This window comes from Halorubrum sp. T3 (genome assembly GCF_000296615.1).
In the GTDB taxonomy this organism is placed as follows: Archaea; Halobacteriota; Halobacteria; order Halobacteriales; family Haloferacaceae; genus Halorubrum; species Halorubrum ruber.
The window spans coordinates 225,574-309,968 of record NZ_ALWQ01000008.1; the positions used below are offsets into that span (position 1 = coordinate 225,574).

Sequence of the window (84,395 nt, forward strand, 5' to 3'; positions counted from 1 at the left end):
CGTCGAAGCGGTCGCCGACGGCGACGAACGCGGCCGCGTCCGCCTCGCGGACCGCCTCGACGACTGGGCGGAGATCGGTCCGGAGGGGGCGGAGGTTCTCCTCGGCGGCTTCCGGTCCCGCGCCGTCCCCGCTCACGGCTCCGGTTCGGGCACCGCCAGCTCCGCTTGGACCTCCTCGACGAGCTCCTGGGCCGGCTCGTCGCGGAGCTCGTTGAACAGGAGGACGCTGATCGGGAGCGTCGGCGCGCCGCTGATGAGGCTCTCCATGATCACGAGCCGCTCGCGGGCGCGGGACATCCCGACGTAGAAGACGCGGCGCTCGTTGTCGGTGAGGACGGGGACCGGGCTCGTCGCCTTCGTGAACTCCTCGACGCCGTCGACGTCGGTCGGGTCGTCGATGGAGGCCGCCATCTGCTCGACCACCTTCTCCGTGAGGTCGGTGGCGACGAACACGTGGTCGGCCTCGCGGCCCTTCGCGGAGTGGATGGTGCCGACGCGGACGCGGGTGGGGTCGGCGCCCTGATGCTCGCCCTCGAAGTACGCGCCCATCGACTTGCGCTGGAAGCTCGTCACCTTCCGGACCATGTCGTCCGCGCTCGCGGTGTCCGGCATGAACGGGATGTACTCGTTCAGCGTGTCGGCCGCGATGTCGATGTCGGCGACGTCGTCGGCGTCGGCCGCCTCCTCGCGGTCGTCGAGGAAGTCGTAGAACTCCTCGCGGTCGTGGGTGCCGAACGCCGACTCTTGGAGCATGTCGGCGAGGCGCCGCGCCTCCAGGCCGGTGACGGGCTCGTCCGCCTCGGCCTTCTCGATCGCGCTCACGTAGTCCTGAACGCGATCGGTCCACATCCGCCCGTCGGTGAGCATCGTGAACGGGATGCCGTGGTCGATGAACTCGTCGATGAAGTCGAACATCTGGTAGCGCGCCCGGAACAGGCACATGATGTCGCCCTCGTCGTCCTCGACGGTGTACCGGACGTTCCGGACCAGCTCGATCATCGACGGCGACTCGATCGCCTCGACGGTGCCGCCCTCCTTGCGCGGGTGGAGGTCCTTCTCCTGCCGCTTGTCGATGTGGCGGATCTCGGCGTTGACGACGTTGAGGATCTCGGAGGGGAGCCGGTAGGAGTTCGGGAGGACCACGTCCTCGTCGACGTCGGTGTCTAAGAGGAGGTCGGGGTCGGCGCCCTGCCACGCGTAGACGACCTGGTCGTCGTCGCCGGCGATCAGCACCCGATCCATGTGCGGGCGCCACTCCTCGAAGACGTTGTACTGGAGCGTCGTGATGTCCTGGAACTCGTCGATGATCAGGTAGTCGACGCTCGGGACGAGCGAGCGCTGCGCGACCCGTTCGAGCATGTCCGCGAAGCCGACGAGGTCGTTGTCGCCCTTGTACGCCCGCCACGCCCGGATCGTCTCGGGGATGTCGATCCGGTCGTCGTCGGAGGGCCACGTCGGCGTGTACTTGTTCCCCTGCTGGGCGTTCGGGTCCTCCTCGGGCGGGAGCCGGACCTCCTCGACGTTCCACTGGAAGGGAACGTCGTACCAGTCGGCCACGTCGCGCTCGGTGCGCTGGAGCCACTGCGAGGTGGCGATGATCTTGTTGCCGATGGTCGTCGACCGGGCGGTCCGGCGCCCCGCGCCGCCGTGCTGGTCCTCGAACTCGATGCCGTACTCCTCGCAGAACGCCTCCTTGTCGTCGTCGCCGACCACGTCGCCCCGAGAGAGGTCGAGCAGCTCGTACGCCTTCGCGTGCATCGTGCTCACGTTCCCCTGAAGGCTGCGCGGCGAGATGTCGAGCCGCTCGGCGAGCCGCTCCCGGATCTCCGCCGCGGCCGCGCGCGTGTACGAAACGACGAGTACGTCGCGAACCTCGGCGTCCTCGTTTTCGAGGATCTCCTCGACGCGGTCCAGGAGCGCGGTCGTCTTCCCGCTCCCGGGCCCGCCGAACAGCCGCGTCACCGTGGTATCAGTCATTATTACCCCCAGATTCCCATTCTCCTTAAACGCCGTGGCTCGGTGATCGTCGACTCCGGGCACCGGTCCGCGGCGCTTGGACCACCCCGAGTCCCGGTTCGGCCCCGTCGGCGCGGCGTTTCATCGCTCGGTCGGCTCGTCAGCTGCTCCGCGTCGCGCGCGCTTCGCGGACGTCGGCGCCGTCGCGGACCATGTCCTCGCAGGCCGGACAGACGCGGGGCCGATCGACCTCGTTCGGCGTGAACACCCGAACGTAATCTGTCGTGACGAACGAACCGCAGTTCTGACAGGTCGGCATGGTTCACACTATCGAGTAATTCCACATAATACTACCGGGGAGTATGACGGAAAGAAAATTCGCGGAACCGGGCGTCGACCCGGGCGTCAGTTCGGCCGCCAGTCGCAGACGGAACACCGCGCGGACCCTTCCTCGTGGAGCGCACCGCACTCGGGACACTGGAGCTTGTTATAGGATCGCTCCCAGCGTACGATCTCTGTCTCGTGGCCGTGATCGGAGAGGAACTCGTCGAACACGTCGTCGTCCGAGCTGGGTGCACTACTGGACATGCGTGACATGGTATGTCACACCAGCATATATATCTTTCTGCCGTTCTCGTCGCTGCGAATTACGCGGACGAGTGATCAGTTTCTGCGAGAAATCAGTTCGATACACAACTTCACAGCGCGGCCGGCGCCGGAGAGCGAACTCCCGCCGCCGCTTACCAGGGCTCGTTTTTGACGCCGAGCGCGTACGCGCCGACGTTCGTGACGACGTGGAGGACGGGCGTCATCACGAGGACGACCGCGAGGACGCTCGGCGTGAACACCGCGAGCGCCCAGTCGGCGTCGACGAGGAAGACGAGGCCCAGCGCGCCGACGACGAAGTCGAGCTGGTCGAGCCCGGGGAACGCGGCGCCGCGCTCGCGCCCGGACCGGCGCTTGAGGAAGGAGGCGCCGATGTCGCCGCACATCGCGCCGAAGGCGAGCGCGAACGCGGCCGGGAGCGCGAACGTCGGCAGCTCGGCGCCGAACGCGGCGCTCGCGGGGTCGTTGAGGCGGTTGAGCCCGAGCGCGAGCAGGACGCCGACCAGGGTCCCGACCGCGGTGCCGCGCCACGTCTTCCCGTCGCCGAGCAGCCGCGCGCCGCGCCACTCCCGGCCGCCGTCGATGGGGCGGCCCCCGCCGGCCAACACCGCGGCGTTGTTCGGGACGTACGCCGGAAGCATGGCCCAGAACGCGGTCGCAACGAGCGTACCGATCATGTCCTCACGGGCGACGCGCGGCGTGTTATAAACCTCGGTTCGGGGCTCCCGGTCACGGCCGCCGGGTCGGCAAAGGTAAAGTTCGCTCCGTCCGGAAGTCATCATATGATCCCCCCGATCGCCCGGCGATTCGTCGCCGGCGAGAGCGTTCCGGCCGCCCTCGACCACGCCCGCGCCGCGAACGAGGACGGCGTCGCGGTCATCCTGAACCTGCTGGGCGAACACTACGACGACGCCGCGGACGCCCGCGCGGACACGGACGCGTACCTCTCCCTGCTCGACGACATCGCCGACAGCGGCCTCGACGCCTGCGTTTCGGTGAAGCCCTCGCAAATCGGGATGGACGTCTCGCCCGACCTGTTCGAGGAGCACTATCGCGAGATAGTCGCGCGCGCCCACGAACTCGGTGCGTTCGTCTGGTGCGACATGGAAGACGCAGACACGACCGACGCCACTCTCGACGCCTTCGAGTCGATCGCCGCCGACTACCCGTGGAGCGTCGGCCAGTGCGTCCAGTCAAACCTGAAACGCACCGCCGACGACCTCGAACGCCTCGTCGACGTTCCCGGCAAGATCCGGCTCGTGAAGGGAGCGTACGACGAGCCGTCGTCGATCGCGTACACCGACAAGGCGCGCGTCGACGAGGCGTACCGCGACGACCTCCGCTTCCTCTTCGAGCGGCGCGACCGAGGGATCGCGGTCGGCAGCCACGACCCCGAGATGATCTCGCTTTCGGACCGGATCGCGCGCGAGCACGGCGCCGACTACGAGGTCCAGATGCTGATGGGGGTCCGCGAGGACGCGCAGCGCGACCTCGCCGCGCAGGGGGTCGACGTGCACCAGTACGCGCCGTACGGCGACAAGTGGCTCTCGTACTTCTACCGTCGCGTTCGCGAGCGCAAGGAGAACCTGACGTTTGCGGCCCGGGCGGTGTTGGGGCAGTAGGCGGGGTAGCTCTCGACCCCGGTGACCGCCCGCCGCCGACCGGAGGCTGTCGCCGCGTAGAAGCCCCTTTAAGGATTGCCGACACATACCAACGCGATAGATGTCCACGTGGAAACGCGACTTCGCCAGCGGCCTCATCGTGCTGGCGCCGCTCCTCGTTTTACTGCTCGTCCTCCGCTGGATCTACCAGTACATCGCGTCGATCCCGCTGATCGAGGGGCTCCAGCCCGAGGTCATCCCGGCGCCGTTAGAGCCCGTCTCCCGGGTGGTGATCGCGTTCGCGGTGTTCGCGACCGTCGTCCTCGCGGTCGGGTACTTCATGCGGACCACGGTCGGCCGCTTGGCGGAGTCGGCCGTGGACGACGCGATAAACCGGATCCCGGCGCTGCGGGTGGTGTACAACGCCTCGAAGCTCGCAATCGAGACGGCGATCTCCGGCACGGACGAGCTGCAGAGCCCGGTGTACATCGAGACGTGGCCCGGGATCCGGATGACCGCGTTCCGCACCGGGAAGAAGACCCGCGACGGGAAGATCGTCCTGTTCATGCCGACCGCGCCGAACATCACCACCGGCTTCGTCATCGAGGTCGAGCCCGAGAAGATCGAGGAGACCGGCGAGACCGTCGAGGAGGGGATGACCCGCGTCCTCTCGGCCGGGTTCGCCGAGTCGGCCCATCAGGTCCCCGTCCACGAGGAGGACCCCGCCGGAGGCGACGGTGCGGACACCGCCGACGGGTTCGGACACGTCCGGACCGACGGGACTCCCGGCGACGGGGACGGGTCGGCGGCCGAGGGTAGCAGTTCGGCCGAGTGAGGCGGTTCGAGGCGTCCGCCCGCGGTCAGACGTCCCGGCTTAGAGGTACGTGAACCACTCGTCGTGGTCGTCCGTCCGCCGCTCGACGAGGTCGAAGAAGGCCTGCTGGAGCTCCTCGGTGACGGGGCCGCGGGTGCCCGAGCCGATCTCGGTGTCGTCGACCGAGCGAATCGGGGTGACCTCGGCGGCGGAGCCGGTGAAGAACAGCTCGTCGGCGGTGTACAGCTGGCCCCGAGAGATGACGGCCTCGTCGTGGACCTCGTAGCCGCGCTCCTCGGCGAGGGTGATCACGGTGTCGCGGGTGATCCCTTCGAGGATGGACTGCGCCGGCCCGGTGGTGTATATCTCGCCGTCGTTCACCATGAAGATGTTCTCGCCGGGCCCCTCCGCGACGTTCCCCTCCTTGTTGAGGACGATGGCCTCGACGTAGCCGTTCCGGCGCGCCTCCTCGCCCGCGAGCATGGAGTTGACGTAGAGCCCGGTCGTCTTCACGTTCGTCGGCACCTGCGAGGAGGCGTGTTTCCGCCACGAGGAGACCATCACGTCGACGCCCTCCTCGAGGGCCTCATCGCCGAGGTACGCGCCCCACGGCCACGCAGCGAGGACGAGGTCGGTCGGGCAGTCCTTCGGGGAGACGCCCAGCGAGTCGTAGCCGTAGTAGGCGATCGGTCGGATGTACGCGGAGTCGAGGTCCTGCCGGTCGAGCAGTTCGAGGGTCGCCTCGGTGATCTCCTCGCGGGAGTGTTCGATCTCCATGTCGTACATCTTCGCGGAGTCGAACAGCCGGTCGAGGTGTTCGTCCCAGCGGAAGACGGCGGGCCCCTGCTCCGTGTCGTAACAGCGGACGCCCTCGAACACGCCGCTCCCGTAGTGGAGCGCGTGGGTCAGAACGTGGGTGGTCGCGTCCTCCCAGTCGAGGAACTCCCCGTTCTTCCAGATCGTGTCGACGTCCATCTCGTCGAATCCCATAGTCGTGCGTTGCGGCCGGCGGGCTTAAAACTGTAACAACCGGTCGGGGACTGCCGCGAGGAAGCGAGGTCGGATCGCTACGTGGGGTCGGGTTTCGGACTCAGTGCTGCTGCCGCGGTAGCTGGTTTCGGCGCTCTGGTCGATAGCTTATAAATAGATGTTCGGAGACCGCCGGCAAACACTGCTGAAGTTCCAGCTGATTGCTTATAAATAGCTGCCTACAGTTCGGCGGAGAGCACTTCCAAAGCCCCAGTCGCTTGTTTATAAATATTCAACCACAGATCGACGGAAAACACCTTCAAAGCCCCAGCCGTGCGGTGGCCGCACGCTCGCTGCGCGCCTCGTCGCTCGTTTCACTCGCTCCTGCGGTGCTTACGTCGCCTGCGGCCACCGCACGGCTGCCCCTTTGAGTCCCGCCCCGCACCGCACAGCACCTCACGCCTCCCCAGCCTCGTCAGTCGCCCTCCGCTTCGCTCCGGGCGACTGACTCCCTCGCACGCGCTCCTCGCGGCCGTTTAAAAACGGCCGCTCGCAGGCGCGCGCCGACAGCAGCGTGGGAGGTTCTACTTCAGCGCCTCGACGAGGGCCGCGCCCTCGACGTAGGGGATGTCGCGCCGGGCCGCGTAGGCCGCGGCGTCGGCGGGCGAGAGCGCGTCGCCGGTCTCGTCGTCGAGCATCTCGCAGACGACGGCGGCGGGCGCGGCGCCGACGGCCTCGGCCATCGCGAGGCCGAGTTCGGTGTGACCGGTGCGGCCGGAGAGGCCGTCGCGGTCGCCGCGCAGGACGTGGACGTGGCCCGGCGCGCGGAACTCCGCCGCGAAGTCCTCGGGGCCGTAGCCGGTCGGGTCCTCGCGCACGCGGGCGGCGGCGTTCGCCACCTCGACGATTGTCTTCGCGCGGTCCGCGTCCGTGATCCCGGTGAACGTGTCGCGGTGGTTCACGGGGAGCGAGAAGGAGGAGCGGTCGTCGTAGTCGGGGTCGTCGTCGACCGCGGGGTGGTCGAGCGCGTCCGCGAGGAACGGCAGGTCGAACGCGTCGCCGACCTGGTCGCTCACGGCCACGCAGATCAGGCCGCCCGCGTCGTTGCGCATGTGCGCGACCGCGGCCTCGTCGACCGCGCCGGCGGGGTAGACGATGTCCGTCTCCCCCTCGCGGTCCGCGAAGTCGTGGACGCAGACGGGGTCGCCGGCGCGGAAGGCGTCGAGCGCGCGCTCGACGGGGTCGGCCGCGTCCGCGGCGTCGGCGGTCCCCGCGGTGTCGGTCTCGGCGGCATCGGGTTCACCGGTAGCGTCGCTCTCGGCGGCGGCGTCGGCCGCGGCCGCGCTCGTCTCCGGGTCGGCGTCGACGTCGGCGCGCATCAGGCGGCCTCCGTCTCGACGGCGGTCGCTCCCGGCTCGTCGGCGCGGCTCGTCGGCTCGACGCGGACCTCCACGGTGTCGCCGTCTTCGAGGTCGAGCGCGTCGCGCAGGCGGTCCGGTGCGATCAGCTCGAGCTGGTCGTCGTCGTGGTGGGTCCGGTCGGGGACGATGGCGTGGACCGCCTCGTAGCGCTCGTCGCCCGCGACGAGGGTGACCCCGTAGCAGGTGGCGGCGCCGTAGGTGCGGTCCTCGCCCTCCCACGCGTCGATGGGGACGGCGTCGATGCCGGCCATCTCGCCGCGCCGGCGGACGCTCTCCTCGGTGAGGTCGACGTTCAGCGTGCCCGGGAACGGGTCGTACCCCAGCCGCTCGCGGAACTGCTCGGCGTAGCCCGGCAGCGTGATGTAGTGGCGCCCCTCGCCCATCCCGCCGGTGACCGACCCCCGGAGCGAGAGCTCGACGTCCGACTCGAACAGGCGGCGGTAGTCGGCGTACTCCGCGCGGAGCGCGGCCTCGCCCGCGTCCGTCACCCGGACCCACTGCCCGTCGCTGACCACGTCGCGCTCGACGTAGCCCGCGGATTCGAGCGTCTGGAGGCGTCGGGAGGCGGTCTGCGTGGAGGCGTCGAGCCGGTCACCGAGCGCCGCGCACGACACCTTCGTCTCGGAGAGGCCGCCGACCAGCCCGACGTGTTTCAGGGCCGCGAGCGCGGCCGGGTCCACGTCGGCCGCCGCGTCGGTCGCCGTCGCGTCTGACATACGATACGCTCGGTCGTCCGCGGGCAAAAGGGTAACGAATATGGAACACGTCTCAGAAACGTTAAGCGGTCGGCGGAACCGACCGGAAAACCGCTGGAACCGATAGTTCCCGCGCTGGATATGTAATCCCGTCGGTGCCGGTCGGCTTCGCGGCGTCTCCGGTGATTCCCCGAACCGGTTCGGTTCCCGGATGTGAGCGTCTCCCGCACCGGTCAGCGAAAGGTAAGGTACAAATACGAACGGGGATTGATTCGTGATGAGGGCTCGTAGATCAGTGGCAGATCGCTTCCTTCGCAAGGAAGAGGCCCGGGGTTCAAATCCCCGCGAGTCCACTCCTGCGCTCACTTCGTTCGCTTAGTCGTTCCCTCGCGTGGTCCCACTCGCTCACTCCGTTCGCTCGCGGGACCCCCGCGAGCCCATAATTTTGCGCCGCGAGCAATGTCGCGAGTGGCGCAAATCTGTAACGAGCGCGACCCCCGCGAGTCCACTCCTGCGCTCGCTTTGAACCTTCCTCCGAGACCGGGAAGGCGAACGCTGAACCCGGGGAAGCGGTTCTTACGCCGGCATTGCGACCGATCCCTCCCAGACCCAGTCCGCTTATATATCCCGAGTAAGTTGAGCGTCGTATGGGTATCTCCGAGTTACTTGAGGGAACGAACCTCACGCACCGGCAGATGGGGGCGATAATGGTCGGGTGGATCCTGCTCGTCACCATCATCTCCGTCGGCCTGCTGCTGTACACTTCGTCGTTGTAGGCACCGGCCGCCGGCCCGCGCCGCCCCCGACTCTCGGCAACCGCGGCGGCTACCCCCGACGTTATCACCTGACCCGACGAACCCCGGACCCACATGGACGCCGCCGAGCGCCGGATCGTCAAATTCACCGCGGGATCGCACGGGCTCGTTCACACCTACGAGCTGTCGATCCCGATCCTGTTGACGGTGTGGGTCGGAGAGTTCTCGACGACCGCCGCCGCGCTCGGCGTCGTCGTCACGCTCGGCTACGGGCTGTTCGGCGTCGGCGCGCTGCCGGGCGGAATCCTCGTCGACAGCTTCGGGTCGAAGCCGCTCATCCTCGCCTGCCTCGCCGGGATGGCGGGGTCGTTCCTCCTCGTGAGCGTCTCGCCGACGCTCCCCGTCCTCGCCGCGGCGATCGCGGTATGGGGGCTCACCGCGAGCGTCTACCACCCGGCGGGGCTGTCGCTGCTCTCGACGTCGATCGACCAGCGCGGGACCGCGCTCGGCTACCACGGGATCGGCGGGAACCTCGGGATCGCGCTCGGCCCGCTGGCGACGGCGCTGCTGCTCTTGGCGTTCGACTGGCGGCTGGTGACGGCCGCGCTCGCGCTCCCCGCGGTCGCCGTCGCCGCGTACGGCCTCACCGTCGATGTCGACGACGCGGGCGACGCCGCCGAGCCGGACGGCGCGTCGGACGACGGGACGAAGGGGGAGGTCTCGCTACAGTCGATTCTCTCGGACACGCGGCTCCTGATAGCCGGCGGGTTCCTGATCGTGTTCGCGTTCGTCACGTTCAGCGGGCTCTACTACCGGACGTTCCTCACGTTCCTCCCGGATCTCCTCGGCGACGTGCTCGGCGGGCTCGTCGACGTCCAGCTCGTCGACCCGTCGAGCCCGTACGCCGACCAGTTCAACGTGGGCCGGTACCTGTACGTGGCGGTCCTCACGGTCGGCGTGTTCGGGCAGTACCTCGGCGGCCGGATCGCCGACCGCGTCCCCCCGGAGTGGGGGCTGATGGCGCTGATGGGCGTTCTCTCGGCGCTCGCGCTGCTCTTCATCCCCGCGACGGGCACGGTCGCCACCTTCGTCGCGGTGTCGCTCGCGCTCGGCGTGGCGCTGTTCACGGTCCAGCCGCTCTCGCAGGCGACGGTCGCCGCGTACTCGCCGAGCGAGGCGCGCGGCCTCTCGTTCGGCTACACGTACGTCGGGATCTTCGGGATCGGCGCGCTCGGCTCCACGCTGGCCGGGACGGTTCTCACCCGCGCCGGGCCCCGAGAGCTGTTCGTCGTCTTGGCGGTCATCGCGGCGCTCGGCGCGCTGTCGGCCACCGCGGTCACGCGGTTCGCGACGCGGCGCGACTGAGCGTCGGCCGACGGCCGCTCAGACGGTGTGTTTCGCTTCCTCGGGGTCCTCGACGACCTCGACCCCGCGGTTGTTGACCGCGTACGGGTCGAGCCCCTGCTCTTGGAGGAACTGCTTATAAAGCCGCTCGGCGGTCTCGCCGTCCTTCTGCTTGTCGCTGGCGTGGTCGCAGAGCTCGACGAGGGTCTCGGGCACGTCGTTCTCGTGGACGATCCAGTGGTTGATCGTGTCCGACAGGCGGCGGATGGGCGAGGTGAAGTGGCCGTAGATGTCGAAGTTGAGCGCGTGGTGGCCGCCGAACGGGTCGTTCATGTACTTCGCACGGGGCATCACCTTCAGCACGGCGCGCTGGATCTTGTTGAGCTGGCGCTCGGGCGACTCCTCGAGGGCGGCGTTGACCGCCTTCCGCGGGTCGTCGCCCCACGCGTCGCCGGGGATGGAGACGCCGTCGAGCTCCTGGATCTCTTTTAAGGCCTCGTTCCACTGGTCGGGGGTCGGCTGCGGGTGGACGCGGTACATCGCCTCGACGCCGCGGTCCCACATCAGCGTGTGCGTGACCGCCTTGTTCGCCTTCAGCATCGACTCCTCGATGATGGTGTGCGCGCGGTCGCGTCGCGGGTTCAAGACGAGGGAGCCGTCCGCCTTGCGCTGCTCGTGCATCCGGTCCGCGAGCTCGAAGGCCAGCTGGTTCTCCTCGCTTAGTGGCAGGTCGGGGTCCTCCAGCCGGTTCTCGCACTCCTTGTAGGTGAGCCGCTCGTCGGAGTTGATGACGGACTTGTAGATGTCGATGTCCTCGAAGGAGAGGGTCTCATCGTCGATCTCCATCTCGACGGTGTGCGCGAGCCGGTCCTCGTTCGGGACGAGCGAGCAGACGGTCTCGGCCAGCACCGGCGGGAGCATGTGGATCGTGTAGTCCGGCAGGTAGACGGTGTTGGCGCGCTCGACTGCCTCCTCCCACATCGCGGTGTCGGGCGTGACGTAGTGGGTGACGTCGGCGATGTGGACCCACAGCCGGTAGGCGTCCTCCTCGCGCTCGATGGAGATGGCGTCGTCGAAGTCCTGCGCGTCGACCGGGTCGGTGGTCCACGTGGTGAGGTCGCGGAGGTCCTCGCGCTCGTCGATCTCGGCTTCGATCTCCTCGTAGACGCCCTCGGTCCGGGCCTCGGCCTCGCGGAGGACCTCGCTCGGGAACTCGTCGCGGATCTCGAACTCCTCGAACAGTTCCTCGCGCTTCTCGGCGAGGCGGTCCGCGAGCGCCGGCGTGATCGTCACGGGGCCCTGGTCCTCGGCGGACCCTTGCTTCGGCTCGTCGTCTGACATACCTCCACCAACGCGGGTCCGTTAGAAAGGCCTGTCGGGCGGGGGAGCGCGGCGCTGGCGGCGCGAGCGGCGAGCGCTCTGCGCGCGGCCGGGAGCGGACGTCGAGGTCGCGGACGCGAGGGCTCCCTCAGGCGAGCGTCGTGAGGATCGGCGACAGCAGCAGGGCCGCGATGCCGAGCGCGAGGACGCCGAGGGCGATCGGAACTACCGACGCGCCGACAAGCCGGAGCGCGGTCCGCCGCGCGCCCGCGTCCGAGACGACGAACGGCGAGCCGTCCGCGATCCGCGATTTCACCTCGCCGACGGGCGCGTCCGGGAACGCCTCGCTGTCGCCGACGACCGTCACCTCGTCGCCCGGGCGGAGCGTCCGCTGGACGTACCGGCGCCGCGGGTCGTCGCCGATCGTGAGCGGGCCGACCTCGTAGCCCGTCTCCGTGTCGTCGACGTCGTCGACCGCGTCGATGAACCCCCGGACGCGCTCGGGCGGCTCCTCGCCGGCGTCGAGCTTGACCTTCTCGTCGACGTCGAGCGAGAAGGTCGCCGCCTCGGGGTCGACCCGGACGCCGGTCCCGCCGTCGTCGACCCGGAAGGGGACGCCGGCCTCGCCCCCGTCGATCGTGACCCACGACTGCCCTTTGCCCTGGCTGCGGAGCTCGGACACGTCGTACTCAACGCAGCAGCACGGTTCGCCGCCGAACGGCGCGGGGAGGGTCTCGTCGTCGACCGCAGCGACGCGGCCCGTGACTCGTATCTCTCGCTCCGCGCCGTCGAGCCCGGCCGGACTCGTCGCCGTCGTTCGGAGGACCCGGACCGCGTCGACGGTGCCGCTCGCGCCGCGCGCAAGGAACGCGAGTCCGAGGACACACGCGCCGGCGCCGATGACGGTCGTGACAGGATCGACGGCGCTGACGGCGGTCGGAACGGAGTCGACGGCGCTGACGGCGGTCGGAACGGAGTCGACGGCGGCGATAGCGGTCGGGACGGGGTCGACGGTGCTGGCGACGGCCGAGACGAGGTCAGCGGTCGCGGCCGCTACGTGGAGGGCGCACATGCGTACGGTCGCGGTACCGAGCCGCGACGGGTAGAATTATCGGTCGCGATCGGATCGGTCGCGATCGGAGCGCGTGCGGTCCGAGCGATCGCGGTCCGACCGGCCACGGTCCGAGCGGCTCCCGGCGCCACCCTCGTCAGTCCGGTCGCCGGCGTCGTCCGCGACCGCGTCGGCGTAGCGGTCGAGGAACTCCTCGGTGGAGAGGCCGTCCGACTCGATCGAGAGGATCAGCGATTCGAGCCCGTCGCGCGGCTGGTGGGAGATCTCGTCGTCGCAGTCGGCACAGAGGTACTCGAACTCCTTGTCGCGTCGGCTCCAGCGGTCGCCCTCCTTATCGTACTCGCGGGCGTCCTCCCGCAGCACCGAGTCCCCGCACGCGATACACACCACCGTCCGCCGGTCCCGGCTCCCTCGGGAGCGCCACATACGGAGTCCCTCGGTCCCGCCCCACTTAGCGTTTGGTGCGGCGGCTGACGTCCGTCGGACGGGGCTTCTGAACGGTCGCCTATCGTTGCGCGCAGAAGCCGACGTACAGACATATTACCGTGGGCGCGCTGGAGCCCGTATGACGATCAGCGAGTCCGACCTCCCCGGGGTCGGGAAGAAGTTCGAGATCGAGTTAGGCGACGGCGAGGAGATGATCGTCGTCATCCACAACACGGGGAAACGCGAGGTGTTCCGGCGGCGCGACCCGGACGCAGACTCCGAGAAGGCGTTCGAGTTCTCCGACGACCTCGCTCGGACGATCGGCTCGATAATCGAGGGGGCGTACTTCCAGCCGGTTGAGCCCGACACGCAGGAGACGACGCTGCCGGGCGGGATCCTCTTGGAGTGGTACGAGCTCCCGCCCGGCTCGCCGCTCGTCGGCGAGACGCTAGAGAGCGCCGACATCGGCAACCGGACCGGGCTCGCCGTCGTCGCCATCCAGCGCGGCGACGAGGTGCTCGAAAGCCCGGACGCCGGCACCATCCTCCGCGAGGGCGACACCCTGATCGGGGTCGGCACGCCCGAGAACTGCGAGGCGTTCGAGGAGATCCTCACCGAATGAGCGGCCGGCACGGCGCCGCCGGTTTCGGCGCGTCGGGGCGCGGCGGTACGGGCCGCTCCCCCGGAGGTGACCGGTAGTGGCGCTGCTCGACGTCGGCGTCATGTTCGTCGCGGTCGCGCTCGCCGGCGCGGTCGCGAACCGTCTCGGGCAGTCCGTGATCCCCGCGTACATCCTCGTCGGGATGCTGCTCGGGGAGTTCGTCCTCGGCCGACTCGCGCTCCCGGTGATCGGGACCGCCTACGTCCCCGAGACGGAGTTCATCTCGCTGGGCGCGGAGTTGGGGATCGTCTTCCTCCTCTTTTTCCTCGGGTTGGAGTTCAACCTCGACCGGCTGCTCGCCCGGCGGGGGCCGATCGGGACGGCGGGGACGATCGACCTCGCGAACTTCGGGGTCGGGCTCGTCCTCGGCTGGCTCGTCTTCGGGGCGTTCCTCCCGGCGTTCCTGATCGCGGGGATCGTCTACATCTCCTCGTCGGCGGTGATCACGAAGTCGCTCATCGACCTCGGCTGGATCGCCAACGACGAGGCGGAGCCGATGCTCGGCACCTTAGTGTACGAGGACCTGTTCATCGCGGTGTACCTCTCCGTCGCGTCCGCCTTGGTGCTCGGCGGCGGCGACGTCGCGGCGGCCGCGGTCGACGTGGGGATCGCGCTCGCGTTCATCGCCGCGCTGTTCGCGGTCGTCCGGTTCGGCACCCCGCTCTTCGACCGGCTCGTCGCGACGGACAACCGGGAGTTCGTGGCGCTGCGTTCGGCGGCCGCGGTCGTGTTCGTCGCCGGCGCGGCGCTCGCGCTCGGCGTCAGCGAGGCGGTCGCCGCGTTCTTCGTCGGGATGGCGTTCGCCCCGACCGACCAGGCGCACACGATCGAGACGGTCTTAGAGCCGGTCCGGGACCTCTTCGCCGCGGTGTTCTTCTTCTGGATCGGGCTCGTCACCGACCCCGCGCTGTTCGCGGACGTCGCGGCCCTCGTCGCGCTCGCCGTCGTCGTCACCACCCCGACGAAGGTCGTCACCGGCTACCTCGCGGGGCGCGCGTTCGACCTCGACGTCCGCCGGTCGACCCGGGTCGGCCTCGGGATGACAACCCGCGGCGAGTTCTCGCTGATCATCGCGACCGTCGCGGTCACGGGCGCGAACGCCGGCTCGTTCGACCCGGCCTTGGCGGGGACGATCAACGCGTTCGCGGTCGGCTACGTGCTCGTGATGGCGGTGCTGGGGACGACGCTGATGGGCTACTCCGCGCCGTTCGAGTCGGTCGCGACCTCGTGGCTGGATCGTGGTGGCGCGGACGGCAGCGGGGCGAGTGGATAGGCAGTCGGTGTGGCGGGCGTTTATTTATAAATAGTCGGCAGCGGGTCGACGGTGAACACCGGCAGAGGTCTGGTCGCTCGGTGATAAATGGCTGACGGTGGATCGGCCGATAACGGATCGGCGGCAAACACCGTCAAAGCCCCAGTCGCTCGCTTATAAATAGCAGTTAACAGATCGATGGCGGACACGACCAAAGACCCAGTCGCTTGCTTATAAATAGCCGACTACGGATCGACGGCGACCACCTCCAAAGCCCCAGCCGGGAGGTGGGCGCACGCTCGCTGCGCTCCTCAGTCGCTCGTTTCACTCGCTCCTTCCGGTGCTTACGTCGCCTGCGCCCACCTCCCGGCTGCCCCTTTGAGTCCCGCCCCGCACAACAACCGCAGCCTCACACCTCCCCAGCCTCGTCGGCCGGTCTCCGCTTCGCTCCGACCGGCCGACTCCCTCGCGCGTGCGACTCGCGGCCGCCGAGGGCGGCCGCTTGTCGGCACGCGCCGACCGCCGGTTTATAAGTGTCTCTCGTCGTCTCGGCTGCTGTTTATAAATAAAATCGTCGCGCTCGGCGCCTATTCGGTCGCGACCGGACCGCGGCCGACGACTTCTTCGACTTCCTGAACGAAGTCGCTCCGGCTCTCGAAGAGGGGGACCTCGCTCTCCGCGAGCACGTCGTCGAGCGTTTGGGCGCCGTCGGGCGTTCGGATTTCGGCGTCGCCCTCCTGTTCGCGGACGTCGCTGTTCTTCGCGGGCCAGGTGAGCCGCGACGCGACGCGGGCGACCGGCTCGCCGGCCACGTCCGGCCCGTCGCCGAGCTCGACGGCCGGCTCCGCTTCCGCCTCCTCGTCTTCCCCGTCCGCATCGGTGTCGCTCATGCCCCGCGGTTCCGCTCGGGCGACACTAATGGTTTCGATGCCGCTCTGGGGCTCGCGGGGGCGCGCCCACCGCACCCACCGCGCCCGGCGAGGCCGCCGTCGACTCGGTCCGACTCAGAGAGCATACCCGAAATAATTCGGTAATACTGTTATATTATCCGGCGGTAATTTCCGGTTGGGGGCATGGCACACGACTCCCGTATTCGCGTGTCGAGCGTCGACACGCCGGTCTGCGAGTTTTCCCGTCGCAGCTGACTCCGACGACGAGCGGCGCGTCTCGGTCGGCGACGAGCGGCACTACCGCTCTTTACGTCCAGCCGCGGTCGGTCTCGTTCAGCCGCTCGCAGCCGTCCTCGGTGACGACCACGAGATCCTCGATCCGACAGCCGAACCGCCCGTCGAGGTAGATCCCGGGCTCGACGGAACAGACCATCCCCGGCTCCAGCGCGCGGTCGTTGCCGGCGACGAGGTACGGCTCCTCGTGAACGTCTAAGCCGACGCCGTGGCCGGTCCGGTGGACGAACGCGTCGCCGTACCCCGCCGCCTCGATCACCTCGCGCGCGGCGCGGTCGACGGCCGACGCGGGGACGCCCGGTTCGACCGCCTCGACGCCGGCCGCCTGCGCCTTCCGCACGACCTCGTGGACCTCCCGATACTCCTCGCTCGGTTCGCCACCGAAGGCGAGCGTCCGGGTCTGGTCGGAGGGGTAGCCGTCGACGCGCGTCCCGAAGTCGAGGACGACCGGCTCGCCCGCCCGGATCTCGCGGTCGCCGTGGCCGTGGTGGGGCTTCGCGCCGTTCTCGCCCGCGGCGACGACCGTCTCGAAGCTGACGCCGCGCCCGCCGCGCTCGGCCAATCGCTCCGCGATCCAGTCGGCGAGTTCGGCCTCGGTCATCCCGACCGCGTCGGCGCCCAACTCGCGGAGGTCGCCGACGACCGCGTCCGCGACCCCGGCCGCCTCGCGCAGGGCGGTCAGTTCGGCCTCGTCCTTCCGGACCCGCAGGTCGGCGAGCGCCTCGCTCGCGAGCCCCCACGTCGCCTCCGGCGCCGCCGCGCGGAGGTCCTGCGTGAACCGCGCCCACATGGTATCGTCGACGAGCAGCCGCCCGCCGTCCAGCCCGTGGTCGGCGAGCAGTTCGCGCGTCGCCGCCACCGGGTTGTCGCCGTCGCTCCACGTCCGGATCTCCGCGACGCTCGTCGCCTCCCGGACCTGCGTCTCGTACAGCGCCGGCACGAGCAGCGCCGGCTCCGAGTCGGCCGCGCTCGCGGCCGGGAGCACGAGGAAGAAGTGCCGCTCGCCGGGCTCCTCGGCGAACCCGGTGAGGTACTGGAGGTTGCGGCTCGGGAACGCGACTAACCCCGCCGCGTCGACCTCGTCCAGCCGCCGCGCGGCCCGTTCGCGTCGTCGCTCGTGCGCGTCGGTCGGTCGCTCTCCCCCCGACCGGTCCGCGTGTGCGTCGTCGGTCACGCGCCGGAGTTCGGACTCGGTATATAAGTAGGGTGGCGTTGCGGGGGCCGCAAGCGGCGCATAACTACGGCGGATCGGTCGCTACGCGATAGCATGTCAACCGAGAACGCCGCGACGTTCGACTGCCCCGAGTGCGACGTGAGCGCCCCCTCGACCTCGGTGCCGTACGACTCGCTCGGCTACGTCGTCTGCCCGGTGTGCGGGTACGCCGCCACGCCGGCCCCGGAGCGGTCGTCGAGCGCCGAGCGGTCGCCGAGCGCGGGCGACTGACCCGGCCGGCGCGAGCACCGGCGTGTGGCGCGTCCGCCCGGCCGTCCCGGAACCGCACCGCTTTAGCCGCGGGGCGCGTCCGCCCGGGTATGAGCTGGTCGCTGGAGCGCGACGACGGCACGGTCACCGAGTGGGAGCGGTCGGACGGGTACGCGACCGTCAGGCTCCGCGAGCGCGCGGCGGGCGGCTTCGTCGTCCGCCTCGACGTGATGGAACAGGCGGCCGACGAGTCGGCCTACGAGCGCGTGCGGTTCGACGACCGCGAGGCCGCCGAAGCGCGGGCGACCGAGTGGCGCGAGGCCCGCGACCTCGACGAGTAGTACGCGCGGTTACTCGATGTCGACCGCGTCGTCGAGGAAGACCTGACACTCCACGGTCCGCCCCTCGGGGTCCTCGGCGAAACACTGGTAAATATCGTACGTTTCGTTCTCTCGCGGCTCCGTCACGACGGCGTCGCCGAGCGCCTCGGCGGCGGCGTCGACCCCCTCACGGTCCGGGTAGACGAAGGTGAGTATCCCGCAGTCGTCGGCCGCGTCGCGCTCGCAGAACCCGAACAGGAACTCGTCGAACTCCAGGATGGTGCAGTCCGGCTGTTCGAGGCGCACGGTCGCGTTCAGCCGCTCGCGGTAGAACTCGACGACCGCGTCGTGCCGCTCCGTCGCGTGGAAGACGATTCCGGTCATAGCGGTCGCTTGCGGCGGAGACACTTCATCGCTCCGGGCCGCACGGCGGCGGGAGCGCCGGGCGCGACGTCACCGCTCCGGGTGCGTCGGCGCGTCGAACCCGCCGCGGACGAGCGGCTTCGCGACGTGGCGGCGCGCGCTCGGCGGCACCTCGTACCACCCGGCTTCGATGTCGCGCTCGACCGGTTCCGCGACCTTCCCCGGCGCGCTCGTCCCGCAGTCGCGACACCGGTACCCCTGCCCCCTCCCCGCCGACGACATTGATCGGCCGCAGTCCGGGCAGGTCGGCACCGCGGGCGCGGTCCGGACGAGGTCGCGAACGGCGAACTTCTCCAGCTTTAGGGTGCTCTCGGGGCCGTCCGCGTTCGCCCGGACCTCGTGTTCGCCGCAGAGCGTGACGCGGTCGCCCGGCCGGAGCGCGCGCACTCGGTCGCGGAACCGGCCCGTGGGCGCGAACGCAACGGCGCGGAGCCGGTCGTCGTCGGGGTCCTCGGCCGGATTCGACTCCTTGCCCGGATCCGACTCCTCGCCCGAACCTGCTCCGCCCGCGTCGCGGTCGCCCGCGACGTCGACGTGGACGTGGCCCCCCTGTTTCGTCTCCGGTGCGCTCGCCACCACGCCCGCGACGCGGTAGCCGGCGCCGTCGCGGAGCTCCCCGATCCGCCCCGGCGCGAGGTGGGCGTCGGTGCCCTGATTCGTCAGGAACGTCGCCGCCCGGTCGACCGTCTCGCCGTCAATCTCGGCCGCGACGTCGCGGCACGCGGTCGGGCCGTCGCCCCGGATCCCGTGGAGGATCGGGCCCGGAGCGTTCGGGACGCAGACGGCGGCGCCCGTCTCGCGGTCGACGGTGTCCCAGACGGTCGGGTACCCCGCCTCGGCGGCGGCGAAGACGCTCTCGACGTCGACCTCGCGGGGCGTTCCGCAGCGGTCGAGCTCGCGGTAGGAGATGCGCTCGAAGGTCCAGTCGTCGAACGCGGCCGGCGCGCCGACCGCCGCGAGCGCGCCGATCCGCCCGCGTCCCGCGACCGCGTCGGTGTCGTCTGCTCCGTCTGTTCCGTCCGCTCCGTCCGCTCCGTCCGCTCCGCCCGCCCCGCCGGCCGAGCCGACCGCGGCGTGTCGGAACCCGTGTTCCTCGGCGAGTTCGACCGCCTCCGCCACGGAGAGCCGCTCGCGGAGCGCGCGGCGGGCAAACCCGGCAATCTCGTCGGGAATCGGTGCTCCGGTCGGATCGAAGGGGTCGCCGTCGACGTCGCGGTCGGCGACGACGACGCCGGGTGAGGTCCGGGGGTCGGCGGCCGCGGCGAACTCCTCGACCGTCTCGACGGCGACCGTCGCGGCCCGATCCGGGTCGACGCCGGAGACGTGGAGCGCGACCGCGGCGTTTCCGCGCGTCTTGTGTTTCACGGCCGGGTTTAGGCGGATGAGCAGTCGTCGCCGGATCCGGCCCCCGTCGTCCGCGAGCCGCTCCGCGATCCGCGTCGCCACGTACGTCGTGCACATCCCGCGCTCGCGGGAGTCGGTGTCGTCGACGGCGACGATCGGCATGCGACGCGGTTCGTGACGGCGCGACAAGCCCCTTTCGAGGGCGGCCGGATGGCTTCGGAGGCAGCCGACCCGCTCTCGGTGCCGGTCGAGTATTTAACCGTTTCCCGTGCTGAACGCGGAAAATCGCAGGCGGGCGGCAGTTTCGTCGGGAGCGGGACGACACAACGCATATATACGGCGAGCCGCTTGTTTCGGCTATGTCCCGGACTGCGCTCATCGGGAACGTCACCGCGATGCTGGAGGACGCAGGGTTCCTCGTCAGCGACCGGTGTGCGGTCCGGCCCAAGAGCTTCGACGTGGCGGCCCGCCGCGACGAGGACCTCCTCCTCTTAAAGATCCTCGGCAACGTCGACGCGCTCGACGCGGAGACCGGCGCGGAGATGCGCCGGCTCGGCGAGTACCTCAGGGGGACGCCGATGGTGATCGGGATCCGCACCCGCGACGAGGAGCTGAAGCCCGGCGTCGTCTACTTCAGACACGGCGTGCCGGTGATCAACCCCGACACCGCCTACGACCTGTTCGTCGAGGGGATGCCCCCGCTCATCTACGCGGCCCCCGGCGGGCTGTACGTCAGCCTCGACGGCGACCTGCTCGCCGACGAGCGCGAGGAGCGCGGCTGGTCGCTCGGCCGCCTCGCGACCGAGCTGGGCGTCTCCAGGCGCACCGTCTCGAAGTACGAGGACGGGATGAACGCCTCCATCGAGGTGGCGATCCAGTTAGAGGAGCTGTTCGACCAGCCGTTCTCCAGCCCGGTCGACGTGCTCGACGGCGCGGACGAGGTCCGCGACTCGGAGCCGACCCCCTCGGCGCCCGAGGCCGACCCCGACGACGAACACGTCCTCGGCGTGCTCACGAGCGCCGGCTTCACCGTCCACCCGACCGCCCGCGCCCCGTTCAAGGCCGTCTCGGAGGACGAGGACAGCCCGGCGACGCGCGTGCTCACCGGCCACTCGGCGTTCACCGCCGCGGCCGAGAAGCGCGCCCGGATCATGTCCTCCATCGGCGAGGTGGCACAGACCCGCTCGGTGTACTTCACCGAGGAGGACGAGAAGCGCGAGTCCGTCGACGGCACCGCCTTGGTCTCCTGCGAGGAGCTCGCCGCGGTCACCGACCCCGAGGAGATCCGCGAGCTGATCCGCGACCGCGCCCGCGCCCCCTCGGAGGCCTGACCGCGCCGCCGCGGTCCGGTCGCTCTTCGCGTTCTATTCTCGTCGCCGAAAATTCTCCTCGCCAGCCGCTTCACCGACCGAGGAGCCGGCTGAAGAAGCCGCCGTCCTTCTCCGGCTCCCCGTCGTCGTCCGCGGATGACTCATCCTCGGTTCCGGCGTCCGCCGTCTCGTCGTCTGCGTTCGCCGTCTCGTTGTCCGCGTTCGCCGTCTCGTCGTCCGCTTCCGCCTCGCTCTCGCGGTCCTCCTCCGAGAGCACGGTGTTCATCGTCCCGGAGTCGTCGTCGCGGAACGGGATGCTGCCCGCGAGCTCGTCGTCGATGTCGTCGTCCGCCGCCGTCGGTTCGTCGCCCGCTCGCCCCTCGTCTCCGTCGTCGTCGCGCCCGGCGGCCGACTCGCGCGCCGTCTCGTCCGCGTCGGGGATCGTGTCCGACTCCTCGTCCGTCGCGGCCTCGGGGCCGGTGGCCTCGAGCTCGGCAGCCGCTCTCCCGCCGCTCACGGACTCGTCACCGGCGTCGGGTCTGCCGGCCTCGTCGCTCTCGGTCGCCTCTTGGTCGGCGTCGATGCCCTCGCGAGCCGCCCCGTCGCCCTCGTCGACGAACTCCTCCGGCTCGTCGCCGTCGTCGGGTGTTCCCTCGTCGGTCGTCTCGCCTCCGTCATCGTCGGAGGCCTCGCTCCCGCCGTCACCCGTGTCGTCGTCGCCGTCTTCGTCGGTGTCGTCGTCCGCGACGTCCCCCGCCGCTTCGCTCTCGCTCGCGACGATGATGTCCTCGCCGTCGCCCGGCTCCGCCACCCCGGCGGCGTCGGGGTCCGCGACGATGATGTCCTCGTCCTCGTCGGTTCCTTCCTCATCCTCCGGACCAACGTCGTCATCGTCCGAGTCGTCGCTCGCCGGCTCGTCATCATCGGCCGCCGGTCCGTCGTCGACGATCACCGCGTCGTCCGTCGCGTCCGGTTCGGCCTCGTCGTCGCCGTGCGCGTCGTCCCCGCCCGCCGCGACCGCGGCCGCGGGCTCGTCGAGCCCGGCCCCATCGACGTCCGCGCCGGTCAGCGCTCGGGCCAGGTCGCGGTACGCCCGTGTCGCCGGCGCGTCGGGCGCGACGGAGAGCAGCGGGCGGTTCGCCGCTGCGGCCCGGGCCACGGCCTCGTCGTCCGGGACCCGCCCGAGGACGGGGGCGTCGAGCAGGGCCGTGACGACCTCGTCGGTGTCGTCGGTCACGCGGGTGATCGCGGCGCCCGCGACCGTCCCGCCGAGCCGCTCGGTCAGCTGTCGCGTCTTCTCGGTGTCGCCGAGGGCGCTCCGCTCCGGCGTCGAGACGAGCAGCGTCTCGTCGGCGATCGCGAGCGGGAGCGTCGAGTCGTGAGAGAGCCCCGCGCCCGCGTCGACGAACACGTAGTCCGCGTCGTCGAACGCCTCGACGACCCGGCGGAGCCCCGACGGGTCAGCGGCCGCGTACGCGTCGAGGTCGGTCGCGCCCGGGACGACCCGGAGCCCCGACGACCCCTCGCGGACCGCCGCCTCCGGGTCCGCCTCGCCGGCGAGGACGTCGTGGAGGGTGGTCTCGCCGGGGGTCACCCCGACGGCGCCCGCGAGGTTCGCCATGCCGAGGTCGGCGTCGATCGCGACGACGTCGGCGCCCGACTCCGCCAGAATCGTCGCCAGCGCGGCGGTCGTGGTGGTCTTCCCGACGCCACCTTTCGCCGACGCGACCGCATACACCGTTGCCATACGGTGAGGGTCCGGCGACTGCTACTTAAATGTAGGCGGCGGCGCCCGGACGCGGACGACGCGTCGACCGCGTTCGACGTGGAATCCGTCCGGAATCCCCTCGGAATCGGCGCGCAACCCCACGGGCTTTCGCAAACACCTTATACGTCGCTTGTAGAGTTTCAGGCGATTAGTAGCATGGCGAGACCAGAGGTGCTCAACTCGATCAAGGAGGCCGAACGGGAGGCGGACGAGATCATCGCGGACGCGGAGTCGGACGCCGAGGAGCGCCTCGCCGAAGCTCGAGAGCGCGCGGACGAGATCCGCGCCGAGGCCGAGGAGGAGGCGGAGGCCGAGGCCCAAGAGCGGCTCGAAGCGGCCCGCGAGGAGATAGAGGAGCGGCGCGAGGAGATCCTCGAATCGGGGCGCGACGACCGCGACGAGCTCGAACGCGAGGCCCGCGACCGGGTGGAATCGGCCGTCGACTACGCCGTCGAGCGGTTCGAGGCGGCGGTCCACGACCAGGCCGAGGAGGCGGTGGATGCTCAGGCCTGAGCAGATGAGCCGGGTGTCGGTGACGGGCTCGAAGCGCGTCATCGACGACGTCATCGAGGCGGCGTACGCCCACCACTCCCTGCACGTCACCGACTACGACGACCGGTACGAGGGGTTCGACCCCGGAACGTCGCTCGAGGGCGCCGAGACGGTTAACGAGCGCCTCGTGACCGTTCGGTCGCTGGAGAGCATCCTCGACGTCGACGAGGGCGACGCCGACGTCGCTCGCTCGCTGGACGACGACGAGCTCGTCGACGAGCTTGACCGCGTCCGCGGGCGGGTCAACGAGCTCAACGACGAGCGCGACGAGCTCCAGGCCGCGATCCGCGACCGCCAGGAGGAGATCGACCGGCTGGAGCCGTTCGCGGAGCTCGGGATCGACCTCGAGTACCTGCGCGGCTACGATTCGGTCGAGGTCGTCGTCGGCGAGGCCAAGCCCGCGGCCGTCGAGGCCGCGCTCGAAGACGCCGACTCGATCGACGTCTTCGACGTCTTCGCGGGCGGCGACGTGGTCGCCATCGTCGCGCGACCGACCGACCCGGACGCCGAGGGCGTCGTACAGGACGCGCTCGTCGGCGTCGATATCGCGCTGCTCGATGTCCCCGATGCGGACGCGAGCCCCGAGGAGTACGTCGCGGAGCTGGAGGCCGAGCAGGCCGACCTCCGCGACGAGCTCGACGCCGTCGAGCGCGAGCTCGAGTCGGTGAAAGAGGAGGCGGCCGGCTTCCTGCTTCGCGCCGAGGAGGAGCTCACCATCGAGGCCGAGAAGAAGGAGGCGCCGCTCTCGTTCGCGACCACCGAGAACGCCTTCGTCGCCGAGGGGTGGGTGCCGACCGAGTCGTACCCCGACTTCGAGGCGGCGGTCGTCGACGCTGTCGGCGACCACGTCGAGGTCGAGGAGCTCGAACGCGCCTCGTTCACCCCCGACGGCGACCATCACACCGAGTCGGTCGACGACGAGAGTGGCGGATCCGCGGGGGAGAGCGCTGCGGACGCGGAACGCGAGACGGAAGCGGCGGTCGCCACCGACGGCGGCCACGCGGCGCACGGCTCCGACGACCCGCCGGTCGTCCAGGACAACGGGGGCGCGGCCGGTCCGTTCGAACTTCTCGTTCAGGCGTTCGGGCGGCCGAAGTACTCGGAGTTCGACCCGACGCTTCTGGTCTTCCTCACGTTCCCGGCGATGTTCGGGTTCATGATCGGCGACGTCGGCTACGGCGTCCTCTACGCCGCCATCGGGCTCTTCATGTACTCGAACTACGAGGGCGCGTTCCGCGAGCTCGGCTCCGTCGCGATGTGGGCCGGCGGCTTCACGATACTGTTCGGGATCTACTTCGGCATCGACGTGTTCGGCTACCACGCCTACCAGCTGCTCGGGATCCACTGGCCGGTCGCCGGGAAGGGGCTCTCGCCCGCCGACCTCAACTGGGGGCTCTCCTTCCTCGTCGTGAGCGTGGTGTTCGGCATCGTCCACCTCAACATCGGTCACGTCCTCTCGTTCGTGAGCACGCTCCAGCAGCACGGCATCAAACACGCCGTCTACGAGGCCGGCTCGTGGCTGCTGATCCTCAACGGCGCGTGGATCTGGATCTTCAGCCAAGTGTTCCCCAACTCGAAGCCCGACTTCCTGTTCGAGGCCGTCTCGACCCTGACGTTCGGCGCCGTCTCGTTCAGCGGGTTCCCGGTCCTGATCGGCTGGGCCGGCGCGGCCGCCGCGGTGCTCGGGCTCGTCCTGCTCGGGATCGGCGAGCCGCCGGAGCTGGCCGAGTTCCTCTCGCCCGTCGTCAACGTCATCTCGTACGCCCGGCTGATGGCCGTCCTGCTCGCGAAGGGCGGGATGGCGCTCGCGGTGAACCTGCTCGCGTTCGGCGCGTACATCGACGACGGCGGCGACGGGAGCTTCCACTTCATCTTCAGCGCCGACTACCTCGCTGAAGTGCAAAACACCGCGGACTACGAGCTCGTCTTCGCCGGGATCACCACGGCGTTCGACCCCGCCTCGATCGGCGCGGTCGGCGTCGTCGCCCTCGTGGGCGGGATCGTCGTCGCGCTCGTCGGCCACCTCGTCGTCCTGCTGCTCGGGGTCACCTCCGCCGGCATTCAGGCGGTCCGCCTCGAATACGTGGAGTTCTTCGGGAACTTCTACGAGGGCGGCGGCCGCGCGTACCTGCCGTTCGGTCGCGACCGGAAGTACACCCGCGACGACTGACGGCCGGACCGGTCTCCGGCCGACGGTCGGTCTCGCCGCTTCGCCTGCGGTCGAACCCGGCAATCCAGTCGGGTTTTGACGCGAATAGCACCCGCTTTCCCCGCCGTTCTCCCGGATTCCGTTCGATCGTTTTGGGAAGCTTTATGACTCCTCTGGGGGCAAATAGCAACCGTTCGGAGACGAGCAACAGCAACTACTACCAATGTTTGAAGCTACCAACGAACTCGGGAACCTCGTACTGTCGACCGGTGGAACGCTGACTGACCCCAACGCCGCGGCGGCGCTCGCCGTCGGGCTCGCGGCGCTGGGCGCAGGCTACGCGGAGCGCGGTATCGGGTCGGCCGCCGTCGGCGCGATGGCCGAGGACGACGACCTCTTCGTCAACGGGCTCATCCTGACGGTCCTTCCCGAGACGATCGTCATCCTCGCGCTCGTCGTCGTCTTCATCGTCGGGTAACTCTCCAGCGTTTTTCAACCAATGAGTTTGGAAACCGTCGTTGAGGACGTTGAAGATGAGGCCCGCGCGCGTGCGGAGGAGATCCGCGAACAGGCCGAGGCGGAGGCCGACGAGATCGTCGCCGACGCCGAGGCCGACGCGGAGCGCATCCGCGAGGAGCGGCTCGCCGAGGTCGAGAGCCAGATCGACCAGGAGCGCGAACAGACGCTCTCCTCGGCGAAGCTCGAGGCCAAACAGGAGCGGCTGGGCGCCCGCCGCGACGTCTTAGAGGACGTCCGCGACGACGTCGAGGCGGCGATCGCCGGCCTCGACGGCGACGACCGCCGCGAGCTCACCGAGGCCCTACTCGACGCGAGCCTCGCGGAGTTCGACGACGACGAGGACGTCGCCGTCTACACCCGCGCCGAGGACGTCGAGCTGCTCGAAGAGCTCGTCGCGGACCGCAACGCCGAGGTCGACGGGGAAGTCGACTGCCTCGGCGGCGTCGTCGCCGAGAGCGACACCTCCCGCGTTCGCGTGAACAACACGTTCGACTCGGTCCTGGAGTCCGTCTGGGACGACGAGTTGAAGAACATCTCGGAGCGGCTGTTCGACCAATGAGCGCCGCCGGTAGCTCGAACCCCGAGTACGTCGTCGCGCGGGTTCGTGCCCGCCGCGGCAGCCTCTACGGGGACGAGGAGTACCGCAAGCTCACCCGGATGGGGCCGGCCGAGATCGCTCGGTTCATGGAGGAGTCGAGCTACGGCGCGGAGATCAACGCGCTCGGCAGCCGCCACGGCGGCGTGGACCTGATCGAGTACGCGTTGAACCGGAACCTCGCCGAGCAGTTCGACGCGATCCTCGACTGGAGCGAGGGGTCGCTGTACGACCTGATCGCGCGGTATCTCCGGAAGTTCGACGCCTGGAACGTGAAGACGGTCATCCGCGGCGCCTACACCGACGCGGACCAGTCGGCCGTCGAGGTCGACCTGATCCGCGCCGGCGAGTTCGACGACCGCCGGATCCGGCGGCTGCTCGAGGCGGACTCGATCGACGCCGTGATCGAGGTCCTCGAAGACACGATCTACGGGGAGCCGCTCCGGGCGGCGTACGCCGAGTACGAGGAGACGGACGTGCTGGTGCCCTTGGAGAACGCGGTCGACCGCGCGTTCTACGAGCGGCTCCTCTCCGGGCTCGGCGGCGACGAGCCGACCCGGCAGTACGAGTCGTTCCTCAAAGCGGAGGTCGACTTCCGGAACGCGACGAACGCGCTCCGGCTCGCCCGCTCGGGCGCGGACATCGACCCCGCGGCGTACTTCATCGAGGGCGGCGACCTGTTCACCCGGTCGTCGCTCGCGCGGCTGGCGCAGAACCTCGACGAGCTCGTCGAGTTCATCGGCGACAGCCAGTACGGCGACGAGCTCGGGCCCGCGCTGCGCGAGCTCGAGGAGGCGGACAGCCTCATCGCGTTCGAACACGCGATCGACGGCGCCCTGCTCGCGTACGGCGACCGGCTCGGCACGATCCACCCGGTGTCGGTCACCCCGGTGATCTCGTACATCCTCGCGAAGGAGCGCGAGACGGAGAACATCCGGGCGATCGCTCGCGGGAAGGAGGCCGGCCTCTCGCCGGACGAGATCGAATCGGAGCTGGTGATAACATGAGCCAGGAGATAGCGGTCGTCGGCAGCCCGGAGTTCACGACCGGATTCCGCCTCGCCGGCGTCCGGGCGTTCGAGAACGTGCCGGACGACGAGAAAGACGAGAAGCTCGACGACGCCGTCGAGCGGACGCTCGACGACGAGGGCGTCGGCATCATCGTGATGCACGACGACGACCTCGACCACCTCTCGCGGGGGACCCGCGATGCGGTCGAGGGGAGCATCGAGCCGGTCCTCGTGACGCTCGGCGGCTCCGGCGCCGGCAGCGGCGGGCTGCGCGACCAGATCAAACGCGCCATCGGCATCGACCTGATGGAGGAAGACGACTAATATGAGCAAAGCAGACACAACCGACGCCGAGACGGACAACGGCGTCATTCAGAGCGTGAGCGGTCCGGTCGTGACCGCCCGCGATCTCAACGCCCGCATGAACGACGTCGTCTACGTCGGCGACGAAGGGCTCATGGGGGAAGTGATCGAGATCGAGGGCGACCTCACGACCGTTCAGGTGTACGAGGAGACCTCCGGCGTCGGCCCCGGCGAACCCGTCGAGAACACGGGCGAGCCGCTGTCGGTCGACCTCGGCCCGGGGATGCTGGACGCCATCTACGACGGCGTTCAGCGCCCCCTGGACGTGCTGGAGGGCAAGATGGGCAGTCCGTACCTCGACCGCGGGGTCGACGCGCCCGGCATCGACCTCGAGGAGGAGTGGGAGTTCGAGCCCGAGGTCGAGGCGGGCGACGTCGTCGAGCCCGGCGACATCGTCGGCGTCGTCGAGGAGACGGTCACCATCGACCACAAGGTCATGGTGCCGCCGGACTACGAGGGCGGCGAGGTCGTCGCCGCCGAGGCCGGCAGCTTCGACGTCACCGAGACGGTCGTCGAGCTGGACAACGGCGAGGAGGTCTCGATGCACCAGGAGTGGCCGGTGCGCGAGGCCCGCCCCGCCAACGACAAGAAGACGCCCCGGACGCCGCTGGTGTCCGGCCAGCGCATCCTCGACGGCCTGTTCCCCATCGCGAAGGGCGGGACGGCCGCCATCCCCGGCCCGTTCGGCTCGGGGAAGACGGTCACCCAGCACCAGCTCGCGAAGTACGCCGACGCGGACATCATCGTCTACGTCGGCTGCGGCGAGCGCGGCAACGAGATGACCGAGGTCATCGAGGACTTCCCCGAGCTTGAGGACCCGGCCAACGGCAACCCGCTGATGGCCCGAACCTCGCTCATCGCGAACACCTCGAACATGCCCGTCGCGGCGCGTGAGTCCTGTATCTACACGGGGATCACGATCGCCGAGTACTACCGCGACATGGGGTACGACGTGGCGCTGATGGCCGACTCCACCTCGCGGTGGGCGGAGGCGATGCGCGAGATCTCCTCCCGGTTGGAGGAGATGCCCGGCGAGGAGGGGTACCCGGCGTACCTCGCCGCGCGCCTGGCGCAGTTCTACGAGCGCGCCGGCTACTTCGAGAACATCAACGGGACGGAGGGCTCCGTCTCGGCGATCGGCGCGGTGTCGCCGCCCGGCGGCGACTTCTCCGAGCCGGTCACCCAGAACACGCTGCGGATCGTGAAGACGTTCTGGGCGCTCGACGCGGACTTAGCGGAGCGCCGCCACTTCCCGTCGATCAACTGGAACGAGTCGTACTCGCTGTACAAAGACCAGCTGGACCCGTGGTTCGAAGACGAGGTCGCCGACGACTGGGCCGAGCGGCGCCAGTGGGCGGTCGACGTGCTCGACGAGGAGACCGAGCTGCAGGAGATCGTCCAGCTCGTCGGGAAGGACGCCCTGCCCGACGACCAGCAGCTCACCCTGGAGGTCGCTCGCTACCTGCGCGAGGCGTACCTCCAGCAGAACGCGTTCCACCCGGTCGACACGTTCTGTCCGCCGGAGAAGACGTACCTCATGCTGACGACGATCCAGAAGTTCAACGACGAGGCGTTCGACGCCCTCGACGCGGGCGTCCCCGTCGAGGAGATCGTCGACACCGAAGCCGCCCCGCGGATTAACCGCATCGGCGTCCAAGAGGACTACGAGGAGTACGTCGAGGATCTCAAAGCCGAGATCACCGAGGAGCTCCGGAGCCTCTACTGACCATGAAAGAGTATCAAACCATCACCGAGATCAGCGGCCCCCTCGTGTACGCCGAGGTCGACGAGGCGATCGGCTACGACGAGATCGTCGAGATCGAGACGGCACAGGGGGAGACGCTGCGCGGACAGGTGCTCGAATCCTCGGAGGACGTGGTCGCGATCCAGGTCTTCGAGGGCACCTCCGGTATCGACAGAGACGCGTCCGTCCGATTCTTAGGCGAGACGATGAAGATGCCCGTCACCGAGGACCTTCTCGGGCGGGTGCTGGACGGCTCCGGCCGCCCGATCGACGACGGCCCGGAGATCGTCCCCGAGGAGCGACAGGACATCGTCGGCGCGGCGATCAACCCGTACTCCCGGGAGTACCCCGAGGAGTTCATCGAGACGGGCGTCTCCGCCATCGACGGCATGAACACGCTCGTCCGCGGCCAGAAGCTCCCGATCTTCTCCAGCTCCGGCCAGCCGCACAGCGAGCTGGCGATGCAGATCGCGCGGCAGGCCAGCGTGCCCGAAGAAGAGGAGAGCGGCGACGACGAGGAGGGCGGCGACGACGAGGAGGGCTCCGAGTTCGCCGTCATCTTCGGCGCGATGGGGATCACCCAGGAGGAGGCCAACGAGTTCATGGAGGACTTCGAGCGCACCGGCGCCTTGGAGCGCTCGGTGGTCTTCATGAACCTCGCGGACGACCCCGCCGTCGAGCGGACGGTCACGCCGCGGATGGTGCTCACCACGGCCGAGTACCTCGCCTTCGAGAAGGACTACCACGTCCTCGTCATCCTGACGGACATGACCAACTACTGCGAGGCGCTCCGCGAGATCGGCGCGGCCCGCGAGGAGGTGCCCGGCCGACGCGGGTACCCCGGATACATGTACACCGACTTGGCGCAGCTGTACGAGCGCGCCGGCCGGATCAAGGGCCGCGACGGCTCGGTCACGCAGATCCCCATCCTCACGATGCCGGGCGACGACGACACCCACCCGATCCCGGACCTGACCGGGTACATCACGGAGGGCCAGATCTACGTCGACCCCGACCTCAACAGCCAGGGCCTCCAGCCGCCGATCAACGTCCTCCCCAGCCTGTCGCGGCTGATGGACGACGGGATCGGTGAGGGGCTCACACGCGCCGACCACGCCGACGTGAAAGACCAGATGTTCGCGGCGTACGCGGAAGGTGAGGACCTCCGCGACCTCGTGAACATCGTCGGCCGGGAGGCGCTCTCTGAGCTAGACAACAAGTACCTCGACTTCGCGGACGCGTTCGAGTCCGAGTTCATCGACCAGGGCTTCGAGACGAACCGCGACATCGACGAGACGCTCTCGATCGGCTGGGACCTCCTCTCGATGCTGCCGAAGGACGCCCTCAACCGGATCGACGAGGAGTTCATCGAGGAGCACTACCGCGAGGACGACTCCGAGCGCGAAGTGCTCGAAGCGGCCGACTGACGCCGCGACTCACTTTTTGCCGCCCGTGACGCCTCGCCCAGACACGCGTCTCGCGGTCGTCGTCGACCCGCCGAACCGACGCATCTGAAAAGAATTATCCGCCTCGGAGCGGAACCTTCCCCCAAGATGGCCAAGGACGTCAAACCGACGCGGAAGAACCTGATGGCGATCGAGGACCGCATCGAGCTCTCCGAGCGCGGTCACGACACGCTCGAACAGAAGCGCGACGGGCTCATCATGGAGTTCATGGACATCCTCGACCAGGCGCAGGACGTCCGGTCGGAGGTCTCCGAGAACTACGAGACGGCCCAGCGCAAGATCGACATGGCCCGGGCGATGGAGGGCGACGTCGCCGTCCGCGGCGCGGCCGCGGCGCTGAAGGAACACCCCGAGATCACGACCCAGTCGAAGAACATCATGGGCGTCGTGGTCCCGCAGATCGAGTCCTCGAAGGTGCGGAAGAGCCTCGACGAGCGCGGCTACGGCCTGCTCGGCTCCTCGGCCCGCATCGACGAGGCGGCCGACGCCTACGAGGAGCTCTTAGAGAAGATCATCCTCGCCGCCGAGGTCGAGACGGCGATGAAGAAGATGCTCACGGAGATCGAGACCACGAAGCGCCGCGTGAACGCCTTGGAGTTCACGCTGCTCCCGGGCCTGTACGAGAACCAGGAGTACATCGAGCAGAAGCTCGAAGAGCAGGAGCGCGAGGAGATCTTCCGCATGAAGAAGATCAAGGCGAAAAAGGAGGAAGAGGAGAAGGAAGAGGCCGAGGAGGACGCCGCGGTTGCGGCCGCGGAGACCGAAGAGCCCGAGCCCGCCGACTGACGTCCGTCGCGGCGTCGGCTCCCGAATCGCCATCACTCGTCCCGCGTCGGTCGCCGCTTCTCTCTTCGCCGTCGACTTTTACTCGAACCCGCCCGTAGCCGCGGTCGTGCCCTGTCCACACTGCGACGCCGACGTCGTCGCGTTCGCCGTGCCGCCCGCGCTCCGCGAGCACGCCCCGGCCGACGCGGCCGCGATCTGTACCCGGTGTCTGCGGGTCGTCGCCGCGGACGAGGCGGGGATCGCGGGTGGAGTGCCTGACGATCCCGACTTCTCCGAGGTGGACCCCGCGTTCCCGTCCGGCGAGGCCGGCGTCGCGCTGGCGCTCTGCTGCGGGAAACTCGAGTCGTTCGCGCTCAACCGCGCGTCGATCGAGGCGCTGATCGACCACGCGGAGGGGGCGGGCGCCGACGCGTTCGCCTTCTTCGACCGACTCGACGCGCCCGAGGCCGCGTTCGACCTCGATCGCCGTCGAGCGGCGCTTTACGATGCGATTTAGGAGTTAAACGACTGATCGCTTTCGTCGAACGGTGACGTTGACAGTTGTCGTTTATAAATAACCGACTGTGAATCGACAGACGACACCGCCAAAGCCCTAGTCGCTCGCTTATAAATCGCTGCTACCAGATCGACAGACGACACCTCCAAAGCCCCAGTCGCTCGCTTATAAATCGCTGCTACCAGATCGACAGACGACACCTCCAAAGCCCCAGCCGCTCACTTATAAATCGCTGCTACCAGATCGACAGACGACACCTCCAAAGCCCCAGTCGCTCGCTTATAAATCGCTGCTACCAGATCGACAGACGACACCTCCAAAGCCCCAGTCGCGAGGCGGACGCACGCTCGCTGCGCGCCTCACTCGGTCGCTTGCGCTCCCTCGTTCGGTGCTTACGTCGCCTGCGTCCGCCTCGCGACTGCCCCTTTGAGTCCCGCCCCGCTCCGCACAGCACCTCACGCCTCCCCAGCCTCGTCGCTCACGCCCTACGGGCGTTCGCGACTCCCTCGCGCGTGCTGGCTCGCGGCCGCCGAGGGCGGCCGCTCGCAGGCACGCGCCGACCGCACCGTTGTTTATAAGTAACAGACGCCATCCGCTCTCGGATATTTAAATATCGCATCGCTCGCCGGTGTCTCCGTGCTGACCGGAATCCGTCTCGGTCGTCTCTTCAGAGATCGACGCCGTCCGGGTCGTCCCACTCGTCGTCCGCGTCGTCGTCGTCCGCCTCCGTCCCCGCCGGGCCGAGGCGCTTCTCGCCTTGGCGCGACTCGTGGACCGCGAAGCCGCCGGTGCGGCCGTCGTCGCCGCCGGCGTACGGGTCCTCCTCGGGGTTGTAGTCGAGTTCGTCGCGCTCGAAGACGTACGCGAGGAAGCCGAACAGCGGCACGGCGAACGAGATGAGCGCCCACTTGCGCGGGTTCATGCCGTACTTGGGCGCGTCGACGTACGCGTAGGCGGCGAAGCCGACGAGCCACGCGAGCGGGACGCCGACGAGGATGACGGCGAGGAACGGTGTCATACCGACGCTTCCACCGCGCGGTAATAAGCGGTGCGGGCGGCGTCTGCGCCCCGCTCCGGCACCGGGGAGGGTGTATCGGCAGCCGGTCGCGGCTTACAGGAACGGCCGCCAGTAGTACGGGCTGACGAACCCCTCGATGACGGCGGCGACGGCGAACAGGACCCCGAGCCCGACGGTCACCCAGAACGCGGTCCGCAGGGCGTCGGCGAGCCGCGCGCGGCTCGCGCGGCCGCGGAACGTCCGCCACGAGACGGCGCCGAGGTGGACCCCGAGCGCGCCCGAGACGACGAGCGCGGGGATCTCGAAGATCCCGTGCGGGACCACGAACGCGACGAGCGCGAGGAGGTTCTCCTCCAGGGCGGCGGTGGCGCCGAGCACGAGGCCGTTGAACGCGAGCGACGAGAGTGCCGGGAGGACGAACCCCACGCCGGAGAAGGCGGTCGCGATCGCGACCCCCCAGTTGTTCCCGAAGTACGTCAGCGTCGCCACGGGCGGGAGCTGTCCGGCGATCCGCCCCTCGATCGAGGTCGGGACCGTCTCGGCGAACGGCGCGGCGGCGTACCACCCGAGCACGCCGAAGCCGACCGCCACCGCGAGCGCGAGGACGTGACTGCCCGGCGTCGAGCGGACGAACCCGGCCAGCTCGCGCCACCCGCGGCGGAGGCCGCCGACGAACTGCGCCCTAACGCCGGCCTCCGGCGGCGAGACGGGATCGACCGTCCCCCGGTAGTCGCCGTAGAGGACGGTCTTCAACAGGTCGAGCGCGGGCGCGACGACGACCGCGCTGGCGAGCGCGACAATCGGGCCGCCGCCGAGGAACGCGATCCCGGAGGCGACCGACGCGAGGGCGACCAGCGCGCCGATCGCGACCACGAGGTAGGCGGCGGCGTCGACGGGGTTCGAGCGCACGAAGCCGCCCGCGCCCTCGACGCCCCCGACCACGCCGGCGTCGTCGACGACGACGGCCACAGGCGCGAACGCGAAGAGAATTCGGACGAGCGCGAGGGCGACGAACCCGACGAGGAGGGCGGCGACCGCGACCGCGGCGCCGAGGAACGGGTTCGCGAGGAATGCTGCCCCGACCGCGATCGAGCCGAGCGCGACGACGCCGATCCAGAGGAGCAGCTCGGCGACATAGAGGCCGAGGAACGTGAGCCAACGGGAGCGAGCGCCCGCGACCCCCCCGACGAGCCCGCGCTCGTCGCGGAGGCTCGCGATGACGGCCGAGAGCTGTCCGGCCGAGACGACGGCGTACGCGAGGACTGCGAGGACGGTCGTGACGAGCACGCCGGCGGCGAAGAGGATCCCCACGGTCGGCGTCAGGAGGGGCTCGAACGCGGGCGTCAGCCCCTCGGCCCACGCCTGTAGCGCCTCCGGGTCCTGCGTGTCCGGCGGCGGCTCGACCCCGGCGAGCGCGTCGCTTGCGGCCGCGAGCCTCCCGGTGAGTTCGAGGTGGAGGTAGATCCCCGCGAGCGCGGCGAACGTGCCGAGGCGGGCGATCACCGGTATCGCGGTGCCGAGGAGGTAGAAGGGGAGGACGTCGGCGGGGCGCCGGCGGAGGGTCGCTGTCGTTGCCGTGACGGCGGCGGAGAGGTCCATGTCCCCCGATCGGCCGTCCGATACTTAAAAACGGGAGTCCGGACCGCAAGCGGACAGCGGCGGGGGGACCGAGCTAATCCCAGAACGACTGCGTGCGCGCGTACTCGCGCTCCTGCCGGAGCACGTCGCGGTAGAACTCGTCTTCGTCCTCGCGGAGCTTGTTGATGATCCGCGCGGCGTTGTGGGGACCGACGCCGCGGGCGGCGAGGGCGATCACCGCCCGCTTCCCGTGCGTCTGGACGAGGCTCGCGGCGCGGTGGGCGCGCTCGGTGCGGCGCTCCTGTTCGTCGTCCTTCTCGGGCGCGCGCACCGCGGCGACCGTCTCCTCGTCCCACGGGTTCAGCGCCGCGATCCGGGTGGAGCCGCAGTCGGGACACTCCGGCTGGTCGCGGACGCGCCGGACCTTCGTCGTGTGCTTCCAGTCCGTACAGTGGAGACAGAAGAGGATCACCCGGTCGTCCTGAATCCGCTCTCTGACCGTCTCGATCACGTCCGCGTCGGCGTTGTCCGGGACGAGGAACTCCGTGCCGGCGGAGCGGCCCGCGGTCCCGAGCGGGGTGCGCTCGCGGGCGGTCTCGACCGCGACGGAGCCGCCCGCGGCGTCGGCCTCCGCCTGGATCCCCGCGAGCAGGTCGGCCGTCTCCGGGACTGCGAGGTCGGCGTGGAACACCTCGCGGAGCGCCTCGTCGTAGACAGGGGTGTCCTCGAGGGCGGCGAGCAGGCGGTTGCCGCCGAACTTCCCTCGCCCCTCCTTGTACCGCTTGACGGCGCCGAACTTCGCGGCGACCTGCGCCAGCGTGAACTTCAGCGCGTCGGACTTTTTGACCGCGAGTTCGAGGTACGCCTCTAAGCGGTCGGGGTCGGTCGTCTCCAGCACCTCGCGGAAGTCCCCGACGCCGGCGTCGTGGGGGACCTCGAACTCGATCCGGTAGGGGTCGACGTCCATCCCGACCGACGAGCCGGCGCGCTGACCGACGAGCGCCGCGAGCAGGCGCGCGAGGGTCTCGTTGACCTCGTGACCGAAGGCGGCGTTGACCGCGACGGTGCGCGCGCTCCCCTCGATCACGATCCGCTCGTCCGTGGGGATCGGGTGGCCGGCGTCGACGTGGTCGACGACCGATTTCAGCGCGGCCGCGACTGTCTCTTGGTCGGTCGGGTACCGCTCTGCGAGGTCGGCCGCGACGGCTTCGGGCGTTGAACCGGCGTCGAGCGCGGCCGCCGCCTCCCCGCGGATCCGGCCGACCTCCTCCGCGACGGGCTTCGGGACCGGGATCTCCTGGCCCACCCACGAGGGCACCTCGCCGGTCGGGTCGGGGATCGGCGTCACGTTCACGCGCTCCTCCTCCTCGTCGATCTCCGTAATCCGCCACATCTCGCCGCGCTGGACGAACGTCTCGCCCGGCCCGGCGAAGTTGACGACGAACTGCTCGTCGAGGGTCCCAATCTGCCGCCGCGAGGACATGTCGTACACCTCGTAGGTGGCCTCGTCGGGGATCATCGACAGGTTCGCGTAGAAGTACTGCCAGGTGCCGCCCGACTTCTCTAAGGTGTCCGTCTCCTCGTCGAGCCACAGCAGGCGGTTGCCGTCGAGCTCGCGGACGACCTCCTGGAACTCCGGCTCGGAGAGGTCCCTGAACGGGTAGGCGTTCGTGACCGTCTCGTACGCCTCGCGGGCGTGTATCTCCCCCTCGTCCATCACGAGGCCGACGACCTGGTTCGCGACCGTGTCGAGGCTGCCGTGGTGGATGTTCGCGGGCTCGACCAGCTCCTCGCCGGCGCGGCGCGCGATGGCAAGCGCTTCGAGCGTGTCGTCGCCGCCCTGCGTCACGACGGTCCCCTCGGAGACGAGGTCGCGGCGGTGGCCCGCGCGCCCGACGCGCTGGAGCAGGCGGGCGACCTCGCGGGGGCTCCCGTACTGGACGACGTGGTCGACGCGCCCCACGTCGATGCCGAGCTCCATCGAGGAGGTGCAGACGAGCCCGTCGAGGTCGCCGGACTTGAACCGGTCTTCCACGTCGATCCGGACGTCCTTCGACAGCGAGCCGTGGTGGAGCTCGATCTCGGTGGGGTCGTCGGTTCCGTCGGTTCTGTCCGCCGCCTCGCGCTCCTTCTCCGCGAGCGTCTTGAACCGCGAGCCGAGCGCCTCCGCGGTCTGGCGCGTGTTGACGAAGATCAGCGTCGACTCGTTGTCCGCGACGATCTCGCGGATCGTCCGGACGTGGCTCGCCGTCGTCTCGTCGACCGCGAGTTCGCCCGCGAGGCGGGTGTCGCGGTCGGTGATTTCCGGGTCGCGGACGCGTACGTCCGTCCGAGTCCCGGCCGCGACCTCGACCGTCTCGAACGTGCGGTCGCCCTCGCGTTCCGGGTCGCGTTTTCCGGTCCCGACGAGGAACCGTCCGACCTCCTCGGGGTCGCCGACCGTCGCGGAGAGGCCGACGCGCTGGAACGGGCCCGCGACGCGCCGGAGGCGTTCGAGCCCTATCGTGAGCTGGGCGCCGCGCTTCGCCGAGGCGAGTTCGTGGACCTCGTCTATCACGACGTGCGCGACGTCTTCGAGGGCGACGCGCATCTTCGAGCCGGTCAAGATTGCTTGGAGGCTCTCCGGCGTCGTGATGAGCACGTCGGGCGGGTTGTCGGCCTGCTTCGACCGCTCGTACTGGGTGGTGTCGCCGTGACGCACCGCGACCTCGACGCTGAGGGTCTCGCCCCACCACTCCAGCCGGTCCATCATGTCGCGATTGAGCGCGCGGAGGGGGGTGATGTAGAGCGCGGAGATGCCGTCTCGCGGCGGGTCGCCCGGCGAATCGCGGGCGTCGACGATGGCGTCGAAGACGGGGAGCATCGCGGTCTCCGTCTTCCCGGTGCCAGTGGGGGCCAAGACGAGGGCGTTCTTCCCGTCGGCGAGCGGGGGGATCGCCTCGCGCTGGGGCTCGGTTGGCGTGGTGAACCCTCGGTCGGAGAGCGCCTCGCGGATCTCGCTCCCGAGGTGCGCGAACGCGTCCATGCCCGACGGTTCCGCCATTCTGTGATCGGTTTGGATTGGGCGCTCGGGCGATTAAGCCCGTCGCTATGCGAGATCGGCCCGAGTGCTACCGGGTCTCGGCCGCCCCCGCCCGGCCCGTTTCGCGCTCAGTCGGCGAGGGGAAGTTCGACGACGAACACGCTCCCGGTCGGCTCGTTGTCCTCGATCCACACGTCGCCGTCGTACCTGTTGACGAGCGTCTTGACGAGGTACAGGCCGATCCCGGTTCCGCCGCTCTCCAGTCCCTTCTCGCCCTCCTGAAAGATCTGCTCTTTGTGATCGTCCGGGATTCCGGGCCCGTTGTCGGCGATCGAGACGCACACCGCGTCGTCCGACAAACTGGTCGAAACCGTGATCTCGGCCACCTGCTTGTCGTTGTGGACGACCGCGTTCGTCAGCAGGTTCCGGAACACCCCCTCCAGCAGGCCGTCGGCCAACACCGTCACGTCCGGGATCGATCCGTTCACCGTGACCGTCGCGCGGTCTTTCTCGGATCGGACCCGTTCGATCTGCTGGTTGAGTTCGGTGCGGAGATCGACCGGCTCCTGGTCGGTGCCGACCTGTAGCAACACGTCCGTGACGTCCCTGGCGGTCTCCGTGATGTCGGCCGCCTGCTTCGCCGCCCCGATGACCGTCCGCGCGTACGTCCGGCTCTGGTCGTCCGGCAGCGAGTCCTCGAGCAGTTCGGTGTACGACTGGACGACCATCAGCTGGTTCCGGATGTCGTGGCGCACGACTTGGTTGAGCAGCATGAGGGTGTCCCGCTGCTCTTCGAGCGTCTGCTCGTACCGCTTGAGGTCAGTCACGTCGCGGGCGTATCCCAACACGGCGTCTTCGCCCGTTTCGGCGATCTGGTAGGGGATCTTCGTCGTCTGGAGGATGCGCGTCTCTCCGGCCGCCGTGGTTAGCGTCTCCTCGCCGACGTTCTTCGGTTCGCCCGACTCGATCACCTCCAAGTCGTCCTGTCGGAACGCGTCGGAGTCGTCGGCGTCCGGAATGATCTCTCCCTCGGACCGCCCCTCGACCTCCTCGGGCGACAGCCCGTACGCCGCCGCGGTCGCCTCGTTCGCCAGGAGGTACTCGCCATCGCGGTTCTTCACGAACACGAGGTCCGGCACGAGGTCGATGACCGTCCGCAGCTCCTCGCGCGTCGACTCGAGGGCCATCTCGTACCGCTTCCGCTCGGTGATGTCTTGAAACAGTCCGAGCGCCCCGACGACCTCCCCCGCGTCGTCGAACTGCGGATCGCCGATCGCCCTGACCCACCGGGTTCGTCCGGTCGCCGTGACGATCCGCAGTTCGAGGTCGTACGACTCGCCCTCTTCCGTCAGCCGCTCGAACGCCCGTTCGATCGCGTCCCGGTCGTCCGGGTGATAGAACTCTATTCCGTCTTCCAGTTCGACCGTCTCGTCGGTCGGCACCTCGTGGATCCGGTACACCTCGTCGCTCCACGTGAGCGACTCGTCGACCAGGTCGACCTCCCACCAGCCGATCGACGCGCTCTCTTGGGTCCGCTCGATGAGGGTTCGCGTCCGCTCCAGCTCCGCCTCTCGGCGCTTCTGCTCGTGGACGTCGAGGTGGATGCCGACCGCGCGGACCGGCTCCCCGTCGCCGTCCCGCTCGACGACCTTTCCGATGTCGCGGATCCACTTCCACTCGCCCGCTGCGGTTCGCATCCGGTGTTCCGTGTCGTAGTACTCCGTCTCGCCCGCCATGTGTTCAGACAGGGCGTCTTCGACCGCCGCGAGGTCGTCGGGGTGGACGCGCCGCTCCCACGCGTCGAGGCGCGGTTCGATCTCGTCGGGCGAGTGGCCCAGCATCGCCGCCCACTGGTCGTTGAACTCGACCTCGTCCGTGGTCATGTCCCAGTCCCAGACCCCGATCTGCGCCCCCTCGACCGCGAGTTCGAGCCGGTCTTTGATCCGTTGGACCGTTCGCTCCCGCTCCTTCTGTTCCGTCACGTCGCGGGCGACGCCGACGACCCGCGTCACCGACCCGTCCTCGACGACCGGGCTCAGCCGCGTCTGCCACTCCTTCGGCCCCTCCGGCAGCGCGAGCGCCTCCTCGTACTCGATCGTCTCGCGAGCCTCGACGCAGCGGCGGTAGTTCTCTGCGACCGACGCCCCCTGCTCGTCGCCCAGCAGTTCCCGCGGCGTCTTGCCGCGGATCTCTTCCAGCGAAATTCCGGTGAGTCGCTGGTGCGACGCGTTCGTCCGCCGGAAGCGAAAAGTGTACCCCTCGTCTCGGTCTTCGACGTCGATCAGAAAGACGGCGTCTTCCATCTCACAGAAGACCGTCTCGTAGACGCTCCTGTCTTCGTTCCCGACCGCGAGATCGGGCCCGGACTCGGAGGGCGGTCCCTTTCGATTCTCCATGCGTCATAGTTAGACAGCCGATATATAATCGATTCCGATCCGGGGGTCTCGCCCCCGCTACGTCACGCCCCCCTCGTTCGTCGCGTACTTCTCGTGCGCGCCGCTGTCGAGGATCGCCTCGATCTCGTCGACGACTTCCAGCACGTCGGCAAAGGAGGTGTACGGCGCGGCGGGACAGACGCGGACCACGTTGGGCGGGCGGAAGTCGACGACGACGCCCCGGTCTTTGAGCGCCTCGCTCAGCCGCTCCGCGTCCGGGTGTTCGAGTGCGACGTGGCCGCCACGGGACGCGTGATCGCGGGGGGTCCCGACAGCGACCTCGGGGAGCCGGTCGTCGACGAGCGCGATGAGGAAGTCCGTGAGGGCGAGCGACTTCTCGCGCAGGCGCTCGATCCCGGCCTCCCGCAGGAGTTCTAGGGAGCCTTCGAGGGGCGCGGCCGCCAGCAGCGGCGGCGTGCCGATCTGCCACGCGCCCGCGGAGTCGGCCGGCGTGTAGGTCATGTTCATCTCGAACTGCGTCGCCTTCTCGTGGCCCCACCAGCCCGCCAGCGCGGGCGTGAGCCCGTGGTGCCGCTCCGCGACGAACAGCGCGCCGATCGACCCGGGGCCGGCGTTGAGGTACTTGTACGTGCACCAGACCGCGAAGTCGACGCCCGCCTCGTCGAACTCGTGCGGGACGGCGCCCGCGGAGTGGGCCGCGTCGAAGCCGGCGTACGCGCCCGCCTCGTGGGCGGCCGCCGCGATCCGCTCGACGTCGAACAGCTGGCCCGAGCGGTACAGCGCGGTCGGCATCCAGACGATCCCGATATCGTCGTGGGCCGCCAGCGCGGCCTCGACGTCGCGGGGGTCGATCGTGCGCCCGTCGCGGCTCGGAACGACGCGGAGCTTCTCGTCGGGGTCGATCCCGCGCTGACGGAGCTGCGCCCGGATCGCGTAGTGGTCTGAGGGGAAGTCGAGCTCGTTGACGAGGACGGCGGGGTCGGTGTCGGGGTCGCCGCTCGGCGCCCACTCGCCGTCCGCGGCCGCGAACCCCTCCCGCTCCGGCCCGTTCCCGGCCAACAACTCGTCGAGGAAGGTGCCGACGAGCGTGTGGATGTTCACCGTGATCGAGTTGCCGACGACGACTTCGTCGGACTCGGCACCCACCAGCGGCGCGAGCGCGTCGCCGAGCCGCTCGGCGACCTCGAACCACGGCGGCTCGGCGTCGGTCCACCCCGAGATCAGCAGGTCGCGCCACTCGTCGACCACGCGGTCGAGGCTCGCGAGGGCGGTGTCGCTCGCGGGGCCGAGCGAGTTGCCGTCCATGTAGAGGGCGTCGTCCGGAACGTGGTACCGGTCCGCGAACTCCGAGAGCGGGTCGGCGTCGTCGAGGCGCGCGGCGAGGACCGCGGGGTCGGAACTCTCCTCGTCGCCGAGCCCCTCGCCCGCGAGCGCGTCCCGCGCGGGGGAGTACGGGTCGTCCATACACGAGGGCGCCGCGCCGGCGACTAAGCGTTTCCGGGGCCGGGCGGCGGTTAAAAGAGCCGACCGAGCGTTACTCGACGATGTCGATGGCGGGGCGGCCCGGCTCCGCCTTGCTGACGACGCTCTCGTCGGCGTCGGCGGCGCGCTCGACGCGGACCGGCGCGTCGAACTCACGCTCTATCAGCCACGCGGCCGCCCGCAGGGCGTCGTACTCGGCATCGCCGCCGAGGGTCTCCTGTAACGCTTCGCGGTTCGCCTGGAGGTCTTGCCCGTACGACGCGGCGGCGTCGCCCTGCTCGCGGATGTGGCTCTCGCCCATCAGCTCGGAGATGAGGTTGTCTGCGTCGCTATCGATCGCGATCGACAGCGCGTCGTACTTCCAGTCGGGCGCGACGACGACGTCGATCCGCTCGGGGTCGTCGATGCCGGCGACCTCGACGATGTCGCGCACGTCCTCGCGGGTGTTCGCGACCAGCCGGCGCCGGCGCTCGACGGTGTCGCGGTCGACGCTCGCCGTCGGCCAGTCGGCCTCGGCGACGAACCCGTCGCGGCCGAGCGTCTCCCACAGCTCCTCGGCGAGGTGGGGCGCGACCGGCGCGAGCAGGCGGACCGCGACGTCGACGCCGCGCTCGAAGACGGCCGGGTGCGGGTCGGCGTACTCGCGGTAGCTCCGAAGCGTCCCCACGAGGTCCTGCGCCTCGCGGAGCGCGACGTTGAAGGTGAGGTCGTCGTACTCCGCGCCCGCGATGGCGACCGCGGCGTCCGTCTCGTCGGCGACGTAGTCGTCGATCTCGCCGCGGTCGGCGGCCTCGGCGTCGCCGTCGCTGTCGAGCGCCACCTCGCCCGCCGCGTACGCCTCGACGAGGTCGTTGAGGCGGGTCAGGAACCGGTGGGTTGACCTGACGCCCTCCTCGGACCAGTCGAAGTCGCGCTCGGGCTGGGCGGCCTGCATCATGAACAGCCGCGCCGTGTCGGCGCCGTACTCGTCGACGATGCGCTGCGGCGAGACGACGTTCCCCTTCGATTTGGACATCTTCTCGCCCTCCAGCTGGACCATCCCCTGCGCCAGCAGGTTCGTGAACGGCTCGCGGTGCTCTAACTCCTCCTCGTCGGCCAGTACCTTCGTGAAGAACCGGGAGTACAGCAGGTGCATCACGGCGTGCTCGATGCCGCCGACGTACTGGTCGACCGGCATCCAGTCGTTCGCGCGGTCGAGGTCGAACGGGGCCTCTTCCATGTCCGGCGAGACGTACCGCAGGAAGTACCACGAGGAGTCGACGAACGTGTCCATCGTGTCGGTCTCGCGGGTCGCGGGCCCGCCGCACTCCGGACAGGTCGTCTCCTGCCACTCGTCGGCGGCGTCCAGCGGGTTCCCCGTCGTGTTGATGAACGCCGGCAGCTCGACGGGCAGGTCCTCGTCGGGCACCGGCACGGCGCCGCAGTCGTCGCAGTGGACCATCGGGATCGGCGTCCCCCAGTAGCGCTGCCGGGAGATCCCCCAGTCGCGCAGCTGGTACTGGGTGCTCTCCGCCGCGCTCTCGATGTCTTCGGTGAGTCGCTCGCGGGCCGTCTCGCTGTCAAGGCCGCTGTACTCGCCGGAGTTAATGAGGACTCCGTCGTCGGTGAACGCCGCCTCCCTCACGTCGGGGGGCTCCGGGACCGTTTCGCCGTCCCAATCGTCCGGTTCCGGTGCGACGACGGGCTCGATGTCGACACCCATCTTCTCCGCGAACGCGTGGTCCCGCTCGTCGTGGCCGGGCACCGCCATCAGCGCGCCGGTCCCCACGTCCGAGAGGACGAAGTCGGCGACGTAGACAGGGATCTCCTCGCCCGTGGCGGGGTTGGTGGCGGTGAGGTCGGTCGCGACGCCGTTCGGCTCGTCGCCCTCGGGATCGGCTTCCTCCTCGATGAACCGCCGAACGTCGTCGTCCTCGGCGGCCAGCTCCTCGCTTATCGGATGGTCCGGCGCGAGCGCGAAGAACGTCGCCCCGTGGACGGTGTCGATCCGGGTCGTGAACGCGGTGACGGGTCCGTACTCCCGCGGCTCGGTCCCCTCGCCGCGTCCGTCCGAGGCGCTCCGCGCCTCGCCGATCTCGAAGTCGACTTCGCTGCCGTGCTGTCGCCCGATCCAGTTGCGCTGCATCTGTCGGACCGAGTTCGGCCACCCCTCCAGCTCGTCGATGGCCTCCAGCAGCTCGTCGGCGTACTCGGTTATCTTCAGGAACCACTGGTCGAGTTCGCGGGTCTCGACCGGCGTGTCACAGCGCCAACACAGCTCCGCGTCGCCCTCGACCTGTTCGTCGGCGAGGACGGTCTCGCAGGAGGGACACCAGTTCACCTCGGCGTCGCGGCGCTCCACGAGGCCGGCCTGGTGGAAGCGGCGGAACAGCCACTGGTTCCACTGGTAGTACTCGGGGGTACAGGTGGTGACCTCGCGGTCCCAGTCGTAGCCGAACCCCATCGACTTCATCTGTCCCTTCATCGTGTCGATGCAGTCGAACGTCCAGTCGCGGGGGTTGGTGTCGCGCTCCTTTGCGGCGTTCTCGGCCGGCAGCCCGAACGCGTCCCACCCCATCGGGTGGAGCACGTCGTCGCCGCGCATCCGGCGGTAGCGGGCGTACGCGTCCGTGATGGTGTAGTTGCGGACGTGGCCCATGTGGAGCTTCCCGGACGGGTACGGGTACATCCCGAGGACGTACGTCGGGTCCGAGGCCTCGTCCGGGACGTGGTAGACGTCAGCGTCGTCCCACGCCTCCTGCCAGCGTTCCTCGACCGTCGCGTGGTCGTATCCCTCCTGAGACATCTGCTTATATATCCGTGGTCGGCTCGGCGTCGTATAGCTTTCCATCCAGTGGTGGGCCGTGACACGCGGCCCCGCGGGCCGTAACGGCGTCGAGTCCGCTGTCGCCTACAGCTTCTCCGCGTTCCGCGCCTGCTCGACGCGCTTGGTCGCCTGTTCGATCCGCTTTCCGGTCGCGTTCGCGAGCCCGGGCGGGAGCCCGGCCCGCGCGGCCGCGAGCCGCTCTTCGATCCGCGCGATCCGGTCGAGCACGTTCGCCAGCTGTCGATTCGTGCCCTCGCGGTCGCCCTCGCGGGCGCGCTCCTCGGCCCGCTCCGCTTGGTCGACCGCGGCGGCCAGCGCCCGTTCGAGCCCGTTGACCGCGTTCGACGGCCCGCCGCCGGAGCCGCCTCCGCCGCCCGCCCCGCTTCCGCCGCCGGAGTCGTCGTCATCGTCGCCGTCGTCGCTCCCGTCGCCGTCGTCCTCCGCCGCTGCGGCCGCGACCGCTGCGCGCGTCTCCTCGGCCACGTCGGCGACGTAGCCGGCGAGCGGGGCCGCGCCCGTCTCGGGGCGCTCGATCCGGATCGGGTCCTCGGTCTCGCCGGAGTCGTCTCCGTCGTCGCTGCCGGAGGCCGCCGGGTCCGGGTTGACGCGGTACGCGCCGACCTCGTCGTCGGCGTCGCGGACCTCGGTCGTGTACGCGCCCCCGGCGTGGACGTAGACCGCGTCGCTGCCGTCGATCGCGGAGTCGTAGATCCGCCCGGCGAAGTCGTCCTCGACCGCGGTCCGGGTCAGGTCGACGTCGCTCTCCGCGTCCGACAGCTCCACCTTCCGCGCGTTCTCGCGGGCGACGAGCGGGATCTCGCCGTCGGCGCCGGCCATCGTCACCGGCTCGTCCGCCGAGACGGTCAGGGTCTCGCTGTGTGGGGTCCGCCCGGCGCCGTTCACCGTGAGCCGGTGGTCGCCCTCTGGAACGCCGTTCGCGACCGCGACGCCGCCGGCGAACGTCGGGACCGCCTCGGGGTCGCTCTCGATCAGGACGAACGACTCGACGCCCGCGTCGGTCGTCGTCAGCCCCTCGCCGTCGGGCGCCTCGTCGGTCTCGGTCGCCTGCGTGACGCGCGCGACGACGGCGTCGAGCGACTCGGCGGCGCCGTCGCCGAACGACGGGTCCTCGGCGATCGCGTCGTACCGGGCCGCCAGCTCGGAGCGGTGGTTCCCGGCGGTGACGTCGAGCGCGGGGTTCTCGTAGCGGGGCTGCTCCCACGGGACGCCGGTGGTCGTGATGTGGCTCGCGACGGCGTCCTCGACCGCCTGTGGGACCGCGAACTCGAAGCTGAGCTGCGGGCCGGTGAACGCCGCGATCTCCTCCAGTTCGGCGCTCTCGACGAGGTCGTACTCGACGACCTCGTCCGCGGTCTCGTCCGCGATCGGGTCCTCCCGGTCGCCGTACCGGTAGGCGATCCCGGTCTCCCGGAGCGGGAGGTCGGTCGGCGGCGACCGCAGCGCGTCGAGCGAGCGGATCGTGAGGGCGCCGTCGACCAGCGACTCCTCGGTGACCGAGGGGAGGTCGGGGTGGTCGTAGATCGGTTCGCCCTCGTACTCGGGGACGACGAAGGGGAGCCGGGCGCCCTCGTCGCGCGGGAGCCCGTAGGCGATCGGGATCCCGAGGAGGTCCTCGACCGTGTCGATCGTCGTGTTCGTGATGTCCGCGAGGAGCCCCTCCTCGCCGACGCGCTGGAAGGTGTCCGCCTGTTCGTTGACCGAGAGCGTGCTGGAGTGGGAGCCGAGTTCGGGTAAGATCCGCGGGACGACGTCCGGGTCCGGGTCGAGGAACTCGTTGTTCGGGACGCTCCGGGAGTGCGAGCTGGCGACGTACAGCTGGGGGTCGCCCGTGTCGAGGTCGACGAACACGTGGAGTACCTCCCAGTCGTGCCAGTGGAAGTTCGCGGTGAACTGGTCGAACGCCGAGTAGAACCAGAACTGGACGACCGCGAGCGGGGAGTCCTCGTAGCGCATCCCGTTGTAGAACACCGTCGGGTTCGGCGGCTCGCCCGCCTCGTCGTACCGCTCGTGGTAGCCGTCGAACGCCGCGAAGCCGTCGACGACCGTCTCACCGTCCTCCTCGACGGTGTACGGGCGCGGGTCGGTCGGGAACCACGGCTCCGCGGCGTCGAAGTACAGCGTCGGCGCGAACCGCGCCGCGAGCTCGTCGAGCCGGTCCGGGTCGAGGTCGCTCGTCGCGGCGTCGTCCGGTTCCGAGCCGGAGCAGCCGGCGACCGCGGCGCTCCCGGCGCCCGCGAGCGCCCCGAGGACCGTCCGACGGTCGACGCGAGTCGGGCGGTCGACGCGGTTCGCGCTCGCTCCGCCGAACGCGTCGTCCGGATCGGTCTCGTTCTCGCCGTCGCGCTTGTCGGGTGCCCGATCCATCCTCTGTGGCGATGAGAGCCGGAGGAATAACCCTTCTGCCGCCTGCGCGCCGTTCGATCCGCTCGTCTGTCACGTCTCATAGCGGGAGTGAGTATCGCAGATCGGCGGCCGCAGTGTGGTATTTAAATAGCCGTGAGCGACGGCTACGATCGCTTATAAATCGCAGGCGGTGGCGCGCCTGCGAGCGGCCGCCACCGGCGGCCGCGAGCCAGCCCGCGAGGGACGCGGTGAGCGCTCAGAGAGCGCGAACCGCGAGGCTGGGGAGGTGTGAGGCTCCGGTGCTGAGCGGTGCGGGAGGGACTCAAAGGGGCAGTCGCGAGGCGGCCGCAGGCGACGTAAGCACCGCAACGAGGGAGCGGTAGCGACCGAGTGAGGAGCACAGCGAGCGTGCGCCCGCCTCGCGACTGGGGCTTTGGAGATCGCCATCTCAGCAGCGTCGATCATTTATAAACAGCCGACAGCAACACCGCTATCCGCGTCATAAATGGCCTCACCCGCGACGTACTACACCCACTCCCAAAATCGGTCAAAGCGGCCCCTGTAGCGACCGATCGTTCTGACGACGACCGCTCCCGAATCGGGTCGCGGCGGATCCGGGGAGAAGGTATTTGCGGCCGGCAGCCCGACTCGGGGGCATGGACGGGAAGCAGGCCCTCTACTACGCGGCGATCGCGATCGCGGTGTTGATCGGGGTCAGCATCGTCGTGAGCGTGGTTTCGGCGATCCTGGGGCTCGTGTCGGCGATCGTCTCCGGGATCGTCTCCCTGGCAGTCCTCGCCGGAATCGTCTACGTCGCTTATAAAGCCGGCTCGTGGCTCCTCGGTGACGACGGGGGCTCGACGGGTTCCGGTTCGCTCGACTCGATCGGGTCGTCGTCGACCTCGGCCGACACCGGGACCAGCCGACAGGACCGACTCCGCCAGCAGTACGTCGAGGGGCAGATCAGCGAGGCGGAGTTCGAGCGCCGCATCGGCGAGGAGCTGGAGACCGAGGAGGTCGACGACATCGACCGCGAACTCGAACGCGAGCGCTGAGGGAGTTTAAAAACGGTCCCGAAGCTCCTCGCGGAGGTCGTCGACGTCGAGGTCCTTCATCGCGAATAACACGAGCAGATGGTAGACGAGGTCGGCGCTCTCGTAGGTGAGCTCCTCGCGGTCGTCGTCCTTCGCCGCGAGGATCGCCTCCGTCGTCTCCTCGCCGATCTTCTCTAAGACGGCGTTCTCGCCCTTCTCGTGGGTGAAGAGGGAGGCCGTGTACGACCCCTCCGGGAGCTCTTCCTTCCGCGATTCGATGGTGGCGAACAGCTCGTCGAGGACGGCCTCGGACGGGATGTTCGGGTCCTCGTCGGGTTCGAGACCCGGACCGTCGCCCTCAGTCGGCTCGCTCACGCGACCACCTCCCGCTCGGGGAAGAAGGCGAGGTCGTGGATCCGCGGGTCGTCGGTGAGCTCCGGGTGGAACGCGGTGGCGACGACCGGGCCGTCACGCACCGCGACCGGACGCCCGTCGACCGTCGCGAGCGTCTCCACGCCCGCGCCCACGTCGTCGATGGCGGGCGCGCGGATGAACACGGCGTGGAAGGGGTCGTCGAGCCCGGCGACCGGGACCTTCGCCTCGAAGGAGTCCTTCTGTCGCCCGAACGCGTTGCGGTCGACGGAGACGTCGACCAGCCCCAGCGGCTCGACCCGCTCGTCCTTCGCGTCGGTCGAGCAGACGATGAGCCCGGCACAGGTCGCGAGGACGGGCTTTCCGCTCGCGGCGTGTGCCTCGATCTCGGGGGCGATCCCCTCGCGGTGGATCAGCCGCGAGATGGTGGTCGACTCCCCGCCCGGCATGAGGAGGACGTCGCAGTCGGGGACGATCCCCGCGTCCCGGACCTCGACGACCTCGGCGGACTCGTCGTGGGCGGCCGCGGCGTTGCGGACGGCGGCGGCGTGTTCGGCCACGTCGCCCTGAACGGCGATGACGCCTGCTTTCATACGGATCGGTGGGGCGGGCGCGTGGAAAAAGGGCGCGCTACGCGGTCGGTCGGGTCACGGCCGATGCGTCGCTAAAAGGGCGGTTGCGCGTCGGCAAAACGAGGGCGGCGCGTCGAGCGCCTACGCGACGGTCAGCGACAGAATCTGGACGAACACGCCGAAGAGGACGCAGAACGCGACGACCGTCTTGGGGTCGATCGCGATGGCGTTCCGGTCCTCGTTCTCGAAGTAGCGGACCAGTCCCGCGCTGGACATCAGCCCGCCGGAGTTGGAACCACTCATGCCCGGTTCTGGGCGGCGCCGGGTTCTAAACGTTTCGCTCGCCGCTCGCGCGTAACGACCGCCTTTGACGCGCCGTTGGTGGACCGCGATGACCGCGCGCACACACGAGTGGGAAACCCTTATGCGCGGGCCGGCGATAGTTGACGCCGACTATGACCGTTCGACTGCTGGATTTCCACGCCGAGTGGTGCGGCCCGTGTAAGACCCAAGACCCCATCTTGGAAGAGATTCAGGAGGACCTCGGCGACGCGTTCGAGCTCCAGAAGGTCGACGTCGACGAGGAGCAGGACGTCGCGAACCAGTACCAGGTCCGCTCGCTCCCGACGCTCATCGTCGAGAACGACGACGGCGTCGTCGACCGCTTCGTCGGCGTCACGCAGCGCGAGGACATCGAGGCCGCCCTCTCGGAAGCGGGCGCCTAAAGCGGACGCCTGACGCGAGCTCTCGCTCGCACCCGTTCTTCCCGCGGTCGCCGCGGCGTCTCGCAACCTTTTACAGCACCGCCCGTCCAGTAGTCGTATGGCCAGTTTCGACGCCGCCGAACGTCGCATGCTCGACCGACAGATCTGTATGCGCTGTAACGCCCGCAACGCCTCCGAGGCCGAGCGCTGCCGCAAGTGCGGCTACACCAACCTCCGCCCGAAGGCGACCGAGCGCCGCGCCGCGTAATCCGGTCGGTTCCGGGCCGGGTTCGGCCCTTCTCGCGAATTCTCTCTTTGCCGGCCAGCCGCGCGTGTGGCTCGCTTCGACGGCCAGCCGCGCGTGGGCCTCACGCCTCCCCAGCCTCGTCGCTCGCGCTTAAAAGCGCTCGCGACTCCCTCGCGCGTGCGACTCGCGCCCTGCGGGCGCTCGTCGGCACGCGCCGACGTGGGCGGTCGGTCTTGTCGCCGCTCGTTTTTTTTTTAAATAGGACTCCCGCTCACTCGTCGGGATACTTCGGCTCGCGGCGCTCGGCGCGCTCCGTCGCGCGCTCGATCACCTCGCGGACGGTGTCCGGCCCGTCGGCGGCGCGGTAGACGTCGCCGTGGCCGGGGAACATGGCTTCCCTGGTGTCAGGCATGCGGTCGAGAATCTCGTGAAGGCTCTCGATCAGGCGCTCGCGCGACTGGCCGGCCATGTCGGTGCGGCCGAACGAGCCGTCGTCGAAGGCACCGTCGTTGTAGACGACGACGTCGCCGGAGTAGAGCCGCTCCTCGCCGACGAGCGAGACGTGGTCGTCGGCGTGCCCCGGCGTGTGGACGACCTCGCAGGCCTCGCTGCCAACGAGTATCTCGTCGCCGTCTTCGAGCGCGACGTCGCGGCGCGGATGGTCGGCGTACGCGAACACTCGGGGGTCGAAGCGGTCGACCACGGCGTCGAGCTCGCCCACGTGGTCGTGGTGCTGGTGGGTCACGACGAGGCGGTCAAGGCCGTCGACGCCGGCGTCGTCGAGCGCGTCGGCGATGACCTCGTCCACGCCGGGCATCGTTCCCGCGTCGACGAGCGTCGTCGCGTCCCCGACGACGAGGTACGCGTTGCAGGTGAACTCCTCCGCGTCCGCGGTGACGGTGATCGGCTCCATGCCCGTACTCGCTCGCGGAGCGACAAAAGGGTACAGCCGCGGTCGCGCCTGCGCCCGCCCGGCTCTCGGCGGCGCTCGGACCCGGTGGCGGCCGTGGATTTATCAGTCGCGCCCTGTTAGTCACACACACATATGGGCTTCGGCAGCTACGACGAGTCCGAACAGGAGAATCAGGACCTGGACGCGGACTTCGACGACGACGACGGTGTCCGGGCTGCCCAGGAAACCCACCAGGGGTCCGTCGACTACGAGCCCGGCGCCTCGAACGACGAGCTTCTCGACCGGCTCCAAGAGATCAAGTCCGAGGACGCGTGAGTGACGCCGCCGAGCCGCACGCTCGGCATCGCCTTCTCTGACGCCCGCGACGCGAGCCACGCGGCCGGCGTCGTCATCCGCGCCGACGGGACGCCGGACGGCTTCGCGTTCGCGACCTGTACCGTCGGCGGGACCGACGCCACCGACGCCGTTATCGACTGCTGGCGCGCGCTCGACCGCGAGGACGTCCGCCACGTCGCCTGCGCGGGCGTCGCGCCGGCGTGGTTCAACCTCCTCGACCTCGACCGGCTCCGCGAGGCGCTCGACCGCCCGGTCTACGCCGTGAGCTACGAGGCGAGCCCCGGGCTCGAACCGGCCCTGCGCGACGCGTTCGACGGCGACGCGCTCGCCGACCGCCTCGCGACGTACCGGTCGCTGCCGCCGCGGGTTCCGGTCGACGCCGCGGACGACGACGCGCCGGACTCCGACGACCCCCGCTTCGTCCGCGCGGTCGGCGTCGATTCCGACGAGGCGGCCGCGGCGATCCGAGGGCTCACCCGCGACGGCGAGCGGCGCTGCGAGCCGCTCCGGATCGCAGGGCTCGCCGCGAGCGCGCACCGCGAGGCGGCGACCGAGTGACGCGTCCGCGGGGTTCGGCCGGCGGACGCGCTCGGACCGACCGACGCTACTTAGACGACCGCGCCCGCAACGCCTGTATGAGCGAACACGGCGGCGACGGCGCCGCGCTCGACGAGGACCTGTGCGTTCCCGGCTGCGAGCGCTGCCCGGAACTGGTCGCGTCGCGGAGCCGGATCGTCGACGGGGTCGGCCCCACCGACGCGGACCTGCTGTTCGTCGGCGAGGGGCCGGGCGCCACCGAGGACGAGGAGGGCGAGCCGTTCGTCGGGCGCTCGGGCGACGTGCTCGACGAGGCCCTGCGGGACGCGGGGCTCGCCCGCGCCGACGTGCGGATCACGAACTGCGTGCGGTGCCGGCCCCCCGACAACCGCGACCCGACGACCGAGGAGCTGGCGAACTGTCGCGGCTACCTCGAAACGGAGATCGACCGGCTCAACCCCGAGCTGATCGTGACGCTCGGGAAAGTCCCGAGCGAACACCTCCTCGACCGCTCGGTGGCGATCACTTCCGAGTCGGGCGACGTGGTCGACGCGCGGATCGCGGGCGAGTCGCGGCGCGTCCTCCTCTCTGTCCACCCGGCGGCGACGCTGTACGACCGGAGCCAGCGCGACGGCTTCTTCGAGACGATCGCGCGGGCGGCCGAGCTGAGCGGCGTCGGAGAACGGAGCGGAGACGGCGGGGACGGCCAGTCGCGGCTCGGCGAGTTCTGAGCGGCGTCAGTCTCGGTCGGACCGGTCGCCGACGCCGAGCCACTTCTTCGCGTCGAACAGGCCGCGGATCGCTTCGATCAGCCCCTTCCCCTCGTGCTCGCCGGGCCGGAGCCGGGCGCGGATGCGCGAGGAGATCAGCTCGATGCCGAGGACGACGATGAACACCATGATCAGGCCGGCCGCGGTCTGCTGGAACTCGAAGAGGTCCTGGCTGTTCCGGATCATCAGCCCGAGGCCGCCGGCGCCGACGACGCCGAGCGAGATGGCGATCCGGGTGTTGATCTCTAAGATGTACAGCGTCCACGCGATGAAGGAGCGCGACACCTGACTCAGCATGCCGAAGCTCACGGTCTGGGTGCCAGACGCGCCCGTCGACCGGATCGCCTCGATCGGCCCCTCCTCGATCTCCTCGAGGTCGTCGGTGAACAGGCGGCCGAGGTTCCCGATGCTGTCGGTCGCGATCGCGAGGACCGCCGTCACCTGCCCCGGCGGGCCGATAGGGATGTACAGGAAGATCCAGACGATGGCGGGGATGGCGCGGATGCCGCTGAGGGTGCCCCGGAAGATGAAGTTGAAGGGGAACGGTGTGACGCGCTCGCTCCCGAGGACGCCGAGGACGAGCGCGAACGGGAAGGCGAACACGGTGCCCATGAAGCCGAGGAGGAGCGTCACGAGGCTCGCCTTCACCAGCGACTGCCGCTGCGACTGGAAGCTCTCGACGATGTGTGCGCCGCCGTCGCCGAAGCTCGCGGGGATCGCCTGTAACCCGGTGATCCCCTGGTCTTTCGTGTAGATCGTGAAGTTCTGGAAGTCGGGCGGGAAGAAGCCGGTCGCGATGAACTCGTACATCCCCGGGAGCCGCTCGGCGACGACGCTCGACTGGAAGCCGATGAAGCCGAGCCCCCAGTAGGTGACGCCGAGGACCGCGGCGAGCAGCACGCCCCACAGCAGGTACTTGAGTCGGCGGAGCCGTTCGAGCGTGCGGAACTGGTCGTCGATCGCCGAGTCAGGCGGCGAGCTCACGCCCGCTCACCCCCGTCGGCGGCGGCGTCGGCCTCGCCGAGCTCGTCGCCGCTCGTTCCGGTCGGGACCGTCTTGCCGCCCTGGGGCTCGCCGTAGTAGATCCGGTCCATCTCGTCCATCGTGAGGTCGTCCGCGTCGCCGTCGAAGATCACTTCCCCGTCGCGGATGCCGAGGAACCGGTCCCCGAACTCGCGCGCGATGTTCACCTGGTGGAGGCTGGTGATCGTGGTGAGGTCCTGCTCGGTCGCCGCCTTCTTGAGATAGCGCATCACGTCGCGGGCGGCCTTCGGGTCGAGACTGGCGACCGGCTCGTCGGCGAGGACGATCTCGGGGTTCTGGACCAGCGCGCGGGCGATCCCGACGCGCTGTTTCTGGCCCCCGCTCATCGACTCGGCGCGCTGGCCGGCCTCGTCGAGGAGGCCGACCGTCTGGAGGGCCTCCAGGGCGGTCCGCTTGTCGACGTCGTCGTGCATCCCGAGGGCGCTCCGGAGGAGCCCGTTCCGGGAGAGCGCCCCCGACAGGGCGTTGCCGAACGCGGTCTTGCTCTCGATGAGGTAGTGTTCCTGGAACACCATCCCGACCCCGCTGCGGTTCCCTTGGAGCTCCTCGCCGCCGATGCGAACGGAGCCTTCGGTGGGCTGCGTGAGCCCGTTCAACACCCGAAGCATCGTCGACTTTCCGGCGCCGGAGGGACCGAGGAGAATGACAAACTCCCCCTCGTCGATGGTGAACGACACGTCGTCGAGGGCGACGGTGTCCTCGTCGTATATCTTGCTGACGTTTTCGAATTCGATCGTTGGCATGAGGTTTGACTTTGTCCGAGAACGGACCGATCGTATGAAAAACGATCCGAAGTTGGGGACCGAGCGGGCTCCTACTGGTTGAAGATGTCAGTCCCGACGCCGAGCTCGTCGGCGACGTCGATGACGGACTGGTAGTCCTCCCGGCTCGACTCGCGGACGCGGCTGAACCAGAGGTCGTCTTCGGTGCCGTCCTCGCCGTCCGCGCCGTAGTAGATGCTGTCCGGACCCTCCAAGAACGCCTCTTGGATGGCGGTCTTCACGTCGTCGCTCAGTTCGGGCGAGACCACGATGGGCGCGCGCGGGAGCCCCTCGTCCGCGTGGAGGGTCGTCGCGACCTCCTGCCACTCCTCGGGCGCGGGGCCGGTCTTCGTGTCGCGGACGAATCCGCCCATCGCCGCCGCGTCGACCTGGCCCTGTTCGAGCAGGGTGTACGAGCCCACGTGACCGCCGGCGAACCGGGCGTCGAACTCGGCCTGCGAGCCGTTGCCCTCGGGGAGTTCACCGACGTCGAGGCCGCCCTGGTTCGACATGCTGTACAGCGGGTACAGCGCGCCGCTCGTCGAGAGCCGGTCGGAGAACGCGACCGTCTTGCCGGAGAGGTCGGACAGCTCCGTGATGTCGCTGTCGTTCGGCGTCGCGATGATGCTCTTGTACGTCCACCCGCCGTAGCCGTACCGCTGGAGGATGATCTCCGCGTTGTCGGTCATCACGCCGAGCGCGGCCGCGAACGGTCCGGTCTCGGCGATGTCCAGCGTTCCCTGGCCGAGCGACTGGATGATGGCGCTGTAGTTGCTTCCGATGGTCCCCTCGACGCTGAGGTCGCTGGGGACATCGTAGTTCTCCCGGAGGTAGCTCCCGATGTGGTCTTCGAGCGGGGAGTACTGTACGTTGAGGTCCTCCTGCGGGACGGACGGCGAGATGCCGAAGTCGACCGTGCCGTCGCCGCCGAAGGTCATCTCCGGGTCGCTGTCCGACCCGTCCGACCCATCGGACCCGTCGCCGCCGTCGGACCCGTCGCTACCGTCCGACCCATCGGACCCGTCGCCGCCGCCGCTACAGCCGGCGAGTCCAACGATACTTGCTGCGCCCGCGACCTTGAGGAATTGGCGTCGTCGCTCCATGAGGAGTACATATTGGCGTTTTACTGATCTATCAAAAGTGTTGCTGTTCAAATATACGGACAGGTATATACTGCTCTGTAGTGGATCCCGGATGGAAACTGACTTCCACGCAGGTGATGTATCGGTAACATGGACGAATCTCCAACGGATCGAGAGGTGTCCGTCGCCCTCGTGGACTACGGTCTCGGGAACCTCCGGTCCGCGACCCGCGGGCTGGAACGCGCGGGCGCGACCGTCGAGATCACCGACGACCCCGAGGCGTTCGCCGCGGCCGACGGGGTCGTCCTCCCCGGCGTCGGCGCGTTCCGCGAGGGGATGGAGAACGCCGGCCCCCTGCGCGAGGCGCTGACCGACCACGCCGAGGCGGGGCGCCCCCTCTTCGGGATCTGCCTCGGGATGCAGATGCTCCTCACCACGAGCGAGGAGGCCGACCACGAGGGCGAAGGCGAGGTGACGGGCCTCGATTTGGTCCCCGGCACTAACGTCCGGTTCGACGTGGACCGGAAGGTGCCGCACATGGGCTGGAACGAGCTGGAGGTCGCGCGCGACCACCCGATCGTCGAGGGCGTCGACGGGGAGCACGCCTACTTCGTCCACTCTTACTACGCCGAGCCGGACGACGCCGACGCGGTCGTCGCCACCGCCGACTACGGCGTCGACTTCCCGGCCGTCGTCGCCAACGAGGCCGGCAACGTGTTCGGCACGCAGTTCCACCCCGAGAAGAGCGGCGAGACGGGGCTGCGGATTCTGCGGAACTTCGTCGACTACTGCGCCGAGCAGTAGTCGGCGACCGCGTTCGCTTTTCTCAGAGCGCGTCGTACGGCCCGGGCTTGGCCGCGGTCAGCCGCTCGACCTGCTCGTCGGAGAGGTCGATCGTCGCGGCCGCGAGGTTCTCGCGGAGCTGGTCGACGGTCCGGGCGCCGACGATGGGCGCGGTGACGCCGTCGCGGTGCGCGAGCCACGCGAGCGCGGTCTGCGCGGCCGAGGCGTTAACCTCGTCGGCGACCGCGTCGAGCTCGTCGTGGACGTCGAAGTTCTCCTCGGTGAGGTACGCCTCCTGGAACCGGCTCGACTCGGCTGCCTTCGAGTCGTCCGGGAGGTCGGCGTCGCGGTCGTACTTCCCGGTCAGGAAGCCCTGCCCGAGCGGGCTCCACGGAGAGACGGCGAGGTTTCGCTGGCGCGCGAACTCGAGGTAGTCCCCCTCGACCTCGCGGTCGACGAGGTTGTAGCGCGGCTGGAGAACCTTGAACGGCTCCCACCCCTCGCTCCGGGCGATCTCGTTGGCGCGGGCGACCTTCCACGCGTTCGGGCGGAGCGTGGAGGCGCCGAGGTAGTGGACCTTGCCGGACTCGACGAGCCCGTTCAGCGTCTTCATCAGCTCCCGGGCGGGCGTCTCGTCGTCCCAGCGGTGGATGTAGAGGACGTCGACGTAGTCGGTGTCGAGCCGGTCGAGGAGGGCGTCGACGCGGTGCCGGACGTTCTTGCGGTTCGTGCCGCGGCTGTTCGGGTCGCCGTCGCGGATCTGCCAGTACACCTTCGAGGCGACCGTGTAGCGCTCGCGGTCGCGCTCGGCGAGCCAGTCGCCGATCCAGCGCTCGCAGTCGCCGCCGCCGTACACGTCGGCGGTGTCGATGTAGCGCCCGCCGGCGGTCTCGTAGGCGTCGAGCAGCTCGTGGGCGCGGTCCTCGTCGATTTCGACGTTCCCCGCCTCGGTCACGCGGCCGAACCGCCACGTGCCGAACTGGAGTTCGCTCGTCCGCAGGCCGGTTCGGCCGAGCGGCACGGTTCCCAGATCGATCTCGTCGAGTTCGGGCGTCATCGTCGAACGGTTGTCGCGGTCGACGCAAAAAGCCTCAGCAACCGGATGCGGTGTGTGAACTCTCGCCTATCGCCGAGGACGGGAGCGGGGGCGGCGGCTACTCGCAGGTCACGGCGAAGTTCTCCTCCGCCGCGGTCGCGGTACACACCGGACAGCCGGACTCGAGTATCGTCTCCCGCATCGCGTCGTTGACTTCGATGGTCTGCTCGCAGTCCGGACAGGTGAAGTGAACGGTGGTCAACGGCTTTCCTCTCGTCTTCTCCGGACGCGGGCTGCGGACATAAATGGACGGTTCCCGGACTGCGGCCGGTCGCCGAGCGGCGGCCCGGTCACTCCGTCCGCGGGACCGCGTACGCCCCGACCGCGAGGAAGCCGGCGGCGAGCGCGGTCAACACGAGCAGGTCGCCGGCCCACGCCCCACCCTCGAAGGTGATCGCCCGGGTCCCCCGCGCGAAGTACGTCAGCGGCGAGGCGGCGACCGCGGGCAGGAACCACTCCGGCAGCAGCGACGGCGTGACGAACGTCTCGGAGAGGAAGAGGAGGGGGAGCGCGACCGTGTTGCTCGCGGCGATCACGCCGTCCTGCGAGTCGGCGAGCGCGCCGAGGACGGCGCCGAGCCCGCAGAACAGCGCCACCGCGACCGCGACGAAGACGGGCAGCGCGGCGAGCGCGGGCGAGACGATCAGGGTCGCGTCAGTCACCGCGAGCACGAGGCCGAGGATGAGCAGGCTCGCGGCGCCGATGATCCCGACGTTGACGAGCGTGTGCGCGAGCAGCCACTCGGCGCGCGAGAGGGGCGTGGTCGCCAACTTCTCGAACCGGCCGCCGTCGCGGTGGCGCGCGATCTCGGAGCCCACCCGCGACAGCGGCGTGAACAGGACGACGACCGCGAGGTACCCCGGGATGTAGTAGCCCGCCGGCTCGGCGAAGAGGCCCCCGCCGGTCGGCTGAGTCCGCACCAGCGCGCCGAAGATGACGACGAGGATGACCGGGAAGAAGAAGGTGAAGAACACCGCCGTCCGGCGGCGGAGGAACGAGCGCCCCGCCGCGACCGCCTCCGTCCGGATCCGGCCGAGGCGGGTCATCGGTCGCCCTCCTCATCGATTCCGGCCCAATCGTCCGCTCGTTCCCGCCGCGTGTACTCCTCGCCGGTGAGCCGCAGGTACACGTCCTCCAGCGACGGCTCCGACCACGACAGCGAATCGAACGCGACGCCGGCGTCGTCGAGCGCGTCGACCGCGGCGCCGATCGACTCGGGCCGCACCCCGCGCACCCGGAGCCCCTCGTCGGTCGCCTCGACGGTCGGATCCTCGCCGAGGCGCTCGCGGACGCCGGCCGCGACCGCCGCGACGACCTCGTCGGTCGCCGGTTCCGCCGTCGCCGCGTCGAGCCGGGGCGCGCCGCCGTGTTCCGCCACGAGCCGGTCGGGGGCCCCGCTCGCGACGACCCGGCCGTCGCGGAGCATGGCCACGCGGTCGGCGAGCCGCTCGACCTCGTCCATCGCGTGGCTCGTGAGGAAGACGGTGGTGCCGCCGGCCGCGAGGCGCTCGATCAGCCGGTGGATCGCCCGCCGGCCGGCGGGGTCGATCCCGGTCGTCGGCTCGTCGAGGAACAGGAGGTCGGGGTCGTTGACGACGGCGGTCGCGACGCAGGTCCGGCGCTTCTGGCCGCCCGAGAGCGTCTCGTACCAGGCGTCCGCATCGTCGGCCATCCCCACGTCGTCGAGGACCGACTCCGTGTCGCGCGCCTCGTCGTAGAGCCCGCCGTAGTAGTCGACCAGCTCGCGGGCCGTGAGCCGCGCGGGCGGGTCGAACGACTGCGGGAGCAGCCCGATCCGAGCCGGGTCGACGTCGCGGGGCGGGGCGCCGAAGACGCGCAGGTCTCCCTCGGCCTCGGTCGTCCCTGTCAGCGCGCGCACCAGCGTCGTCTTCCCGGCGCCGTTCGGGCCGATGAGCCCGAACACCTCGCCCGCGGCCACGTCGAGGTCGACCCCGTCGAGCGCGTCGACATCCCCGTACGACTTCCGCACGCCCTCGCCGACGACGACGGGGTCGCCGCCGGCGGCGTCGGGGGGGCCCGGAGTCGCCCCGTCGGCGGGGGCGTCGACCGCGGCGTCGGTCGCTGTCTCGTCCATGGCCCGACTGCGGCCGCGGCGCGCGTAAGGGTTGCTTTTCGGTCGGCGACACGCCCCACCCAATCAACTTCGGCGCGTGCCTGCGAGCGGCCGCCCCGGCGGCCGCGAGGAGCACGCGCGAGGGACGCGGTGAGCGACGGGCGACCGAAGGGAGCCCGAAGCGAACCGCGAGGCTGGGGAGGTGTGAGGTGCGGCTGCTGTGCGGGTGGGACTCAAAGGGGCAGTCGCGAGGCGACCGTAGGCGACGTAAGCACCGCAGCGAAGGAACGGAGTGACTGAGCGAGGAGCGCAGCGAGCGTACGGTCGCCTCGCGGCTGGGGCTTTGGCGGTGTTCGCCGTCGATCCGCGATCTGTTGTTTATAAGTGAGCGGCTGGGGCTTTGGCGGTGTTCGCCGCCGATCCGTGATCACCTATTTATAAACAAGCGACTGGGGCTTTGGCGGTGTTCACCGCCGATCTGCGATCAACCATTTATAAGCGAGCGACTGGGGATTCGGCGGTCGTCGTGGTTCCGAGACCGATCTGGTCCGGCCCCGCGGCCGGTGCGTCGACGATTGCGCTCTCGACACCGGCCGAGCCTCACTCCCTCCCCACGCAATCGACCATCTCGTCACGGTCCGTTACCCCTAAGCGAGGCGCTCCCGACCTACGGCGTATGCACTACCACGAGGCGGCGGCGTTCCTCTTCGACCTCCGCCGCTTCTCGGTCAAGCCCGGCACGGAGCGGGTCGAGGCGCTCTTGGCGCACCTCGGGGATCCCCAAGAGGAGGTCCCGTTCGTCCAGATCGCCGGGTCGAACGGGAAGGGCAGCGCGGCGCGGCTGACGGAGTCGGTCCTGCGCGAGGCGGGGCTGTCGGTGGGGCTGTACACCTCCCCGCATCTCTCGGCGCTCGCCGAGCGCGTCCGCGTCGACGGCCGGGAGATGACGGAGGCCGCGATCGCCGACTTCGTCGAGGAGGTGCGCCCGTGGCTGATCGACCGGGCGGCCGCCGGCGAGCCGCTCACCTTCTTCGAGGTCGTCACGGCGATGGGGATCCGGGAGTTCGCGCGCCGCGATGTCGATGTCGCCGTTCTGGAGGTCGGCCTCGGCGGCGAGTACGACGCGACGAGCGCGGTCGACCCGGTCGCCACCGCCGTGACGAACGTCTCCTTGGAACACACCGACGTGCTCGGCGACACGATCGGGGAGATCGCCCGCACCAAGTCCCGGATCGCCCGTCCGGACGCGCCGTTCGTCACCGCCTGCGAGGGCGAGGCGCTGGAGGTCGTCCGCGAGGTCGCCGGCGAGGCCGGCGCGCCGGTGACGCGGGTGACCGGCGACGACGGTTCCGGGAGCTCCGAATCCGACGGGATCGACGACCCGCCCGCGTTCGCCGCGACCTACGAGGGCCGCGTCAGCGCCACCGACGCCGAGGTCTCGCTCCGCGGCGAGCGCGAGGGAACGTACCGGCTCCCGCTCGTCGGCCGCCACCAGGCCGCGAACGCGGCGGTCGCCGTCGCGCTCGCGGACCGGACCGCGGCGGCGCTTGGGGACGCGGTGCCGGCCTCCTCGGAAACCGCGCTCCCCGACCGCGCCGTGCGCGACGGCCTCGCGCGGGCGACGTGGCCCGGCCGCTTCGAGGTGGTCGACACGGCGCCGCTGACCGTCCTCGACGGCGCGCACAACCCCGCGGCCGCCCGGACGCTCGCGGCGACGCTGGACGAGTACGACTACGACGACCTCCACCTCGTGTACGCCGCGATGCACGACAAGGACCACGCCGAGACCGCCGCGGCGCTCCCCGACGCCGCGACGGCGGTCACCTGCCGGCCCGCCATCGATCGCGCCGAGGACCCCGACGTGCTCGCGGCCGCGCTCCGGTCGGCGGGGGTCGGCGAGGTGAGCGCGGGCGACGACGTGGCAGACGCGCTCGCCGACGCCGTCGACCGCGCAGACCCGGACGACTGCGTGCTGCTCGTCGGCTCGCTGTTCGCGGTCGCGGAGGCCCGGGCGGCCCGAATGCGGACCGTCCGTGAGCGCACGGTCGGCGACGCAGACGACTCGGCGCACGCGCTCGACACGGCGGGCGTCCCGCCCGCGGGCGTCGCGGCCCACCGGGACGGCGTCGACCACCGCGTCCTCACGCTCCGGCTGCGCGGCGACCGCGCCGAGCGCGTCGCGAGCGAGGCCCGGGCGGTCGGCGGCGACGCGGCCCTCGGCGGCCTCGGCGCGGACGAGGACCGGGGGGCCGGCGGCGAGCAGGTCCCGGTCACCGTCGCGGCGACCGTCGCCGAACTGCGCGAACTCGTCGACCGGCTCGCTGCGGCCGACGCCGGCGGGCTCGGCGGCGTGGCGGCCGGCCTCGCTGCGGCGGCCGGAATCGAAGCGCAGGAGGGCGACGCGAGTGACGAGGACGACCCCGACTTCCCGTGGACCGACCGCACCGCCGTGATGGGCGTGCTCAACGTGACGCCGGACTCCTTCCACGACGGCGGGCGCCACGCCGACCTCGACGACGCGGTCGCGGGCGTCGAGCGGATGGTCGAGGCCGGGGTCGATATCGTCGACGTCGGCGGGGAGTCCACCCGTCCGGGCGCGGAGCCGGTCCCGGTCGAGGCGGAGATCGAGCGCGTCGTCCCGACGATCGAGGCGATCCAGTCGGTGCCCGCGGTCGGCGAGGGCGACGTGCTCGTCTCCGTCGACACGCGGAAGCCGGCGGTCGCCGAGGCGGCGCTCGACGCCGGCGCGGACGTGATCAACGACGTGACCGGGCTGGAGGACCCCGAGATGCGGTCGGTCGTCGCCGACGCCGACTGCCCGGTGATCGTGATGCACAGCCTCGACGCGCCGGTCGATCCCGACGCCGACCCCGAGTACGACGACGTGGTCGGCGAGGTCGTCGACGAGCTCCGCGAGCGGCTCGCGTTAGCGGACACGGCCGGTATCGACCGCGACCGCGTCATCGTCGACCCTGGGCTCGGCTTCGGCAAGTCGCCGGCGGAGGACTTCGAACTGCTCGCCCGCTGCGGGGAGTTCGCGGCGCTCGGCTGCCCGGTCCTCGTCGGCCACTCGCACAAGTCGCTGTACGGCGCGGTCGGCCGCGGCGCCGACGACCGCGAGCACGCGACGGTCGCGGGCACCGCGCTCGCCGCCGACCGCGGCGCGGACATCGTCCGCGTCCACGACGTCGCCGAGAACCGCGCGGCGGTCGACGTCGCCGCCGCGGTGAACGGCGCGCTTCGGGACGGAGACGGAGAGGACGGCGCGCTGCGCGAGGACGGCGCGCTGCGCGACGACGAGGACGCGGAATGACTCGGAGTCGGCCTCCGGTCCCGGCCTCGCGCCGCGCCGACGGCAGCGTTTTGCCTCGCGACCCCCTCGCGCCCGTATGACCCGGCGCCTGCTGCTCGGCTGTAGCGCGGTCGGGAACGCGCTCGTCGAACACGCGCGCGACGAGCGCGGCGGGCGCGACGATCTGGTGGCGATCACCGACGACACCGGCTGGGTGTCGACGCTGCGCGACCGCAACGTCGCCACCGTCGAGGCCGACCCGACCGACCCCTCGACGTACCCGGACGCGGCCGCGGTCGTGCTGATCGCGAGCGGCGACGCCGAGCGAAACGTCGCCGCCGCGCGGGCGGCACGGGAGCGGTACCCCGAGGCGCTGATCGTCGCCCACCTCGGGACGGCGCCGACCGACGAGCAGCGGGCGGCGGTCGAGGCGGTGGCCGACCGCGTGGTCGACCCGGTCGAGTCGGTCGCCGACCGCGTGTTCGAGGCGGTCGGTCTCGACGACGGCCGCGGCTCGGACGTCGACGCGGAGTTCGCCGGCGTCGACGGCGGGAGCGGCGAGAAGCCCGCTCGCCTGCTCTCGGCGCTCCGGGGGCTCTCGGGGCCGCTGCTGGTCGTCGCGCACGACAACCCCGATCCGGACGCCATCGCGAGCGCGCTCGGGTTAGCGCGGATCGCGGCATCGATCGGGGTCGAGGCGGACGCCTGCTACGGCGGCGAGATCGCCCACCAGGAGAACCGCGCGCTGGTGAACCTCCTCGACATCGGGCTGCGGTCGTTCGACGAGATCGACCTCGACGCGTACGGCGGCGTCGCCTTGGTCGACCACTCCCGCGCGGGGATCAACGACAGCCTCCCCGAGGGCCACCCGGTCGACGTCGTCGTCGACCACCACCCGCCGCGGGGGCCGGTCGCGGGGTCGTTCGTCGACATCCGCCCCGCGGTCGGCGCGACGAGCACGCTCATCTCCGAGTACCTCTCGCGGTACGGGATCGCGCCGGAGCGGGACCTCGCCACGGCGCTTTTATATGGCATCCGGATCGACACGAAGGACTTCACGCGCGCGACCGCCATCGACGACTTCGAGGCGGCGGCCGCGCTGCTCGCGCACGCCGACGAGTCGACGCTCGAACGCGTCGAGAGCCCGAGCGTGAGCCCCGAGACGCTGCGCGTCCTCGCGGCCGCCATCGAGAACCGCGATGTCCGCGGGTCGGTGGCGGCCTCCTGCGTCGGGGAGATAGCCGACCGCGACGCGCTCGCGCAGGCGGCCGAGCGGCTCCTCGACTTGGAGGACGTGACGGTGACGTTCGTCTACGGCTACATGGACGGCGTGATCTACGGCTCCGCCCGCGCCCGCGGCGCCGACCTCGACGCGGGCGAGCTGCTTCGCGACGCGCTCGACCCCGTCGGCTCCGCCGGGGGGCACGCCTCGATGGCCGGCGCGCAGGTCCCCCTCGGCATCCTCTCTGAGGTCTCCGAGTCGGAGTCGCTGGCGGACGTCGTCGAGGCGTTCGTCGCCGGGCGCTTCTTCGAGGCGCTCGACGACGCGCCCGCGCAGCCGACCGGGCTCCCCCCGGAGTTCCCGACCGACTGAGGTCGCCGAGAGGCGGTCGTGCGGGAATCGCGCAACGGTCGCAACGTACATACGACGCGCCGGCCAACTGTGGGACATGACCGACGACATCGTCGAACACCGTCGACTGATCATCGCCGGCACCGGTATCTCGGGCCTCTCCGCGGCGATCTACGCCGCGCGCTCGAACAACGACCCGCTGCTCATCGAGGGCGACGAGCCGGGCGGCCAGCTGACGCTGACGACCGACGTGGAGAACTACCCCGGCTTCCCCGAGGGGATCTCCGGGCCGAGCCTGATCAACGACATGAAAGAGCAGGCCGAGAAGTTCGGCGCCGAGGCCCGCAACGGCGTCATCGAGGACGTCTCGAAGGAGCCCGCGGGCCACTTCCGCGTCGCGCTCTCCGACGGCGATGTCTACACCGCCGACGCCGTCATCGCCGCGTCGGGCGCCAGCGCCCGGACGCTCGGCGTCCCCGGCGAGGACGAGCTGATGGGGTACGGCCTCTCGACGTGTGCCACCTGCGACGGCGCGTTCTTCCGCGACGAGGACATGCTCGTCGTCGGCGGCGGCGACGCTGCGATGGAGGAGGCGAACTTCCTGACGAAGTTCGCGGACACCGTCTACATCGCCCACCGCCGCGAGGAGTTCCGCGCCGAGGACGTGTGGATCGAGCGCGTGATGGACAAGGTCGACGACGGAGAGATCGAGCTCCTCCTCAACACCGAACTCACCGAGATCCACGGCACCCCCGAGGACGGGATCGACCACGTCACGCTCGTCGAACACCCGGACGGCCACCCGACGGAGAAGCTGGACGACCCGGCGACCGCCGACGAGGTCGACGAGTACGCGTTCGACGTGGGCGCCGTCTTCTACGCCATCGGCCACACGCCGAACACGGACTTCCTCGAAGGGACCGGCATCGAGACCGACGACGACGGCTACCTGATCACCGAGGGCGGCCGCGGCGGCGGGCAGACCCGAACCGGCGTCGAGGGCCTGTTCGGCGCCGGCGACGTGGTCGACTTCCACTACCAGCAGGCGGCCACCGCGAGCGGCATGGGCGTGAAGGCGGCGCTCGACGCCGACGAGTACCTCTCCGAGCGCGAGCGCGCCGGCGAGCTGTACGAGGCCGAGGTCGACGCCGCGGCCGCGGACGACTGAGGGGCGGTTCGCCGCTTTCGTCGCGTCCGGGTCACCGCTCCGACGCCCCCGTCCGCCCCCGTGAGGCGATCGGTGACTCAAACTCTTCTTTGCGTTATACGCGGTACTATCCGCGGTCCCGCCGTCGTTCGAAACGAGATGAACAGACGCGGTCTTGCCGTCGTCGCCGCTGCGCTCGCGTTGTTCGTGACCGGTAGCGCCGTCGCCCTCGCCGGTCCCGTGTCGGGAGGTCCCGGCGGCCTCCTCGGCGGAGCGAGCGATCCGCCGGCGCTGCTCCACTTCGATTCCGACGAGGTCCGCTGTCCCGACGAGTTCGCGGCCAACAGCTCCACGTCGGTGGCTGCCGGGCCGGGGAACACGGAGATAACGTACGCTCGAAACGTCTCGCTGCCGAGTTCCTCGCACGCGGTCGGCGGCCCGACGTTCGAACGGCTGAACGAGTCGGCCTACGTCCTCGACGTCCCGATCGAAGAGGCGGGGAACGCGTCCCGGTCGTGCTCGGGCGTCGTCCGCTACAACGGCACGATGCGGATTCCCGCGGGCGAGGACCCGTGGACCCTGATCGTGAAACAGGACGGCGAGACGGTCACGACGCTCCGCGGCGACTCGGACTCCTCGCTCCTCGGCGGGTCGACGAGCGTGAGCGGGAGCGTTTCGGCCCCGGAACAGACGGACGGCTCCACGAACTCGTCAGGAGACTGATGTCGCATCGGCGGTGAACACCGCCGAAGTCCCAGCCGTTCGTTTATAAGCCGCGGCTCCGGAGAACACCTCCAAAGCCCCAGCCGCTTGCTTATAAACAGTTGATTGTGGATCGGCGAAGAATGCCTCCAAAGCCCCAGCCGCTTGCTTATAAACAGTTGATTGTGGATCGGCGAAGAATGCCTCCAAAGCCCCAGCCGGGAGGCGGGCGCACGCTCGCTGCGCTCCGCACTCGGTCGCTCACTCCGTTCGCTCCCTCGTTGCGGTGCTTGCGTCGCCTGCGCCCGCCTCCCGGCTGCCCCTTTGAGTCCCACCCGCCCCGCACCGCCCCGCGCCTCACGCCTCCCCAGCCTCGTCAGCCGCCTCCGCTTCGCTCCGGCGACTGACTCCCTCGCACCGGCGGTTCGCGGCCCGAAGGGCCGCTCACCGGGGCGCGCCACCGCGGTTCTATTTATAAATAGTCGCTGCCCGCCTTACGACAGGATTTCGACCTCGTAGCCGTCGGCTTCGAGCGCGTCGACGATGTCGGCGGCGTGTTCGGCGTCGTCGGTCTCGAGTTCGAGCTCGAGTTCGGCGGCGTTGACGGCCACGTCCCGCGAGGTGCGGTCGTGGTGGACCGCGTACACGTTCGCGCCGGTGCGCGCGACGATGCTGGAGACCCGTTCGAGTTCGCCGGGGCGGTCTTTTAAATCGATGGTGATCTTGAGGTACCGGCCCATCTGGACCAGCCCGCGGCGGATCACGGTGCCGAGGCGGTTGAGGTCGATGTTGCCGCCGCAGAGCGCGGCGACGATCGTCTCGCCGTCGTCGTACTCGAAGGCGTCGGAGAGGACGGCGGCGAGCGCGACCGCGCCGGCGCCCTCGACGAGCGTCTTCGCGCGTTCGAGGAGGAGCGTGAGGGCCAAGGCGATCTCGCGGTCGTCGACGGTGACGACCTCGTCGACGTACTCCGCCATGACCTCCAAGGTCTGCTCGCCGACCGACCGCGTCGCGATCCCGTCGGCGATCGTGTCGACGCTGTCGATCTCCGTCACCTCCCCCGCCTCCAGCGACTTCGCGGCCGAGGCGGCGCCCTCCGCCTGAACGCCGACGACGCGCACGTCGGGGAGCTGTTCTTTGATCGCGACCGCGACCCCCGAGATCAGCCCGCCGCCGCCGATCGGGACGACGACGGTGTCCAGATCGGGGCAGTCGTCGACGATCTCGAGGCCGAGCGTCCCCTGGCCAGCCATCACGACCGGGTCGTCGAACGCGTGGACGTAGGTGCGGTCCTCCTCCTCCTCCAGCCGGTGCGCGTACGCCTGCGCCTCGTCGTAGTCGACGCCCTCCAAGCGGACGCTCGCGCCGTACCCGCGGGTGGCCTTCACCTTCGAGACGGGCGCGAACTTCGGCATCACGACGGTGGCGTCGACGCCCGCGCGGCTGGCCGCCAGCGCCACGCCCTGCGCGTGGTTGCCGGCGCTCGCGGTGACGACGCCGGCCTCGCGCTCCGCGTCGGAGAGCGTCTGGATCCGGTTCATCGCGCCGCGGATCTTGAACGCGCCGGTCCGCTGGAAGTTCTCCAGCTTGAGGTGGAGGTCCGCGCCGCTCATCTCGGAGAAGGAGCGCGACCGCTCCAAGGGCGTGTGGCGGGCGACGCCCGAGACCCGCTCGCGCGCCTCGCGGATGTCGGCGAGTGTGAGCATGCCACCTCGTCGCCGCGCCGCCCGCTAATCGGTTCCGGTCGGTCTCGATCGAAAAAGCGGCGAGCGACCGCCGCGTCGCGGTCGCCGGCTCGACCGACGAGCCGATCGCGGGTCGACGGCCCGGATCGACGACGCGGCCGCTCGCGGTTGATAAGGGGGGAATGCACGCGTGTGACGTGCGAGTGAAACGTGGCGACGGGAATACAAAAAGGTGAGGCTACCAGAGCGGAAGTGAAACCGCACGACTGCGCCGCCGTCATCGCTCCGTCAGACGGGATCTCGGGGGGTGAGCCGCACCCGCACGTCGCGGTCGTCGAGGACCGACCGCACCCGCTCCGCGAACGGTCCCGTTCCGGGCCACGTCGCGTCCGCGTCGAGCCGGTCGGGGTCGCCGACGTACACCGCGGCGGCGTCGGGATGCCCGGTCGGCGCGTCGAGCGGCACGGCCTCGCGGACGTACAGCCCGCCGTCGACGTCCTCGTACGCGTCGAGCGCGTCGACCTCGTCCGTCCGGAGGAGCCGCCCCGCCGTCTCGCCGCCCGGCGCGAGCGTCGGGTACCGCCCCTCGACGAGCCGGAGCCCGTCGAGCGTCGCGGGGCCGACGAAGACGAACGAGTCGACGACCTCGGCGACTCGATCCGGTTCGGTCAGCGTCCCGTACACGAAGACGTCCATGGGGCCCGTGGGTCGCTCGCGGGCTTCAACGTTCGGGCGCTCCCGGTCCGACGCGGTCGACTTCCCCGCGACGCGGCCCCGCTCCCGTCGCCCCCGACCTCCGGCGACGCCGACCGCCTCCGGTATATCAATACCGCGGGGGCCCGTCGAACGCGACGCATGGACCTCCCGCGGCTGCGGCGCGTCTGGAAGCGCGTGTTCGCGCTCGCGTGGCCTGTCATGGCCGAGCAGACGTTCCGCACCGCGATGCGGACGACGGACATCCTCGTCACCGCGCTGTTCTCGCCGGCCGCGGTCGTCGCCATCGGCCTCGCGGACCTGTACGCCCGGTTCCCGCTGCGGATCGGGCTCGGCCTCGGCGGCGGCGCCATCGCGCTCTCCTCGCAGGACACCGGCGCGGGCGCCGCGGAGAACCGCGACGAGGCGGTGACGCAGGCGATCCTGCTCGGCGCGCTCGCGGGGGTCCCGTTCGTCCTCTTCGGGTTCCTCTTCGGCGAGTTCGCGATCGACGTGTTCGGCCGACTCGTCGGCGAGCGGACCTCGCCCGCGGTGGTCGACCTCGGCTCGACGTACCTCGCGATCGTGTTCGCGACCGCCCCCGCGCGCCACGTCGCCCTCGTCGGCGCCCGCGCGCTCCAGGGGACCGGCGACACCCGGACGCCGATGTACATCAACATCGCCGCTAACTCCGTCAACATCGTGGGGTCAGTCGTCCTCGGGCTCGGCCTGTTCGGCCTGCCGCGGCTGGAGGTCTTCGGCGTCGGCCTCGCGACCGCGGGCGCGAACGTGCTCACGGCCGGCCTGCTCTGTTTCGCGATCTGGGGGTCGTGGACCGACGCCGAGTTCGCGTGGCCGCGCGACCTCACGATCGCGAAGCAGCTCCTCGTCGTGAGCGCCCCGCGCGTGCTGGAGGGGTTCGGCTCCGAGATCGCGGAGTTCCCGTTCAACGCGCTCCTCCTCGGCTTCGGCGAGACGGTCAACGCCGGCTTCCAGATCGGCCGCCGCGTCTACCAGCAGGTGACCGGACCGCTCTCGCGCGGCTACAACGTCGCGGCGTCGATCCTCGTCGGACAGGCGCTCGGCGAGGGCGACCCCGAGGCCGCGCGGTTCAACGGGTGGGCGGTCGCGAGCCTCGGCGTGCTCACGGTCGGCGCGATCGGGCTCGGGCTCGTCGTCGCCGCGCCGCGGATCGTCCCGATATTCACCGACGACGCCCCGACGATCGCGTCCGCGGTCGACTTCGCGCGGGTGTACGGCGTCGCGGGCGCCGCGCTCGCCTGCTTCTCCGCCCTCTCCGGCTCGCTTCAGGGCGCCAGCGAGACGCGGATCCCCCTCGTCGCGCGCGTCTCGGGCATGTTCGGGCTCTTCTTAGGCCTCTCGTGGCTGCTCGGTCGCACCGCCGGGTTCGGCCCCGAAGGCGCGTACGTGGGGGTGTTCGCCGCCTACGCCTGGATGGCGCTCGTCGTCGCCGCCGGCTTCCGGTACACGGACTGGGCGAGCCGCGCCGCGGACATGATGGACGCGCGCGGGTCCGGGCCGGGCGCCGAGTCAGACGCCGCGTCCGGCGACGGCTCGCGCGCGGACGATTCGCCGTGAGACGGGAGAACGGAAGCACTTCCGCGACACGGGGACTCGGCGCGGAGACGGGCTCTCTCCCCCGCAGGGGAACAGTGATACGGCGGGCGTCCGTCACCGACGTATGTCGAACGAGACGCTGTACGACCGCCTCGGCGGCGAACCGGCCATCGGCGCGGTCGTCAACGAGTTCTACGACCGGGTGCTCGACGACGACCGAGTGAACCACCACTTCGACGACGTGGACATGGCCGACCAGCGCTCGCACCAGACCAAGTTCCTGAGCGCCGTCACCGGCGGGCCGATCCGGTACGAGGGCGAGGAGATGGCGGCCGCTCACGAGGAGTTGGCGATAACCGACGCGGAGTTCGAGGTCGTCGCGACGCATCTCGACGAGGCGTTGCGCGCCTTCGACGTCGACGACGGCGACCGCGAGGCGGTGATGGAGGCGGTCGCGGGGTTCGAGGAGGACGTGGTCGGCGGCCCGCCCGCGGACGGGTAGCGCCGACTCGCCCGCGGACCGGACTCCTCGGTCAGGGCTCCCCGCCGAGCGACTCCTGTTCGGAGCCGGTGTCGCCCCGCAACCGGCGCCGGCGCTTGTCGTATGCGGCCTCCAGCTTCGCGTTCGTGGCCCGCGAGACGAGGTAACAGTCGGCGTCGCCGTCGTCGCGGGGATGCGCGCTCGCCACCCAGACGTGGCCGTCGCCCGTCGAGAGGTCGTCCGCCCAGCGCTCGGCGGCCGCGCGGCTCTCGAACGCGTGGCAGGGCCCGTCCTCGAAGACGAGTTTCCCCACCTTCGCGTTCCGCTTGCGCGCGGACGGCTTGATCGCGACGACGACGCTCACACCCGGCGATCGGACGCCAACGAATAAAAACCTCGTCAGACGCCGCGCCCAGGAAGCCGCCGCTCAGTCGTCCGCGACCGCGTTCGGCTCGGTGCCCGCGGCGTCCGCCTCGGCCGCGAGCAGGCGGTCGAGCCCGTCGACCATCCCGACGACGCTCGCGCGGGTGATGTCCGCGTCCGACGCCGAGACGCTCACGGAGCGGTCCCCGCGCGAGAGGTCGACTTCGACGGTGACCACCGCGTCCGTGCCGCCCGTGATCGCGTCGACGTGGTAGGAGTCGAGTTCGAAGGCGACGCCGTCGCGCTCGCCGTCCGGTGCGGCCCCGCGATCGTCGCCGTCGTCGCCCGCGAGCGCCGCGCGGACCGCCTCCAGTCCCGCGTCGACCGGGCCGGCGCCGGTGCCGGAGGCGACACGCTCGTCGTCGCCGACGCGGAGCCGGACCGAGGCGGTCGGGAGGTTGCCGCCGGAGGTCGCCGAGAGATCCACGAGCTCGACGTGTCGCTCTCGCTCGCGACCGCGAACGTCGTCGGCGATGGCGAGCAGGTCGGCGTCCGTGACGCGCTTGCCGCGTTCGCCGAGCTCCTTCACGCGGGCGACGACCTCGCGCAGCTCGTCGTCGTCGACCGCGACGTCGTGCTCCGCGAGCGCGGCCTTCACCCCGGCGCGGCCCGCGTGCTTGCCGAGGACGAGCCGGCGTTCGCGGCCGACCGTCTCGGGCGGGTACGGCTCGTACATCGTCCCGTCCTTGAGCGTGCCGTCGGTGTGGATCCCGGACTCGTGGGCGAAGGCGTTGGCGCCGCAGACCGCCTTGTTCGGCGGGAGCGCGACGCCGGTCGCCTCCGAGACGGTCCGACAGAGCCGGTAGAGGCGCTCGAGCTCGACGGTGTCGACGTCGTACGACTCGCCGAGCGCGATCGCGACCTCCTCGAGGGCGACGTTGCCCGCGCGCTCGCCGACGCCGAGGACGGTGCCGTGGACGGTGTCGGCGCCCGCCTTCAGCCCCGCGTGGACGTTCGCTAACCCGAACCCGAGGTCGTCGTGGGTGTGGAGGCTCGTCGGGCCCAGCTCCGCGAGCCGCGAGACGACCGCGGCGGTGCGCTCGGGGTCGGCCGCGCCGACCGTGTCGCAGTAGCAGATCCGGTCCGCGCCCGCGTCGAGGCCGGCGCCGAGCAGGCGCTCGAGGTAGTCGAGGTCGGCGCGCGAGCCGTCCTCGCCGAGCACCTCCACCCACAGCCCGTGGTCTTTCGCGTACTCGACGAGCTCGACCGTCGTCTCGACGACCTCGTCGCGGGTCGACCCCACCTTCGTCTCGACGTGTTTGTCGGAGGCCGGGACGACGAGGTTCACGCCGTCGACGCCGCAGTCGAGCGCGTGGTCCACGTCCCGCTTCACGCCGCGGGCGAAGCTCGTCACGGTCGCGTCCAGCCCCTCGTCGGCGACGCGGCGGATCGCCTCGCGCTCGCCCTCCGAGGTACACGCCGAGCCGGCCTCGATCAGGTGGACGCCGGCGGCGTCGAGCTCGCGGGCGACGTCGACCTTCTCGCCGGGCGTCAGGGAGACGCCGGGCATCTGTTCGCCGTCGCGCAGGGTGGTGTCTAACAGCTGTACCTCGTCGAGGTCGGTGAGTGTGGTTCGGGTCAAAAGGGAGTCCGTCGGCTCTGCGGTGGTCTCGGGGTCGGTGCCGCCGCGGGGCGGTCGTGCCCCGGAGTCGTTATCGTCGGAGAATTTCGCGGCCAGCCGCCGCGAGGCGACTTCCTCTATCCTCCGAACGATCGCGAGTGTCTCGCGTCATTCGTACCCGTGCGAACAGTGTACACACGTATAAACTGCCGGGTCGCGTCAGGTTTGGCCGAGCGATCCTCGCTGTAACCCGGGTTTCGTCGAGGAATCCTTGATGCGATTCGTCGGCGATCGCTCGTCGCGACCGCCGACACCGTTAGGGGACTCCCCTGCGACCGGCCCGCATGGAGCGAGTCGCGATCGACGACGTCGACGTCGTCACGAATCCCATGGGCGTTCACGACCTCCGAAAGCCGGTCTCGCGCGCGCTCGGCACCGACCACGTCGCGATGAACTACTTCGAGCTCGCGCCCGGCGACGCGTTCTCCGGCGGCCTCCACACCCACGGCGACCAGGAGGAGATCTTCTACGTCCGCTCCGGCACCGCCACCTTCGAGGTGGGCCGCGAGCGCGACGAGGTCGAGGTCGGCCCGGACGAGGCGATTCGCTTCGCGCCCGGCGAGTTCCAGTCCGGGTTCGTGGCCGAGGACGCCGACGAGGAGGTGGTCGCGTGGGCGGTCGGCGCGCCGGGCGCGCGCCACGACTGGGACCAGATCGAGTCGATCGTCGAGTGCCGCGACTGCGGCGGCGAACGCGTCCACGACACCGAACTCACCGACGAGGGCCGGTTCCGGTTCACCTGTACGGAGTGCGGTACGTCGTTCTCGCCGTGAGACTCGTTCGCGGCGTTCGAGACGACCGCGCCGCGCCACCGCACCCGCCTCACCCAAGCAGCGACCGCAGCGACCGCCGCCGGGTGCCGCACTCCGCGGCGTAGTCGCAGGCGTTACACCGGTCGTCGTCGACGCGCGGCGGGGGGCCGTCGATCGACCGCACCGCGCGGAGCGCCTTTCGATACGCCGCCTTCTTCCGCACCGTCAGTCGGACCTCGCGCACGACCCCGACCGCGGGGTACTCGACCAGCGCGCGCTCGATCTCGCGCTCGCGCTCCCACGCCAGCGCCTTCGCGAGCCCGACCGCGCGCACCGCCTGCGGCTCCCACACGCCCTGCTCCGGCGGCTCGCCCGACGAGACGAGGGTCGGGACGGGCGGCGCGGCACCCTCGTCGTCCGCATCGGTCGCCCCCTCGTCCGCTTCCAGCACCTTGTGAACAGTCCCGTGACAGTCCTTGCCCGAGAGGAAGCCGCGCTCGCTCGCGGGGTCGACGAGACGCTCGTACTCCTCGCGCTCGCGCAGCCGGTCCAGATTCCGACGGTAGGCTGCCGGCGATCGGTGGAGCGGCAGCTCCCGGAGCGTCCGGTTCGACGCGTCGACCAGCTCACCGTATCGGAACGCGAGGTCGATGCGTTCGCGCGCCTTCGGCGGGACGCTCCGCTCGTCGTCGCGCCGGACGTAGTAGAGCTGTCGGGGGCAGTACGCCGCGCGGGCCAGATCGCTGAACGGGACGAGGGTCACGCGTCAGGCTGGCCGCGGCTTTGTTTATAAATAGAACTGCGGTGGCGCGTGCCGACGAGCGGCCGCCCTCGGCGGCCGCGAGTCGCACGCGCGAGGGAGTCGGTGGTCCGGAGCGAAGCGGAGGACCACCGACGAGGCTGGGGAGGTGTGAGGTGCGGTTGCGGTGCGGGGCGGGACTCAAAGGGGCAGCCGCGAGGACGGCGCAGGCGACGCAAGCACTGGAAGGAGCGAACGGAGTGAGCGACTGAAGCGCGCAGCGAGCGTGCGCCGTCCTCGCGGCTGGGGCTTTGGAGATGTTCTCCGCCGATCTGTCAGTATTGGTTTATAAATGAGCGTCTGGGACTTTGGAGAAGTTCACCTGCGATCCGCCGTCAACTACTTATAAAGAAACGTCCGTCTCGATGTCCTCGGTCGCTTCGCGGAGGCCGTCCTCGCGGGCGTCGCTCGCGAGCGACCCCTCGATGTCCGCGTCGGTGAGGAGGTCCCGGAACGCGTCGCGGAAGCGGTCGTTCGCCCGGGTGGAGGCGATGTCCGTCCGCGCGACGGCGGCGTACCGGGCGACGACATCGGGTTGTGCGTCCAACTCTTCGGCGCACTCGACGATGGAGTTCCCGGCCGCGGTGAGGCGCTTCAGGTCGGCGTACTCGAACGCGGGATCCTCACTGTTCTCGTCCACGTCGACCTCGCGGTCCGACTCGCGCACGAGGTGGAGGTCGAGGCGCGCTTTCCGGACGGTCTCGGCGTCGACCTCGTCGGGATCGACGTCGGTGCCACCGTCCTCCAGTCCATCGCGCAGGGCTGCGGCGATCGCCGCGTCGTCCTCGCTCTCGAAGCGGCCCCGTGCGACAAGCGCGTAGGCGGCGTCGTCGAGCGGCGTCGAGAAGCCGTACCGCTCGCGCATCGCGGCGACGAGGTCGCGGAGCTCCTCGCTGGCGTCGTCGCGGTCGACGAGGGTCCCCCGCTCCGCCTCCTGGCGTTCGGTGACCGTCTCCGAGCCGGTGGCGTCGACGAACAGGTCGCGGAGTTCGGCGGTCTTCTCGTCCATGGGAGCGGTTCTACGCGGGCACGGCAGAAAAGGCTCGCGTCGGAACCGTGTCCGCTCGGGCGGTGGCGCGTCGCTCGCTCGGCCTCCGAGCGGCCTCAGACCAGCCCGCCCACGGTGAACACCACGTAACAGCACGCGACCAGCGCGCCCGAGTGGAGCAGCGCGGCGTACCGCCCCCGCGCCGCCGTGCCGGCGAACCACCCGGACGCCAGCACGGTCGCCTGCGTGACGACGTACAGCCGGAAGCGCTCCAGTTCCGGATACACGCCCTCCGGCTCCGTCACCGCGTCCGACGCGGCCGCGATCTCGGCGAGCCGCGCGGCGTCGACCACCTGCGTGTTCACGACCGCGACGACGCCGGCGACGAGGACCGCCGCGGCCCAGCCGACCGCGATGTACGGCTGCATCGACGAGCGGAGCGCGCGCTGCTCGCTGTACAGCCGCCCGACCTCGATCCGGAGCGTCTCGAAGACGGCGTCGGCGTCGCTCCCGGCGTCGAGCGCGCCCGTGACGAGCCCGAGCGTCCGCGCCGCCAGCGGGGTGTCGACCCGGTCGACGAACCGCTCGATGGCGACCGCGCGGACGTCGACCGCGCCCGATTCCGCCGCGGAGCCGGACCCATCCCCGGCCGCTCCCTCGGGCGCCGTCGTCGACCGCAGCGCGAACGCGAGGTCGGCCACGTCGTCGTCGAGGACGCCGAGGTCGGCGTCGCGCGCGACCGCCGCCACCGCCGCTTCGAGCGGGCGCCCCTGCGCGACGTGGCCCGAGACGGCGTGGACGAAGTCGGCCAGTTCGCGGTCCTTCGCGTCGTCGATCCGGGTGCGCCGCGCTGCGACCAGCCCCACCGGCACCGCGAAGGCGGCGTAGCCGACGAGAACGACGTTGACGAGGGTGTAGCCCGCGAGCGCGAGCCACGCCGCGAGCGCGACGGCCGGCCCCGCGGCGGCGACCGCCGTGCTCGCGGGGTTGCGCCCGGCGGTCGCGAGGACCGCTCGCGGGCCCGCCGGCAGCTCGTAGCTCGCGCGCTGGCTCGGCGGGCGGAGCGTGCCGACCGCGACCGCGGCCGCGAGCCCGAACGCGACGAGGAACGCGACGGCGCCGTACAGCACCACCGCCCGCGTCGGCACCACGCCGACCGGCGTCTCGACCGGCGGGAGCAGCTCGGGGATCACGACCGACAGCGCGGTCGCGCCGATGACGAGCAGCGCCGGCAACACCAGCACGGCGACGAACAGCTCCGTGAGCAGTTCGAGGAACCGCCGGGCCCGCTTCCGGGCGCGGTCCTGCCGGTGCGAGAGCATGCGGCGCTCGGTCGCGAGGAACTCCGAGAGCGCCTCGTCGCCGGCCGCGGCGCGCTTCCGGAACTTCAGGAGGAAGGGTGCGAGCAGTTCCCGCGAGGGCGTGTCCCGCGCCACGCGTCGCAGCCCCTCGTCCAGGCTCCCGGCGAGCCGGGCGGCGTTGAGCGCCTTCCGCAGCGAGGTGGCGGTGGCGCCGTACGCGTCGCCGTCGGCCGCCTTGCGGAGCATCGCCCGCGGCCCGTCGCTCCCCGAGGAGAGCAGGTCGAGGTACCGCACTGCCCCCGGGAGCGTGCGCTCGATGTCCGTCCGCCGCGTCGCGGCGACCCAGCGGAGGCCGAGGCCGGCGGCCGCCACGGTCGCGCGCTTCGCGAGGAGCGCGACCGCGACCGCGACGAGCAGCGCGGCGTGGGCCGTCCGGAGCGGCCCCACGGAGTCCGGCGTCGGCGCGGGCGCCGCGGTCGACCCGGCGGAGAGCAGCGCAGCGCCGAACCGCGCCTCGACCGCGGCCGCGACCGCGGGGGCGGCGCCCGCGGCGACGATCAGCGCGGGGAGGAAGACCGCGGCCGCGACGACCCACGAGAGGCCGTACGCCCGCGCGAGGTACGTCTCGAAGCCGGTGTCGAGCGCGGTGCCGCGGTACCGCTTTCGGTCGGCGTCGTGCCGCCGGTCGCTCGCGTGGCGCGCGAACAGCGCGTAGCAGACGCGGTCGAGGACCGCCAGCCGGCCGCCCGCCCCGAGCGCGTCGTCCGCGGATCTGTTCTCAGTGTCACGGTTCCCGGCGACCGTGCCGGTCGTCCCTCCCCGGCTCACGGCCGCCCCCGTTCGGACGAGTCCTCCCGGTCCCCGTCGCCGTCGCGGTCCATCGTCCGTGCGGCGCGCTCGACGGTCGCCGCCTCGTCGGTGCGCAGGTCGGCGAGGAACTCGAACAGCTCGTCGGGGTCGTCGACGCCGTCGCGCACGAGGTACTCCACGTACCGCCGCTTCGACGCGAACTCGGCGGCGACCGCCTCGCGGTCGCGGTCGGTCCGGTTCGCGATCCGGTCGAAGACGCGGAACCGCGGGCCGGCGCCGCGACCGTCGCCCGGCGCGTCGTCCGCCCCGGCCGCGCCCGCCCTCGAAACCCCCTCGTCCGCGTCGCCGCCCGGCGCGCCGGGGAACCGGAACGTCCCGTCGCCGTCGCGCCACGCGACCGTGTTGTAGCGGACCGACTCGCCGCCGGCCTCGACGACGCCCGCGCCGCCGCGCTTCGGGTCGCCGGTCGGGCTCCGTTTCGCCTCCGGGTCGAGGCCGTCGTACGCGGCCTCGGAGAGCGGTTCGATCGCCCGGGAGACGTACCGCTCGCCGTCGACCTGCCGGGGGAAGACCACGAGGTCGACCTCGCGGAGCAGCCGGGCGGGCAGGTCCCGCTCGCGCAGGCGGTTGGCGAGGGCCTCGACGTCCTCCGCGTGCGTCGTGCCGATCACGCCGTGACCCGTACTCAGGCTCTCCGCGAAGGTCTCGAAGCTCTCGGGGGTGTTGATCTCGGCGATCACCTCCACGTCGGGGTTGAGGTAGTTGGCTTCAGTCATCAGCTCCGCCATCCCCACGGACTTGTAGGCGTCCTCGTGATCGCGGGTGGTGAGCGAGACGCCCGTCTCGTGGGGGAGCCGGACCTCGCGGGACCCCTCGTCGACGGAGACCGGGCGAGCGTCGAAGGGGATGAACGGCGCGTGGGCGTTGAGGAGCGTCGTCTTCCCGACGCCGGTCGGGCCCGCGAAGAGGACGACGCCGCGGTGTTCGTACAACAGCCACAAGAGCGTGACCAGTTCGACCGACAGCGTGCCGCGCTCGATCAGGTCGACCGGCGTGAGCGCGTCCGCGCGCTGCTTCCGGATCGAGACGTGCGGGCCGCCCTCGGAGATGACGGGCAGCGCCACCGCACAGCGGATCGTCTGGGGTACCCCGTCGAGTTCGAGGTTCACCTTCGCGGAGGGCGTCGAGGCGTTCAGCTCCGTGCCGTCGCGGGCGGCGATCCCCGTGACGACGTCGACGAACGTCGTCTCCTCTTCGAACGCGAGATTCGTCGGGACGCGCTCGCCGGCCTCAGGGGCGTCGCCGTCGCCCGCCGGCGCGCCGCCGTTGCCCGCCGGCGCGCCGCCATTGCCCGCCTCGCTCGTTTCGCCCGCCGCCCCCGAAAGCACCGAGGCGCGCGGGACGACCTTCACGCGCTCGCCGACGCGGTTCGCCTCCACGTCCTCTAAGTGTGGATCGCGGATCGGGATCGTCAAGATTCCCTCGCCGACGAAGTCGCGAAGGACGTAGTACGCGAGGTCGTCGAGGCGGTCGCGGGCGAACCGCGAATCGACCGGGGGCGCGGCGAGCCCGCGGTCCGCCAGCGCGGCCCGGGCCCGGTGGAGCGCGGCGTCGAGCCACGCGCGGGTGTTGCGCGCGGTGAGCCGCCGCGAGAGGAACCGCCGGGCGCGGGCGGCGACGAACGACTCGCGGTCCTCGATCACGTCGCTCACGGTCGTCTCCCAGATCCGTGATTTACACTCCTCGATGAGTTCCTCGTCGCCCGGGAGGAGGTCCGGCTCCAGCACGGCGTACTTCGTCTCGAACGCGTCGGAGCCGAGCAGCCGCTCGCGGTAGACGACCACCTCGACCGCGATGCCGGCGAACTCGACGGCGTACTGCGCGAGCCGCTCGGCGGCCACGCGCTCGACGTAGTCGGCGTCGGCGTCGATCCCGGTCTCCAGCGGCGCGAACGTCTCGGTGTGGACCACCAGCTCGCGGTCGTCGCCCACGTCCGCGACCTCGATCCGGTCGTCGAGGGCGACCGGGGTGAGCTCGCCGAGCAGCCGGAACTCCCGCAGCGCGTGGTAGTCGATCCGACGCCGGGCGGCCGCGGTCGCGTCGACCAGCCGGTCGATCGCCGTCGCGTACTTCGGCTCGAACCCCCGCTCGGCGCGCTCGACGACGCCGACCCGGGTGAGCGGGCGGCGGTGCCGCACCGCGGAGAAGCGGTCGCGGACGCGGTCGAGCGCGTCCTCGTCGGCGGGCGACAGCGGCGGCTCGCGGACGTCGTAGCCGAACCGCCCGCCGTCGCGCTCGCGGACGGTCGCCACCACGCCCGGCGCCGCCTCGTACTGCGCCCGGACGTCCGGCGCGTACCACGCCTCGGGGTCGCCCGGTGGCACCGGCGCGGGGACCGCGCCGCCCGGGTCGTCGTCGGGCTCGTCGACGATCCGGAGGGTCGCGCCGTCGGTCACGGTTCGGCTCCTCGCAGGGGCGGCGCCCTCGTCGGCGCCGCGGGTATCGGTCGTAGCGTCCACATCGGTATCGTCGGTCGTTCGCGGGTGACCGCCTCCCCGATTTAAGAATTTATATCATATCTGATGTGTAGTTTCAACTTCGAAAAACGTTGGACGACGGAGCCGCCGGTCGATCGAGCCCGTACTCTGGCCGCCTCTCCTCCGATCCCGGTCGTCACCGTCCGTGTGTCACGAAGCGGACGTGGGAGAGGGTCCGACCCCTCCTCGGTCGGCCTTCGTCGCAGTCGGATCGGTACGGGTCACTTACCATCTCTCAGGATGTCCCTGAAAGGTTTCTACCGACTACGCGGCCGGATGTGTACGGAATATTGTGGGATTCTGTCCGAAGAATAATATGTTGATTATGTGAATGTAAAACCCAAACACGCGATATCGGATGGCTCAGCGGATTCGCCCACAAAGAGATAACAGGGCCTAAACCGACGTTTTCCGGATTTACAGGCGAATAGAACGGACCGATCTGAAGTGTCTGTTAGGAGCCCCCAACTGGTGCTCATTCTGGTTATTCTGTTTTTACTTAATGAACGTCCTGCTGTAGCGACTCTCGGCCCATCGGCGGGAGTGCGTTTCCACGGGGGTCAGAAGCGGTAACACATCTATGGCAACAAACACTATCAATCGGACGGGAGGCCCGCGAGGATGACCCGCGCGGGCAGGGAACAGGTGTTCGCGGTACTGTTCGCGGTGGTAATGGTGACGTCGATGATCGCGGGGACGGCCGCGATCTCCGGGGGGGCCGCCGCGGCCCCCGGCGACGTCGTTCACCGCGTGAATGCGGGCGACTCGCCCGTCGCCGCGACCGACGGCGGTCCCGAGTGGGCCGCCAGCGACGGGACGTACGTCTCCGGAGGGGACACCTACGCAGATACAGTGAGCGTCTCGACGGACGCGAGCGTCCCGGCGTCGACCCCGACGTCGATGTTCCAGTCCGAGCTGTACGGCGACCAGCAGTGGACCTTCTCGGAGAACGTCCAGAGCGGCCAGACGTACGAGGTCCGGCTGTACTTCGCCGAGATATTCCACGGCGTCGACGCCGGGAATCCCGGCGGCGGAACGGGGGACCGGGTCTTCGACGTCGCCGTGGAGGACGAAACGGTCCTGGACGGCTACGACATCTACGCCGACGTCGGCCCCGCGACGGGCGTGATGAAGTCGTTCGCGGTGACGCCGGCGGACGGTCAGATCGACATCGACCTCTCGACTGTCGAAGACAACGCGAAGATCTCCGCCATCGAGATCGTCGAGTCCGCGCCCGAGCCGAACACGCTCGAGGGACCGTCGCAGGTCGACTTCGGCGACGTGCTCGTCGACGACTCCGAGACGGAGTCGGTCACGCTGACGAACCTCGGCGGCGACGGCGACGCCAACATCACGATCGACAGCGTCTCCGCCTCCGGCGACGGCGCGTTCTCAGCGGGCACGGCGTCGAAGACGACGCTCTCGCCCGGCGAGTCCGCGGATGTCCCGGTGACGTTCGCGCCGACGGCCGCGCAGGAATCGTCCGCGACGCTCGATATCGAGCACTCGGGAAGCAACTCGCCGCTCTCGGTCGACCTCTCCGGCGAGGGGGCGAGTGCGGCCGACCCGAGCTTCCAGAAAAGCACGCTCGAGGGCTTTAGCGCCGGCAACCCGACGGCCATCGACTTCGGCCCGGGCGGTCGCGCCTACGTCTCGACGCAGGGCGGTACGGTGTACGCGCTCGACGTCACCCGGACCGGCGAGAACAGCTACGAGGTCGTCAACGAGGTCCAGATCGACGCGATCAAAGACATCCCGAACCACGACGACTTCGGGAACCACGACGTGAACCGGACTAAACGGCAAATAACCGGAATCACAGCCGGCGGTACCGCCGCTGAACCGGTTATCTACGTCTCCTCGAGCGACGCACAGATCGATGTCGGCGATGACGACGACACCAAGGACACGAACTCCGGCGCGATCTCCCGACTGACGATCTCGCCGGGGAGCGACGGGACGCTCCAGCAGAGCGAGGTCGACCACGAGGTGCTGGTGCTCGGACTGCCGCGCTCCGAGGAGAACCACTCCCCCAACGGGATGGACCTCTCCGCCGACGAGGAGACGCTCTACCTCGCGGTGGGTGGCCACACGAACAAGGGCGCGCCGAGCAACAACTTCGGGCACACGCCCGAGTACGCGCTTTCGGCTGCGATCCTCGAGATCGACCTCGCGCAGATCGCGGACGAACACCAGCCGAAGAACCTCAACGACTACGACGACGACTATCCGACCCTCGACTTCTACTACGGGATCCCGACGATCCAGAACGACGACTCGACGGACGGTGACGACCTGCCGTTCGGCGGGAACGACGGGATCAACCAGGCGAAGCTCATCGAGGGAGGGCCGGTCCAGATCTACTCGGCCGGCTACCGCAATCCGTACGACTTGGTCGTCGCGGAGAGCGGTCAGGTGTACGCCGCGGACCACGGTCCGAACGGCGGCTGGGGCGGCCAGCCCGCGGACGCGAACGGCGACACCACCGCCGACGCCGCGGCGGTGACGAACCACCCCAACGAGGACGGGAGCTACACGACATCTGACCAGCTCGTGAAGGTCGACGAGGGCGACTACGGCGGCCATCCCGCGCCCGTCCGGGCGAACCCGACCGGCGCGGACATCTACGACTCGAACGGGGAGATGGTGTTCGACATCAACGCGTCGAACTCCCCGGTCCCGGCGAGCATGGTCGATCCCCAGGAGGCGGACTACGTCCCGCCGACGAGCGGGTCGCCCGATCCGGGCGCTCCGGCCGGGAGTGCGAACACGATGGAGTTCGAGGACGGCGACAAGGTCCTGTTCGGCCCGACCGGCGGGACGGCGCAGTACACCGCCTCAAACTTCGGGGGCGCCATGGACGGCGACCTCCTACAGGTCGAGCTCGGCGGCGACGTCGAGCGCGTGGAACTGACCGAGGACGGGTCGACCGTCAAGAGCGTCGAGACGATCGCGAACACCGCCGGTCCGCTCGGCATCACCGCCCAGGGCGACGACGACGAGTTCGCCGGGACGATTTGGACGGCCGACATCGGCGGAAACGGCGTCACCGTGCTCGAACCGGTCGACTACGGGACCGAGGCCGGCGACGGCGGGGGAGGCGCCACGTGTACCGGCGCCGACGACCCCGCCCTCGACGAGGACGGCGACGGCTACGACAACGCCGACGAGATCGACGCGGGCACCGATCCGTGTTCCTCTGCGTCGACGCCGGCGGACTTCGACGGCGACGGCACGTCGAACCTAAACGACCCCGACGACGACAACGACGGGCTCAACGACACGGAGGACCCGTTCGCGGTCGATCCGAACAACGGGCTCGACACGACGCTCCCCGTCCAGCACGACCTCTCGGAACTGAGCCTGTTCGGCGAGAACGGGCAGGGCTGGACCGGGGTGATGACGAACGGTACAGACTACCAGGCGCTCTACGACCCGACGCAGATGACGGTCGGCGGCGCGGCAGAGGTCCTGACGGTCGAGGACGTCCCTCAGGGCGACGCCTACGCGGACACGAACACGCAGCAGTACGCGTTCCAGTTCGGGGTCGACCCGCCGACGGAGCCGTTCACGGTCGAGTCGACGGTCGCCTCCTTCCCGGCGAACCCCGAGAACTACCAGTCCGCCGGGATCTACGTCGGCACCGGCGACCAGTCCGACTACGCGAAGCTCGCTGTCGTGGCCGACGGCGGCAACGGCGGCGTCGAGTTCGCGCAGGAGGAGGGCGACTCGTTCACCCACCAGACCTCGCCGGACGTCGTGAGCGACGCCAACGTCACCGGCGCTGACACGACGCTTCGGCTGACGGTCGATCCGACGACCGATCCGCTGCCGGACAACGGCGAGGACGAGGTCGCCCTCACCGCCGAGTACGAAGTCGACGGCGAGACGACCGATGTCGGGACGGCCGCGATCCCGGCTTCTTGGCTCGACACGTCCGACGGAACCGGGCTCGCTGTGGGCGTCATCTCGACGTCGAACGGCGCGGGCTCGACCTTCGACGCGACGTGGACTGACATCGGTGTCGACTACGTGACCCCGCCCGAGAACGAGCCGCCCGTCGCCGACGCGGGCGCCGACCAGACGGTCGACGAGGGCCAGGAGGTCACGCTCGACGGGTCCGGATCCGACGACCCGAACGGCGATCAGCTCGGCTACACGTGGACCCAGACCGCGGGTCCGGACGCCGGTCTGAGCCAGAGCGACGGTGAGACGGCGACGTTCACCGCGCCCAAGGTCGACACCGAATCGATGATCGGATTCCAGCTGAGCGTCTCCGACGGGCAGGACAGCGACACCGACGAGGTGAACGTCACGGTTCAGCCGGTCGCAGACGAGCCGCCGGCCGACGACACGATGACCGTCGCGGAAGCGGTCGCGACGGGCGGCGAAGACGACTCGCTGATCGAGGACGCGGAGATCCAGCAGGCGATCAACTGGTGGGCGACCGACAGCGAGGTCCCCGACACCGGCGGCGAGACGATCGGTGACTCCGAGATCCAACAGCTCATCAACTACTGGGCGACGGTGACCCCGGTCGGCGACGCCAACGGCCCGCCGACCGCGTCGTTCACCGTCTCTCCCGACGCTCCGGAAGCGGGTCAGCAGGTGAGCTTCGACGCGTCCGGGTCCAGCGACGACGGCTCGATCGCGAGCTACGAGTGGGACTTCGACGGCGA

Annotated in this window: 78 protein-coding genes and 1 tRNA gene (1 of these 79 running past the window's edge); 35 read left to right on the forward strand and 44 right to left on the reverse strand. The window is 70.3% G+C overall.

All coding sequences use genetic code 11. The features are described 5' to 3' along the window. From B378_RS0101035 to B378_RS0101055, 5 genes are all read right to left on the reverse strand, one after another. Positions 1-136: the 5' end (the start) of a Xaa-Pro peptidase family protein gene (locus B378_RS0101035; RefSeq protein ID WP_017341973.1), read on the reverse strand. Its footprint begins 1,184 nt before the window's first position; only the first 136 of its 1,320 coding nucleotides appear in the window; it begins with the start codon at positions 134-136; the stop codon falls past the left edge of the window. Then, positions 133-1,977 (reverse strand): UvrD-helicase domain-containing protein, encoded by a 1,845-nt coding sequence (locus B378_RS0101040; protein ID WP_017341974.1) that lies wholly within the window; start codon positions 1,975-1,977, stop codon positions 133-135. Before B378_RS0101040 ends, B378_RS0101035 begins: the two co-directional genes overlap by 4 nt. Positions 1,978-2,116: 139 nt before the next feature. Further along, positions 2,117-2,275: a hypothetical protein gene (locus B378_RS16955; protein WP_004598729.1), complete on the reverse strand. Its 159-nt coding sequence runs from the start codon at positions 2,273-2,275 to the stop codon at positions 2,117-2,119. Between the two features lie 86 nt (positions 2,276-2,361). Beyond that, entirely contained in the window at positions 2,362-2,544 is a 183-nt protein-coding gene (locus tag B378_RS0101050; protein WP_017341975.1) for an HVO_0416 family zinc finger protein, read from the reverse strand. Positions 2,545-2,696: 152 nt separating this feature from the next. Further along, positions 2,697-3,239 carry a CDP-2,3-bis-(O-geranylgeranyl)-sn-glycerol synthase gene (locus tag B378_RS0101055; protein WP_017341976.1) on the reverse strand — a complete coding sequence of 181 codons (543 nt, stop codon included), beginning with the start codon at positions 3,237-3,239 and terminating at the stop codon, positions 2,697-2,699. A gap of 105 nt (positions 3,240-3,344) precedes the next feature. Between B378_RS0101055 and B378_RS0101060 the strand changes: the two genes are divergently transcribed. Continuing rightward, positions 3,345-4,184 carry a proline dehydrogenase family protein gene (locus B378_RS0101060; protein WP_017341977.1) on the forward strand — a complete coding sequence of 280 codons (840 nt, stop codon included), beginning with the start codon at positions 3,345-3,347 and terminating at the stop codon, positions 4,182-4,184. 100 nt (positions 4,185-4,284) lie between these two features. Beyond that, positions 4,285-4,998 carry a DUF502 domain-containing protein gene (locus B378_RS0101065; RefSeq protein WP_017341978.1) on the forward strand — a complete coding sequence of 238 codons (714 nt, stop codon included), beginning with the start codon at positions 4,285-4,287 and terminating at the stop codon, positions 4,996-4,998. Positions 4,999-5,037: 39 nt separating this feature from the next. Here the strand turns inward: B378_RS0101065 and B378_RS0101070 are convergent, their stop codons facing one another. From B378_RS0101070 to B378_RS0101080, 3 genes are all read right to left on the reverse strand, one after another. Continuing rightward, complete coding sequence (locus B378_RS0101070) at positions 5,038-5,967, reverse strand: branched-chain amino acid transaminase (protein ID WP_017341979.1); 930 nt, start codon at positions 5,965-5,967, stop codon at positions 5,038-5,040. Between the two features lie 563 nt (positions 5,968-6,530). Continuing rightward, positions 6,531-7,325: a 3,4-dihydroxy-2-butanone-4-phosphate synthase gene (ribB, locus tag B378_RS0101075; protein ID WP_017341980.1), complete on the reverse strand. Its 795-nt coding sequence runs from the start codon at positions 7,323-7,325 to the stop codon at positions 6,531-6,533. Continuing rightward, positions 7,325-8,083 carry a DUF120 domain-containing protein gene (locus B378_RS0101080; protein ID WP_017341981.1) on the reverse strand — a complete coding sequence of 253 codons (759 nt, stop codon included), beginning with the start codon at positions 8,081-8,083 and terminating at the stop codon, positions 7,325-7,327. The genes ribB and B378_RS0101080 overlap by 1 nt, the downstream gene beginning before the upstream one ends. Before the next feature lie 260 nt (positions 8,084-8,343). Here B378_RS0101080 and B378_RS0101085 point away from each other — a divergent pair. The 3 genes from B378_RS0101085 (at position 8,344) to B378_RS0101095 (ending at position 10,182) form a co-directional block, all read left to right on the forward strand. Continuing rightward, positions 8,344-8,415: transfer RNA gene (locus B378_RS0101085), tRNA-Ala, on the forward strand. 294 nt (positions 8,416-8,709) lie between these two features. Then, a complete protein-coding gene (locus B378_RS17375) occupies positions 8,710-8,838 on the forward strand; it encodes a hypothetical protein (protein WP_017341982.1) in 129 nt (42 codons plus the stop codon). A gap of 93 nt (positions 8,839-8,931) precedes the next feature. Further along, positions 8,932-10,182 carry an MFS transporter gene (locus B378_RS0101095; RefSeq protein WP_017341983.1) on the forward strand — a complete coding sequence of 417 codons (1,251 nt, stop codon included), beginning with the start codon at positions 8,932-8,934 and terminating at the stop codon, positions 10,180-10,182. Between the two features lie 18 nt (positions 10,183-10,200). Here B378_RS0101095 and B378_RS0101100 read toward each other — a convergent pair whose 3' ends face one another. The 3 genes from B378_RS0101100 to B378_RS0101110 form a co-directional block, all read right to left on the reverse strand. After that, complete coding sequence (locus B378_RS0101100; RefSeq protein WP_017341984.1) at positions 10,201-11,502, reverse strand: ribonuclease R family protein; 1,302 nt, start codon at positions 11,500-11,502, stop codon at positions 10,201-10,203. Between the two features lie 127 nt (positions 11,503-11,629). After that, a complete protein-coding gene (locus B378_RS0101105; RefSeq protein WP_017341985.1) occupies positions 11,630-12,553 on the reverse strand; it encodes a hypothetical protein in 924 nt (307 codons plus the stop codon). Positions 12,554-12,589: 36 nt separating this feature from the next. Continuing rightward, positions 12,590-12,979 carry a hypothetical protein gene (locus B378_RS0101110; RefSeq protein ID WP_026046113.1) on the reverse strand — a complete coding sequence of 130 codons (390 nt, stop codon included), beginning with the start codon at positions 12,977-12,979 and terminating at the stop codon, positions 12,590-12,592. A 139-nt stretch (positions 12,980-13,118) separates the two neighbouring features. Here B378_RS0101110 and B378_RS0101115 point away from each other — a divergent pair, with 139 nt between their 5' ends. After that, positions 13,119-13,601: a cation:proton antiporter regulatory subunit gene (locus B378_RS0101115; RefSeq protein ID WP_017341987.1), complete on the forward strand. Its 483-nt coding sequence runs from the start codon at positions 13,119-13,121 to the stop codon at positions 13,599-13,601. Positions 13,602-13,677: 76 nt separating this feature from the next. Then, positions 13,678-14,913, forward strand: coding sequence for a cation:proton antiporter (locus B378_RS0101120; protein WP_017341988.1), 1,236 nt, complete (start codon positions 13,678-13,680; stop codon positions 14,911-14,913). A gap of 20 nt (positions 14,914-14,933) precedes the next feature. Here the strand turns inward: B378_RS0101120 and B378_RS16960 are convergent, their stop codons facing one another. From B378_RS16960 to B378_RS0101130, 3 genes are all read right to left on the reverse strand, one after another. Then, complete coding sequence (locus B378_RS16960; RefSeq protein WP_237738302.1) at positions 14,934-15,101, reverse strand: hypothetical protein; 168 nt, start codon at positions 15,099-15,101, stop codon at positions 14,934-14,936. Positions 15,102-15,479: 378 nt separating this feature from the next. Next, positions 15,480-15,782, reverse strand: a complete 303-nt coding sequence (locus B378_RS0101125) for a DUF5789 family protein (RefSeq protein WP_017341989.1) — start codon at positions 15,780-15,782, stop codon at positions 15,480-15,482. Between the two features lie 307 nt (positions 15,783-16,089). Further along, on the reverse strand, positions 16,090-17,250 hold the full coding sequence (locus tag B378_RS0101130; RefSeq protein ID WP_017341990.1) for a Xaa-Pro peptidase family protein: 1,161 nt from the start codon (positions 17,248-17,250) through the stop codon (positions 16,090-16,092). A 93-nt stretch (positions 17,251-17,343) separates the two neighbouring features. Between B378_RS0101130 and B378_RS16965 the strand changes: the two genes are divergently transcribed. Together B378_RS16965 and B378_RS0101140 are read left to right on the forward strand one after the other, a co-directional pair. Continuing rightward, the gene (locus tag B378_RS16965; protein ID WP_017341991.1) at positions 17,344-17,520 is read left to right on the forward strand and encodes a hypothetical protein; all 177 of its coding nucleotides are present in this window, start codon (positions 17,344-17,346) and stop codon (positions 17,518-17,520) included. An 89-nt stretch (positions 17,521-17,609) separates the two neighbouring features. Then, positions 17,610-17,840, forward strand: a complete 231-nt coding sequence (locus B378_RS0101140; protein WP_017341992.1) for a hypothetical protein — start codon at positions 17,610-17,612, stop codon at positions 17,838-17,840. A 9-nt stretch (positions 17,841-17,849) separates the two neighbouring features. Here the strand turns inward: B378_RS0101140 and B378_RS0101145 are convergent, their stop codons facing one another. Both B378_RS0101145 and B378_RS0101150 read right to left on the reverse strand, forming a co-directional pair. Further along, the gene (locus B378_RS0101145) at positions 17,850-18,203 is read right to left on the reverse strand and encodes a VOC family protein (protein ID WP_017341993.1); all 354 of its coding nucleotides are present in this window, start codon (positions 18,201-18,203) and stop codon (positions 17,850-17,852) included. Positions 18,204-18,272: 69 nt separating this feature from the next. Further along, positions 18,273-19,748, reverse strand: a complete 1,476-nt coding sequence (locus B378_RS0101150) for a tRNA(Ile)(2)-agmatinylcytidine synthase (RefSeq protein WP_017341994.1) — start codon at positions 19,746-19,748, stop codon at positions 18,273-18,275. Positions 19,749-19,945: 197 nt separating this feature from the next. Between B378_RS0101150 and B378_RS0101155 the strand changes: the two genes are divergently transcribed. Then, positions 19,946-20,917, forward strand: coding sequence for a transcriptional regulator (locus tag B378_RS0101155; protein ID WP_017341995.1), 972 nt, complete (start codon positions 19,946-19,948; stop codon positions 20,915-20,917). A gap of 70 nt (positions 20,918-20,987) precedes the next feature. Here the strand turns inward: B378_RS0101155 and minD are convergent, their stop codons facing one another. Continuing rightward, a complete protein-coding gene (gene minD, locus B378_RS0101160) occupies positions 20,988-22,643 on the reverse strand; it encodes a cell division ATPase MinD (RefSeq protein ID WP_017341996.1) in 1,656 nt (551 codons plus the stop codon). A 177-nt stretch (positions 22,644-22,820) separates the two neighbouring features. On the opposite strand from minD, the gene ahaH reads away from it, so the two are divergent. The 10 genes from ahaH (at position 22,821) to B378_RS0101210 (ending at position 32,343) form a co-directional block, all read left to right on the forward strand. Next, the gene (ahaH, locus tag B378_RS0101165) at positions 22,821-23,177 is read left to right on the forward strand and encodes an ATP synthase archaeal subunit H (protein WP_017341997.1); all 357 of its coding nucleotides are present in this window, start codon (positions 22,821-22,823) and stop codon (positions 23,175-23,177) included. A gap of 4 nt (positions 23,178-23,181) precedes the next feature. After that, positions 23,182-25,386, forward strand: coding sequence for a V-type ATP synthase subunit I (locus B378_RS0101170; RefSeq protein WP_026046114.1), 2,205 nt, complete (start codon positions 23,182-23,184; stop codon positions 25,384-25,386). 202 nt (positions 25,387-25,588) lie between these two features. Then, positions 25,589-25,843, forward strand: coding sequence for a hypothetical protein (locus tag B378_RS0101175; protein ID WP_004598766.1), 255 nt, complete (start codon positions 25,589-25,591; stop codon positions 25,841-25,843). 21 nt (positions 25,844-25,864) lie between these two features. Further along, the gene (locus tag B378_RS0101180; RefSeq protein WP_017341999.1) at positions 25,865-26,443 is read left to right on the forward strand and encodes a V-type ATP synthase subunit E; all 579 of its coding nucleotides are present in this window, start codon (positions 25,865-25,867) and stop codon (positions 26,441-26,443) included. Continuing rightward, entirely contained in the window at positions 26,440-27,486 is a 1,047-nt protein-coding gene (locus tag B378_RS0101185) for a V-type ATP synthase subunit C (protein WP_017342000.1), read from the forward strand. The genes B378_RS0101180 and B378_RS0101185 overlap by 4 nt, the downstream gene beginning before the upstream one ends. Next, on the forward strand, positions 27,483-27,812 hold the full coding sequence (locus tag B378_RS0101190) for a V-type ATP synthase subunit F (protein ID WP_017342001.1): 330 nt from the start codon (positions 27,483-27,485) through the stop codon (positions 27,810-27,812). The genes B378_RS0101185 and B378_RS0101190 overlap by 4 nt, the downstream gene beginning before the upstream one ends. Before the next feature lies 1 nt (position 27,813). Next, the gene (locus B378_RS0101195; protein WP_017342002.1) at positions 27,814-29,577 is read left to right on the forward strand and encodes an ATP synthase subunit A; all 1,764 of its coding nucleotides are present in this window, start codon (positions 27,814-27,816) and stop codon (positions 29,575-29,577) included. A gap of 2 nt (positions 29,578-29,579) precedes the next feature. Beyond that, complete coding sequence (locus tag B378_RS0101200; RefSeq protein WP_017342003.1) at positions 29,580-31,022, forward strand: V-type ATP synthase subunit B; 1,443 nt, start codon at positions 29,580-29,582, stop codon at positions 31,020-31,022. Between the two features lie 126 nt (positions 31,023-31,148). Continuing rightward, on the forward strand, positions 31,149-31,847 hold the full coding sequence (locus tag B378_RS0101205; protein WP_017342004.1) for a V-type ATP synthase subunit D: 699 nt from the start codon (positions 31,149-31,151) through the stop codon (positions 31,845-31,847). Between the two features lie 106 nt (positions 31,848-31,953). Continuing rightward, the gene (locus B378_RS0101210; protein ID WP_017342005.1) at positions 31,954-32,343 is read left to right on the forward strand and encodes a DUF6276 family protein; all 390 of its coding nucleotides are present in this window, start codon (positions 31,954-31,956) and stop codon (positions 32,341-32,343) included. Positions 32,344-33,010: 667 nt separating this feature from the next. Here the strand turns inward: B378_RS0101210 and B378_RS0101215 are convergent. The 7 genes from B378_RS0101215 to B378_RS0101245 form a co-directional block, all read right to left on the reverse strand. Then, positions 33,011-33,361 carry a hypothetical protein gene (locus B378_RS0101215; protein ID WP_017342006.1) on the reverse strand — a complete coding sequence of 117 codons (351 nt, stop codon included), beginning with the start codon at positions 33,359-33,361 and terminating at the stop codon, positions 33,011-33,013. A gap of 93 nt (positions 33,362-33,454) precedes the next feature. After that, a complete protein-coding gene (locus B378_RS0101220; protein ID WP_017342007.1) occupies positions 33,455-34,960 on the reverse strand; it encodes a stage II sporulation protein M in 1,506 nt (501 codons plus the stop codon). A 73-nt stretch (positions 34,961-35,033) separates the two neighbouring features. Next, positions 35,034-37,982 carry a DEAD/DEAH box helicase gene (locus B378_RS0101225; protein WP_017342008.1) on the reverse strand — a complete coding sequence of 983 codons (2,949 nt, stop codon included), beginning with the start codon at positions 37,980-37,982 and terminating at the stop codon, positions 35,034-35,036. A 107-nt stretch (positions 37,983-38,089) separates the two neighbouring features. Continuing rightward, positions 38,090-40,357 carry a PAS domain-containing protein gene (locus tag B378_RS0101230; protein ID WP_017342009.1) on the reverse strand — a complete coding sequence of 756 codons (2,268 nt, stop codon included), beginning with the start codon at positions 40,355-40,357 and terminating at the stop codon, positions 38,090-38,092. Between the two features lie 57 nt (positions 40,358-40,414). Further along, complete coding sequence (gene kynU / locus B378_RS0101235) at positions 40,415-41,821, reverse strand: kynureninase (protein WP_017342010.1); 1,407 nt, start codon at positions 41,819-41,821, stop codon at positions 40,415-40,417. Between the two features lie 70 nt (positions 41,822-41,891). Then, positions 41,892-44,624: a leucine--tRNA ligase gene (gene leuS, locus B378_RS0101240; RefSeq protein ID WP_017342011.1), complete on the reverse strand. Its 2,733-nt coding sequence runs from the start codon at positions 44,622-44,624 to the stop codon at positions 41,892-41,894. 105 nt (positions 44,625-44,729) lie between these two features. Next, positions 44,730-47,030 (reverse strand): hypothetical protein, encoded by a 2,301-nt coding sequence (locus B378_RS0101245; protein WP_017342012.1) that lies wholly within the window; start codon positions 47,028-47,030, stop codon positions 44,730-44,732. 635 nt (positions 47,031-47,665) lie between these two features. Between B378_RS0101245 and B378_RS0101250 the strand changes: the two genes are divergently transcribed. After that, a complete protein-coding gene (locus tag B378_RS0101250) occupies positions 47,666-48,064 on the forward strand; it encodes a hypothetical protein (protein WP_017342013.1) in 399 nt (132 codons plus the stop codon). A gap of 6 nt (positions 48,065-48,070) precedes the next feature. Here the strand turns inward: B378_RS0101250 and hisE are convergent, their stop codons facing one another. From hisE to B378_RS0101265, 3 genes are all read right to left on the reverse strand, one after another. Then, entirely contained in the window at positions 48,071-48,418 is a 348-nt protein-coding gene (gene hisE / locus B378_RS0101255; RefSeq protein WP_017342014.1) for a phosphoribosyl-ATP diphosphatase, read from the reverse strand. Beyond that, positions 48,415-49,008 (reverse strand): pyridoxal 5'-phosphate synthase glutaminase subunit PdxT, encoded by a 594-nt coding sequence (gene pdxT, locus B378_RS0101260; RefSeq protein ID WP_017342015.1) that lies wholly within the window; start codon positions 49,006-49,008, stop codon positions 48,415-48,417. Before pdxT ends, hisE begins: the two co-directional genes overlap by 4 nt. 120 nt (positions 49,009-49,128) lie before the next feature. Further along, positions 49,129-49,290, reverse strand: coding sequence for a preprotein translocase subunit Sec61beta (locus B378_RS0101265; protein WP_004598786.1), 162 nt, complete (start codon positions 49,288-49,290; stop codon positions 49,129-49,131). A gap of 152 nt (positions 49,291-49,442) precedes the next feature. Here B378_RS0101265 and B378_RS0101270 point away from each other — a divergent pair, with 152 nt between their 5' ends. Both B378_RS0101270 and B378_RS0101275 read left to right on the forward strand, forming a co-directional pair. After that, positions 49,443-49,712, forward strand: a complete 270-nt coding sequence (locus B378_RS0101270; protein ID WP_006111654.1) for a co-chaperone YbbN — start codon at positions 49,443-49,445, stop codon at positions 49,710-49,712. 97 nt (positions 49,713-49,809) lie between these two features. Then, positions 49,810-49,959 (forward strand): 50S ribosomal protein L40e, encoded by a 150-nt coding sequence (locus B378_RS0101275; protein ID WP_017342016.1) that lies wholly within the window; start codon positions 49,810-49,812, stop codon positions 49,957-49,959. A 250-nt stretch (positions 49,960-50,209) separates the two neighbouring features. Here B378_RS0101275 and B378_RS0101280 read toward each other — a convergent pair whose 3' ends face one another. Then, on the reverse strand, positions 50,210-50,851 hold the full coding sequence (locus B378_RS0101280) for an MBL fold metallo-hydrolase (protein WP_017342017.1): 642 nt from the start codon (positions 50,849-50,851) through the stop codon (positions 50,210-50,212). 132 nt (positions 50,852-50,983) lie between these two features. Between B378_RS0101280 and B378_RS0101285 the strand changes: the two genes are divergently transcribed. The 3 genes from B378_RS0101285 (at position 50,984) to B378_RS0101295 (ending at position 52,455) form a co-directional block, all read left to right on the forward strand. Further along, the gene (locus B378_RS0101285) at positions 50,984-51,166 is read left to right on the forward strand and encodes a DUF5786 family protein (protein WP_007995123.1); all 183 of its coding nucleotides are present in this window, start codon (positions 50,984-50,986) and stop codon (positions 51,164-51,166) included. Beyond that, positions 51,167-51,745: a DUF99 family protein gene (locus B378_RS0101290; protein WP_017342018.1), complete on the forward strand. Its 579-nt coding sequence runs from the start codon at positions 51,167-51,169 to the stop codon at positions 51,743-51,745. 77 nt (positions 51,746-51,822) lie between these two features. Then, a complete protein-coding gene (locus B378_RS0101295) occupies positions 51,823-52,455 on the forward strand; it encodes a uracil-DNA glycosylase family protein (RefSeq protein ID WP_017342019.1) in 633 nt (210 codons plus the stop codon). A 6-nt stretch (positions 52,456-52,461) separates the two neighbouring features. Here B378_RS0101295 and B378_RS0101300 read toward each other — a convergent pair whose 3' ends face one another. The 3 genes from B378_RS0101300 to B378_RS0101310 form a co-directional block, all read right to left on the reverse strand. Beyond that, complete coding sequence (locus tag B378_RS0101300) at positions 52,462-53,478, reverse strand: ABC transporter permease (RefSeq protein ID WP_017342020.1); 1,017 nt, start codon at positions 53,476-53,478, stop codon at positions 52,462-52,464. Further along, positions 53,475-54,281 carry a phosphonate ABC transporter ATP-binding protein gene (phnC, locus tag B378_RS0101305; RefSeq protein ID WP_017342021.1) on the reverse strand — a complete coding sequence of 269 codons (807 nt, stop codon included), beginning with the start codon at positions 54,279-54,281 and terminating at the stop codon, positions 53,475-53,477. Before phnC ends, B378_RS0101300 begins: the two co-directional genes overlap by 4 nt. 71 nt (positions 54,282-54,352) lie before the next feature. Continuing rightward, a complete protein-coding gene (locus tag B378_RS0101310) occupies positions 54,353-55,402 on the reverse strand; it encodes a phosphate/phosphite/phosphonate ABC transporter substrate-binding protein (protein ID WP_017342022.1) in 1,050 nt (349 codons plus the stop codon). A 129-nt stretch (positions 55,403-55,531) separates the two neighbouring features. On the opposite strand from B378_RS0101310, the gene hisH reads away from it, so the two are divergent. Beyond that, positions 55,532-56,185, forward strand: coding sequence for an imidazole glycerol phosphate synthase subunit HisH (gene hisH / locus B378_RS0101315; protein ID WP_017342023.1), 654 nt, complete (start codon positions 55,532-55,534; stop codon positions 56,183-56,185). A gap of 22 nt (positions 56,186-56,207) precedes the next feature. Here the strand turns inward: hisH and B378_RS0101320 are convergent, their stop codons facing one another. The 4 genes from B378_RS0101320 to B378_RS0101335 form a co-directional block, all read right to left on the reverse strand. Further along, positions 56,208-57,221 carry an aldo/keto reductase gene (locus B378_RS0101320; RefSeq protein ID WP_017342024.1) on the reverse strand — a complete coding sequence of 338 codons (1,014 nt, stop codon included), beginning with the start codon at positions 57,219-57,221 and terminating at the stop codon, positions 56,208-56,210. A 97-nt stretch (positions 57,222-57,318) separates the two neighbouring features. Continuing rightward, positions 57,319-57,462 (reverse strand): hypothetical protein, encoded by a 144-nt coding sequence (locus B378_RS16565; RefSeq protein WP_017342025.1) that lies wholly within the window; start codon positions 57,460-57,462, stop codon positions 57,319-57,321. Between the two features lie 88 nt (positions 57,463-57,550). Continuing rightward, positions 57,551-58,306 carry an ABC transporter permease gene (locus B378_RS0101330; RefSeq protein WP_017342026.1) on the reverse strand — a complete coding sequence of 252 codons (756 nt, stop codon included), beginning with the start codon at positions 58,304-58,306 and terminating at the stop codon, positions 57,551-57,553. Continuing rightward, entirely contained in the window at positions 58,303-59,355 is a 1,053-nt protein-coding gene (locus tag B378_RS0101335) for an ABC transporter ATP-binding protein (protein WP_017342027.1), read from the reverse strand. The genes B378_RS0101330 and B378_RS0101335 overlap by 4 nt, the downstream gene beginning before the upstream one ends. A 655-nt stretch (positions 59,356-60,010) precedes the next feature. On the opposite strand from B378_RS0101335, the gene folP reads away from it, so the two are divergent. The 4 genes from folP (at position 60,011) to B378_RS0101355 (ending at position 66,069) form a co-directional block, all read left to right on the forward strand. Beyond that, positions 60,011-62,647 carry a dihydropteroate synthase gene (folP, locus tag B378_RS0101340; RefSeq protein ID WP_017342028.1) on the forward strand — a complete coding sequence of 879 codons (2,637 nt, stop codon included), beginning with the start codon at positions 60,011-60,013 and terminating at the stop codon, positions 62,645-62,647. A gap of 76 nt (positions 62,648-62,723) precedes the next feature. Further along, positions 62,724-64,220: a bifunctional oligoribonuclease/PAP phosphatase NrnA gene (locus tag B378_RS0101345; protein ID WP_017342029.1), complete on the forward strand. Its 1,497-nt coding sequence runs from the start codon at positions 62,724-62,726 to the stop codon at positions 64,218-64,220. Positions 64,221-64,296: 76 nt separating this feature from the next. Further along, positions 64,297-65,367 (forward strand): NAD(P)/FAD-dependent oxidoreductase, encoded by a 1,071-nt coding sequence (locus B378_RS0101350; RefSeq protein ID WP_017342030.1) that lies wholly within the window; start codon positions 64,297-64,299, stop codon positions 65,365-65,367. A 138-nt stretch (positions 65,368-65,505) separates the two neighbouring features. Then, positions 65,506-66,069, forward strand: coding sequence for a hypothetical protein (locus B378_RS0101355; RefSeq protein WP_017342031.1), 564 nt, complete (start codon positions 65,506-65,508; stop codon positions 66,067-66,069). Here the strand turns inward: B378_RS0101355 and B378_RS16055 are convergent. From B378_RS16055 to B378_RS0101365, 3 genes are all read right to left on the reverse strand, one after another. Next, complete coding sequence (locus tag B378_RS16055) at positions 66,058-66,258, reverse strand: hypothetical protein (protein ID WP_082224190.1); 201 nt, start codon at positions 66,256-66,258, stop codon at positions 66,058-66,060. The two genes, B378_RS0101355 and B378_RS16055, sit on opposite strands and share 12 nt — an antisense overlap. 284 nt (positions 66,259-66,542) lie before the next feature. Beyond that, positions 66,543-67,754, reverse strand: a complete 1,212-nt coding sequence (ilvA, locus tag B378_RS0101360) for a threonine ammonia-lyase (RefSeq protein WP_017342032.1) — start codon at positions 67,752-67,754, stop codon at positions 66,543-66,545. A gap of 267 nt (positions 67,755-68,021) precedes the next feature. Then, positions 68,022-68,429: a gamma-glutamylcyclotransferase gene (locus tag B378_RS0101365; protein ID WP_017342033.1), complete on the reverse strand. Its 408-nt coding sequence runs from the start codon at positions 68,427-68,429 to the stop codon at positions 68,022-68,024. Positions 68,430-68,588: 159 nt separating this feature from the next. On the opposite strand from B378_RS0101365, the gene B378_RS0101370 reads away from it, so the two are divergent. Together B378_RS0101370 and B378_RS0101375 are read left to right on the forward strand one after the other, a co-directional pair. After that, entirely contained in the window at positions 68,589-70,025 is a 1,437-nt protein-coding gene (locus tag B378_RS0101370) for an MATE family efflux transporter (protein ID WP_017342034.1), read from the forward strand. A gap of 103 nt (positions 70,026-70,128) precedes the next feature. Beyond that, on the forward strand, positions 70,129-70,506 hold the full coding sequence (locus tag B378_RS0101375; protein ID WP_017342035.1) for a group 1 truncated hemoglobin: 378 nt from the start codon (positions 70,129-70,131) through the stop codon (positions 70,504-70,506). Between the two features lie 31 nt (positions 70,507-70,537). Here the strand turns inward: B378_RS0101375 and B378_RS0101380 are convergent, their stop codons facing one another. Both B378_RS0101380 and B378_RS0101385 read right to left on the reverse strand, forming a co-directional pair. Then, entirely contained in the window at positions 70,538-70,849 is a 312-nt protein-coding gene (locus B378_RS0101380) for a hypothetical protein (protein WP_017342036.1), read from the reverse strand. Between the two features lie 63 nt (positions 70,850-70,912). Further along, complete coding sequence (locus tag B378_RS0101385) at positions 70,913-72,490, reverse strand: alpha-isopropylmalate synthase regulatory domain-containing protein (RefSeq protein ID WP_026046116.1); 1,578 nt, start codon at positions 72,488-72,490, stop codon at positions 70,913-70,915. A gap of 323 nt (positions 72,491-72,813) precedes the next feature. Here B378_RS0101385 and B378_RS0101390 point away from each other — a divergent pair, with 323 nt between their 5' ends. Next, the gene (locus tag B378_RS0101390; RefSeq protein ID WP_017342038.1) at positions 72,814-73,302 is read left to right on the forward strand and encodes a cupin domain-containing protein; all 489 of its coding nucleotides are present in this window, start codon (positions 72,814-72,816) and stop codon (positions 73,300-73,302) included. 49 nt (positions 73,303-73,351) lie between these two features. Here the strand turns inward: B378_RS0101390 and B378_RS0101395 are convergent, their stop codons facing one another. The 4 genes from B378_RS0101395 to B378_RS0101410 all read right to left on the reverse strand — a co-directional run bounded on the left by B378_RS0101395 (position 73,352) and on the right by B378_RS0101410 (position 79,635). Further along, positions 73,352-74,044 (reverse strand): hypothetical protein, encoded by a 693-nt coding sequence (locus tag B378_RS0101395; protein WP_017342039.1) that lies wholly within the window; start codon positions 74,042-74,044, stop codon positions 73,352-73,354. A gap of 379 nt (positions 74,045-74,423) precedes the next feature. Further along, positions 74,424-75,089 carry a hypothetical protein gene (locus tag B378_RS0101400; RefSeq protein ID WP_017342040.1) on the reverse strand — a complete coding sequence of 222 codons (666 nt, stop codon included), beginning with the start codon at positions 75,087-75,089 and terminating at the stop codon, positions 74,424-74,426. Between the two features lie 95 nt (positions 75,090-75,184). Beyond that, on the reverse strand, positions 75,185-77,197 hold the full coding sequence (locus B378_RS0101405) for a type II secretion system F family protein (RefSeq protein WP_017342041.1): 2,013 nt from the start codon (positions 77,195-77,197) through the stop codon (positions 75,185-75,187). Next, positions 77,194-79,635 carry a type II/IV secretion system ATPase subunit gene (locus tag B378_RS0101410; protein WP_026046117.1) on the reverse strand — a complete coding sequence of 814 codons (2,442 nt, stop codon included), beginning with the start codon at positions 79,633-79,635 and terminating at the stop codon, positions 77,194-77,196. Before B378_RS0101410 ends, B378_RS0101405 begins: the two co-directional genes overlap by 4 nt. 702 nt (positions 79,636-80,337) lie before the next feature. Between B378_RS0101410 and B378_RS0101415 the strand changes: the two genes are divergently transcribed. Further along, a partial coding sequence (locus B378_RS0101415; protein WP_017342043.1) for a malectin domain-containing carbohydrate-binding protein occupies positions 80,338-84,395 on the forward strand: 4,058 nt, incomplete at its 3' end.

Bases quoted from the DNA above. Each gene is read 5' to 3' on its own strand.
- minD (WP_017341996.1), bottom strand. From the start codon at position 22,643: ATGGCAACGGTGTATGCGGTCGCGTCGGCGAAAGGTGGCGTCGGGAAG.
- B378_RS0101335 (WP_017342027.1), bottom strand. From the start codon at position 59,355: ATGGACGAGACAGCGACCGACGCCGCGGTCGACGCCCCCGCCGACGGG.
- B378_RS0101155 (WP_017341995.1), top strand. From the start codon at position 19,946: ATGTCCCGGACTGCGCTCATCGGGAACGTCACCGCGATGCTGGAGGAC.
- B378_RS0101145 (WP_017341993.1), bottom strand. From the start codon at position 18,203: ATGACCGGAATCGTCTTCCACGCGACGGAGCGGCACGACGCGGTCGTC.
- B378_RS0101070 (WP_017341979.1), bottom strand. From the start codon at position 5,967: ATGGGATTCGACGAGATGGACGTCGACACGATCTGGAAGAACGGGGAG.
- B378_RS0101295 (WP_017342019.1), top strand. From the start codon at position 51,823: ATGAGCGAACACGGCGGCGACGGCGCCGCGCTCGACGAGGACCTGTGC.
- ribB (WP_017341980.1), bottom strand. From the start codon at position 7,325: ATGCGCGCCGACGTCGACGCCGACCCGGAGACGAGCGCGGCCGCGGCC.
- B378_RS0101265 (WP_004598786.1), bottom strand. From the start codon at position 49,290: ATGAGTGGTTCCAACTCCGGCGGGCTGATGTCCAGCGCGGGACTGGTC.
- B378_RS17375 (WP_017341982.1), top strand. From the start codon at position 8,710: ATGGGTATCTCCGAGTTACTTGAGGGAACGAACCTCACGCACCGGCAG.
- B378_RS0101195 (WP_017342002.1), top strand. From the start codon at position 27,814: ATGAGCAAAGCAGACACAACCGACGCCGAGACGGACAACGGCGTCATT.
- folP (WP_017342028.1), top strand. From the start codon at position 60,011: ATGCACTACCACGAGGCGGCGGCGTTCCTCTTCGACCTCCGCCGCTTC.
- B378_RS0101270 (WP_006111654.1), top strand. From the start codon at position 49,443: ATGACCGTTCGACTGCTGGATTTCCACGCCGAGTGGTGCGGCCCGTGT.
- B378_RS0101320 (WP_017342024.1), bottom strand. From the start codon at position 57,221: ATGACGCCCGAACTCGACGAGATCGATCTGGGAACCGTGCCGCTCGGC.
- B378_RS0101280 (WP_017342017.1), bottom strand. From the start codon at position 50,851: ATGGAGCCGATCACCGTCACCGCGGACGCGGAGGAGTTCACCTGCAAC.
- B378_RS0101190 (WP_017342001.1), top strand. From the start codon at position 27,483: ATGAGCCAGGAGATAGCGGTCGTCGGCAGCCCGGAGTTCACGACCGGA.
- B378_RS0101095 (WP_017341983.1), top strand. From the start codon at position 8,932: ATGGACGCCGCCGAGCGCCGGATCGTCAAATTCACCGCGGGATCGCAC.
- B378_RS0101245 (WP_017342012.1), bottom strand. From the start codon at position 47,030: ATGGATCGGGCACCCGACAAGCGCGACGGCGAGAACGAGACCGATCCG.
- B378_RS0101050 (WP_017341975.1), bottom strand. From the start codon at position 2,544: ATGTCCAGTAGTGCACCCAGCTCGGACGACGACGTGTTCGACGAGTTC.
- kynU (WP_017342010.1), bottom strand. From the start codon at position 41,821: ATGGACGACCCGTACTCCCCCGCGCGGGACGCGCTCGCGGGCGAGGGG.
- B378_RS0101355 (WP_017342031.1), top strand. From the start codon at position 65,506: ATGAACAGACGCGGTCTTGCCGTCGTCGCCGCTGCGCTCGCGTTGTTC.
- B378_RS0101060 (WP_017341977.1), top strand. From the start codon at position 3,345: ATGATCCCCCCGATCGCCCGGCGATTCGTCGCCGGCGAGAGCGTTCCG.
- B378_RS0101250 (WP_017342013.1), top strand. From the start codon at position 47,666: ATGGACGGGAAGCAGGCCCTCTACTACGCGGCGATCGCGATCGCGGTG.
- B378_RS0101330 (WP_017342026.1), bottom strand. From the start codon at position 58,306: ATGACCCGCCTCGGCCGGATCCGGACGGAGGCGGTCGCGGCGGGGCGC.
- B378_RS0101370 (WP_017342034.1), top strand. From the start codon at position 68,589: ATGGACCTCCCGCGGCTGCGGCGCGTCTGGAAGCGCGTGTTCGCGCTC.
- B378_RS0101285 (WP_007995123.1), top strand. From the start codon at position 50,984: ATGGGCTTCGGCAGCTACGACGAGTCCGAACAGGAGAATCAGGACCTG.
- ahaH (WP_017341997.1), top strand. From the start codon at position 22,821: ATGGCGAGACCAGAGGTGCTCAACTCGATCAAGGAGGCCGAACGGGAG.
- B378_RS0101205 (WP_017342004.1), top strand. From the start codon at position 31,149: ATGGCCAAGGACGTCAAACCGACGCGGAAGAACCTGATGGCGATCGAG.
- B378_RS16965 (WP_017341991.1), top strand. From the start codon at position 17,344: ATGTCAACCGAGAACGCCGCGACGTTCGACTGCCCCGAGTGCGACGTG.
- phnC (WP_017342021.1), bottom strand. From the start codon at position 54,281: ATGCCAACGATCGAATTCGAAAACGTCAGCAAGATATACGACGAGGAC.
- B378_RS0101350 (WP_017342030.1), top strand. From the start codon at position 64,297: ATGACCGACGACATCGTCGAACACCGTCGACTGATCATCGCCGGCACC.
- B378_RS0101125 (WP_017341989.1), bottom strand. From the start codon at position 15,782: ATGAGCGACACCGATGCGGACGGGGAAGACGAGGAGGCGGAAGCGGAG.
- B378_RS0101105 (WP_017341985.1), bottom strand. From the start codon at position 12,553: ATGTGCGCCCTCCACGTAGCGGCCGCGACCGCTGACCTCGTCTCGGCC.
- B378_RS0101100 (WP_017341984.1), bottom strand. From the start codon at position 11,502: ATGTCAGACGACGAGCCGAAGCAAGGGTCCGCCGAGGACCAGGGCCCC.
- B378_RS0101140 (WP_017341992.1), top strand. From the start codon at position 17,610: ATGAGCTGGTCGCTGGAGCGCGACGACGGCACGGTCACCGAGTGGGAG.
- B378_RS0101115 (WP_017341987.1), top strand. From the start codon at position 13,119: ATGACGATCAGCGAGTCCGACCTCCCCGGGGTCGGGAAGAAGTTCGAG.
- B378_RS0101200 (WP_017342003.1), top strand. From the start codon at position 29,580: ATGAAAGAGTATCAAACCATCACCGAGATCAGCGGCCCCCTCGTGTAC.
- B378_RS0101150 (WP_017341994.1), bottom strand. From the start codon at position 19,748: ATGCCGATCGTCGCCGTCGACGACACCGACTCCCGCGAGCGCGGGATG.
- B378_RS0101080 (WP_017341981.1), bottom strand. From the start codon at position 8,083: ATGTCAGACGCGACGGCGACCGACGCGGCGGCCGACGTGGACCCGGCC.
- leuS (WP_017342011.1), bottom strand. From the start codon at position 44,624: ATGTCTCAGGAGGGATACGACCACGCGACGGTCGAGGAACGCTGGCAG.
- B378_RS0101365 (WP_017342033.1), bottom strand. From the start codon at position 68,429: ATGGACGTCTTCGTGTACGGGACGCTGACCGAACCGGATCGAGTCGCC.
- B378_RS0101215 (WP_017342006.1), bottom strand. From the start codon at position 33,361: ATGACACCGTTCCTCGCCGTCATCCTCGTCGGCGTCCCGCTCGCGTGG.
- B378_RS0101110 (WP_026046113.1), bottom strand. From the start codon at position 12,979: ATGTGGCGCTCCCGAGGGAGCCGGGACCGGCGGACGGTGGTGTGTATC.
- ilvA (WP_017342032.1), bottom strand. From the start codon at position 67,754: ATGCTCACACTCGCCGACATCCGCGAGGCGCGCGAGCGGGTCTCGGGC.
- B378_RS0101310 (WP_017342022.1), bottom strand. From the start codon at position 55,402: ATGGAGCGACGACGCCAATTCCTCAAGGTCGCGGGCGCAGCAAGTATC.
- B378_RS0101400 (WP_017342040.1), bottom strand. From the start codon at position 75,089: ATGGACGAGAAGACCGCCGAACTCCGCGACCTGTTCGTCGACGCCACC.
- B378_RS0101055 (WP_017341976.1), bottom strand. From the start codon at position 3,239: ATGATCGGTACGCTCGTTGCGACCGCGTTCTGGGCCATGCTTCCGGCG.
- B378_RS0101375 (WP_017342035.1), top strand. From the start codon at position 70,129: ATGTCGAACGAGACGCTGTACGACCGCCTCGGCGGCGAACCGGCCATC.
- hisH (WP_017342023.1), top strand. From the start codon at position 55,532: ATGGACGAATCTCCAACGGATCGAGAGGTGTCCGTCGCCCTCGTGGAC.
- B378_RS0101180 (WP_017341999.1), top strand. From the start codon at position 25,865: ATGAGTTTGGAAACCGTCGTTGAGGACGTTGAAGATGAGGCCCGCGCG.
- B378_RS0101345 (WP_017342029.1), top strand. From the start codon at position 62,724: ATGACCCGGCGCCTGCTGCTCGGCTGTAGCGCGGTCGGGAACGCGCTC.
- B378_RS0101175 (WP_004598766.1), top strand. From the start codon at position 25,589: ATGTTTGAAGCTACCAACGAACTCGGGAACCTCGTACTGTCGACCGGT.
- B378_RS0101040 (WP_017341974.1), bottom strand. From the start codon at position 1,977: ATGACTGATACCACGGTGACGCGGCTGTTCGGCGGGCCCGGGAGCGGG.
- pdxT (WP_017342015.1), bottom strand. From the start codon at position 49,008: ATGAAAGCAGGCGTCATCGCCGTTCAGGGCGACGTGGCCGAACACGCC.
- B378_RS0101170 (WP_026046114.1), top strand. From the start codon at position 23,182: ATGAGCCGGGTGTCGGTGACGGGCTCGAAGCGCGTCATCGACGACGTC.
- B378_RS0101230 (WP_017342009.1), bottom strand. From the start codon at position 40,357: ATGGAGAATCGAAAGGGACCGCCCTCCGAGTCCGGGCCCGATCTCGCG.
- B378_RS0101185 (WP_017342000.1), top strand. From the start codon at position 26,440: ATGAGCGCCGCCGGTAGCTCGAACCCCGAGTACGTCGTCGCGCGGGTT.
- B378_RS0101220 (WP_017342007.1), bottom strand. From the start codon at position 34,960: ATGGACCTCTCCGCCGCCGTCACGGCAACGACAGCGACCCTCCGCCGG.
- B378_RS0101275 (WP_017342016.1), top strand. From the start codon at position 49,810: ATGGCCAGTTTCGACGCCGCCGAACGTCGCATGCTCGACCGACAGATC.
- B378_RS0101065 (WP_017341978.1), top strand. From the start codon at position 4,285: ATGTCCACGTGGAAACGCGACTTCGCCAGCGGCCTCATCGTGCTGGCG.
- B378_RS0101225 (WP_017342008.1), bottom strand. From the start codon at position 37,982: ATGGCGGAACCGTCGGGCATGGACGCGTTCGCGCACCTCGGGAGCGAG.
- B378_RS0101390 (WP_017342038.1), top strand. From the start codon at position 72,814: ATGGAGCGAGTCGCGATCGACGACGTCGACGTCGTCACGAATCCCATG.
- B378_RS16955 (WP_004598729.1), bottom strand. From the start codon at position 2,275: ATGCCGACCTGTCAGAACTGCGGTTCGTTCGTCACGACAGATTACGTT.